This window comes from Bifidobacterium sp. ESL0704 (assembly GCF_029392075.1).
Taxonomy (GTDB): domain Bacteria; phylum Actinomycetota; class Actinomycetes; order Actinomycetales; family Bifidobacteriaceae; genus Bifidobacterium.
Window position 1 is genome coordinate 230,685 of sequence record NZ_CP113929.1, and the last position, 115,343, is coordinate 346,027.

General features: G+C 56.5%; 77 protein-coding genes, 2 tRNA genes and 1 pseudogene (2 of these 80 cut by a window edge). 46 read left to right on the forward strand and 34 right to left on the reverse strand.

Annotation, left to right across the window (positions count from 1 at the left end):
* Nucleotides 1-92, forward strand: partial view of an HAD family phosphatase gene (locus OZX64_RS00745; RefSeq protein WP_277173082.1) — the final stretch only. Its footprint begins 847 nt before the window's first position; the window shows 92 of its 939 coding nt (coding positions 848-939); the start codon falls outside the window, past its left edge; the stop codon is at nt 90-92.
* 40 nt (nt 93-132) lie between these two features.
* Here OZX64_RS00745 and OZX64_RS00750 read toward each other — a convergent pair.
* Nucleotides 133-205 (reverse strand) — tRNA-Ala (locus OZX64_RS00750).
* A gap of 395 nt (nt 206-600) precedes the next feature.
* On the opposite strand from OZX64_RS00750, the gene OZX64_RS00755 reads away from it, so the two are divergent.
* Nucleotides 601-1,293, forward strand: a complete 693-nt coding sequence (locus OZX64_RS00755; protein WP_277173083.1) for an L-ribulose-5-phosphate 4-epimerase — start codon at nt 601-603, stop codon at nt 1,291-1,293.
* Between the two features lie 152 nt (nt 1,294-1,445).
* On the opposite strand, the gene OZX64_RS00760 is transcribed toward OZX64_RS00755, so the two are convergent.
* The 4 genes from OZX64_RS00760 to OZX64_RS00775 form a co-directional block, all read right to left on the reverse strand.
* Nucleotides 1,446-2,147: a lactate utilization protein C gene (locus OZX64_RS00760; protein ID WP_277173085.1), complete on the reverse strand. Its 702-nt coding sequence runs from the start codon at nt 2,145-2,147 to the stop codon at nt 1,446-1,448.
* A 5-nt stretch (nt 2,148-2,152) separates the two neighbouring features.
* On the reverse strand, nt 2,153-4,003 hold the full coding sequence (locus OZX64_RS00765) for a LutB/LldF family L-lactate oxidation iron-sulfur protein (RefSeq protein WP_277173086.1): 1,851 nt from the start codon (nt 4,001-4,003) through the stop codon (nt 2,153-2,155).
* Nucleotides 4,000-4,824, reverse strand: a complete 825-nt coding sequence (locus OZX64_RS00770; protein WP_277156714.1) for a (Fe-S)-binding protein — start codon at nt 4,822-4,824, stop codon at nt 4,000-4,002. Before OZX64_RS00770 ends, OZX64_RS00765 begins: the two co-directional genes overlap by 4 nt.
* A gap of 1,145 nt (nt 4,825-5,969) precedes the next feature.
* Nucleotides 5,970-6,692 (reverse strand): VTT domain-containing protein, encoded by a 723-nt coding sequence (locus OZX64_RS00775; RefSeq protein WP_277173088.1) that lies wholly within the window; start codon nt 6,690-6,692, stop codon nt 5,970-5,972.
* 786 nt (nt 6,693-7,478) lie between these two features.
* On the opposite strand from OZX64_RS00775, the gene OZX64_RS00780 reads away from it, so the two are divergent.
* From OZX64_RS00780 to xylA, 3 genes are all read left to right on the forward strand, one after another.
* A complete protein-coding gene (locus OZX64_RS00780) occupies nt 7,479-9,791 on the forward strand; it encodes a glycosyl hydrolase family 65 protein (RefSeq protein ID WP_277173090.1) in 2,313 nt (770 codons plus the stop codon).
* A 183-nt stretch (nt 9,792-9,974) separates the two neighbouring features.
* Nucleotides 9,975-10,439: a hypothetical protein gene (locus OZX64_RS00785; protein WP_277173092.1), complete on the forward strand. Its 465-nt coding sequence runs from the start codon at nt 9,975-9,977 to the stop codon at nt 10,437-10,439.
* A 328-nt stretch (nt 10,440-10,767) separates the two neighbouring features.
* Nucleotides 10,768-12,111 (forward strand): xylose isomerase, encoded by a 1,344-nt coding sequence (xylA, locus tag OZX64_RS00790; protein ID WP_277156720.1) that lies wholly within the window; start codon nt 10,768-10,770, stop codon nt 12,109-12,111.
* A gap of 136 nt (nt 12,112-12,247) precedes the next feature.
* Here the strand turns inward: xylA and OZX64_RS00795 are convergent, their stop codons facing one another.
* The 6 genes from OZX64_RS00795 to OZX64_RS00820 all read right to left on the reverse strand — a co-directional run bounded on the left by OZX64_RS00795 (nt 12,248) and on the right by OZX64_RS00820 (nt 18,372).
* Nucleotides 12,248-12,526: a hypothetical protein gene (locus tag OZX64_RS00795; protein WP_277173095.1), complete on the reverse strand. Its 279-nt coding sequence runs from the start codon at nt 12,524-12,526 to the stop codon at nt 12,248-12,250.
* Nucleotides 12,527-12,614: 88 nt separating this feature from the next.
* Nucleotides 12,615-13,385: a hypothetical protein gene (locus OZX64_RS00800; protein WP_277173097.1), complete on the reverse strand. Its 771-nt coding sequence runs from the start codon at nt 13,383-13,385 to the stop codon at nt 12,615-12,617.
* Between the two features lie 5 nt (nt 13,386-13,390).
* Nucleotides 13,391-14,032 carry a hypothetical protein gene (locus tag OZX64_RS00805; protein ID WP_277173099.1) on the reverse strand — a complete coding sequence of 214 codons (642 nt, stop codon included), beginning with the start codon at nt 14,030-14,032 and terminating at the stop codon, nt 13,391-13,393.
* Nucleotides 14,033-14,081: 49 nt separating this feature from the next.
* Nucleotides 14,082-14,651 carry a hypothetical protein gene (locus OZX64_RS00810; protein WP_277173101.1) on the reverse strand — a complete coding sequence of 190 codons (570 nt, stop codon included), beginning with the start codon at nt 14,649-14,651 and terminating at the stop codon, nt 14,082-14,084.
* A 29-nt stretch (nt 14,652-14,680) separates the two neighbouring features.
* Nucleotides 14,681-16,126, reverse strand: a complete 1,446-nt coding sequence (locus OZX64_RS00815; protein ID WP_277173103.1) for a hypothetical protein — start codon at nt 16,124-16,126, stop codon at nt 14,681-14,683.
* Nucleotides 16,127-16,173: 47 nt separating this feature from the next.
* Nucleotides 16,174-18,372 (reverse strand): glycoside hydrolase domain-containing protein, encoded by a 2,199-nt coding sequence (locus OZX64_RS00820; RefSeq protein ID WP_277173105.1) that lies wholly within the window; start codon nt 18,370-18,372, stop codon nt 16,174-16,176.
* A gap of 101 nt (nt 18,373-18,473) precedes the next feature.
* Between OZX64_RS00820 and OZX64_RS00825 the strand changes: the two genes are divergently transcribed.
* Nucleotides 18,474-18,722: a helix-turn-helix transcriptional regulator gene (locus OZX64_RS00825; protein WP_277173107.1), complete on the forward strand. Its 249-nt coding sequence runs from the start codon at nt 18,474-18,476 to the stop codon at nt 18,720-18,722.
* Nucleotides 18,723-19,095: 373 nt separating this feature from the next.
* On the opposite strand, the gene OZX64_RS00830 is transcribed toward OZX64_RS00825, so the two are convergent.
* Nucleotides 19,096-19,920, reverse strand: coding sequence for an alpha/beta hydrolase (locus OZX64_RS00830; RefSeq protein WP_277173109.1), 825 nt, complete (start codon nt 19,918-19,920; stop codon nt 19,096-19,098).
* Nucleotides 19,921-20,064: 144 nt separating this feature from the next.
* Between OZX64_RS00830 and rsmI the strand changes: the two genes are divergently transcribed.
* The gene (rsmI, locus tag OZX64_RS00835) at nt 20,065-21,060 is read left to right on the forward strand and encodes a 16S rRNA (cytidine(1402)-2'-O)-methyltransferase (protein ID WP_277173111.1); all 996 of its coding nucleotides are present in this window, start codon (nt 20,065-20,067) and stop codon (nt 21,058-21,060) included.
* A gap of 409 nt (nt 21,061-21,469) precedes the next feature.
* Nucleotides 21,470-23,689, forward strand: coding sequence for a beta-L-arabinofuranosidase domain-containing protein (locus tag OZX64_RS00840; protein ID WP_277174915.1), 2,220 nt, complete (start codon nt 21,470-21,472; stop codon nt 23,687-23,689).
* Between the two features lie 85 nt (nt 23,690-23,774).
* Here the strand turns inward: OZX64_RS00840 and OZX64_RS00845 are convergent, their stop codons facing one another.
* The gene (locus OZX64_RS00845; RefSeq protein ID WP_277173114.1) at nt 23,775-25,490 is read right to left on the reverse strand and encodes a glycoside hydrolase family 43 protein; all 1,716 of its coding nucleotides are present in this window, start codon (nt 25,488-25,490) and stop codon (nt 23,775-23,777) included.
* Nucleotides 25,491-25,595: 105 nt separating this feature from the next.
* On the reverse strand, nt 25,596-27,185 hold the full coding sequence (locus OZX64_RS00850) for a glycoside hydrolase family 43 protein (protein ID WP_277173116.1): 1,590 nt from the start codon (nt 27,183-27,185) through the stop codon (nt 25,596-25,598).
* A gap of 113 nt (nt 27,186-27,298) precedes the next feature.
* Between OZX64_RS00850 and OZX64_RS00855 the strand changes: the two genes are divergently transcribed.
* From OZX64_RS00855 to OZX64_RS00915, 13 genes are all read left to right on the forward strand, one after another.
* On the forward strand, nt 27,299-29,599 hold the full coding sequence (locus OZX64_RS00855) for a family 43 glycosylhydrolase (protein ID WP_277173118.1): 2,301 nt from the start codon (nt 27,299-27,301) through the stop codon (nt 29,597-29,599).
* Nucleotides 29,600-29,650: 51 nt separating this feature from the next.
* Nucleotides 29,651-30,727, forward strand: a complete 1,077-nt coding sequence (locus OZX64_RS00860; RefSeq protein WP_277173120.1) for a LacI family DNA-binding transcriptional regulator — start codon at nt 29,651-29,653, stop codon at nt 30,725-30,727.
* 244 nt (nt 30,728-30,971) lie between these two features.
* On the forward strand, nt 30,972-34,214 hold the full coding sequence (locus OZX64_RS00865; RefSeq protein ID WP_277173122.1) for a family 43 glycosylhydrolase: 3,243 nt from the start codon (nt 30,972-30,974) through the stop codon (nt 34,212-34,214).
* 162 nt (nt 34,215-34,376) lie between these two features.
* Nucleotides 34,377-35,396, forward strand: a complete 1,020-nt coding sequence (locus tag OZX64_RS00870) for a family 43 glycosylhydrolase (protein WP_277173124.1) — start codon at nt 34,377-34,379, stop codon at nt 35,394-35,396.
* Between the two features lie 327 nt (nt 35,397-35,723).
* On the forward strand, nt 35,724-37,034 hold the full coding sequence (locus OZX64_RS00875; protein ID WP_277173126.1) for an extracellular solute-binding protein: 1,311 nt from the start codon (nt 35,724-35,726) through the stop codon (nt 37,032-37,034).
* 125 nt (nt 37,035-37,159) lie between these two features.
* Complete coding sequence (locus OZX64_RS00880; RefSeq protein WP_277173128.1) at nt 37,160-38,101, forward strand: sugar ABC transporter permease; 942 nt, start codon at nt 37,160-37,162, stop codon at nt 38,099-38,101.
* Nucleotides 38,098-39,033 (forward strand): carbohydrate ABC transporter permease, encoded by a 936-nt coding sequence (locus OZX64_RS00885; RefSeq protein ID WP_277173130.1) that lies wholly within the window; start codon nt 38,098-38,100, stop codon nt 39,031-39,033. Before OZX64_RS00880 ends, OZX64_RS00885 begins: the two co-directional genes overlap by 4 nt.
* Before the next feature lie 218 nt (nt 39,034-39,251).
* Nucleotides 39,252-40,469 carry a glycoside hydrolase family 43 protein gene (locus OZX64_RS00890; RefSeq protein ID WP_277173132.1) on the forward strand — a complete coding sequence of 406 codons (1,218 nt, stop codon included), beginning with the start codon at nt 39,252-39,254 and terminating at the stop codon, nt 40,467-40,469.
* 378 nt (nt 40,470-40,847) lie between these two features.
* On the forward strand, nt 40,848-42,221 hold the full coding sequence (locus OZX64_RS00895; protein ID WP_348519416.1) for a glycoside hydrolase family 27 protein: 1,374 nt from the start codon (nt 40,848-40,850) through the stop codon (nt 42,219-42,221).
* 112 nt (nt 42,222-42,333) lie between these two features.
* Nucleotides 42,334-43,290, forward strand: a complete 957-nt coding sequence (locus tag OZX64_RS00900) for a TatD family hydrolase (protein WP_277173136.1) — start codon at nt 42,334-42,336, stop codon at nt 43,288-43,290.
* Nucleotides 43,291-43,973: 683 nt separating this feature from the next.
* A complete protein-coding gene (locus OZX64_RS00905; protein ID WP_348519417.1) occupies nt 43,974-46,562 on the forward strand; it encodes a KUP/HAK/KT family potassium transporter in 2,589 nt (862 codons plus the stop codon).
* Nucleotides 46,563-46,719: 157 nt separating this feature from the next.
* Nucleotides 46,720-48,264 carry an alpha-L-arabinofuranosidase C-terminal domain-containing protein gene (locus OZX64_RS00910; RefSeq protein WP_277173137.1) on the forward strand — a complete coding sequence of 515 codons (1,545 nt, stop codon included), beginning with the start codon at nt 46,720-46,722 and terminating at the stop codon, nt 48,262-48,264.
* A gap of 153 nt (nt 48,265-48,417) precedes the next feature.
* Nucleotides 48,418-49,290, forward strand: coding sequence for an HD domain-containing protein (locus OZX64_RS00915; protein ID WP_277173139.1), 873 nt, complete (start codon nt 48,418-48,420; stop codon nt 49,288-49,290).
* 308 nt (nt 49,291-49,598) lie between these two features.
* Here OZX64_RS00915 and OZX64_RS00920 read toward each other — a convergent pair whose 3' ends face one another.
* Nucleotides 49,599-51,044: an ATP-binding cassette domain-containing protein gene (locus OZX64_RS00920; RefSeq protein WP_277173141.1), complete on the reverse strand. Its 1,446-nt coding sequence runs from the start codon at nt 51,042-51,044 to the stop codon at nt 49,599-49,601.
* Nucleotides 51,041-52,474 (reverse strand): ABC transporter permease, encoded by a 1,434-nt coding sequence (locus OZX64_RS00925; protein ID WP_277173143.1) that lies wholly within the window; start codon nt 52,472-52,474, stop codon nt 51,041-51,043. The genes OZX64_RS00920 and OZX64_RS00925 overlap by 4 nt, the downstream gene beginning before the upstream one ends.
* Nucleotides 52,475-52,991: 517 nt before the next feature.
* Here OZX64_RS00925 and OZX64_RS00930 point away from each other — a divergent pair.
* Both OZX64_RS00930 and OZX64_RS00935 read left to right on the forward strand, forming a co-directional pair.
* The gene (locus tag OZX64_RS00930) at nt 52,992-55,430 is read left to right on the forward strand and encodes a DUF6541 family protein (protein ID WP_348519410.1); all 2,439 of its coding nucleotides are present in this window, start codon (nt 52,992-52,994) and stop codon (nt 55,428-55,430) included.
* A gap of 120 nt (nt 55,431-55,550) precedes the next feature.
* On the forward strand, nt 55,551-56,108 hold the full coding sequence (locus OZX64_RS00935; protein ID WP_277173146.1) for a type 1 glutamine amidotransferase domain-containing protein: 558 nt from the start codon (nt 55,551-55,553) through the stop codon (nt 56,106-56,108).
* Nucleotides 56,109-56,358: 250 nt separating this feature from the next.
* Here the strand turns inward: OZX64_RS00935 and OZX64_RS00940 are convergent, their stop codons facing one another.
* From OZX64_RS00940 to OZX64_RS00950, 3 genes are all read right to left on the reverse strand, one after another.
* Nucleotides 56,359-57,786, reverse strand: coding sequence for an MFS transporter (locus OZX64_RS00940; RefSeq protein WP_277173148.1), 1,428 nt, complete (start codon nt 57,784-57,786; stop codon nt 56,359-56,361).
* Between the two features lie 307 nt (nt 57,787-58,093).
* Nucleotides 58,094-58,567 carry a MarR family winged helix-turn-helix transcriptional regulator gene (locus OZX64_RS00945; protein WP_277173150.1) on the reverse strand — a complete coding sequence of 158 codons (474 nt, stop codon included), beginning with the start codon at nt 58,565-58,567 and terminating at the stop codon, nt 58,094-58,096.
* 200 nt (nt 58,568-58,767) lie between these two features.
* A complete protein-coding gene (locus OZX64_RS00950; protein ID WP_277174917.1) occupies nt 58,768-60,111 on the reverse strand; it encodes an MATE family efflux transporter in 1,344 nt (447 codons plus the stop codon).
* Nucleotides 60,112-61,131: 1,020 nt separating this feature from the next.
* Here OZX64_RS00950 and topA point away from each other — a divergent pair.
* The 9 genes from topA to OZX64_RS00995 all read left to right on the forward strand — a co-directional run bounded on the left by topA (nt 61,132) and on the right by OZX64_RS00995 (nt 73,233).
* Nucleotides 61,132-64,179, forward strand: coding sequence for a type I DNA topoisomerase (gene topA, locus OZX64_RS00955; RefSeq protein WP_277173152.1), 3,048 nt, complete (start codon nt 61,132-61,134; stop codon nt 64,177-64,179).
* 493 nt (nt 64,180-64,672) lie between these two features.
* On the forward strand, nt 64,673-65,089 hold the full coding sequence (locus OZX64_RS00960) for a hypothetical protein (RefSeq protein WP_277173154.1): 417 nt from the start codon (nt 64,673-64,675) through the stop codon (nt 65,087-65,089).
* A complete protein-coding gene (locus tag OZX64_RS00965; RefSeq protein WP_277173156.1) occupies nt 65,082-65,351 on the forward strand; it encodes a DUF4160 domain-containing protein in 270 nt (89 codons plus the stop codon). The genes OZX64_RS00960 and OZX64_RS00965 overlap by 8 nt, the downstream gene beginning before the upstream one ends.
* A 139-nt stretch (nt 65,352-65,490) precedes the next feature.
* The gene (tmk, locus tag OZX64_RS00970) at nt 65,491-66,117 is read left to right on the forward strand and encodes a dTMP kinase (protein WP_277173158.1); all 627 of its coding nucleotides are present in this window, start codon (nt 65,491-65,493) and stop codon (nt 66,115-66,117) included.
* A 231-nt stretch (nt 66,118-66,348) separates the two neighbouring features.
* The gene (locus OZX64_RS00975; protein ID WP_277173160.1) at nt 66,349-67,500 is read left to right on the forward strand and encodes a DNA polymerase III subunit delta'; all 1,152 of its coding nucleotides are present in this window, start codon (nt 66,349-66,351) and stop codon (nt 67,498-67,500) included.
* A 126-nt stretch (nt 67,501-67,626) separates the two neighbouring features.
* Nucleotides 67,627-68,184: a YbhB/YbcL family Raf kinase inhibitor-like protein gene (locus tag OZX64_RS00980; RefSeq protein WP_277173162.1), complete on the forward strand. Its 558-nt coding sequence runs from the start codon at nt 67,627-67,629 to the stop codon at nt 68,182-68,184.
* Between the two features lie 461 nt (nt 68,185-68,645).
* Nucleotides 68,646-70,262 carry a C69 family dipeptidase gene (locus tag OZX64_RS00985; protein ID WP_277173164.1) on the forward strand — a complete coding sequence of 539 codons (1,617 nt, stop codon included), beginning with the start codon at nt 68,646-68,648 and terminating at the stop codon, nt 70,260-70,262.
* A gap of 436 nt (nt 70,263-70,698) precedes the next feature.
* Nucleotides 70,699-72,264: a formate--tetrahydrofolate ligase gene (locus OZX64_RS00990; RefSeq protein WP_277173166.1), complete on the forward strand. Its 1,566-nt coding sequence runs from the start codon at nt 70,699-70,701 to the stop codon at nt 72,262-72,264.
* Nucleotides 72,265-72,273: 9 nt separating this feature from the next.
* Nucleotides 72,274-73,233, forward strand: a complete 960-nt coding sequence (locus tag OZX64_RS00995) for a hypothetical protein (protein WP_277173168.1) — start codon at nt 72,274-72,276, stop codon at nt 73,231-73,233.
* A gap of 208 nt (nt 73,234-73,441) precedes the next feature.
* Here OZX64_RS00995 and OZX64_RS01000 read toward each other — a convergent pair whose 3' ends face one another.
* Complete coding sequence (locus OZX64_RS01000) at nt 73,442-74,479, reverse strand: glycosyltransferase family 2 protein (RefSeq protein WP_277173170.1); 1,038 nt, start codon at nt 74,477-74,479, stop codon at nt 73,442-73,444.
* Between the two features lie 308 nt (nt 74,480-74,787).
* Nucleotides 74,788-75,597 carry a TetR/AcrR family transcriptional regulator gene (locus tag OZX64_RS01005; protein WP_277173171.1) on the reverse strand — a complete coding sequence of 270 codons (810 nt, stop codon included), beginning with the start codon at nt 75,595-75,597 and terminating at the stop codon, nt 74,788-74,790.
* A 392-nt stretch (nt 75,598-75,989) separates the two neighbouring features.
* Between OZX64_RS01005 and OZX64_RS01010 the strand changes: the two genes are divergently transcribed.
* The 4 genes from OZX64_RS01010 (at nt 75,990) to OZX64_RS01025 (ending at nt 81,496) form a co-directional block, all read left to right on the forward strand.
* The gene (locus OZX64_RS01010) at nt 75,990-77,192 is read left to right on the forward strand and encodes an extracellular solute-binding protein (protein WP_277173173.1); all 1,203 of its coding nucleotides are present in this window, start codon (nt 75,990-75,992) and stop codon (nt 77,190-77,192) included.
* A gap of 326 nt (nt 77,193-77,518) precedes the next feature.
* Nucleotides 77,519-78,496, forward strand: a complete 978-nt coding sequence (locus tag OZX64_RS01015; RefSeq protein ID WP_277174918.1) for a sugar ABC transporter permease — start codon at nt 77,519-77,521, stop codon at nt 78,494-78,496.
* Between the two features lie 5 nt (nt 78,497-78,501).
* Nucleotides 78,502-79,317, forward strand: coding sequence for a carbohydrate ABC transporter permease (locus OZX64_RS01020; protein ID WP_277173175.1), 816 nt, complete (start codon nt 78,502-78,504; stop codon nt 79,315-79,317).
* 64 nt (nt 79,318-79,381) lie between these two features.
* Entirely contained in the window at nt 79,382-81,496 is a 2,115-nt protein-coding gene (locus OZX64_RS01025) for a glycoside hydrolase family 31 protein (protein ID WP_277173177.1), read from the forward strand.
* Nucleotides 81,497-81,617: 121 nt separating this feature from the next.
* Here the strand turns inward: OZX64_RS01025 and OZX64_RS01030 are convergent, their stop codons facing one another.
* Entirely contained in the window at nt 81,618-82,628 is a 1,011-nt protein-coding gene (locus OZX64_RS01030) for a LacI family DNA-binding transcriptional regulator (protein WP_277173179.1), read from the reverse strand.
* 162 nt (nt 82,629-82,790) lie between these two features.
* Between OZX64_RS01030 and ftsY the strand changes: the two genes are divergently transcribed.
* The 6 genes and pseudogenes from ftsY to OZX64_RS01060 all read left to right on the forward strand — a co-directional run bounded on the left by ftsY (nt 82,791) and on the right by OZX64_RS01060 (nt 94,259).
* Nucleotides 82,791-84,119, forward strand: coding sequence for a signal recognition particle-docking protein FtsY (gene ftsY, locus OZX64_RS01035; protein ID WP_348519411.1), 1,329 nt, complete (start codon nt 82,791-82,793; stop codon nt 84,117-84,119).
* 567 nt (nt 84,120-84,686) lie between these two features.
* Nucleotides 84,687-85,955, forward strand: a pseudogene (locus tag OZX64_RS01040) (ammonium transporter); the annotation flags it as partial.
* Nucleotides 85,956-86,169: 214 nt separating this feature from the next.
* Complete coding sequence (locus OZX64_RS01045; RefSeq protein WP_277173181.1) at nt 86,170-86,508, forward strand: P-II family nitrogen regulator; 339 nt, start codon at nt 86,170-86,172, stop codon at nt 86,506-86,508.
* Between the two features lie 693 nt (nt 86,509-87,201).
* Nucleotides 87,202-90,423: a hypothetical protein gene (locus OZX64_RS01050; RefSeq protein ID WP_277173183.1), complete on the forward strand. Its 3,222-nt coding sequence runs from the start codon at nt 87,202-87,204 to the stop codon at nt 90,421-90,423.
* Nucleotides 90,424-90,730: 307 nt separating this feature from the next.
* Entirely contained in the window at nt 90,731-92,746 is a 2,016-nt protein-coding gene (locus tag OZX64_RS01055) for an isopeptide-forming domain-containing fimbrial protein (protein WP_277173185.1), read from the forward strand.
* A gap of 325 nt (nt 92,747-93,071) precedes the next feature.
* Nucleotides 93,072-94,259: a class C sortase gene (locus OZX64_RS01060; protein ID WP_277173187.1), complete on the forward strand. Its 1,188-nt coding sequence runs from the start codon at nt 93,072-93,074 to the stop codon at nt 94,257-94,259.
* 187 nt (nt 94,260-94,446) lie between these two features.
* Here OZX64_RS01060 and OZX64_RS01065 read toward each other — a convergent pair.
* Nucleotides 94,447-94,534 (reverse strand) — tRNA-Ser (locus OZX64_RS01065).
* Between the two features lie 541 nt (nt 94,535-95,075).
* Complete coding sequence (locus OZX64_RS01070; protein WP_277156451.1) at nt 95,076-95,477, reverse strand: glycerophosphodiester phosphodiesterase; 402 nt, start codon at nt 95,475-95,477, stop codon at nt 95,076-95,078.
* A 786-nt stretch (nt 95,478-96,263) separates the two neighbouring features.
* Between OZX64_RS01070 and OZX64_RS01075 the strand changes: the two genes are divergently transcribed.
* On the forward strand, nt 96,264-98,216 hold the full coding sequence (locus OZX64_RS01075) for a GH25 family lysozyme (protein ID WP_277173189.1): 1,953 nt from the start codon (nt 96,264-96,266) through the stop codon (nt 98,214-98,216).
* A gap of 121 nt (nt 98,217-98,337) precedes the next feature.
* On the opposite strand, the gene rfbA is transcribed toward OZX64_RS01075, so the two are convergent.
* The 5 genes from rfbA to OZX64_RS01100 all read right to left on the reverse strand — a co-directional run bounded on the left by rfbA (nt 98,338) and on the right by OZX64_RS01100 (nt 103,581).
* Nucleotides 98,338-99,225, reverse strand: coding sequence for a glucose-1-phosphate thymidylyltransferase RfbA (rfbA, locus tag OZX64_RS01080; protein WP_277173191.1), 888 nt, complete (start codon nt 99,223-99,225; stop codon nt 98,338-98,340).
* A 9-nt stretch (nt 99,226-99,234) separates the two neighbouring features.
* The gene (locus tag OZX64_RS01085) at nt 99,235-100,683 is read right to left on the reverse strand and encodes a bifunctional dTDP-4-dehydrorhamnose 3,5-epimerase family protein/NAD(P)-dependent oxidoreductase (protein ID WP_277173193.1); all 1,449 of its coding nucleotides are present in this window, start codon (nt 100,681-100,683) and stop codon (nt 99,235-99,237) included.
* A gap of 86 nt (nt 100,684-100,769) precedes the next feature.
* The gene (gene rfbB / locus OZX64_RS01090; RefSeq protein ID WP_277173195.1) at nt 100,770-101,789 is read right to left on the reverse strand and encodes a dTDP-glucose 4,6-dehydratase; all 1,020 of its coding nucleotides are present in this window, start codon (nt 101,787-101,789) and stop codon (nt 100,770-100,772) included.
* A 156-nt stretch (nt 101,790-101,945) separates the two neighbouring features.
* Nucleotides 101,946-102,716: an ABC transporter ATP-binding protein gene (locus OZX64_RS01095; protein ID WP_277173197.1), complete on the reverse strand. Its 771-nt coding sequence runs from the start codon at nt 102,714-102,716 to the stop codon at nt 101,946-101,948.
* A 1-nt stretch (nt 102,717) separates the two neighbouring features.
* Nucleotides 102,718-103,581 carry an ABC transporter permease gene (locus OZX64_RS01100; RefSeq protein WP_277173199.1) on the reverse strand — a complete coding sequence of 288 codons (864 nt, stop codon included), beginning with the start codon at nt 103,579-103,581 and terminating at the stop codon, nt 102,718-102,720.
* A gap of 172 nt (nt 103,582-103,753) precedes the next feature.
* On the opposite strand from OZX64_RS01100, the gene OZX64_RS01105 reads away from it, so the two are divergent.
* On the forward strand, nt 103,754-104,590 hold the full coding sequence (locus OZX64_RS01105; RefSeq protein ID WP_277173201.1) for an NAD-dependent epimerase/dehydratase family protein: 837 nt from the start codon (nt 103,754-103,756) through the stop codon (nt 104,588-104,590).
* 129 nt (nt 104,591-104,719) lie between these two features.
* On the opposite strand, the gene OZX64_RS01110 is transcribed toward OZX64_RS01105, so the two are convergent.
* Together OZX64_RS01110 and OZX64_RS01115 are read right to left on the reverse strand one after the other, a co-directional pair.
* On the reverse strand, nt 104,720-105,880 hold the full coding sequence (locus OZX64_RS01110; protein WP_277173203.1) for an acyltransferase: 1,161 nt from the start codon (nt 105,878-105,880) through the stop codon (nt 104,720-104,722).
* 61 nt (nt 105,881-105,941) lie between these two features.
* Nucleotides 105,942-107,834, reverse strand: a complete 1,893-nt coding sequence (locus OZX64_RS01115) for a rhamnan synthesis F family protein (RefSeq protein WP_277173205.1) — start codon at nt 107,832-107,834, stop codon at nt 105,942-105,944.
* A 349-nt stretch (nt 107,835-108,183) separates the two neighbouring features.
* Here OZX64_RS01115 and OZX64_RS01120 point away from each other — a divergent pair, with 349 nt between their 5' ends.
* Nucleotides 108,184-109,824 carry a glucosyltransferase domain-containing protein gene (locus tag OZX64_RS01120; RefSeq protein ID WP_277173206.1) on the forward strand — a complete coding sequence of 547 codons (1,641 nt, stop codon included), beginning with the start codon at nt 108,184-108,186 and terminating at the stop codon, nt 109,822-109,824.
* 86 nt (nt 109,825-109,910) lie between these two features.
* Here OZX64_RS01120 and OZX64_RS01125 read toward each other — a convergent pair whose 3' ends face one another.
* Together OZX64_RS01125 and OZX64_RS01130 are read right to left on the reverse strand one after the other, a co-directional pair.
* Nucleotides 109,911-112,103, reverse strand: a complete 2,193-nt coding sequence (locus tag OZX64_RS01125) for an LTA synthase family protein (protein ID WP_277173208.1) — start codon at nt 112,101-112,103, stop codon at nt 109,911-109,913.
* Between the two features lie 222 nt (nt 112,104-112,325).
* The gene (locus OZX64_RS01130) at nt 112,326-113,351 is read right to left on the reverse strand and encodes a glycosyltransferase family 2 protein (protein ID WP_277173210.1); all 1,026 of its coding nucleotides are present in this window, start codon (nt 113,349-113,351) and stop codon (nt 112,326-112,328) included.
* A gap of 286 nt (nt 113,352-113,637) precedes the next feature.
* Here OZX64_RS01130 and OZX64_RS01135 point away from each other — a divergent pair, with 286 nt between their 5' ends.
* Nucleotides 113,638-114,567: a glycosyltransferase family 2 protein gene (locus OZX64_RS01135; protein WP_348519412.1), complete on the forward strand. Its 930-nt coding sequence runs from the start codon at nt 113,638-113,640 to the stop codon at nt 114,565-114,567.
* A 210-nt stretch (nt 114,568-114,777) separates the two neighbouring features.
* On the opposite strand, the gene OZX64_RS01140 is transcribed toward OZX64_RS01135, so the two are convergent.
* Nucleotides 114,778-115,343, reverse strand: the 3' portion of a protein-coding gene (locus OZX64_RS01140) for a glycosyltransferase (RefSeq protein WP_277173214.1). 529 nt of this gene lie beyond the right edge of the window; only the last 566 of its 1,095 coding nucleotides appear in the window; the start codon falls outside the window, past its right edge — the gene reads right to left on this strand; its stop codon occupies nt 114,778-114,780.

Below are 115,343 nucleotides of genomic sequence, written 5' to 3' on the forward strand. Positions count from 1 at the left end.
GCCCGCAATTCGCCTCGATCAACAGCTACGACGCTCTCACCGCTGAAGCCCTCAACCGCTTTGTCGAGCAGCGGCTGAAGAGCATGGAGTAACAAAAAGGGGCTTCCGGGAAAACCCCGGAAACCCTACCTGTGGAGCTGATGGTAATCGAAACCACGACCTCTTCGATGCGAACGAAGCGCTCTACCAACTGAGCTACAGCCCCATGTCTTCAAGCTTATCACTCAAGACAACGTTACATATTCTAGTACAACCCTGCCCCAAGTACAATTCGGCGGGTTGGAAACGACTTCATACGATGGAATTTGCAATCGCAATTCTCCGGCTCGCCGGCGTTTGTGCAAACGCTTGGTGACGGCGGATTTCATTTTTCGCGCCATAAATAAGCCGTTTAGCCGATGTCAGTGGTGTATTTATGGCGGAAACATCGAAACGAAACGGGACGAAGCTGTGAATGGTGGCAATTTCTTGGGTTATGGTTATGACCTCGCTTATGTGAGCGGTAACATAGATACTGGAATCCGGAAACAATAAAGAAATCTGGATGATTGCCGATGGCGTCGAAAGACACGTCTGAGGTGATTGTATGAAAGGAAAATTATGACTACATTGGACGATTTCGGACCCGAGGTCCGTGCCGAAGTCAAGCAGGTGCGCGAGGTTGTGGCCACTTTGCATGAGCAGCTTTTGAAGTGGAATCTTGTGGTGTGGACGGCCGGCAACGTTTCCCAGCGTCTGCGTACTGCCGATCTGATGGTGATCAAGCCTTCCGGCATGCGCTACGAAAGCCTGACCCCGGAGTCGATGGTGGTCTGCGATCTGAACGGCGATCCGGTCGACGGCTTGGCCGCTCCGAGCTCCGACACCAAGTCGCATGCTTATATCTATCGCAATATGCCTGATGTCTACGGCGTCGTGCATACGCATTCCACTTACGCGACCGCTTGGGCTGCCACGGGCCAGAACATTCCGTGCGGCCTGACGATGATGGGTGACGAGTTCGGCGGCCCGGTTCCGGTCGGTCCGTTTGAGCTGATCGGTTCGGAAGCCATCGGCAAGGGTGTGGTCGAGACCTTGAAGAAGTATCCTCATTCTCCGGCTGTCCTGATGCAGAATCACGGCCCGTTCACCATTGGCAAGGATGCCGAGGCCGCTGTCAAGGCTGCGGCGATGACCGAGGAGGTGGCGCACACCATGTGGGCCGCCCGCCAGATCGGCGACATCATCCCGATTTCGGATGCGGACATCGCAAAGCTGAACGACCGCTACCAGAACGTCTACGGCCAGCACTGACGCGCTTACGTTATTTTAAATTTCGTTCATAATTAGGCCACTGAACAGTACTCAGTGGCCTAATTATGACGGAACATAAAAATTGCGCCATATCCGAGTTGCTGATTAAAGTTGAGCGGCTCAGATATGGCGCATCATAATAATTTGAAGGGTTACATGTCCTCGACGACCAGATAGGTCATATCGAGCGGGCCATGAACGCCAACGACCAGAACCATCTCGATGTCACCGGTTGAAGAGGTGCCGGAGATGAAGTTGATGTTGGAGGTCTTGAGCTCGCCGGACTTAAGACGCGGCTCATAGTAATCCATCGCCTGACGGCTCCGTGCCACGATCCTCGACTTGCGAATGATGCTCAGATAGTGGACGGGCAGGAAGTGGAAGGCGCGGCCTTGGCCAGGTGTGGTCGGGGCCGTGATGGTGCACGATTCCGCACAGAGCATGTCGGCGAAACCGATGGCCGCTTCCGAGTGGTTCGCGGTGTCGATGTTGACTTCGCGTCCGGCACCCGGTATCCAGAACGAGGGCTTCGGATAGAGGCTATCGCGCCAGATCTCCAGTCCGAATGCCTGATAATTCTCGTCATCGGTCGGCAGTATGAGCTTTCCGTTTGCCTTGGCGGCGATGAACTTGTCAAGCGCCACAGGCAGCCCGGCCTTGTCGGTCGTTTGGAAATCGACGTGAACCGCGGGCGCGTTCTTGCGTGCGATTTCAAGCAACTCGTCCTGTGTATGGCCGGAAAGCGTGCTTTCGGGAAGGTCATTGATCGGCTTGAGCGGATGGTCCTTGAGCTGATGACGCGGACGCCCGCTTTTTTCGGCGAGATAGTTGAGGAATGTCTCACGATCGGTCATGATATTCAGTCCTTCTTCCTATTGTCGGCGGAATTTGCGGCGGGACCCGTAGCGATTCCGTGCCGTACTGCGTTCTCATGGCTGGTGTGACTGGAGTGGTCGGAATAATGACCGACTCCGGCCTCTTCGATGGAGCCGAGTGCCACTGGCACAGTCGCTTCCGAGAGCGGCGTGGTTTGCTCCTTGCCGACTTTACGCGTCGAAACGCTGTTGTCGTAAGTACCGAAGTCCTTCGGTGCGTTCGGATTCTTGGCAAGGATACTGGCCTGGGCCTTGTGGAACGCCCCAGCGCCTCCGGCTTTGGCAATCTGCGCCTTCTTGCGCTGGTTGAACCAGGTGCGGAAGTTCTTGGAATGGGCCGGCGGTTCCGGCAGATCGCGGACCTTGGTCCATCCACCGAAGACGAATGGCATCCATTCCTCATGCTTACCGTTCTCGTTCAAGTTCTTGGCGGTATCCGGTACGCGCGAACCCGTGGCCGGATTCTTGACGCCCTTCTTGGCGATGGTGTTCATCGCGACGTGATCGAAGGTGAGTGCGGTGCGGAAGAGCGAGGAATGGCCGGTGCCTATGCCGACGACCTTCATCACGGTGTCGGCGATCAGGTCGCCCATATGCTTGTCGTTCATCATGATTTCACGATGCTTCAGGATCAGCTCGTGCAGCGGAATCTTCACGGGGCAGGTCGCGGTGCAGGCCGAGCAGAGGGAGCAGGCGTACGGCAGGTCGTGGAACTCGTCGTAGTCGCCCTGCAGCAACGGGGAAAGCACAGCGCCGATTGGCCCCGGATAGACCGAGCCGTAGCCCTTGCCGCCGATGTTGCGGTAGATCGGGCAGACGTTGAGGCAGGAGGCGCAACGGATGCACTGCAGAATCGGCTCGAATTCGGTGCCGAGCGCGTTGGAACGCCCGTTGTCGACGATGACCACGTAGAAGTCCTCGGGTCCGTCGGCCTCGTCGGGAAGCTTGGGGGAGACGAAGCTGCAGTAAGAGGTGAGCTTCGTACCTACTGCGGAACGCACGAGCATGTTGTCCATCGTCTCGGCCTCTTTCAAGGTCGGTACGAGGCGTTCCATACCCATGACGACGACCTGCGTGGGCGCGATGGCCATGGAGAGGTCGGCGTTGCCTTCGTTGGTGACGATGTTGACCATGCCCTGATCGGCAACGGCGAAGTTGCAGCCGGTGATGGACATATCAGATTCCAGGAAGCGTTCGCGCAGCACCTTGCGCGAGAAGCGCGCCTCATGCTGCGGGTCGTTGTCGCCGGTATAGCCGAGCTTGGCGAAGAGCTTCTGTACCTGGTCGCGGTTCTTGTGCAGAGCGGGGAAGACGAGGTGGGAAGGTTCGTCCCAATCATCGAGCTCCAAGATGAACTCGGCCAGATCGGTTTCAGTGACCTTGACGCCCGGTATCTTCAGCAGCGCTTTGTCGAGTCCGATCTCGGAGGTGACCATGGACTTCGGCTTGACGATGTTGTGCGCCTTCTTTTTCTTGACCAGATCGGTGATGAAATCGCGGGCCTCGATGTCGGTCTGCGCGAAGAAGACATGTCCGCCGCGCTTTTCGACGTTGTTGGAGAACTCCTCGAGGTAATCGGGAAGGTAACGAATGACTTGCTGGCGAATCTGCTCGCTCAGGTCGCGCCATCCTTCCCAGTTACCGAGCTCGGCGCGAGCGGTTTCACGCTTGATCCACTGTGCGTCCTGAGCGCTGGTGATGGCGCCGCGTGCGAACTTGTCGGCCTTGCTCTGGTTGACGCGGTTCACGAAGTTCTTGTCGCCATATTGCAGCATCGTACCGGTAGATTTTCCGGTGCGCTTGAACATGGTGTCATCCATTTGTGTGGTGCTCATACCAGAGCCTCCTCATGTGCGTTGGAATGCTGCAAAGTCTGTTCGTCGATGGCCTTGCGCTCGGCTGCATCGACATACTTCACACGGCTCATATCGACATTGCTGTTGAGCACTTCCGCCAGATGCATGATGGTGATTTTCTTGCCCGTTCGATTGAAACGTCCGCCGATGTTCATCAGGCAGCCAGGGTCGCAGGAAATCAGTACCTTGGCGCCGGTGCTTTGCACGTCCGCGACCTTTTCGTTGACCATTTCCTGGGAGACTTCGGGCATCTTCATGGAGAACATGCCGCCGAAACCGCAGCAGTTCTCGATATGCGGCAGTTCACGAACCGTAAGTCCCTTGACGTGGTCCATAAGGATATAAGGGCTCTCGCGCTCACCAAGCAACCTGGTCATATGGCAGGAGCGGTGGTAGGTCGCCACGGTATTGAGCTCTGCGCCGGCGTCGAGCACGCCGAGCACGCGATAGAGGAACTGCGAGAACTCGTAGGTCTTGTTGGCCATCGCGTGGGCCTTGGCCTTGTATGCGTTGTCTCCCTTGGGCAGGTGGAACTGCAGCTCCTTGAGCATATTGACGCAGGAACCGGCAGGTCCGACGATGTAATCGGCGTCAACGCCCATCAGAGCGTCGATTTCGTTATGCATCACCTTTGTGGATTCCTTGACGTATCCGCTGTTGAACGTAATCTGTCCGCAGCAGATCTGCTGCATCGGCATATAAGTTTCACAGCCGAATCTTTCCAGAACTTCGACCATCGCTTTCCCGACATTGGGAAATATCAGATCGACCAGGCAAGTGGAGAAAATCACTACCTTCATCTTGACTCCTTCAAGTTGGCCTTAAGATGTCACTACTTTCAGGCTTCTGTCGATGGCTTCTTTGCGCATATATCAACGTTCGATGCCCATCAAAAAAATAACCTACATATATAACGATATACGTCCAGAATCAGAAAAAAGCCCATTTTTAATATAAATTGAGATTTGTCAATGTGATTTTGCTCACATTTAATGGGGGAATTAGTATATATTTTTGTGTTTTGTTGCAACAAAATAATAGAAACTGCCGACATGAATAATTATTGCAATAGGTAAGAACATATCTCAAAACAATAATTTCAGAATGCTCGTGACTGCCGCGTGTTCAAAATGGTCTTCAAGTATTGCTTGATACCTGATATTTGTTAGGTTTATCCGATTTCTGCGGACAATGAACAGGCGGTGTTTAGGTAATAATAACGTTTGACATTTGTTTGTGCGGCGGCTGCCGGGCTGCGTGTGGAATTGCGTGGCTGGCGGGATTCGGCGGCTGTTTAGGTTGCGTTCGGTTGCAGGAGTGTTCGATGCCAGCGTCTGGCCTGTACAGAATGTGAAGAACGCGCCTTTCGTGGCAGGTTGATGATGCCGCTGCTAAGAAGGCCGTATCCGAAGCTTCGGATTTAGGCCGTGCGCAGCGTAAATATGTGGAACGGCAAAGGCGCATCTGCTATGGTGTTCGTCGATTGCTGCGTTGCTTATAGTGCGGATAAGTCAGCGGACACCTGCTTTTGAAGCTCGGATATGCATTTTGGCTGGAGGTTCGGGGGCTGGTCGGAGGTTTCGGGCGAGGTGTCGGACGGGGTGCCGTGCGGTCGGAGGTGTCGGACGGGGTGCCGTGCGGTCGGAGGTTTCGGTCGGGGTGCCGGACAATGTGTCGGGTGGAGACTTCGGGCGAGGTGCTGGGCGGTCGGAGGTTTCGGACGAGGTGCCGGTCGGAGGTTTCGGACGAGGTGCCGGTCGGAGGTGTCGGTCGGAGGTTTCGGACGAGGTGCCGGTCGGAGGTGTCGGTCGGAGGTGTCGGACAAGGTGTCGGGTGGAGACTTCGGGCGAGAGGCTGGGCGGTTGGAGGTTTCGGACAAGGTGCCGGGTGGTCGGAGGTTTCGGGCGAGGTGCCGGGTGGTCGGAGACTTCGGACAAGGTGTCGGTCAGTCGGAGGTTTTGTCCTCTTCGAGTATGGCGGACGAAGTGTTCGCGCCCTCGCCGTCGTCCTTTTTCTTGCCGAACTTGGCCTTGGCGAGTCCGATGACCGTAGGCAAAACCGAAATAACGAGAATGGCGATGATGACCAGCTCGAAGTTGTTCTGGACGATGGGAATGCCGCCGAAGAAGTAACCGAGCAAGGTAAACAATGTCGACCATGTCAGCCCGCCAAGCATCGAGAACGGTGTGAAGCGGTGCCAGCGCATGCCCGAAAGGCCAGAAATGAACGGCATGAACGTGCGGATGAACGGGAAGAAACGGCCAAGGAAGACCGCGAGCGGGCCCCACTTGTCGATCATGGCTTCGGTTTTGGCAAGGCGCTGTGGCGTCATGACCTTGACTTTCCCGCTTTCGATGATCTTGCGTCCAAAGAAGCGACCGATGAAATAATTGCATTGATCGCCTGTAATCGGGGCAATCCAGACCACAGGTAACAACGCAATCAAAGGGAGCGCGGATTTGCCGGTCACGGCGTCCGGGGCGGCGAAGAACCCTGCCGCGAAAAGCAGGGAGTCGCCTGGAAGAAACGGGAAGAAGACCACGCCGGTTTCGATGAAGACGATAAGGAAGATGAAGCCAAGCGTCGGCGCCACCCCCATTGAGATCCAGCCGGCGATGATGGTTCGAGGGTCTTTCAGAAGCTCAATGAGGAAGTGAATGAAACCCATGATTGTGCGCAATCCCGTCTGTTGTCCTTATGTATGCTGCCGCAGTGCCGTTGTCGTCTTGGCATGGTCTGCACGATTCAACGTTACCAGCAGCGGTATCGCCGATTTTCCGATTCGTCGAAGCGTTCGGTGAACCTGCACAACCGTAAGCTTTGGTTGCGGTGCGGGCGGAGGCACAAAGAGACTGATCCTTCAGGTGGTTGAGCAAGCTTGACGACCGAGTTGGGTGCGGGCGGAGGCACAAAGAGACTGATCCTTCAGGGGACGTGCTTCTTCTTTGGCTCATGGGCCGCCAATCCGCGCTGCCTGATAGCTGGTAGCTGCCTGATAGTTGGTAAAGTGCATGTTTTTGTGGATGCCGTCAGAAAAGTGCACTTTAGTGCCCCCAAAGTGCGTTTTTCTGACGGTAGTGTTGCAATAGTGCGTTTTGGGGGTGTTGAGGTGCGTTTTTCTGACGGTAGTGTTGCAATAGTGCGTTTTGGGGGTGCTAAAGTGCATTTCTTTGACGCTAGTGTCGGAATAATGCGCCTCTTGGTAATGGTCGGAATGTTGGTGAGACGTGATGGCGGCATCCCAATTCCCCAAAAGCCTTTCTGTTAACGCTCCCAGGGTGTTTCTTGAGTCCGCAATATTACTGGGTTCGGGGTATGCTTGCCAGCAGTGAATGATGCGAGGTCTGCCCAAACAATGATGAGATTGCAGGCGTTTAGATGCGGAGAAGCTGCCAGCCCAAGGGCAATGTCATCAGACGACATCCCGCAGATGGCATGATGTTGGAGGAAAGCGTTGGACAGTAACGAGATCCGGAAACTGGATTTGCAAGGCGACCCGCTTGACGCTCGCCGTTATCCCATCGACCCATGGAAATTCACGGAATATGGCGAGCCGAGTGCCGAAAGCGCGACGCTGTTTTCCCTTTCCAACGGCACTATCGGCGTGCGCGGTGAGGCCAATGCGCCGCGAAATCTTGGCTCGGGTACGTTCCTGAGCGGGTTCCATGAGACGTTTGCCATCCGCCACGCCGAGGAGGCCTACGGTTTCGCGCGCGTGGGTCAGGTCGTGCAAGGTGTGCCCGACACAGTCGATTTCAAGTTCTCCGTTGACGGCAAGGAGCTCGGCCGCGCGCAGCAGGTTTCGCAGAGCCTCGATTTCAAGGATGGCACCGCGACGCGTTCCTATATATACGACATCGGCAATGGCGCGAGCCTCGAAGTCGATATCGTCACCATGGTCTGCCTGTTCCGTGCCGACCTTATGGCCACGGCTCTGACGTTCAAAGCTCACGGATGTGCGCTGAACGTTCATGTCGAAGGCAAAATGAACACCGATCAGCCGGTGGTGTCGCGCGATGTCGACCCGCGCAAGGCCGATTTGATCGCCGACGGCGGCCTGCGCAAGCTTGAGGTCGACGCGATTTCGCGTGGCGTGGCCGACGAGAGCTTCGGTGCTTTCCATTGCCTGCATTCCGAGCTGACGATGGGCGTCGGCTTCTGCCAGCAGGTTGACGGCGAGATGGTCCCCGCGGTCTTCGACGTCGCTGTGCCGGACGGCGGTGAGAAGCGGGTGCTGCGGTACGCCGCTTATAATACATATCGGATAAATCCTATCGGAATCGATGAAGGGTTACAGGTTGCCACCATCGAAACCCAGAATTCCGCAGAACTTATCAGGCTTTGCGCGCAAACCTTGCAATGGGCTGTCGCGCAAGGTTTTGAGGCGCTGCAGGAGCAGCAACGCGCATGGTTGGCCCGGTTCTGGCAGGAATCGGACGTCGAAGTCGATGACGGCGGTGATGGCCGTCTTCAGCAGACCCTGCATTGGGAGCTTTTCGAACTCGCGCAGGCAACGGCCACCGTTCCCAATGGCGTATCGGCCAAGGGCCTGAGCGGCACCGGCTATTCCGGCCACTATTTCTGGGACACCGAAACCTACATCGCTCCCTTCCTCATCTACACCAACCCGGCGCTGGCCCGCGACATCCTGTCCTACCGCTTCCGCATGTTGCCGGCGGCCCGCAAGCGTGCCCGCATCATGAGCGTGGAAGGCGCGCTTTTCCCGTGGCGCAGCATCAACGGCGAGGAGGCTTCGGCCTTCTTCGAGGCCGGAACCGCCCAATACCATATCGACGCGGACATCGCCTACGCCGTCTGCCAGTATGTTGCGGTGACCGGCGACCACGATTTTCTGGCGAGCGAAGGCATCGACATCCTGGTCGAGACCGCGAGGATGTGGGCGAGCCTGGGCTATATGGGCTGGGACGGCACCTTCCATATCAATACGGTCACCGGCCCAGACGAATACACCGCTTTGGTGGACGACAACTATTACACCAACGTCATGGCGCAATTCAACCTGCGCAAGGCCGCGGAGGCTTTGGAATCGCTGAGTGGCGACGAGCTCAACGCCGTGGTCCAGCGCCTTTCGGTCAAGCCCGGAGAGTCGATGCGTTGGCGTGAGATCGCCGAACTGATGAAGCTGCCGTACGACGAGAAGCTCGGCATCCATCTTCAGGACGATGACATCATGCGCCGCGAGCCGTGGGATTTCGAGCACGACACCGAGCGTCCGCTGCTCCTGCACTATCACCCGATGGTGATCTACCGCCGACGCGTCCTGAAGCAGACGGATACGGTGCTGGCGTTGTATCTGCTGTCCTCGAAGTTCGGGCTCGATGCCAAACGCCGAGATTTCGACTTCTATGATCCGCTGACCACTGGGGATTCTTCGCTTTCCGCGGCTTCCCAGTGCATTCTTGCCGCCGAGGTCGGCTATGGCGACCTGGCTATGCAGTACTTCCTGGAGTCGCTCTACGCCGACGTGGCCAACCTGCACAGCAACACGTCCGATGGCATCCATCTGGCTTCGGCCGGCGGCGTGTGGATGTCGGTGGTCGCCGGTTTCGGCGGCCTGCGCGATTCCGGCGGCGAAGAGCTTTCGATCGACCCGCACCTACCGAAAGATTGGGAGAGCCTCACCTACAGACTTACCGTCCGCGGCTCACGTCTGATCGTCAACGTCACCCACGGCGAGGTCTCGATCCATCGCCTTTCCGGCGACCCGGTGACCCTCAAAGTCAAAGGAGAGTCCCGTACGGTCTGAGGCACGTGGGTGTGATTCGTCATTGTGCGTTATGATCTTAAGCCTGAGAAGTCCGTCGGATACGAGACTTGGTCGTATTCCGTGGCATATTGGGTTTTATTGAATGTTGCATCGCCTGCTGTCTGCTGTATAGTGATTTATTATCCGATTGGTCAATTTCTATTCAGCGACGAAGGAAGTGCAATGATGAGTGACAACAGGAAAAAGCTTTTGGGTGCGGTGTCCGCTTGCGCGGCGATGCTTACGAGCATGGCGTTTGCGGGTCCGTCGCTTGCCTTTGCAGAGCAACCCGCACAGCCGATAGATGAGTCGCCGATCACGTGGCAGAGCGACGGCGAGAATTACCGGGCACAGCGGCTCTCCGATGGTTCGGTTTTCGTGAAGTTTTCGCGGTCGGGCTCCGGTGATGGCGTTTCGGGGAGTGGTTCCATGACATTCTGGGGCGCCGATTCAGCTGCAACGGCCGCCCCTTCGACGGTAAGTTGGCAGGAGGGGACTGCAGGTGAAACCACGACCACTACTCTTACCTTCGATGGTGACAAAGGGTCCGGCGGTTCTCCGAGCGCCTCCATTACGGTCGAGCGCGGCAATGATTCCGGCCTCAGCGGAAGAACGCAGCTGTTTGCCCCTGCGGACACGTTGAAGTGATAGTCGCAAGTATCGCAGGCGCAAGAACCACGGTCGTGGTTGTACGCTTGTGGCATAAGTGTTGTTGAAAACAGGCAACAGTCATAGAAAGTTTGCAATCCGTCGTTTCCAAGATTTATCGGAGCGACGGATTCGTGCTTTCGACGGTATCGTCGCAGCAGACTCTGTCTTTTTACCGTATATAACAAGGCTTTTGGACTCATGGGAAAAATTTGACGCGAATATAATTAAATGATTTGACATAGCGAAGCAGTGTGACCTACGATACAAGTGAAACGAATTAACCAATGTCGTCTGCAACGACGGCACGTGTGCAAAGGAGCAACCTATGGGGTTGTGGGATGTTGAAAAGATTCCGTATGTCGGACACGACAAGGGAGTCAAGGAAGAGCTTGGTTTCCATTACTATGACGCCGACCGCGTGGTCGCCGGCAAGAAGATGAAGGACTGGCTGCGCTTCGCCGTGGCTTGGTGGCACACCTTCGATCAGCAGCTCGTCGACCCGTTCGGCGACGGCACCGCCCATCGTCCTTATTACAAGTACAGCGATCCGATGGATCAGTCGCTTGCCAAGGTCGATTACGCCTTCGAGCTCTTCGAAAAGCTTGGCGTAGAGTACTTCGCTTTCCATGATCGTGACTTGGCACCGGAAGGTGACACCCTGCGCGAGACCAACGCCAACCTCGATCGTGTCGTTGACAAGATCGAAGAGAACATGAAGGCCACCGGCATCAAGCTGCTGTGGAACACCTCATCGCTCTTCACCAACCCGCGCTTCGTCGACGGCGCTTCGACTTCGCCGTTCGCCGACATTTTCGCTTATTCGGGTGCTCAGCTCAAGCACAGCCTCGAGATTGGCAAGCGCCTCGGCGCCGAGAACTACGTCTTCTGGGGCGGCCGTGAAGGCTACGAAAACCTCTGGAACACCGACATGGCCCGTGAAAAGGACCACATGGCCAAGTTCTTCCATATGTGCGTGGACTACGCCAAGGAAATCGGCATGAACGCTCAGTTCCTGATCGAGCCGAAGGCCAAGGAGCCCTGCAGCCTGCAGTATGACTTCGATGCCTCCACCGCCATCTCGTTCCTGCAGAAGTACGACCTGATGGGCACCTTCAAGCTGAACCTCGAAGGCAACCACGCCAACCTCGCCACCCACACCTATCAGCACGAGATCCGCATCGCGCGCGACGCCGGTGAGCTCGGCTCGCTCGACGCCAACCAGGGCGACAAGCTCATCGGCTGGGATATGGACGAGTTCCCGACCGACCTCTACGAGACCACCGCAGTGATGTGGGAGGTCCTCGCCGAAGGCCAGATCGGCCCCCACGGCGGCCTGAACTTCGACGCCAAGCCGCGTCGTAGCTCCTTTGAGGCCATCGACCTCTTCCGTACCCACATCGCGGGCATGGATTCCTTCGCTGCGGGCCTGCTGATCGCCGCGAAGATGCATGAGGACAAGTACATCGAGGATCTCGTCTCCCAGCGTTACAGCTCCTTCGACTCCGGCATCGGCAAGAGCGTCGAAGACGGCAGCGCCACGCTGGCCACGCTCGAGGACTATGCGATCGACAAGCCGCAGAGCGAGCTCGTCGCCTCCACGCACTCCGATCACCTCGAGAGCGTCAAGGCCACGATCAACAACTATATGATCGAAGCCCTGAGCGAGTGATACGAGTACGCTCGTAATCTCTTTCTTCCTTGACGTTTGGCCGGTCACCTCAATCGGGTGATCGGCCAAACGTGTATGAGCAAGATTCTTAACCGAAAACGAACAAGACCGCGCAAACCGATACGGGCTTATTGTTCTACGCGTTGATGCCGTCGTAGTGGACGCCGAATGCAGCGGCGATGTAGCCGGGCGCGGCGGTGAGGGTGGCGCAAGTGACGGTCAGCCAGACCGGTGCACTCATTGCCGAGGTGGTGACGGTGAGTATATAGGAGATGATTCCAAGAACCATGCACAGGATATATACGGTTGTGCGGGTTCTTTTGCTGAAGGTCGGTTTGAAATCTTTATCTTCGTTCTCGTTTCTATCGTGAGTGGAGTTTGTATCTGTGTTGATGTCAATGTCGTTCATTGCCATAATTGATAACCTTTCAGTTATTATTGTAACCAAAAAACGACAATCATGCAAATGTGATTCTGCTCATGGGAAAGGTGTTATGTGAAGGTTACCGATGTCTTCTCCGGCGGCGGGCGATGATGATCACGCTTGAAACGAGTATGAGCAGTGCCGCGGCGGAGATGATGGCGATTGCGGTGATGCCGAAGGGAGATTTCTGTGCGGAGAAAGCGGTCGGCGCGGCCGGTGTTGTGGGTGCCTTGAGATTGACTTTGACGAGTGCCCCGTAGCTGGAATGGTGCTTCTTGCGCTCTGGTGCTCGGCCTTGACCGTACCCTCCTGCGGCGAAGAGAACATATAAGCTAGTCCCCTGATGGTCGATATAGAGGTCTTGGATATCGGGGAATGATGTCAATATGCTGTGGGGTATATTGAGTTCTTGGCTACGCTGTCTTCCGCTTTTAATGTAATACATTGTGAGAGTGGATGGGGAACCGTCTTCATCGTTCATCGCATTAAATGTGTATAGGGTCGTTCTGTCATCAGATAGAGTTGCGCTGACCGTGTGGGTGTTTTCCCTGGTGACGGGTGTAAAAGGCTTCGAATTGTTGATGCCGATGACCTCGATGGTTTTGTTGGTGCCGATGAGCAGGCCGGGAGCGTCTTTGGCTGCGCTGAAGATATAGTTGCTGGTGCCTTTGTAGGTTTTAAAGATAATATGGGACTTTCCGGTGTTGGTGTCAAGAACCATGATTGTTTTCTGTCCTGGATTTTTGAAATAGAGCTTTTTGCTGTGGTCCCCTGAGGCGAATGGAGCAAGGGCTATCTCGGAGATACTGGTCATGACGCCTGTTTTGGTGTTGATGGAGACGAGTGTCATGTTCTTCAGATTTGTATGATCGCTTCCCCCTGAACGATGATGTACCACTTTGACCCGTCAGGGGAGAGCAAGCATGACGCCACGGGAGTGAACTCTTCGGCGCTTCGTATGGGCATGGAAAGAATTTGTTGATGGGTTCCGCTGTCGGTAGTCACTAGTTGCCATGTTGCCGGTGAGGCTGCGGTGTCCGGCTTTGTCAATGACAGTAGCCGTGTGCCGTTGTTTGATAGCGCGTATATCCCACTTATCGCCGGAATCCGGTTGGTGTGCATATCGGTGGTATGAATCGCGTATAGGTTGTCTTTGTCTCGGTTGTACAGCACTGTGCCATCGGGTGAAAGTGTCATATTGCCGCCCAGGGTCTGTGTGGATTCTCCCTTAATGTGGCTAATTCCGGAAACCGACATGGTGCTCAGCGCGATGTTGCATGTCGTTCCGTTTCTGGTTGAAAGGTAAAAATGGTCACCTTGTGGTGCCATCTGAGATTCTGCTACGGTGTCGTCTATACAAGATGCGTCATCAGCGACGATTGAAGCTGAAGAAGACGTTTCTTGTGTTGTTGCTTCGGCAATAGTCGGCAACAGGGCCATCGCCATCGCAATGATGACGGTAACGGCCCTGTATGCCATGCTACTGATTCGATTCATGTAAGAACAGGATAGTCCTGCAATGGTGTCGAAGTAGGTTGGTGGTCTCCTACGTGAGCATGTGCTGTGCGGGCATGCATCCGTATTCAAAGCCGAATTCCAGGTACCCTGCTGGCACGGGTGTACCGTCAGGATCAAACTGGTGCCATGTGTCGTTTTCTGATGAACGCCAGTAGTCGCATTCAATGTACAGCGGGTAGCGTTTCCCGGCAATGTTCCCGTCTGTTGGAAGCGCCACTTGGGTGCCCTTGGGCAAAGTGCGTGTTTGAATGTCGTTTTTGGTGTTGCTTGGACGCCAGTATGCGGTGTGGCGCAACGTGAAAATAGAATGTTCCGTTGGTAGGGCGAAAGGTCCTTTGTCGGGAGTTTTTTGCGCCGGGATCAGTTCGTGTCCGCTTGCGTTCCGGTTAAAGAAATTATCCTGTTTCCCGTGCCAGGGCTCGTATGGGTCGTTGATTGCTCCGGTGACGTTCTGGTTTTTGTACCAGCCGTGCGCGAGGTTTCCTTTTTTGTCGCTCACGTAGGCTTCCATCACATTTGGGCCGCTCAATCGCGCAATGTAGCTTTCGCGTGGATTGATGGCAGCAATGGTGGTCGCCGAAAAACGACGATCGTGCAAATGATAATCACAATTACGTTGGATCAGAGTTACTGGTGATGTTTCTGGTGGCGAGGTGGCCGATGGCTTGTTTGATAGACAATGGCTATCATGATTATCGCAGCAATAACAAGAGTCGTAATGATGAGGATGGACGACATTTTTATGTTTGGTTGGCTCATATTTGACGCTGCGACTGTTTTTGCCTTGTCTTTTTTCCCAAGGTTGATTTTCTGTAAGGATGCGCAGGCTGGTGGGCCGGATTCGCCCTGCGGATCCAATTGTGTTTTTCCGTAGCAATTGCTGCTCAGTACAAGATAGACTGTAGTGTTCCGTTGGTTAACGTAAAATCCCACGAGTGTGCGGAACCATTTCTGCGTTGTGCTGGATAGATTTAATGGCCGGATAAGAGAGGTGTCGTATCCGGTGAGGCTATCTGTCTGTAGAGTCTCCCACTGTGGGCTTTCGTTTTCCTTGACGGTTAGAGTGTACGCGGTCTTACCATTGTCGGAGAGAAAAGGGCCATAGCTTTTAAGATCTTTATTATCTGGTGCTCTATCCAGTAATTTACGGTTCGAGTTCGTGTTGATGATAACCGGTCCGTTGCTGGTTGCAATGCTAATTTCCGGTGCATGTCGTGCAACTAGGATCGTAGAGGTATCGTTACTTAGCTTGTATGGAAGAATACTTGTCTTACCTGTCTTCATGTTGAGGACGGAAATGTTGGAAGGGTTGGTGCGGCCGACGGTATAAAGTTTTTGGCCATTGTCGCCGATGCTGAATGTGGTTGGCAACGCTGGTTTGATAATACGAGTGGTAGCTGTGGCGGTGTCTAGTGAGGCGAGCTTGCTGTCGGATACGTTTCCGGCATTGTCTTTGTTGATCAGAGCAACGTACCATCGTGTATCATCTGGGGACAAGGCATAGCCGGAAATAAGCGTAAATGGTTCCTGGCTTTGCACGGGTAATGAGGTCAGTTGCCGTCCTGTGACGGCATCAAAAGTTGTCAGGTTGACGTGTCCGGCATCGTCGATAGGTTCAAGGTCCAATAATTTGGTGCCATCGTGTGAGATTTCAAAATATTTGCCCTTGGCCGGGATGATTTTTGAAGAAAGATCCGTGGTTGAAAGTGCTATGATGCCCTGCGAGTCACCACCAGCATAGATGGTCTTGCCGTCTGGTGACAGACTTGCTGGATAAGGCTGAATGAGGAAATGATTGGTCGGATGCGCCGTGGCTATGACGCGCATGCTCGCTAAGTCTATCTTGCAGGCGGTTCCTTTGTCGTTCAAAAGATAGCCGGTTTTCTCATCCTTTGAAATGACAAAATCGATGGGTGTGGAATCTGAACACGATATATCCGTCAGGGATTGGGCTGTTCTGCTGGTGCTGGAAGCTTCCGCGGTCGTTGAGAATAAAAGTTCAGATAGCAGCAAGCAGAGCATTAGGAAGACGGCCATGAATCGTTGGCCGTCTTCCATATGATACTTTTTCATAGATTCATTTTATATTGATACTCTGTTAATGGAATATCGGTGTTCGTTTATTGGAGCAATCTGTTTTCCGGCATGCAGCCGTACTCAAATCCGAATTCCACGTATCCGACTCCTGAGTCAAATGAGCTCCATGTGTCGCCGGCGGATGAACGCCAATAGTCGCATTCGACATACAGGGGGAAATGCTCGCCGGAGATACCTGGCTCGGTCGGGATGGCGACTTGTGTGCCCTGCGGGATGGTGGACAGGGATCCGGTGGTGCCATATCGCCAAGAAGCCGGGTGCCGGAGCGTGAAAACGCGATATGCTTTGCCGTCGGGGACGGGGATGTTGATGGACGGTGCCGAAGAGACGAGCGCTGATCCGTTTGCGTTCCGGTTAAAGAAATTATCCTGTTTCCCGTGCCAGGGCTCGTATGGGTCGTTGATTGCTCCGGTGACGTTCTGGTTTTTGTACCAGCCGTGCGCGAGGTTTCCTTTTTTGTCGCTCACGTAGGCTTCCATCACATTTGGGCCGCTCAATCGCGCAATGTAGCTTTCGCGTGGATTGATGTCAGCAATGGTAGTTCCTTCGCCGTTGGAATTACTGTATAGTGGAATAATCCCATTCCATGTGTTCACGTACGCGGTAAACATGGTGGCCATATTCCCGCCATGTGGTACGCGAGGATTATCGTTGACCTTAAGGTCATTGACTGTTTGGTGTACGATTGGGACGTGTGGAACCGGCTTGCTGATTAGGTTGTGGACTGAGCTGACATTGGCGAAACCAGATGTAATGTCGTTGTCGATTTCGAGGCTGTCGCCGTTGTGAGTGATGGTGATGTCCGAGATCTGGTCGAAGGCCCAGTCGGCGGGCATCTTGTAGCCCATGTTGCCGCTGAAGCCCGAGGACATGTCTGCCACGAAGCTGCTGACGGAATATCCGGCCTTGGCGACTCGTGTGCATGCATTTCGTGGTCCGTAGATGCCGGTCCGATACGGGCTAATTGTATTATTCACTGCCTCGAAATATGGAAGGATGTTGCTGGTGACGTCGGCATTCAAGGCGTCGAAGTCAACTGCAAAGTAGATGACGCTGCCCTCGGGGATATGGAATTTGGATGCTGCCTCTGATGCCTTCTTTGCATCCGCCTTTCCTTGTGATGCAGTGAAATAGCTGAGCTTGTAGCCTTCCTCGAAGATGAGGAATACCGAGAGCCCGCCGCCGATGATGCGTTCAAGTTCCCCTTCGCGCAGTTCCTTGAAGTCTCCTCCGGTAAGGTAACGACCCACGTATTGGTATCCGTTGGCCTTAAGGGTGTCGAGATGAGCTTGGGTGATTTCGAACCGGGTGTCGCATGCGAGTCCTTTGCGGCCGGTGTCGCCGCAGCTGATGAGCAGGCTTAGCCAGGTCGCCAGGCCGGAGATGCCATCAACGGACAGGGCTACGCTTTTCTGGAACTGGCTGGTTTCGCTCTGGTAGCTGGATTTGGTGAAGTTGCCGTCGCCGTAGCCGTTGACGTACAGGCACGCCGCCAGCAGGTAGGTGAACTCCGCGATGGCTGCGCCGGTGTAGGTGCGGCCCGCATAATCGGTCTGATGGCCGGTATAGGGGATCGTCGGAACTTTGCTTCGTGTGGACGGGCCGAAGTTGCCGTTCGCCACGGAGACAGGCATGCCTTCCAGCGCCTGCAGCATATAGATTGCCGCTTTGTTGGTTGTCCGATCATAGATTCCGTCGCAAGGGATGATGCCGACGTAGGTGCCGTATCTGCCGTTCAGGTGCTGCTGAAATGTGCGGATGTGCTGGTCGGAGTTGGGCAGAATTCTGAACTGGTCCATGGAAAGCAGCGCCTTCATGAGGTCGGCACTTACGTAGGTGCCGTCTCCGGAGATGCCTGCGTCTGCTTCTAGTGAAGCTACGGCTTTTGCGGTGTTGCCGTCGTAGTGGTTGTCGAGATGCCCGTGCTGCCTGGTGTCGTAGCCCTTGCACCACAGTGCTCCTTGCAGAATCGCGAACTTGTTGCTCGTAGTGGCAACTGTTGCGGGTTTCCTGATTGGGTTGGCGTTGTACTTCTGGCGGGTCTGGTTGCCGAAATTGTCGGACGGTTCGCTGATGCCCATCTCGATCTGCAGCGCTCGCGTGAGCGCATAGATGGTGTGCCAGCCGGTATTGCCGTCCTCGGCGATTGGGTTGTATCCGTGTCGGCCCGTATAGGTCTTGTTGAGCCACTGCTGGGTGGCGAGAACCATTTTGTCTGTCATAATAACCTTCCTTGTTGTTAATGGACAGTTATTAATGTAACCAAACGGTTATGAAATGTCAAGATTGTGCTTCGAGAGAAACTTCCGGGTAGACTGAAGGCATGACTGATTATGGGGAAAGCTTCGCCTCTGCGCTTGCCGCCGAGCTGCGTGCGCAGAAGGCCAGAAAAAAGGTGAGCGACGACCAGATATCACAGGCCGTCGGGGTGCATCGCGTGTCAGTGAGTCGTTATCTCACCGGCGAGCGGCCCATTCCCATGGTCGTTTTCGCTGACATGTGCCGGTTCCTTGAGGTTTCGCCGGTAAAAGTCATAGACAATGCCGAACAACAGGCTCGTGGGGATGCCTAAGCGATAGGCCGAGTCGGCGATGTCTGCCATGGTGGGCTCCTGCATCCCGTTTCCTTCCTCGAACATTTGTTCGAATAAATATATTATACAACGAATTTTTACGGGATTTGACCATTTTGCGTTTTTCCTTGATGAGGGGCAAAACAGGAATTCTGAATCCTTGATATTTGTTTTCCGGGATTGTGTTTCACTGTGTTTGCAGAACAGCCTATACCGTGATTGTTTTTGTTGCTGATCCGGCTGGTATTGTTGCGGACAAGATAAATGGCGTCATACGGTTTTATCTGTATGACGCCATTCTGATTGATGGGGCATGAAGCTTTATCGGTTTTGATTAAACTCGCTATCCGGTTGGCCCACCCCGTGGATTTTGCTATTTTGCGAAATTGCGCTTGATCCACGCGGCCCAAAGGCTCGGCCAGACCTGGGCGCTCGGCTCGATCTGCGCGGCGTTACCAGCGGCGGCCGTCTCGGTGGTAGCCAAGGCGAGGCTATGCGGACCTTGCGGGAAGAGATGCGCTTCGACGCTCACCCCGGCTTCGACGCAGGCGTTGATGAAGAGCAGCGAGTTCTGCACCGGCACCACGGCGTCGGTGATGGTCTGCCAGATGAAGGTCGGCGCGGTCTTGGCGTCGACGTGCTTCTCGCAGGAGATCTCGTCGAGCATCTTCTGGTCGCTCTTCTTGTCTCCAAGCAGCTTGGTGATGGTGCCTTCGTGGCGGTATTCGCCGGCAGTCAGCACCGGGTAGCCCAGCGCCAGACCGTTGGCGCGCACCGCGTCCGGATCGTAGCCGTTGGCGCGCATGACGTCATCGCCGGTGGTGGTGGCCATCGACGCGGCGAGCTGACCTCCGCAGGAGAAACCGATGACGGTGACGGCCTGTGGATCGACGTGCCATTCCTTGGCGTTGTCGCGGATGAGCTTCATGGCTTCGGCGCCCTCAAGCATCTGCACCGGATAGCGCGAAGGTGCGATGGAGTAGCGCAGCACGAACGCCTGCACACCGGCCCCAAGCGCCATCATTGCGATGGGCTCTGCCTCGCGGTCGGTGACCTTGTTGAAGCCACCACCGGGGAAGATGAGCACCGCCGGACGGCGTCGATCCGGGTCGATTTCCTTGGAATTGTCGATGATGTAGCCGGTCAGGCTTGCCTCACTGCCATCGATGCCCTTGATGGTCTTGGTGATGTATTGCATGATGTCCCTTCTTCCGTGGCCGATCGCCTGCGTATGTTGGTACTTCTCACGATGTATACGCGGTGCCGGCGTCTACCTTGGATTTTAGGAAGCTTGCCAGACGGTTCGACGTCCTGCGTCATCGCGGTGGTGGATACTTGAAGTATGCAGACTAGTGATATGGAATCCGAGGAATATGAAACCGTCGTCCGCGACGCGACGGAACACGAGGCCGGCGAGCAGAACATGGCGCAGAACGGCGTGATGGTCGAGATTCCGCGCGGAACGGTGGTGCTGGCGGCGACGCCGATCGGCAATGTCGGCGACGCTTCGGCTAGGCTGCGGGCGCTGATTGAGCGCGCGGATATCGTCGCTGCGGAAGACACGCGACGGCTTTACGATCTGGCGAACCGGCTCGGCGTGCATGTCGGCGGGCGTGTGGTGGCCAACCATGACCACAACGAACGTGCGAAGGCCGACGGTCTCTTGGACGAGGTCGAACGCGGGGCGACCGTCTTGGTGGTTTCGGACGCGGGCATGCCCACTGTCAACGACCCGGGCGTGGCCATCGTGCGCCGCGCCATCGAGCGCGACCTGCCGGTGACCTGCGCTCCCGGCCCGTCAGCGGTGCTTGACGCGCTCGCGCTTTCCGGCCTGCCGACCGACCGGTTCTGCTACGAGGGGTTCGTGCCTCGCAAGCGGGGCGAACGCATCCAGCGCTTCCGCTCCTTGCTGGGTGAGCGGCGCACGATCGTCTTCTACGAGACCCTGCACCGCATCGCCGAGACAATGGATGATTTGCTTGAAATGTTCGGCCCGAATCGCCCGATGGCCCTGTGCCGCGAGTTGACGAAGGACTACGAGCAGATCCGCCGCGGCACTATCGCCGAAATCCACCAGTCGGTGGTCGACGACCCGCCGCGCGGCGAAATCGTCTTGGTCATCGGCGGCGCGAGCGAGGAAGAAGCGTTGAAGGCGGGCGAAGCGACGGCGACGGTCCTGAGTGTCGATGATCTGGCTGCGCTCGCCGTCGAGCGTTCCGCCAAAACCGACGAGCGTATCAAGGACGCCATCGCCGAAGTGGTCAAGGAACATCCGCTTCCTGATGGCTCGCTGCCGAACCGTAAGGCCATCTACACTGCCGCTCTCAAGCTGAAGTGAGTGGGCTGAGGCGTCGAGAGCGAAGTTAAAACGTATAGATGATGATATTTCGTTAATGTCCAGTCTTTTATGATATAAAACGGCGTGTTGTCGATTTAATGGAAGGAGGTGATTTTGATGTTCGGACCTATTGTTGGCCCTCTTATCGGTGCTTTTCACGCGATACTCGGCCCTTTGAACGGGTTGATTCCTTTCCTGGTGCATCTTTTCTTCTGATTGATGTACAGGTAAGATAAGAATCGGAGTAGGCATCGCGTTCGTTATGTGGAGCGATCGAGTAGACAACCTAGCAGCAGAAGCTGGTGCCTCTCCTTTGATTGGCAGCTTGAGTTCGGTACGAGGGAATGTGGTTTCAATGACGATGATGAATAACAAATCCTGTAACGAATGCACTTTAAAGAAAGATTCCCTGGTTGCCACGCACAGCAAACCGCTGCCGTTCAAGGATGTGACGGTGGATGACGCCTTCTGGGGTGCCGAACAGGAGCTGGTGCGCACGCAGGTGCTGCCATTCCAGTGGCGTGCGCTGAACGACCAGGTACCGGGCGCCTCGCCGAGCTACTGCATGCACAATTTCAAGGCCGCGGCCGCGCAGAACCAGCGTGCGAACGACGCGAAGGCCGGCGGGAAGGCATACACGCCGCCAACTTACACCGACCGTGGATTCAACGTGCTACCCGACGATCCGGCACATCCCGATGCCGACAAATTCTACGGATTCGTCTTCCAGGACACGGATTTCTCCAAGTGGATCGAGGCGGTCGGCTATTCGCTGGCACACCATCCCGACGCCGAGCTCGAGGCGACGGCCGACGGTGCGATCGACATCGTCTGCGCCGCCCAGCAGCCCAACGGCTATCTCGATACCTATTACATCCTCAACGGCATGGACCGGCACTTCACCAACCTCAAAGACCACCATGAGCTCTACTGCATGGGCCATCTGATCGAAGGTGCGGTCTCCTATTATCAGGGCACCGGCAAGGCGGAACTGCTGCACGCCGCCGAGCGTTTCGCGGACTACGTCGCTTCCGTTTTCGGCACGGATCCCGGCAAATTGCATGGTTATCCGGGCCATGAGATCGCCGAAATGGCGCTGGTCCGGCTTGCCGAGGCGACCGGCAAGCGTCGATATCTTGACCTGGCCTCATATTTCGTCCACCAGCGCGGCACCTCGCCGCTCTATTTCGAGGCCGAGGACCACGCTCGCTCCGAACACGACGGCACGCCGTTTGTGGCGAACGACAACTGGCCCAAGCCCTACGCCTATTATCAGGCGCATGAGCCGGTGGCTGACCAGCGCGAAGCCGTGGGTCACGCAGTGCGCGCCGGCTACCTCTACTCCGGTGTCGCCGACGTGGTGCGGCTGACCGGCGACAAGAAGCTCAACGAGGCCATCCATGCCATCTGGCGCAACATCGTCGACAGAAAGCTCTACATCACCGGCGGTGTGGGCGGCACGGCAGTCGGCGAGTCGTTCTCCTATGACTACGACCTGCCCAACGACCTGGCCTATTCCGAAACCTGCGCGGCGATCGCGCTCGTCTTCTTCGCGCGTCGGATGCTCGAGCTGGAGCCGAAAGGGGAGTACGGCGACGTGATGGAGCTGGCGCTTTACAACACGGCGCTGGCGGGCATGGCGTTGGACGGCAAGAGTTTCTTCTACGTCAATCCGCTTGAGGTGCGTCCAGAGACCTCGCGCAATCACGACGTGCGTTTCGAGCATGTCAAGGACGTGCGGCAAAAGTGGTTCGGCTGCGCCTGCTGCCCGCCGAATATCGCGCGGCTGGTCGAAAGCGTGCAGGAATACGCCCACACCCTTTCCGACGATGGAACCACGCTGTTCACGCACCTGTATATCGGAGGGGACACAACCTTCGAAGTGGGTTCTGCGTCGGTGCGTCTGGCCATGACCTCCGAACTGCCGTGGAGCGGCAAGGCTAGGGCCAGTGTTCATATTGACGGTTCGCAGGTTGATCGAGCGGCGATGGCATTGGCCTTCCGCCTGCCTTCCTGGGCAGGCAATGCCGGGGACGTTGCGAATACGGTGTCGGCAAGCGGCGAGAAATCCGGTGATATCACGCGCGAGATTCGCGATGGCTACCTCTACCTTTCCGGCACTTGGCGCGAGGGTGATAGTGTGACGTTCGATTTCCCGATGCCGGTGAATATGGTCGCGGCCAACCCGAAGGTCAGCGAGGATGCGGGCAAGGTCGCCTTTATGCGCGGCCCGATCGTCTATTGCGCCGAGGAACACGACAACGGCGACCAGTTGCATCGTCTCCATGTCGATGCCGGCAAGGTGGGTGCCAACGCCGAAAACGTGACCGTGCGGACGTTCGATTTCCATGCAGGGGCGCAGGGAATCGACGCCAAAGGCACCGGCGAGGTCGAGCCGGTGACACGGTCGATGGTCAGGCTCGAGGTTCCCGCCTGGCGCGATGATGATACGGAGACAACCGACAAGACGCAAGATTCAAGTACCGGCTCGGTGGCGACAGTAAGGAGTCCGTTGTACTCCCGTTGGCAGCCGGCAAAGCGCAAACCGGTGACGGCCACGCTGATTCCGTATTTCGCGTGGGCCAATCGCGGCGAAAACGAGATGCGTGTCTTCCTCGACATCCGTTAGTTGATATACAGGTCGGCCGATAGTCATACAGGAATAGCGGAATTCCAGCGTTTCTGTATAGCTATCGGCCGACCTTTGTGTTTGGCTACTGTCGTGCACCCCAGATGCAGAGGTTGTTGCCGAGCGCGGAGAAGGTCATGGCCGGCTTGCCGTCGGACTCGCGCGGCAGCACGGCGAAGACGCCGGTGTAAGTGGTTGTGCCCAGCGTGATGCGCATCGAGCCGTTGCCGCAGATGTCACCGGTCCCGGCGCCGCCCTTGCCGCGGTGGTCCAATGTATGCCCGTTGCCTGAAAGTCGCCACTGGCCGCAGGTGATGTTGCCGTCCGTCGCGGTGACGGATGCGTTATTGCCGATGATGCCGGCTGATGCCAACGTGCGCGGATCCTCCCCGCTTACGCGTCCGTTTGAATGCAACCGAATATGTACGGGGGTATTGACTCCGTGCCAGTGCCCGTTTTCGTCGTGTGTGCCGTCGAAGTAAGTGTCCTGACGAAGGACGGTCAGCTCATAGTCTCCGGCGATGCTGGCGATTTCAGCGGGGTTATGCGGTGCAATGCCGACAGCTCCAGAGTATTCGTAAGGTGCGGCGACCAGCCAGCCGTCATCGGTGGCGTAGAGCTCACGCACGCGCGTTTCGTAGTCGTTGTCGTCGCGGCCGATGAAGCGGGTGTGATAGACCATGAACATCCGCCCATCCTCGCGCATCAGCGCCGAGTTGTGGCCCTGCGAGATCTCCACATCGTCCCAATCGGGCTGGGTGGTCTCGTCCTTGCCGTCCGGATTCGTCGGATTCGTGGTCTGGCCGGCCTTGGTGAACCCGCCGCTCCATGCGACCGAGGCGAGTAGCCGCACGCCGGCCTTGCCGGTCCAATTGTCAGCGATTTCGCCGTGGGAAATCGCAGGATTGCCAGCTTGGTCGAGGTAAGGCCCGGTGAGGTTGCGCGAGCGGAAGACACGGATCTGGTAGCCACCCGTCCTACCGAGCCCGCCGTAGGAGAGCATGAGATACCACCAGCCGTTGGCGTTGAGGAAATAAGAGCCTTCGCCGGAGTTGCTGTAGCCCCCGCCGATTTTGATACCGTAATACGGGTCGCTCGCATCGTGGACAAGTGGATAGGTGGTCGTGTAGTCACGCAGTCCGGTTTTCGGGTCGAGCCTAATCATCCAGAGTCCGCCGAACCACGATCCGAAGCTCATCCACATGTCGCCGCGTTCGTCGATCACCGGTGCCGCGTCGATGGCGTTGATATGCGAGTCTTTGAGTGACTGGTAGCGTGTCAGCGGCCCTGACGCTTCGTCGCCAAGCACGCGCGGTACGTCGGTTTTCTTGACGTTGTCGGGTTTGAATCCGGAATAGACCACCGGCCCCACATACGTCCAGTCGTTTTCGAGATGGTCGGCGGTCAAGAGGACGATGACCGACTGGTAATGCTCGCCGTTGACGGAAAGGTACATGCACCACTTGCCCATCGTCGGGTTGAAGATGACGTCCGGCGCCCAGGTATTGCCGGAAAGCGGCGAACCATTCAAGCCGATTTGTGGCCATTGTTGCCAAATCGGCCCGAGCAGTGTCTCGAAATCGTCGGTGAGATTATTGCTCATCGGCTCCCAGTTGACGAGGTCGGTGCTGCGGGCGAAACGCCGGTGCGTGCCGAAGAGATAGTAGACCCCGTTCTCCTCGGCGATGGCCGGGTCGTGAATCGGCACGCGCCCTTTGGGCAACGGGAATTCAAAGAACCCCTGCGGCGTATGAGGCACCCGTACCGGCAGACGTCGTGTAGTAATCGTTGAAATAGCCATTGATGAACTCCTTCAATAATCGCATATCGGCATATACAACAATGAAAACGTTGGAATTCCGCCATTTCGATGTTGCGTATGCCGACAAGCGATAGAAACTCGGTGTTATCTCTGAGATCCCCAGACGCAGATGTTGTCGCCGATGGCCGAGAAGGTCATGACCGTCTTGCCGTCCTTGTCGCGCGGCAGCAAAGCGAACGCGCCCTGGTAGGTGATGCCGTCAAGCGTGATCGTCAGCCTGTTGCTGCCCGGCTCGGCCTTCCACGTTCCGGTGCGGTCGCCGCTGACTTTGCCGTCGGCCGTGAGCTTGATGTCCTTGGCCTGGTTGATGCCTTTATAATCGGTGCTTTTCTTGTCGGTCGGACGCTTGGGCCCCTTGAAATAGGTGTTCGGGTTCTGCATGGCGAACTCATAGGTGCCGGCGAGCTTGCTTGCCGGGTAGCCCTTGGCCTTCGCCTTGGTGCCGGTGTATTCGTACGGCGCTGCGGTGAGCCAGCCGTCGGCGGTCGGCAGCAGTTGGCGCGTGCGGATCTCGTGGGTCTCGCCGCGGTCGGAGAAACGGGTGTGGTAGATGAGGTAGTCGGTGCCATCGCTGTCCGCCAGGGCGGAGTTGTGGCCTTGGGAAACCTCGATATCCTTTTTGTCCGTGCCGCTCCAAACGGTGGAGGCCATCAGTCGCACTCCGGTGTCGCCTTCCCAGTTATTGGCCTCGGCGCTGGTCGAGACGGCCGGGTTCCCGTTTTCATCGAGATAAGGTCCGGTGATGGACTTCGAGCGGAACATGCGGATCTGGTAGCCTCCGGTCTGCTCGAGATGGCCGTAGGAAGTGAAGAGATACCACCAGCCGTTGGTATGCAACAGGTAGGAGCCTTCTCCCGAGTTGCCGTATCCGCCGCCGAGCTTGACACCGTAGTAGCCGTCGGACTGGTCGGTGATGGTCGGGTAGGTCTTCGCATAATCGCGCAGGCCGGTTTTGCTGTCGAGCTTCAACATCCACATGCCGCCGAACCAGGAGCCGAAGGTCATCCACATGTCGCCGTTGTCATCGGCCTTGACGCTTGGGTCGATGGCGTTGATCTCGGTGTCGTCGGCGGAGAGGTAACGGCCGATGTCGGCGCTTTCGCCGAGCACGCGCGGCACGTCGGTCTTGTCTTTGTCGGCATCGTTGAACCCGGAGTAGACCACGGGGCCAACGTAGGTCCAGTCGCCCTCGATGTTATTGGCCGTCAGCAGCACGATGACCGACTGATAATTGGCCCCGTTCAGGGAAAGGTACATGCACCACTTGTTCATGCTCGGGTTCCACACCACGTCCGGTGCCCACATGTTGCCTTTGACATCCGGATTGGCGGCCTGCTTGGGCCAGGCCTTCCAGATATCCGCGAAGATCTTCTCGTAGTCGCGGCTCAGGTTGTTCTTGAAATAGTGCCAGTTGACGAGGTCATTGCTTTTCGCCCAGGCGCGGTGTGAGCCGAATACATAGTATTTCCCGTTCGCTTTCACGACGGAAGGGTCGTGCACGGAGACGCGGCTGATGTGTTTGCCCGCCGAATTGAGTGTGCTGGTCGGCGACGCGGCGCCGTTCGATGCGCCTGTGCTCGTATTCGCGCTTCCGCATCCGGCCAGTGTCCCGACGAGGGTGAGGGCCGCCAGAATTCCAGCCAGGCCACGTCGTATCGTCCTTGTTGTTGTCATGTGCGGGTACTCCTTCTTCCTACTTACGGCGGCATTGCGTCTTTTACAACGTTGTAACGTCGTATACTAGTGTACATCGTTGTAACTTCAGACACGTCAAGGGAGAATCTGAAATGCAGGACAAAATGTCTGATTCGCATCGTTATTCGTTGCTTTGCTATACCAGAAAACCGACCGGCCGCGAACACGCCAACAATGCGGACGTCGCGTTGAGCATGCATCTCGCCCTGCGCTCACCGGTCACCGGCAGGTGGGAGCCGCTTAATGGCAACTACGGCATTTTCTTCGCTGCCGGGGTGCCTCGTGCGGGAGTGCCGCAGGCGGCGAGAGGCGCGGCCACCGCCTCACGCCGTTTTCGTCCGGAGGCAGGCCCCGTCGGCTACGTGCCCAGCGGTGCCGTAAAACTTGACGCGTTGATGCCGGATGTCGACATCACGCTCAAAAGCCTTGTGGACCCATATCTGTTCCGTTGGTCGGATGCGGGCTATGGCATTGCCGCCACGCGTACCGCCCGTGGTGGTGCAGCCGATGGATCTGAACGGTGTTCGTTCCTGCTGGCCCGAAGCCCGGATCTGCTGAATTATGAGCAGCTGGGCATGGTGACGTTGGACACCGACGAGGGCGTGCATCGCCCGCAGGTGGCTGCGCTCGCCGATGCTGGCGGGTATGCGATTTCCTGGTATGACGATGGCGGGCGATGGCGTACGGCGCATGTCGGCGATCTCTTGGATGCGCTCGACGGAGTGGTCGCGGTGGATGAGGCCGTGTCTGTCGGTGGCGTTGGCGGGCTTCAGGATGAAGGTGGTTGCGAGAAGGCCGGTTACCAGGGCGGGCAGGCCGGATCGGTCGATATTGCGGACTGTGTGCCCGGCAATGTCATCGACATCGATGTGGACGATGCCATTGCCCTGTCCGACCGGTTCGGACGCATCTACAACACCGGCGTCGCCTGCCCCGCTCTGACGTTCGTACCTGCCGAAGGCAAGGTGTACGGCGGAACCCGTACGCATGAAGATGGTCTGCAGGAGGAATCGGCCGGAGTCTGTGTCGATGGACATGTGCGCAAGGCGGCGCCGGATGCCGAACGCCGAAGCCGTGAAGCGTTGCCGCCTTCCTCTTCCGATGCCCTCGACGATGCCTTGCAACAGTTCAGGCGCCAGACCGTCGATTTGCTGTACTCCGACGGCTCGGATTCGACGCGCAAGGTCGATTGGGACGAGGCGCAGCTTGCGCAATTCAGGCGCAATGCGCTCGCCGGCAATTTCAAGCCGGGTCAAGTGGTGACGATCGACGGTGTGGTGCGACAGCAGACCTACCCTGTCCCCTTCGCTCGCGAACGTGCCGACCCGTCGGTGTTCCCCTATGATTTCAACGGCGAACGGCTGTTCCTGTTCATCGCCACCGACGATACCGATGGCAACTGCATCGACCCGAACGGCGGGCAGACCCACATGCCGCTGCGTGTGGGCCGCACCATTGCCGAGCTTTCTGATGCCGCGGGCGGACGAGAGCGGGAGATCGACCTTTTGAAACGCGGCGATCGCAACAGCGAGGGACGTGAGATGACCGGCTGTTTCTGGGCCCCTGAGCTGCACATCATCGGCGGCAGGCTCTCGATTCTGTTCATGCCGTGTTTCGACGGTCCTGAACGCAAGGCGGACGGGACGGTCAACGATCGGGCCGGCAAGCCGGATATGTGGACCGGAAGCTGCCATATCATGCAGCTTGGCCAGGATGGTGACGGCCGTGATCTCGATCCACGTGAACCCGCCAACTGGGATGCGCCGCGGCCGATCCGCGGACCACAAGGCGAGGAGCTGAATCCGGTGCAGGGCATCAGCCTTGATATGACGGTCTTTGCCGATTCCGGTCGTTGGTACTACGCCTGGCAGCAGATCGGCAGTGTCTGGATAGCCTCGTTCGATCCGGCCGATCCCACGCGTCTGACCAGTTCGCCGAGGCAGATCGTCGTCCCTGAATTCGCTTGGGACAACGCCATTGCCGAGGGTCCCAACGTCGTGGAGCACGATGGCACGCTCTGGCTCATCTATTCCGGTTCATTGGTCGGCATCGACTACACCACCGGTTTGGCCACCGCCCCCGCCGGTGTCGGAGCCGATCTGCTTGATCCGCAGACATGGAACAAGCTCGGCTGCCCGCTTCAGAAGTCGGGAATATATAATAATGAATGGCAATTGGGAACCGGACATGGCATGTGGTCGGCTGACGAGGACGGCAATCCGCTCTACGTTTTCCATGCCGCGGAATACGCCAACGGCCGATATGGCGGCCGGGATGCGCAGGTGCGACGTGTACACTGGGGCGTGGATGGTATGCCGATACTCGACATGCAGAAAAGCGAGGAACTCGATGACGCCTCGACGTGTATATCGATGAAAATTACCGTGGCGTAGTGCGTGGACAATGGACGTAGTCTGAAGTAGGGCAGTAGGGGGAGCGCGAATATGAAAGCTACTCGAAATGGCGGCAAAGTGGGTAAAACCGGCGAACAACATGTTGTTACGATGCGTGAGGTGGCTGCGTCCGCCGGCGTCTCGATCAAAACCGTTTCCAACGTTGTCAATGACTACCAGTTCGTTTCGGATACCACACGTAAAAAGGTCAACAAGGCCATTGACGAACTGGGGTATGTGGTCAACGTCTCGGCACGCAACCTGCGGCGCGGGCAGACCGGCGTTATCTCGCTGATCATCCCCGATCTGCAACTGCCGTATTTTGCCCAGCTCTCCTCGCTGGTCATCGGCGAGGCCAAGAAGCTGGGGCTGCAGGTCATTGTGGAGCCGACGCTTTATTCGCGTGAAGGCGAGATCGAAGCGTTGCACGGCAGGCGGCTTTCCATGCTCGACGGCGTGATTTTCAGCCCCTTGGAGCTCGGGCAGGACGATGCCGAACAGCTCGCCGTCGATTATCCGCTCGTGCTCATCGGAGAGCGGATCTTCACCGATTCGGTGGATCATATCGCCACTGAGAACGTCGAGGGCGCCAAACGCGCCACGTCCTATCTCATCCAGACCGGATGCCGCAGGATCGCGGTACTGGGTGTGCATCCCGGGGAGAAGGTTGGCTCCGCGGGCCTGCGTTTCCAAGGATACAAGGAAGCGTTGGAAGAGAACGGCATTGACTTTGACGAGCGTTTGGTGGCGCCGGCGGGGATGTGGCATCGTGTCGATGGGGTGGATGCGATGAACCACATGCTCGATAGCGGTGTCAAACTGGACGGTGTGGTCGCCTTGAACGACATGCTCGCCTCGGGTGCCATGCATGCCATTCAGATGCGTGGCCTGAGGATTCCCGATGACGTGTCGGTGATCGGGTTCGACAATTCCGACGATTCCCAGTACCTTTCACCGCCTTTGACCTCGATTGCGCCCGGTCTCGAGGCCGTCGCCCGTCTGTCCGTGCGGGTCCTGAAAAATCGCATCGATGGCATCAGCCCGCTGGGCGCTGTCGATGGCGGCACCATTTTCCGTAAGGTTTCATCCACGTTGGTTGTCCGAGACTCCACGCATCGTAAGGCATAGTGGTCGAAGAATACGGGAAAACACTGTAAGTAATACGTTTCTAACGTTGTAGAATGATAGCCACGGGATACGCGATAGTGGTGTGTAATCCCGTGGCGACTGGCTATGAAGCCTGTTGTCCAAAAAATCGCTCTGGAGAAGGCAGAAGGTTGATGGGCAAATTTACAACGATGTATATTCCGATTGTCGTCGTGAATGCCGTCTTGCCAGCCGGTCTGAAGAGCAATGATGATAGGAGAATTCAATGGTGACACGAATGTCGGAAAGGGCCGGCAGATGTTGCGCGTTACTCGCGGCTGCATCGATGCTGGTGGGCATGGTCGGTGTGACCAGTGCCAATGCTGGCCCTGTCAAGTCGGTGACCAGAGATGGGCGCTCGACAGTAGAGACGAGAAGCGATCCGCAGAAAATCGTGGATTATAATTTTTCTGACGCGGCCAACGGCGCGTCTTCGGTCAACAACGCGGTGTCCGGCTCCGCACTCGGCGCGGCGACGATTACCAAAGACGGCGCTGCACCTACGGGCGGCACGTTCAACGACAAGTCCTTGGCGATGGACGGCAACTACTATGTGAAGCTGCCTGACAACATCCTCAAGGGCCACAACTCCGCCACCGTCTCCACCGTGGTGAAGAACGACCAATTCAACAGCAGCGGGGCTCAATGGACCTATCTGTGGTCGCTGGGCAGCACCGGACAGTCAGGCAAGGGCTCGTGGACCGCCTCGACGCATACTTCGCTCTATGCCTCGGTCACTTCGAAGGGCAATGGTGACGGTGAAACGTTCTTCTCCGCCGGCGAAAACCTTTCAATGGATAAGTTCCAGACGTTGACTTCAACAATCGACGGCAGCACGAAGACCGCCAAGCTCTATATCAACGGCCGTGAGGTCGGTTCTTCGAAGATCACCGCCGATATCTCCAAGTTCGCCGACCAGACCAACGACGTTATCGGCCAGTCGCGTTACCCTGGTGTGGGCGATGCGTTCTTCCATGGCGCGGTGCGTTCGTTCACCGTCTATGACGGCGCGATGACCCCGCGGCAGATTGCGAAGACCCTGCCGAGCGAAGGCGTCGATGATCTGCTTGGCAGCGAGGCCTCGGCGCTCAAGGTGCCGCAGACCGCCAATGCCGATTTCACGCTGCCGACATCCACGGCAGACGCTTCGATCACCTGGAGCTCGGACAACGGCGCCATCGCGGTCAACAATGCGACCGGCAAGGCGAAGGTTACCTTGCCCGCCCAAGATACAACGGTCAATCTGACTGCCACCCTCACGCCCGCCGCAGGTATGGCGTCCCCGTCGAAAACGGTGACGAAGTCCTTCCAGGTGTTGGTGCCCAAGGTGCTCAATGACGCACAGTTCCGTCAGAAGGTTGCCGACAGCGTGTCGCTGGGCGAGAACGTGGATGCCAACAACGTCCGTGGCGACTTGCTGCTGCCTTCGACGATGAGCATCTCCGCCTATGACTTCACCGGCAATGTCACGTGGAAATCTTCGAATACCAAGTTGGTGTCCATTGCCGACAATGCATCCAAGGTGTCTGCTCAGGATATGAGCGATGCCAGCGATGCTGGAAGCTATGAAGCCAAGGTCACCCGTCCGGATTGCGGCGGCGCCCAGAAGGTCGAGTTGACCGCTACGGTCTCCGAGGCGACGACACGTATGCTGAGCACGCCGGTCACTAAGACATTCACCCTGGCGATTCAGCCGCTGTCTGCCGGCAACGACACGACCCATGTCCGCGTGACCTCGCATGATCCCTCGATCGTCAAGGCCAACGGCAAGTACTACATTTTCGGTTCGCACCGCGCGTTCGCCAAGAGCACCGATCTGCAGCACTGGCAGTATTTCAGCAACAACCTCGTGACGAATTATCATCAGGTGCTCGACCCGATCTTCAACGAGTGGTCGAAGCAGGATTCGAATCCGGACGTGACTGGCAACATGTGGGCTCCTGAGGTCATCTGGAACAAGACCATGCACAAGTGGTGCATGTATCTCTCGGTTAACGGCGATAATTTCAGGTCCGTGATTGTGCTGCTTACCGCCGATGACATCGAGGGCGACTGGACCTATGTGGGACCCGTCGTTTATTCCGGTTTCCGCGAGTCGACGAAACAGCTCACCGATGTGCCCCGTGTGCTTGGTGAACATGCCGATCTTAGCCGCTATCTGTCACCCACCGATACCGAGATCAACGCCATCGATGCCAGCGTGAAATATGATGGCAACGATATGTGGATGGCGTTCGGCTCGTGGTTCGGCGGCATCTGGATGCTCAAGCTCGATCCGGCTACCGGTCTGCGTGACTACAACACGACCTACCAGACCAAGGCCAACGTCTCCGATGCCTATTATGGCCACAAACTGGCCGGCGGCTACGGTAATTCGGGAGAAGGCACGGCGCTGGCCAAGGCCGACGGTTACTGGCACCTCATGCTTTCCTACGGCGGTCTGACGCAGACTGGCGGTTATCAGATGCGCGAGTTCCGTTCGAAGTCCATCACCGGACCGTATCTCGACCAGAACGGCAATGCCGCGGTCTACACGCAGAAGGTTTCTGACGACAAGGCCTTCAACCGTGGTCTGCGCATCCTGAGCTCCTACGACCAGCCGGGCAGCGAGAACGTCAAGACCTCGCAGGGCGGCAACGCCATCGTCACCGATTCCGACGGATCCGTCTACAACGTGTACCACACCCGCTTCGTGCGTACCGAAGGCAATCTCGAAGAGCACCAGGTGCGCGTGCAGCCGATGGTCTCCTCCGACGGATGGCTGGTCATGGCGCCGTTCGAGAAGTCCGGCGAGGTAACGAGCGATGCGTCGTATACGGCTTCCGCGTTGGCGGGAACCTACAACTTCGTGGTGCATAACCCGGTGTCGTTCTACGCTGGCGGCGGGTTGACGAGCCAGGCCATCTACCACGCGGTGCCGGTGACGCTCAACGCCGATGGCTCGCTGTCCGGCACCGGCATCGCCGGCACTTGGCAGGTCAAGGGTCGCAAGGTGACGCTCAACGTCACCTCCGCTCCCGAGGCCACCAAGCTGCACGGTTCGTATTCGGCTACGGTGGGCTATCAGACCGATGAGACCGGCCATGATGTTGTCTTCTTCTCGGGTCTCGGCGGCGATGTGTTCACCGACAACGGCCCGGACGCGACGGTTCGTGGCGGCAAGGCCGCGTTCTGGGGTGTCAGGCAGTTGCCGCAAGGCCGTGGCATCGCCACTGCCGAAGTGCCTTGCTCGACGAATCCCGGCGACGGGACACAGCCTATTGACAATACCGTCACGCCCAATGACAAGCAGCCCGGTGATAAGAATCAAGGCAACAAGCAACAGCAGAAGAATAACGTCAAAGCCGATGGCGCCAAGAAACTGGTCAAGACCGGTGCCGTTGTCGGTTCCCTACCGTTGTTCACGGTTGTTGTGGCACTCGCGGCCGCTATGCTGAGCGTTTTGGCTGCGAGCAGACGCAAAAATTAGAGATAAGTAGGTATCCGTCAGGTACCTAGGTGTCTTGGGGTGGCGTGGTTTATCGGTTCGATAAGAGGGCCGATGTGACCCGCCACCCCGATTTGTTTCAACGATGTAAATCTGCTATATTCAACGTTGTAAATCAGTGTAGAGAAAGATTCGAGATTGAACATGGTAGTTTACGACAATCCATTGGTGCTCCAGCGTGCCGATCCTTGGGTGCTGAAGTGGGATGGCGTCTATTATTTCACTGGTTCCCATCCGCGTTACGCCACTATCGGCATCCGCAAGTCCAAGACGATTGCAGGGTTGCAGAAGGCTGAGGAATCCGTCATCTGGCACAAGCATGAAAGCGGTCCGATGAGCAAGTACATCTGGGCTCCGGAGCTGCATCGCATCAATGGCGCCTGGTACATCTATTTCGCGGCCGCCGAGGTGGATTTCGATGCCGCCGATCTGCCGACACACCGTATGTATGTGTTGGAGAGCAAGGCCGATGATCCCACCGCCGACGAGTGGGCGGAAAAGGGTCGGATTGTCACCCCCGTCGATTCGTTCTCGCTGGATGCCACCACCGAGGTCATCGATGGCGTGCAATATCTGATTTGGGCGCAGAAGGATCCGCAGATTCCAGGCAATTCCAACCTGTACATCGCCCGGATGAAGAATCCGTGGACGCTTGACAGCGCCCCGGTGATGCTGAGCCGTCCCGAATACGACTGGGAATGCGTCGATTTCCTCGTCAACGAGGGGCCGGCGGTCCTGCTGCACGGCGACAAGGTCTACATCACCTATTCGGCATCGGGCACGGGCGTGCCTTATGCGGTGGGTCTGCTCACCGCGGATCGCGGCAGCGACCTGCTCGATCCGTCGTCTTGGAGCAAGGCCAGCGAGCCGGTGTTCAAGACCTGCGAGGCCAATGGGCAATACGGCCCTGGCCACAACTGCTTCACCAAGTCCGAGGACGACGCCGAAGACCTGATGATTTACCATGCCCGTAACTACACCCACATCACCGGCGATCCGCTGTTCGATCCGAACCGTCATGCGCGTGTCGGCGTGGTGCGTTGGACCGAGGAAGGCCCCGATTTCGGCGAGCCTCAGCCCGATACGCTCTGGACGCCGACGACTACAGAAATTCTTCCCGATGACGGAGGTCCGCTCGCGGGCACCCCGGTCTCTGGGGAATAAGACTTCCGGCTGTACTTGGTTTGCGGAAAGTCTTATGAATTATAATTGAAAAGGTTGATAGTACTTGCAAATCGGGGCAGGGACCGTAACAGGTCCCGTACCTGTTTTGTAATTTTTGCAACGGCGTGTGTGTCATTTGTACAACGTTGAAAATTGCGCTATAATGATATTACATCGTTGCAAAAGCGTTGATGTCCCCGGTAATCGACAAAGGTGTTGAGCCAATTGCTAATACCGAGGGAGAGGGTGCGGACACGGTATGTTTGCGTCCCCGCAGCGTTGTGAACATCTTGGGTAGCCCCCAGGAGAAGGAAAAAGGAGAAATCCATGAAAATCAAGAAGACCCTTGTAGCGGCTGTCGCCATGGCGATGGTTGCCGGTCTCGGGCTTGCGGGTTGCGGTTCTTCAAGCAACGCCAAGACTGAGAAAACGGCCGACGGTAAGGTGAAGATCACCATGTGGCACGGCTTCTCCGAAGCCGACGGCAAGACTCTTGAGAAGATCGTCAAGAACTTCAACAAGTCGCAGAACAAGTATGAAATCGATGCCCAGCTGCAGCCTTGGAGCACCATCGGCGAGACGATGGTCACCAAGATCACCTCCGGCGACGGCCCCGACATCGTGACCACCGGCGCCGACAACGGCCAGGGCTGGTCCATCGATGGCACGTTCCAGTGCGTCACCGATTTCTACAATGATGCGAAGTACGACACGAAGAACTACATTCCGAACGTCGTCAAGCAGATCACCTTCAATGTCAACGGCAAGACCGAGAAGTGCGGCGTCCCGATGGGCTACGCACCGACCGCCGTCTGGTACAACACCAAGATGTGGAAGGCCGCTGGACTGACCGAGAACGATTACCCGAAGACTTGGGATCAGCTGCTGGAGACCGCCAAGAAGCTGACCATTCCGGGCAAGCAGTATGGCATGGCGCTTTCCGATTCCGGCTGGGCCCCGTTCCTGAAGGGCAACGGCTCCGGTATCTACACCACCAAGGGCAAGGTCTCCATCAACACTCCTGAGAACAAGGCGTTCCTCGAGAAGATGCGCGACTTCTACAAGGGCGGCTACAGCCTCAAGGGCATGGATGACACGAAGGCCCGTGAGTCCTTCGAGTCCGGCCAGTCCGCGATGGTCATCGTCGGACCTTGGGAAGACCAGGCCGCGACCGACAAGCACATCGAACATGATCTGTTCCCGGTTCCTGATGGCAATGGCACCTATGTCTATCCTGATGGCTCCAAGGGCTCCAACACCGGTTCCACCGGTCTGTATTGGTGGGTGACCTCGCAGGTCAAGGATTCCCCGAAGAAGCAGGGCATCTATGACTTCATGAAGTACTACAACAGCAAGGAAAACCAGATTATGTGGTCGCTCGGCTCGGCTTATCCGCCGAACAACACGCTGGTCAAGGATACTGACCTTGCCAAGCGTCCGCTCATCGCCAAGATCGCGAAGAACACGAACCACTCCTACATCGGCATTGCCGGCCTCAAGGGCGGCTTCGGCGACATCTCCGCTTCGGTCGATGCGCTGACCAACAACACGGCCCGCAAGGACACCGACATCTCCCAGCTGCTCAACACGGCTCAGGGCAAGATCAAGGGTTACCTCGACGAGTACGCCGAGGACTGACCTCAACAATATAACTGAATAGTCGGCCTGCTTGAAGGCTGACACAGGTTTTCGGCTGAATGCCCGCCATGGTGTGGGCATTCAGCCGGAGAACCAAAATTTTGCAGTATTTAGAAGGGAATCTTATGAACAGAGCAGTCGCCCGCAATGGCGGGGATGCGACGGCGAAAGAGAACAGAAAAGCGCTCTCACGCCGTAACTTCCTCAAGGGCATCGCATTTGTCGCCCCAGCGCTAATCATTCTTGCAATATTCGTCTTTTATCCGGCGGTGCAGACGTTCCTGACGTCGTTGACCACCGACCGTATCAATTCCAAGGGCATGTTCGTCGGGTTCCGCAACTACGTCAAGTTGTTCGGCAATGCCGATTTCCGCACGGACGTCATCAACACCTTGGTCTACGCAGTGCTTTACGCCCCCATCGTGGTGATCGTGGCGCTGCTCTTCGCGTTGTTGCTCAATCGTAAGGATCTGAAGTTCGTCGGTTTCTTCCGCACCTTCATGTTCCTGCCCTATGTCATCTCGATGACCGTCGCGGCCATCGCATGGGACTTCATCCTTTCGCCGTCGCTCGGCTTGGTGCCGTATTGGGTCGGCAAGATCACCGGCATCCAGCACATGGATCTGCTCGGTACGAGTTCCACGGCCATGATCACCATCGTGCTCATCACCGTCTGGAAGAACTTCGGTTACTTTATGGTCATCTTCCTCGCCGGCCTGCAAGGCATCTCGCAGGAGCTGTATGAAGCTGCAGCGCTCGACGGCGTGAACGCGTGGCAGAAGTTCCGCTATATCACGGTTCCGGCATTGCGTCCGACGTTCGTCTACATCATGATCTTCGGTCTCATCGGTTCCTTCCAGGTCTTCGATCAGGTCTTCATCATGACCTCCGGCGGCCCTGACCGCGCCACCGAGACCATCGTCTACCGTATCTACACCGAAGCGTTCGGCAACGGCAAGCTCGGCTATGCGTCCGCACTGTCGTACGTACTGCTCATCATGACGCTCATCGTCGGGTTGTGCGTGCTGATCAACAACGCCCGTCATGAGAAGGAGGAAATCGCATGAGTAACGCAACTGAGACTCCTGTTTCCGGACTTTCGCTGTCCGCTGAGGCAATGGTTCGCAATGAAAAGGCCAATGCCGAAAACGCACGTCTACGCAAGAAGGCAAGGTTCCGTCGCCGTTTCGGCCTCTTCTGGAGCTATGTGGCGCTGGCGCTGATCACCTTCCTGATGATCTTCCCGCTGCTGGTCGTGGTGCTGGTTTCCTTCACGCCGAATGACATCACCGAGACCTGGCCGCCGAAGCTCATTCCGAGCGCGTTCACCTTGGCCAATTACACATCACTGTTCCAGAGGCTCCCGATCGGGCGGGAAATGATCAACGCGGCGGTCTTCGCCTGCGCCGTCACCGTCTTCTCGGTCTTCTTCGACTCGTTGGCCGCCTATGGCCTGTCGCGTATCGATTTCAAGGGGCGCACGGTGCTGCTCGATATCCTTATCGCCACGATGATGATTCCTGCCATGGCGCTGCTGATCCCGGTATACAAGCTGCTTGCCAACATGGGCTTGGTCAATAGCTACTGGGGCATCATCATTCCGCGTATGGCCGATGTGGGAGGCATCTTCCTGCTGCGCCAGTTCTTCATCTCCATTCCGAAGGATCTTGACAACGCGGCTCGTATCGATGGCGCGGGCGAACTGCGTATCTTCTTCCAGATCATCCTGCCGAACTCGGTGCCGGCCCTGCTGACCATCACCATGTTCAACCTGATGGGCAACTGGAACGACCTGCTTTGGCCTTTGATCATGACTTCGCGTCCTGAGACCCGTACGATCACCGTCGGCCTCGCCATGCTGACCGGCCACGGTTCGTCCGTGACCCCGTATGGTGTCGTGATGGCAGGTGCTTTGATTTCGGCGCTGCCGCTGGTCGTCGTGTTCTTCTTCATCCAGAAGAGGTTCGTCGAAGGCATCGCCATGACAGGTATGAAGTAATAATTCTCGGACGGTGTTGTGAAGCTTGTTTCCCTTCCTCTCTCAACGCCGTCTAAGCTGATTGTTGCCTTGCGCAACTTGGTATTCGGGCCGTTTCACGATTCCGTGGGGCGGCCCGAACCCATATTTGGACTTTGATGCAAATGCGATTTGAAAAGAATGTGGATGCGATGATTGACGACAGTAGTCCGACAAACGTGGAATGTGTTGAAAACAAGATGGCTGAAGAGGCTGCTTCTTTGCCTGGCCCGTATGGTTATCTGATGGTCCATTTCAAAGAGGACCCGAACGGATACGCCGAAAGAATCTATTTTGACCTGACGGATGGCGATGATCCAACGCATTGGTTGCCGTTGAATGGTGGAGAGCCGGTATTGACCTCGAGTATCGGCACGACGGGAGTGCGTGACCCGCATATCATCCGTAATCCCGAAACCGGGACATACTATATTATCGCCACCGATCTTCGCGTGTTCGGCGGCAAGCTCGAGGATGGTACGAACTGGTACGACTGGTCGCACCATGGCAGCACGAACCTTATCGTCTGGGAATCCGACGACTTGCTGCATTGGAGGGGACCGAGGACTTTGGACGTTTCGCGGCCACGGCATTATGCGGTTGAAGGTGAATATCATTACGGATGCCCTGATGGGTTCGGCGGTGAAGGCGGCGTTGACCGCAATGGCGTTGACGGCCTCAACGGTGACGAAGGCGTTCGCAGTGACGAAGACGGTTATGGCAATGGGGATGCCGACATCACCGCGAGCAACCGCTTGGAACTCGGTATGGCATGGGCCTGCGAATGCCTGTGGGTGCCCGATTATTATCCGGAAAATCATGTCGGAGGCCGAGGCGCGTTCGTGATGTATTGGTCATCGAAGGTCTTTGCGCCTGACGATACGGAGCATCGTGACGCAGCCGTCCACGACACCGTCCTGTGGGGGGCCACGACGGATTTCACGCAACGGACCTTTGAATTCGGCGGCAGGTTCATCGACACCGGCGGCGACTCCATCGACACCACGATGATTCAGCGGACGCAGGCCGACGGCTCGCAGCGCACCTACCGCATCACCAAGGACAACACATTCGGTCGAGGCATCTGGATGGATGCCACGGACGCGAAGCGCTGGTGGAGGCCGGGCACCGCGTGGCGGACCATTCAGACCAATATCGGCGACAACTACGATGCCGGCAACGGCGAGGAGGGGCCGGCCGTGTTCGCCGACCATACGGCGGATGTGAACCGTTGGTATCTGCTGGTCGACGTCATTCCCTCGACCGGCTACCAGCCTATGGTCTCCGATGATCTCGAGCAAGGTTGGATACCGCTGGATGCCAACGATTTCAGCCTCTCTGCGCATACCAAGCACGGCGGTGTGCTTTCGCTGGACCGCAGTGCCTACGAGCGCTTGCGCCGGGCCGATTGGAGCTGAAGATGGCTGGTCGCAGCGATATCTTGCTGCTTGTCTTTTGTCGCTTACGCAATACGCAGATAATGTCGTCATTCGCTTCGACGGATCTTGTTCCTGCCATGAATCGGTCACTAACGCCCCTTGACGTTTGTTTTGAAGCCGAAAAACGTACGGGACGTGGCACTAGTGACCCGTTTGTGGCGCGACTTGCGCTTTTAGCCGGGATTGTCGCACGTTTACCTTTTGGTATCGGGTATGGCTCGGGAATTCCGCGATATGTCAACGACGTGTAGAAAGTGGCGTCGGATAGAGTGAAAGTAATAAATATTCAACGATGAAAGGTCGGATATGACATCGAAAAGAGACGAAACCGGGGTCGGCAAGGCGCTGCGCCCGCCGATGGGGTGGAACAGCTGGGATTCCTACGGCACCACCGTCACCGAGGACGAAGTCATGGCCAATGCGCGGTTTATGGCCGAGCATCTGAAGGATGCGGGCTGGGATACCGTGGTCATCGACATCGACTGGTACGACCCGACCGCCCGTGCCCACGGCTACAACGCCGACGCGCCGCTGATTCTTGACGGGTACGGCCGCCAGATGCCTGACCCCGTGCGTTTTCCCAGCGCCGCCGATGGCAAGGGATTCGGCCCGCTCGCCGCCAAGGTGCACGAGCTGGGTCTGAAACTCGGCATCCATGTGATGCGCGGCATCCCCAGGCTTGCTGTCGAGCGCAACCTGCCGGTCAAAGATACGTCATACACCGCTCGGGATGTGGCCGATAAAGAGCATGTCTGCGTCTGGAACCCGGACAACTACGGCCTCAACCAACAGCATCCGGGTGCGCAGGCGTTCTACGACGCTCAGATCGACCAGTTCGCCGACTGGGGAATCGACTTCCTCAAGGTCGATGACATGCAGACGCCGTTCCACGCCGACGAAATCGCCGCTTACCACCGGGCCATCGCCAAGGCTGAGGCCAGCCACCCGGGTCATGAGATTTCGCTTTCGCTTTCGCCGGGTGGCTGGGTCGCGCCTACGTATGTGGATTTCCTGCGCAGCAATGCCCAGATGTGGCGTATCTCCGACGATCTGTGGGACCGCTGGGACGATGTATACCAGCAGTTCTCGCGCCTCGCTCGTTGGGCGCCGCTGCAGCAGGCCGGTCATTTCGCCGATGCCGACATGCTGCCGCTCGGCCATATCGGGCTTCGCGCCGAACGTGGCGATGACCGCGATAGCCGGCTGACCCGCAACGAACGCCGGACCCTGATGGCGCTCTGGGCGATGGGGCGCTCGCCGTTGATGGTGGGCGGCGACCTGCCCACGAGTACGGGGGAGACCATAGCTCTGCTTGGCAACCCGGCGATGCGGGAAGTCACGGCCGGTTCGGCCAACAATCGCGAGCTAGTGCGTGAACGTATCTACGGCACTTGGGGCGACGTGGACTCCTACCGCGGCGACCTCATCGTGTGGGCTGCGGATGCCGAGGACTGGGCCGATGGCACCGCTTCGGCACATGAGGGCGGCCACTACGCCGCGATGTTCTGGACCGGTGACGATGACTATGAGCTGCAAGGCAACATCGAGCTGAAGGCTCTGGTCGGTCTCGGCGATGCCGAAAAGGCGTGGAAGGTAACCGATCTCTTCGCCGATGTGGCGGATGGAGCCGAGCCAATCGCGACCGCTTGCATGGAAGGCGTCGGTTCGGATCGCGTGCTCAAAGGCACGATCGGAGCTCACGGCGTCCTCTGGTTCGCTCTGGACAAGTAAGTTTCCTTGAAGGTAAAACCGGTGTGCGAAAACTGGCATATACCAGCCGTGGAACCGCGGTTGCCGGGTAGAGGCGGATCAGGGTTACGCCGATGGCTAGACTAAGGGAACCATGGGCAAGAAACATCGGGATCGTAGTTGGGCGCCGGCGCCGGAGGCGTTGCCGGACGGGGTGCATGTGGTCGACGACCATACGCATGTAGCGAGTGTGGTGCCGTTTGCGCGTGAGATGAACCGGCAGGCGCTCGAGCGCGACCAGCCGCCGGTGCCGGTCTACAGCGTCGACGAGATTTTGGCCCAGGCCAGGTCGGTCGGCGTCGAGGGCGTCATCGACGTGGGCTGTGAGCTGCCGAACCTGAAAGTCGCGGTCCAGATGGCGCTCGACCATCCCGGTACGGTGCACGCCGGTCTTGCGATTCATCCGAACGAGGCGGTGTTGCACGGCCATCGGGGAGTGCCGGGCCCGGACGGTCTGCCGCTGAAGTACCAGCCGTGGCACGACGTGAGTTTCGAAGACGCGCTCGCCGAGGTCCACCGCTTGGCGGTGACATACCCCGAGCAAGTGGTAGCCATCGGCGAGACCGGCATGGATCTTTTCCGCACCGGCGAGGCGGCGATGGAGATCCAGCGTGACGCTTTCCGCGCCCATATCGCGCTGGCCAAGGAACTCAACCTGCCGATGCAGATTCACGACCGCGATGCCCACAAAGAGGTCATCGAAACCCTCATCAAAGACGGTAGCCCGGAACGCACCGTTTTCCACAGCTGGTCCGGCGACACCGAGCTCGCCCAAATCGCGCGTGAGCAGGGCTGGTACCTGAGTTTTTCCGGTGCTTCCAGTTTCAAGGGCAACGAGGAGATCCGCAAGTCCGCCGCCATCGTGGGCCTCGACCACATCATGGTCGAAACCGATGCCCCCTACCTCACGCCGATGCCGTATCGCGGCCGCACCAACGCTCCATATATGATTCCCTATACCTTGAAATCACTTGCGGATACTCTTGATTTGCCGGTAGGTAAAGTCGCCGAAGCGACGCGGCGCACCACGCGTACCGTTTACGGCGTCTGACTGATTTTCCCTTATCTGGCCATGTTCTGCTGCTAACTGGTCATTGCTGGTGCAAAGTGGTCATTTGGAGGCGTAAAAATGACCACTTTGCACCAGCAATGACTACTTTGTGCCACTAAGTGGCTTTGAGTTGAATCATTTGCAGTGCGAGCGTTTCTGAACACGCCTGTGTGGGTGCAAAGGCGCAGTAAGGACGAGAGTCTTGATGAAAACAGGCGTCCTCCGCCCGCGATTTACCGGTAGGTGAAGTTGCGAAGGCGTCGCGTCGAACGACGAGGGCCGCGTACAGCGCCTAAAGCTTAGTTCCGACGATTTTTACGGTGATTTGGTGAAAAATACTTAATTCTCAATGTTTATATGGTCTGAGCGTAATTTTGAAGGTTGTCATACCGCTTTTATCCAAGGTGGGTTTTGGTTTATTGAGGTGACAAGGCTAAACTTGCGCTTTGGTTTATAAACGAGAGCGCCCGCAAGCCGGGCTTCGGGAAGAAAGTACACGCGGGAAGGCTTCGGCTTTCCGCTTTGGAGGGCAGGTCATGGCGCAATCGCAGGATCGTGGGTCAAAGCAGCCTCAAAATCAAAGAATACGACGTCGAAACAACGACAAAGCCGATAATAATCACGAAAACAAGGGGTCCTTGGAAAAGAGAACCGCTCGCAAGCTGGAACGGGAGACCGACAAGGTGGGCAAAGCCGCCTCGAAGGCGCAGAAGGAAGCGGTTACCGCCGAGCAGAAAGCCCTCAGGGCCGAAAAACGTGCGGTAAGCGCAGAGAAGAAAGCGTTGCTTCGTGCTGATACCTTCACCAATGCCCCCAAGGTCGCGCGCGACACCTTGACCCGCGAAGAGCGCCAGGTCATCGCCAAACACGAGCAGGAGGAGCAGGAAGAGGCCAAGAAGCTGACCGAAGCCTCCGCACACGGCCCGATCGGCCGCTGGTGGCGCAAGATGCAGTCCAGTCAGGACAAGGTCTCGCTCGGCATGGCCATCGTCGCGCTCGGCGTGGTCTACGGCGACATCGGCACATCCCCGCTTTACACTTCGCAGACCTTCATCGCCGGTCAGGGCGGATTCGGCAATATCGATCGCCCTGCCATCCTTGGCCTGCTTTCTTTGGTATTCTGGTCGATTACGCTGATTACGACCGTCAAATACGTGCTGGTCGCCATGCGTATCGACAACAAGGGCGAGGGCGGCATTTTCGCGCTGTTCTCGTTGATTCGCCACCACGGCAAATGGCTGGTGATTCCCGCAATGCTGGGCGGCGCGGCGTTTCTTGCGGATTCGGTGCTGACGCCGGCCGTCTCGATCTCCTCGGCAGTGGAAGGTCTTAAGACCATTCCGCTGTTCGAGCCGGTGTTCCGTGAAAACTCCAGCCTGACACTCGTGATCACCGTCGTGATCATCGTTATCCTTTTCTGTGTCCAATCACGTGGCACCGAGCGCATCGGCAAGGTATTCGGCTCCGTGGTCATGGTCTGGTTCGCGTTCCTTGCGTTCACCGGCATCGTGAATATCAGCGGTGACTGGAGTATCTTCGAAGCCATCAATCCGGTCTATGGCATCGAGTTCCTCTTTAGCAAGCACAACCTCGCCGGTCTGGCCATCATGGGCACGGTCTTCCTTTCGACCACCGGCGCCGAGGCGCTCTATTCCGATATGGGCCACGTCGGCCGTGGCAATATCTACTTCACCTGGCCCTTCATTTTCGTGGCGCTTGTCTTCAATTACTTCGGACAGGGCGCGTGGATGTTGCGCAACCAGGGCAACACCGCACTCGGCAACGTCAACCCGTTCTTCGAGATGATGAACCCGAATGTCCGTTATGTTGGCGTCATTCTTTCCGTTGCGGCCGGCGTCATCGCCTCGCAGGCTTTGATCACCGGAGCGTTCACGATGGTATCCGAGGCCACGGGCCTCAACTGGATGCCGCATCTGCAGGTGCGCTACCCGGCCCGTACCCGTGGCCAGCTCTACATTCCTGTGGTCAACGTCGTGCTGTGCGTGGCGACGCTTTCGGTGCTGGCCCTGTTCAAGGATTCCGAGCATATTTCCGCCGCCTACGGTTTGGCGCTGACCGTCACGATGATTACCACGACGGTTCTCCTCACGGTTTATATCTGGTACAAGCACCATCGCGTGCTCGCCGGGATTTTCTTCGTGGTGTTCATCGCCATCCAGACGCTGTTCTTCGTTGCCTCCATGGCGAAGTTCCTGCATGGCGGCTGGTTCACAATGCTCTTGACCGCGATGATTCTGCTGATCATGATCACGTGGAATGATGGCACGAAGATCGAACGCAGCCAGCGTCGGCATATGAAGCCGCGCGATTTCAAGCCCGCGCTCGCCAAGCTGCATGACGATTTCCGCATTCCCTATTTCGCCGACAACATCGTCTACCTGACCAGCGATTGGGAGATGCGCCGGCTTGACACCGATATCTTCTTCTCGATTTTCGCCGACCATCCCAAGCGTGCGCGCGCCTGGTGGGCGGTGTCGGTGGTCACGACCGACGAGCCGTTCACGCGTGAGTACTCGGTCGAGAATTTCGGCACGGATTATATCTTCCGCGTGCGAATCAGGCTTGGTTTCAAGGTTTCGCAGTCCATTCCGGCCTATATCCATCAGGTGATGCATGATTTGTCCGCTTCCGGCGAGTTGCCGGAGCAGAAGTCGGTCTATCCGAAGGTGGACGCCGATCCGGACATCGGCACCGTTCGTTACGTCTTGGTGCACAAGGCCCTGATGCCGGAGTCCAAGCTGACTGCTCGTGAAGCGCTGAGCCTGAAGATGAAGTACGCCATCCGTCATGTGGCCGGTTCGCCGGTCAAGTGGTTCGGCCTTGCTCCCTACAATCCGGTGGCCGAGGTGCAGCCGCTCTTCGTTTCCACCCGCCGACCCCCTCGCCTCAAGCGTGAGCCGTTGCGTTCCAACAGGCGTCGCGTCGAATCGCATGAGGCGAAGGTCAACCGCAAGGGCAAGGAGGGGACGGAACATACTCGTTGCAAGACCCGCGACGGTGTTGCAGGAGACGGTAAAAAGTCCGCTGGTACGATCGGCGTTGCCGAACTCGCCAAGGGTCGTAAAGGTCTCGGCAACCTTGCCAAATCCGTCAAGCTGCAGAAAATGAAGGATGCGGAGAGCGCTTCGGGAACCGAGGAAGGCAAGGTCGCGGTTTCGTCCGAAGTCGGTGAGCGTCAAAAGGTCGATACCGGCGAACAGACCACGGTCATGCCGCGTGCCGACATCAAGGGCGGCGGGGCAGGAAAGTAGCCTCAGCCGGTCAACGGGTATCAACAATCGCAAGCGCGCCATTGGTCAAGTACTGATGGCGCGCTTGCGATTTCCTGCTAAAAGGCAGGGCATATGTATTTCGTAAGGATGCGTTATCATATTGCATACAACGATGTAAATATGTCTAAGGAGTAACATGAGTCAGGTGCCATCCGCTAACTGCGCACAGCTGATCGTCGACGACGATTTTGAGGTGGGAAAAGTCGATAAGCGACTGTTCGGTTCGTTTGTCGAGCATCTTGGTCGCTGCGTATACACAGGTATCTACGAGCCCGGGCACCCCACAGCCGATGCCGATGGATTCCGGCAAGATGTGATTGACCTCGTGCGCGAGCTTGGAGCGACCACCATCCGTTACCCGGGTGGCAACTTCGTCTCCGGCTATCGCTGGGAGGATGGCGTCGGCCCGAAAGATCAGCGTCCGCGCCGATTGGATATGGCTTGGCACTCCACCGAGACCAACCAGTTCGGCCTGCATGAGATGGCGAAGTGGCTTGAAAAGGCCGGCGGCAACGAGCTGATGGAGGCGGTGAACCTCGGCACCCGCGGTCTTGAGGACGCGATGGATTTGCTGGAATACGCCAACATCCCTGGCGGCACGAAGCTTTCGGAGGAACGTCGCGCCAACGGTGCCGACAAGCCGTTCGATATTCGTATGTGGTGCTTGGGCAACGAGATGGACGGCCCGTGGCAGCTCGGCCACAAGTCGGCCGAGGACTACGGTACATTGGCCGCTTCGGTGGCTCGCGGCATGCGGCAGATGGATCCGGACGTCGAGCTGGTGGTCTGCGGCTCTTCGTCGCATAGCATGCCTACGTTCGGGGCTTGGGAAGAAACAGTGCTTTCCAAGTGCTATGACCTGGTCAACTTCGTTTCCTGCCACGCCTATTACCAGCCCCATGATGGCGATATGGCCAGTTTCCTGGCTTCCGGTGTTGATATGGACGGCTTCATTCATGACGTCGTCGCCGCCATCGATGCCACCAAGGCGAGGCTCAAGAGCAAGCACGACGTGTTCATCTCCTTCGACGAATGGAATGTTTGGTATCAGGATGCCGAACCGAGCAAGAACCCTGAGGGCATCGGCAACTGGCCGGTCGCCCCGCATCTGCTTGAAGATATCTATTCCGTGGCGGATGCTGTGGTCTTTGGCGATTTGATGATCACGCTGCTGAAGAATGCGGACCATGTGCACGCGGCGAGCTTGGCCCAGCTGGTCAATGTCATCGCGCCGATTATGACAGAGCCCGGTGGCCCGGCATGGCGCCAGACCACGTTCTATCCGTTCTCCATCACCGCCGGTCTCGCCAAGGGCGGCACTGTGCTGGAGCCGAAGTTGGACTCCTCAAAGATTTCCACGCCGCAATATGGCGATGTTGATGGTGTCAACGCGGTGTCGGTGCGCGGTGTCGATGGCTCGGTGTCTGTTTTTGCGGTGAATCGTTCGCTCGATAAGCCAGCCGAGTTTGAAGTGCGGATTGACGAAGAGATGCGTGCCAAGTCCGATTTGAAGGTTACGGCGCAAACCCTGCACGACGATGACATCAACGCCAAGAATACCCGCGATGATCAGAACCGTGTGACTCCGCAAGCCAATGAGACCGTTTCGTTCGATGCGCAATCCGGTAGTGTGAAGCTCACTTTGCCGCCGGTTTCATGGACGGCTATTCACGTGAAATGACATAGCGATGTAACGATATCGAGTCGGCCGTCACTTTCATTCGAAGTGATGGCCGATTTGTTTCTGCCGTTGTGAATTTCAATAATACTGATTTTGGTTTCGCTGTGTCTGCTACCGGCGTGATAGTGACCGATGCTTCCTACAATGGAAGCCATGACTGGATATATTCCTACGCTTGCTCAGACGGACGAGCTGCATCATACCATCGCGCCCTCCAAGGCCGCCTATGACCTGATCCATACCCATTGCGTCATCATCGCCACGATCACCCGACAGCTGGTTCGGCGGCAGAACGCCCTGTTTGTGCGGCGCTGCACGCTGCCCAAAGACGCGCCGGAATTCGCCGGAAAGTATCGGGATAGCGGTTCTGACGAAAGCGACAACGGTGAGATCAACACCAAGTCAGGCGGCAATAGTGACGGTGATGAAACGCATGTCACCCCTGCGCTGCTGGCTCAGAAACGCAATAACAATGATGCTCTGGGCGTCATCAAGGCAACTGTTCCGCCGAGCGATGGGGTGAACGGAGGCTTGGTGCCGCCTCGTCTGCTCGATGAGAACCTTGCGGTGGTAGGGGCCATGCTGCATGATATCGGCACCTACCTCGTGCTCAAACATGACGGTTCGGACGGCGAAAGGCTGCAATTCGACGGGCCGAATTATATCCTGCACGGGTTGCGCGGCTACGACTGGCTGATTGGTCAAGGCGTGGACGAGTCCATTGCGCAATTCGCGCGCAACCATACGGGCGTGGGGCTGACCCGTGAGCAGGTAGTGGCGCAGGGGCTTCCCTTGCCGCCGGCCGATTACGTGCCAATGAACCTGGAGCAGGAGGTGGTGATGGTAGCCGACAAATACAACAGCAAGTCGATTCCGCCGCGCTTCCTTACCGCTGAGGCCTACGCTCGCAAGGCACGGCGCTTTGGGGCCGACAACGAGCGGGCGTGGCTGGATCTCGTCAGGAAGTACGGCGTCCCGGACATTCCGGCGCTCGCCAAAAAGTTCGACATGAAGCTGGATGCGTAGCCGGTTTCCCGCGTTGATGTAGCCAAAAGCGCGAAAACAGCCCGGATTCCGTGCTTTCCATCGCACACTTATAGGGGTCTCGCGTTAAAAAGCAGAAGAAGCACGAAAGAATCCTGCTTATGAACGCATCAATAGGAGCGTTTGCGTTGAAAAGCAGAAAAAGTATCGGGAAAGTTTGCTTTTGGACGCGACTATAAAATGACTTGCGTTGAAAAGCAGGCTTTCCTATTGATTATTCTGCTTTTCAACGCAAGTCACTTAAAACACTTGTGATACTGTATGCCGGCCGACTTGGGACGTGACTGGATTCAGAGCGAATAGACCTTGTCGGCTTTGGCCTCGTAATCCGTTTCGCTGGAATATTCGTCTGTATCGGCAGTGGCGTCGGATTCTGTCGCTGTTTCGGTGTCGCTGCCATCATGGTCATTGCCGGCCTCGGTGTCGCTGCCTGTATCAGTGTCGGTAGTAGTACCTTCGGCTATATCGTTACCGGTGCCCTCATCGGCCTGCGAGCCAAAGCCGGGAACCAGAACGATGACGCAACGCTTCGGATCCTGAGCGTGCGCGATACGCGAAAGCAGATCGAGGATGGCCTCGCGGTCATTGGCCCCGAGCCCGCCGACCGGATCGTCGGCGAGGATGACGGTGGCCTCGCAGCAGATGGCCCGCGCGATGGCCAGACGGCGTTGGTTGACCGGTTTGAGATCGGCTACCTTTACGCCCGTGGCCGCTTCGGCAAAATCGACATATTTCAATACATCGCGTGCCACTACGGGAATCGGCTTGAGGAACGTGCGTCCGGAGGCGCGCATGGTGAAGGTCAGATTGGTCAGCGCATCAAGGTCGTCGCGCAGGCTGTAACGTTGGGTGATCAGGCCGATGCGGTGTCCGCGGATTTCGTTGGTTTCAAGCTCCAGAAGGCTCTGGCTTTTCACCATGACCTGGCCGCTATTCGGCCGATAGAATCCGGCGGCGACCTCCAGAAGCGTTCGTCGCTGCTCGTCATCGGCTCCGGTGATGGCGTAGAGCGATCCGGCGAAGAAGCCCCAATCGATATTGTCCAAGACGTTTCGTCCCGTCTTGTTGTTGGTGAAGGTGACATGATCGAGCGCGAAGGTCGGATTCGGCTTCAGCAGGATGTCGGCTTCGGCGATGGTCTCTTTGTCGAGGCGCGAGGAAAGCGCTGTGGCCGGTTCGACAACGGGGGACTTCGCAATGTGTGCGCTCAACTCGTTCTCAGCCTGGAGTGCCAGCCCGAGGGTTTCGTTGACTCGCTGCGCATTCGAGGTCGCTGCGCTGTCGGGAATGGCCTTGTCGTCGCTTTCGTTGGCTCGCTTGTCTGATTCGGCCGACTCTTCGCTGGTCGGTTGTTGAGTTGTAGCCTCAGTTGCGTTGCTGTCCGTGGTTGACGAAGGTTGGCTGGCATCTTGATGAGAGTCGTGGTTGCCTGTCTTGGGGTCGGTGGAGTCCGATGTTGCTGCGGCAGCGCTTTCCCTACTGGCGTCATCGGAATTTCCGGATTCGTCATGGTCGCGCTCGCCGTCCTTGTCGGAGGCGATAGCGTCAGGGCCCTGTCCGGAAGAGGCCAGCTCGCCGAGGTCAAGCGCGTTATCGTCATCGTCGAAGATGACGTCATATTTGATCGTCGACGATGACGAGGCGTTGTTCGTGTCTTCGTCCTTGTTGTCAGGATTGTCGGGATTGTCCGGCTCGTAGTTTTTGGTTTCGTCTTTCGAATCGGTGTGCTTGCTCATGCTTGAGCCTCCGTATCGTCTTCGGATGCATGGTCATCGTGGATTTTGTCGGCGTTGGGTTTGCCGTCGTTACCGTTTGGCTTCCCGGTGTCGGCATTATCGCTTTTGCCGCCGTCTTGCGTGTTGCGGGCGGTCTCTTCGATTGTCTGTGCAGCAGGAATGCGCGTGACATCGCCGGCCGTCTCGCGAATATCGAAGATTCGGGAGGTGCCTGCGAAAATACCCCTGAAGAAGGCGATGACAGCCAGTGCGGCGACGATGGCGATGGAATACCACATTGCCGTCCAGCAAGCGGATACGGCAGGTGTGGCGATTCCTCCAGCCAGGGCGCGTCCCAAAGGTTTGGCGGCCAGTGCGCCGGCGATGCCGCCGATCAGCAGTCCCGGAATCATCGGTAGCAAGGTCTCCAAAGAGAGCTGCCAGCCTATACGGGCACGGGTGACGCCGATGATCATGTCCATCTTGATCTCATCGCTTCTGTGGCGCAGCGCAAGTCCGAGGAGGAGCAGCAGGATGACTCCGCCGCCCGCATAGAGGCCGATACGGACTGTGCCCATCACGTTGTTGAGCGAGTCCAGCGGCTTGAGCCTGTCGTTGTAACGCTCGAGCGTGGGGGAGCTGATTTCGTAGCCCTTCGGCAGTTTCATCGATTTGGCCGCCTGCGCGAAAGCCTTGTACTGGTCGACGTTTTCGAGTTTGAAGCCGACATCATAGCGTGGATTCAGCCAGCCTTTGGGCTTTTCATCGAGCAGCTTGTTCGAGGTAAGGACCGCCGGTTCGGCGTAGATGGCGTTGTCGCGATTGTCCTTGGCCAGCTTGGCGTCGCTGCCGTGGCCGGCCGGTGCGGGTTCGGTATACGTGTAGATGCCGCGCACCTTGAGTTGGTAGGTGTCGGCCGTTTCAGGATTGCCGAGTTTGAACGTGCTGCCGACATGCAGGTTGTTCTTGTGGGCGAAAGCCTCGGAAACCAGCACGCTCTTGCCGTCTTTGGCTTGGTAGTTCAAGGATTTCCCCTGTGCTGTCTTGAAGGTGCCCCAAGGGTTGATGGTGATGCCGTCTTTGTCGAAGTAGCCGTAAAGCGTGGTCTCTCCGCCGGTTTTCTTGGCGCTTTCGTCGTTGGTGCCTGCGATGGCCTTGACCGAGCCGGTCTGGCGCATCGGCAACGACACGCCTATGGAGAATTGCGGCTGCTGCACGCCGATTTGCTGCATCGACATCGCATAAGTTCCGTATTCGTCGAAGGACATGTATTTCTTCACGCTGGAAACGTCGTCGCCCTTGAGCTCGCTTTCCGTTGCGGCATTTGGCCGGATAACGGCGATCGGCGCCTGTGCCTGATACGTTTCACCATGTGCCTTGCCGCTGGCGGCGGATACGGCGGTGGCGAAGACGACGCCGAATATCATGATTCCGGCGACAAGGAGCATCATGATGCTGCGCCATTTATGACGTATCACTGAAGACCAAGCATTGGTAAGCACGAACATCTATTTCTCCTGTGTCTGAGGCCTGTAGTTTGCCGCGTTGAAAGCTATCCTGCCGAGCGCGACAATCAGGTACCACATGTTTCCTGCCGTTTTCAGGCTTGCACCTTTTCGATGCTAGGCCGCAGCATGGGCAACAGACACCAGTATATGTGACTAAGCTTGGATGAGACGAACGAAACCTAGAGAAATGTTGAAAGTTTTCTGGGAATTTCCTTTTTGGGGCTGGCGCGGAGGTTTGATCGGCGTCGCGAGGTGAGGGCGGCGGATGCCTGATAGTGGCCCTCCTGATAGCGACTCTTCTGATACGGCTCTTCAAAGGCCGCTTCTTATGTGCGCTAAGCGCCTCGGCATGTAGAAAACGATATGTACAGCGCTCGTCAATCTCGCTTCGTACACGGGCCTTGCCGTTTTGCTGGTAGAAGTCGACATTGAGATGTTGCTGGTGAGGCGCGGATAGTGGATGTCGCCACGAAATCCTCCGGTTTGGGGCCGTGGTTCGGCCCTCGCCTTTCAATCTCACGTTGTTGTGATTTTGGTATATGTTGCGGTGTCTGCGAATAAACCCCTTGCCCGGCAGGTAGGATTACCGGTAATGAATACGAAATGGAAACAGCGCATAGGCCGTGCCGCATTGCCGATATGTTCGGTTCTGGGCGTGCTGGCGGCGTTCGGCATCGTCCTGGCATGGTTCCCGAAAACCTGGGACGCGTGGAACCTGCCGTTGCAGGAAATCGACGCGCCGGCCCACTACTATTTCATCCGCAAGCTGCTGCATCAGGGGGTCGGGGCGGCAACCAGATTGTGGCCGAACGATGCGTATTACCCGCCGCTGTTCCACCTTCTTGCGGCTGCGCTCGTTTCCCTCTGCAACGCGCTGCATATCAGGATCAACATCTATGCCGCCTTCAACATCGTCTGGCTGGCGACTTCCGGGTTGGTCTGGCCTGCCGGGGTCTCGCTGTGGGCCAGTTATTTCACGCGCAAGGTCGATGGCGGATTCGTCGAAGGACGGCGTGGACGGGAATCTTCCGTTCGTCTCGCTTCGGGTTTCCGCAACCGTGAAAGCAAACCAGGGAAACCGTGGTTGCGTAATCCGCTTTCGTCTCGAGATGCGGCCCCAGTTTCCGAGACTGTTGCTGTTGGGGGCGGCGAGGAGGGCAATGAGGATGAGATTGTCGATTCCCGTTCGTTTTCCTGGCGGCCTTTTTCGTGTGCGATGATGCTGATGGTGCCCGTGCTCGCGGTCGCTTCGGCCAGCCATCCTTTCCTGATGCTGGTCTCCGGCCCGCTGATTGCGTTCGGCCTGGCCACCACGCTTCTGCCGTTCTGGCTTTACGCGACGTTGCGTCTTTTCGACGCCATCGCCGGCCGCTGCCACATCCTGCCATGGCTGATTTGGACCGTACTGCTTGGCCTGCTCTGCATTTTCGCTCACCCCCGCATCGCTTTCACCTGGCTGCTGCTGATGGCCCCGTTCATGCTGGTGCGCCTGCCATGGAAAGCCATTCTTGGTATTCTTGCGGCTGTGGCGGTCTGCGCGGTCGCGTTCTTCTTCTATATGATTGGGCACTATCATTCCTCCCGCTATTTCGACCCGTCCAGCTGGTTCCATACCTACAAGCCCAACCGCACCGTGCCGGATGCCCTGCGCGTCTTGTTCACCGACAATGTCGGCGGCGTGTCCGGATGGTTCATGGCCGTTACGGTCGTGGCCGCGCTGGTGGTGGCCCTTGGTGTGGTATTGCGCGATATCAGATCGAGACTTGTGATGATCAGGTTCGATGGCCGGGCGGGCGGCGAAGAGGCTGGAAACGTTTCGGCGGATACCAATGTTTCTATGGATACCAACGTCTCGGTGGATGCCAACGTTTCCGCCGGGATTTCGGAGGATGGCCCCCTAGACGATGACAAAACATCGGTTGTTGCGCAATCTGGGAACGGCAGCGCTGGCATATCGGCAGCGATTTCGGCGCAACCCGCTGCCGATGAGGTGGTCGGGCATGATTCCGGCCGTTTCTCTGCACGCGGCCGTGCGGTGAATACGCGATTCGCCTCGCCGACGCGCATGATGGCCAAGGATGCCGTGTCGCTGGTTCTAGCGTTTGTGCTGGTCGGACTCGTGTATGTCTGCTCCACCTCGCTGACCGGCTGGTTTCCGAATATCGTGGCTGCCGCTTGGTACCGCGCGGAAACCCGGCCTTTGACGATGATTCCGTTCGCCATCATCCCGCTGCTGGTCTTTGCGGCATGTGTGCTTGCGAGGTTCGACAAGGTTGTTGAAGGGGTCGGCTTCGGGTCCTGGATCTCCCGCAACGGCGGGAAAGCGGTGGCGATGATCGTGCTGGCTGCGCTCGCCGTCTCCTGCCAGGTCGGCAATAGTGCGCGGCAGGTCTTGGGGCAGTCGTTGGTGTCCAACACCGTGTTGGTCGGCAAACCCGAAAACGAACAGCTCACGCATGCAAAATATGATGTACTGAAGCAAACCGTCAAATTGACCGGCAAGGATTCGTTGATCGTTTCCGACCCGCTCAACGGCTCCATGTACGGTTCGGCGATGTTCGATGCCAATATGCTCTATCCGATTTACAACGCGATGCACGAAAAGAACGGCGCGATCTTCTCGGCTACCGAGGCGTCGTTCGAATCCGGTGATCCCGCGAAACTCACCGCCACCACCTGCCCCGTTGACGGCAAGGTGGCGAAATACTTCCTGGCGATGGGCCCGCAGGCGCCGAGCTTGCAGATGTTCACATTCCGTCAGCAGTACGATACGTTCCATCGGCAGGATCTGATTGACGGCTATGTGAAGGCCGGCACGCTCGTCAAGGTGCGTGATTTCAGCTCTTATGGTCCTTATGCCAAAGGTTGGGCGCTCTACCGCATCAAATGCGGGCAATGAACGCGGATGGAGGCAGGATAATGAATTCTGCCTTCCGATTCGGTTTGGGTTCAGCGCTCTTTTCTATGCAATCTATACAATGAGAATGTTGATATTTGGCAGATATAAGGAGACGGCATTATGACTACATCGGTGAGCGATGCGAAAGTGCTGATTATCGTACGAAACTGGGGGATTGAGGAGACCGAGATGACCCGGCCGCTGCGCGATTTGCGGGCCGCGGGGGCGCAGGTGACATTGGCTGCCTCGGAGCTCGCGCCGATCGAGACCGTGCGGCATGACCGGTATGTCGGCGAAATCGTCGAGCCTGATACCGTCTATTCTTCGGTTTCCGCCGACGATTTTGATATGCTGGTGGTGCCTGGCGGCACCTGCAACGTCGACCGTCTGCGCGTCGATCCGGCGGCGCAAAAGCTTGCGCAGGACTTTGCTGCCGCTGGTAAGCCCGTTGCCTCGATCTGCCACGGCGCGTGGCTTCTGGTTAACTCCAATCTGCTGAAGGGCAAGACACTGACCGCCTGCCGCTATATCGCGGCGGACATCGAGAACGCCGGGGGCAAGTACGTCGACGAAGAGGTCCATGTCGACGATGCCAACGGTTTCAAGCTCATCACATCGCGCAAGCCCGCCGACCTCGACGCGTTCGTTGGCGCGATCAAGGATGCGCTGGGAGACTGAGCGTGAGGCGGTAGGTACGATTCCAAGAATGGTGGAATATCACCATTGCTGGAATGTGACTATTGGCGTGTGGCTATTAGCGTGCTCGACTTGGCAGATGTGATTGCATAATAATGAAATCAGCATTTCTGAAGATTAAACCGCTGGATTGAGCCAGCGCCGGATATAAAACGGCTGTGATGACGGATAGATGACGTCATCACAGCCGTTATCGCTATGTGCTGATTGATTAGGCGCTGGACTTGTGCGTTTAGAACAGCGAGCGGAGGATATCGACGAACTCGATGACGAGGGCGACGAGCAATACTCCGAAGGCCATAACTGCGCCGTTTGCCGTGCCTGCCGCGATGTCGGAGGTGGCGGCCTGACCGGCGGCGAGGATGGCGGCGGCGATGGAGGTGCCGACTGCTCCCGCGAACTGCTGGGCGGTGTTGAAGATGGCGTTGCCCATGCTCTGCTCTTTGCCGCTCAAGTGCGAAAGGCCGGTGGTCATGATGTTGGCCGAGCTGATGCCGATGCCCAACATGTAAAGCAGATAGATGGCGGCCGCGGCCACGCTGGTGAGATTATGGCCGAAGGTGAAGAAGCATGTCATTGCCGCAATGGCCGCTACGCCGCCGAAGATGAGTGTCGGTTTCGCGCCCACGATGTCGAGGATGTGCCCGCCAAGTGGGGCGAAAGCTGCGCCGAGCACCGCGCCGGGAAGCAGGGTGAGACCGGCGACGAGTGCGGAGGAATGGTCGGCCAGCTGCAGGTAGTTCGGCAGAATGAACGAGAGGCCGAGCGAGACGACCTGCTGGAGGAAGAACGCGATGACGAAGCCGGAGAAGCGCAGATTGCGCAGGGTGCGGATATCGATGATCGGGGCCGTAATCTTCAACTGACGGGTGCAGAAGAGCACGAGCGCGACGAGCCCGACGACGATGGCGCCGCCGACCTGGATGCTCAGAATCGGCTTGGTGGTCATGGAGCTGAAGCCATAGATCAGGCCACCGAAGGTCAGCGCGATGAGGACGATGCTCGGAATATCGAAGGAGACCTTGCGGATTTCGCTGATTTGCTGGATGCAGGTGATGCCGAGAATCAGCGAGATGATGACGACGGGCATGAGGCATGCGAAGATGACGCGCCAGCTGGTGTTGGAGACAATGATACCGCCAAAGGTCGGGCCGATGGCCGGGGCGACAGCGGTCAGCAGTGTGCCGAAGCCCATCATCAGGCCGATGCGCTGCGGTGGCACTGTCTCCAGGATGATGTTGAACATCAGTGGCAGTGCGATGCCGGCGCCGATGCCTTGAATGACGCGGCCGGTGACCAAAAGCGCGAAGTTCGGAGTGACGATTTCGAGAATCAGGCCGGCGAGGAACGAAAGGTTTGCGACCAGGAACAGCGACTTGGTGCGGAAGCGCGCCTTGAGCATCGCGCTTAGGGGCACGACGATGGCGATGGTCAGCAGGTTGGCCGTCGTCACCCATTGCACGGTTTCGGTGCTGATGCTGAATTCCTTCATGAGTGTCGGGAACGTGACGTTCATGGCGGTTTCGACGGTCACGCCGCTCAGCGAAAGCAGACCGGCGGCGATGATGGCGCCGAAGACTTTGCCGGGGATTTTTGAGGGCTGCGCCTGCGACCGAGCGGTGTCCGCAGGCGCTGTTGTTGTTGGTGTATGTGATGTCATGGATAGTGGCTTTCTTGAATGTATCGGATATTTGGTGTCTATGCCGCCTAAAGTGCCAATTTCATTGATCTTGGTGCACCAAGATGGCTGTTTTTTGATGATTGGGTCGTTAATTTGCGTTTTTTGGGCTGCTTGGTGCACCAAGATGCCTGTTTTTTGGAGAAATGTGGGTCATTCTTCCAAAATGGGGCTGCTTGGTGCACCAAGATGCCCGAAAATTGAACTTATGACGGATATATATGAAGTTGCATGATTTCGGTTGTATTCGGCAGTGATCATTCTGTTGAATATCGGCAAGCCCATTCGATTAGCGAGGAGGCGCTGATTCGATCTCGTTGTCATCGTTTTGTTGGTGGGCAAAGAAGGCCAGTGCGGCCTTGAAATCCGTGATTTGTGTAGGTGAGAAGCGGCGCTCGAACTCGCGTTGTTCATGGTCGATGTAATTGTGGATGGCCTCGACGTCACGCGTGGCGCGGGCGGTGAGGCGAACGGTTTTGCGCCGTGCGTCATCCGGCGCCTGTTCGCGGGTGAGTAGTCCCCGCACCTCCATACGTTGCAAGGTGGCGGTGACGGTGGAGCGTTGGATGTGGAACTCCTCCTCGATGGCGTGCTGCGCCACTTGACCGTCTGGCTGGGAGCTCATGAAGTTGATGACGGCCATTTGCACTTCCGTAAGCCCGTATCTTGCGGCGAATCTTCCGAGTTCCTGCCCCATACTGCTTGACGCTTGCTGCAGCAGACGTCCATAGTTCTCCGGGCGTCCGTCCGGTGTATCGGTCATTGTGTACTTGCCTTCTCAACGGTCGGACCTTGGAAACGACCCGAAAATTAATTCGTTAGCTAACTAACAAATACTATCGAAGGTAGGGACATTGGTAAGCGGATATTGCGATGGTGGCGCACCCAAAGTGGGGTATTTAAAAAACAATGGCGGAAAATGGCGGTTCCTGTATTAAATACCCCGGTTCGGGTGTGTGAGGTTTACTTCCTCATCCACTTGTTGCCGCGGGCGCGCAGGCCGTTGAAGATGGAACGTCCGCCGATGAAGACGACGTTGAAGACGGCCCAGAGCAGCACCATGCGGATGACGGCACCGGGATTGCAGGTGCTGTCGATGAAATTCAGCACAAGGACGAGCGGCAGGTAAACGATGGTGACGATCGAGCAGGTGACGGCGAGGTACTTGTAGTCGCCGGCCCCGATGAGGATGCCGTCGAGTGCCCACATCCAGCCGGCAAGGGGCAGGAAAATCGCCACGACGATGGTTCCGATGACGATGAGGTGCTGGATGGCGGTGTTGGGGCTGAACATCGGGGCGGCAAGGAAGCCGAAAATGATGAGGACGACTCCGACGCCGATGCCGCCATAGAAACCGGCCTTGGCTGAAATCCGTGTCATCTCGCGGGCGCGGCCGTAACGTTTCGCTCCGATTTCCGTGGCGACCAGCGCCTGTCCGGAGATGCCGATGGCATCGAGGATGTTCAAAACGAAGTTCCAACTGGAGTTGACGGCCTGATAGGCGGCAAGCACCTGCGTGCCCATGTGCGTGGCGAGCACGACGGTGGCCACCAGGCAGATGCGTAGGGCAAGGGTGCGGATGAAAAGCGGCAGTCCGTCGGCTGCTGTGGCGGTGATGCCGGAAATACGCGGCGCGAGCGAGGCTCCCGCGTCGTGCGACCATTTGAGCGAGGGGATAACCAGGTAAATGCCCATGAACCATTGCGCGATCAGCGTCGCCAACCCGGAACCTCGGATGCCCATGCCGAGTCCGAAGACGAACAGAAAATCAAGTGCGGTATTGAGCGCTGCCCCCAGAACGGCGGCGACCAGCGTGATGCGCACTTTTTTGAGCCCTCGGAAGATGCCGTTGGCCGCGTAGACCAGCAGCATGCCGGGGAGCCCGAAAATGACGGCTTGTAGGTAGATGACGGCGTTGCTAAGCACGTCGCCGCTAGCCCCCATCAGCGAGCACAGCGGGCGGGCCGTGGCGAAGAATGCCGTCGAAATGATGACTCCGATGATCAGCGCCAGCCACAGACCGTCGACCCCGGTCTCGAGTCCCTCGCGTTTGCGCCCGGCTCCCATCAGCTGGCCGACGCGCGAAGTGGTGCCGTAGGCGAGGAAATTGCATAGCCCGGCTACGGTCAAGAGCACCGTGGAGCCGATAGAAAGTCCGGCCAGTGCGGTGTCGCCGATGTGGCCCACGATGGCCGTGTCGATCAGGACGAAAAGCGGGTCGGCGATAAGCTGTCCGAACGTCGGAATCGCCAGAGCCAATATCTGCCGATTGACGCGCCTGCGTTCGGCTTGATCGTAGCTTGGCATACTGTCGGACGTCGTGTCGTGCGTTGGTTGGCGGGTCGGTTCGTTCTTGCTTGTCGCTGATGTTTTGGTCACTGTGCTTTGTTCTCTGGATTCTTGGGGTTCGAGCGTTTCGGTTGCCATTGTAACGGTGGGGACGATAGAGCACCAGTATGATAGAGCATTTTCTGCGTCAACTGATGGGGATTGCGCGGTTTCATAACGGTGACGAACCGGGAATTTTTGCGGTCAGCAGGCCGGTCGAAGATTTATCGATTGGCTGGATCGATTGGCTGGATCGATTGACGTGGCGTATTGGTCGAATGCGATGTCTGAAATCGAGAACGCGAGAGGCTGTACGCCAGTAAGTCCGGGTGGCGTCTGTCTTCGTGATGAGGCTTGGAGCTCGGTGCTTAAGGTCGGTGTTCGGCCTTGTACTGTTAACTGGTTTATGTTTAGGCATAAAGAAAGGCCGCACAACGGCAGACGTTGCACGGCCCTTCCCTCGGATTATTGAGTTATGGTGCTATTGGCCGCTCCTTTTCGACTGGGGTTGAAGCACCTGCGTCATCGGTGTCACCATAATCGCAGCGGCACCGAGCGGGCCTTGTGCGCCCTCACGCATTCTCTTCCCTTCCATTCTCGAGTAAATAAGAATGTGGCAATTGATGTACAAATGCCATATTTTCCCCTAAATCGAAAGAATACGTTGTGCATTGGACTGATAAATAAACGATTTGACCAATGGAAGATATCGTTCTGCGCGGGGGTTGATGTACCGCCATCATGGGTTGAATCGACGCTCGGCAAGCATGAAACAGATTCGAGATTCGCATTATACTGCGGTTTCGGATTCCGCCGGCCAGGCGCCGCGTCGCAAACCGTTATTCCTGTGTGGGTACGCTTCGGTATAGCGTGAGAGCGCGGTTGTTCGGTGCGGTATGGTAGTCCTTATTATTATGTTGTGCCACGCGCTACAGTGGTTGTCCGCTGTATGCTGTGGGTAGTATGTCAAACGTAACCTCGAAACGTGAAGGAGCGGTTATGGCGACTGGTAAGAAACTTGTCATCGTGGAATCCCCGACCAAAGCGAAGAAAATCGGCGGATATCTAGGCAAGGACTATACGGTCATGGCTTCCGTCGGCCATATTCGCGATCTGGCGCAACCCAGCCAGGTGCCGGCCAGCAAGAAAGAGAAATTCGGACGTTTCGGCGTGGACGTCGACAACGGTTTCGAGCCGTATTACATTGTGGGGCCAGAAAAAAAGAAAACCGTCGCGCAGCTCAAAAGCGCGCTGAAGGATGCCAATGAACTCTACCTGGCGACTGATGAGGACCGCGAGGGTGAGGCCATCGCTTGGCACCTGGTGCAGACGCTCAAGCCCAAGGTGCCGGTGCATCGCATGGTTTTCCACGAGATCACCCCCACCGCCATCAAGGCAGCCGTGGGCAAGACGCGCGACGTCGATGCGAATATGGTCGACGCCCAGGAGACGCGTCGCGTGCTCGACAGGCTTTACGGCTACGAGCTTTCGCCGGTGCTGTGGCGCAAGGTCGGCCCGGGGCTTTCGGCAGGGCGCGTGCAGTCTGTGGCCACGCGTCTGATCGTCGAGCGCGAACGGGAACGTATGGCGTTCGTGCGCTCGCCGTATTGGGACGTCATCGCTGAGCTTTCCGCTCCTGACGCGCAGGGTGAGTATGTCGATTTCGAATCGCGTATGGTCTCGCTGGGCGGTTCCCGCTTGGCTAATTCCCGCGATTTCACCACTACCGGTGAGCTGACCGCTGCCGCGCAAAAGGATGGTGTCTGCCAGCTTGATGAGACACAGACCAAGGCCATCGCGGCTGCGCTCGAGCATGCGCCGTTCACCGTGGTGTCGATGGAATCCAAGCCGTATCACCGTCGTCCGGTGCCGCCGTTCACCACCTCAACCATGCAGCAGGCCGCCGGCAACCGGCTTTCGATGAGCTCGCGTCAGACCATGAGGGCTGCGCAGGGACTCTACGAAAACGGCTTTATCACTTATATGCGTACCGATTCGGTGACGCTTTCGCAGGAGGCCATCGCCGCCGCCCGCCAGTCGGTCGCCGAGCATTTCGGCTCCGAGTATCTTTCGGACAAACCCAAGCAGTACGCCACCAAGACGGCCGGTGCGCAGGAAGCGCACGAATGCATCCGTCCCGCAGGTTCGACGTTCCATGATCCGTCCGAACTGGCCGCCAAGGTGCCGCCGGACCAGCTGAAGCTTTATACGTTGATCTGGCAGCGCACGCTTGCCTCGCAGATGGCCGATGCCACCGGTTTCACCGCCACCGTGCGGCTTTCCGCACCTGCCGGTGAGCGCGGTGAAGCGATTTTCCAGGCTTCCGGCACCGTCATCGAATTCCCTGGATTCCTTAAGGCCTCCGGCTGGCCGCGTCGTTCTTCGGGATCGTCGTCGACTTCCGCTTCTGGCGCTTCGTCTGCTGCCACGGCGAAAGCCAAGACTTCCAAGGCTTCCGGCAAATCGGACAAGTCCGAAGAGAACGCGGCGCTGCCGCCGATGAAGACCGGTGAGGTGCTCAACGCCACGTCGGTGACCGCCGATGGCCACGAGACTCAGCCCCCTGCCCGCTATACCGAGGCATCGCTGGTCAAGACGCTCGAGGCCAAGGAGATCGGCCGTCCGTCAACGTATGCCAGCATCATCTCTACCATCATCGACCGCGGCTACGTCTACGAGCGCGGCCGCGCGCTGATTCCCTCTTGGCTGGCTTTTGCGGTGACCAAGCTGCTTGAAACGAATTTCCCGAAGTATGTGGACTATCAGTTCACCGCCGATATGGAAAACGGGCTTGACAAGATCGCCCAAGGCAAGGAAACCAGCAAGGAATGGCTTACCCGTTTCTATTTCGGTGACGGCAAGGGTACGGCGAAATCGCAGGACGAGGCGCATGAGGGCCTGCAACAGCAGGTCGCGCAGCTCGGCGACATCGACGCGCGCGCCATCAACACTATCGAGATCGGTGACGGCCTGCAGGTGCGCGTCGGACGTTACGGCCCCTATCTCGAGGATACGAAGAATCTGGACGCTGAGGGCAATTCCAAACGTGCCTCGATTCCGGAAACGATGGCTCCTGACGAGCTGACCGTCGAGTCCGGCCACGAGCTCATCAAGAACAATGCCGGTGGGCCGCGCGTGCTCGGGCGTGACCCCGCGACCGGCGGCACTGTTGAAGTTCGTACCGGTCGGTTCGGACCGTATGTCGCGCTGATTTCGCCGGAGGCCGAGGCGGAGATGAAGGCCGAACACGAGGCCAAGGCTGCTGCGGCGAAGGCTGCAAAGGCCGGGGATGCCGCTGATTCCGCCGATGGCAAGGGTTCCAAGATATCCAAGCCCGCTGCCAAGACCCGCGCCAAGAAGACCGCCAAGTCCGCGGTTGCCAAGCCCAAGATGGCGTCACTATTCAAGACGATGAGCCCTGATACGGTCACGCTCGCCGATGCTTTGAAGCTGTTGAGCCTGCCGCGCGAAGTCGGCACATACGACGAGACCGATGCCAAAACCGGCGAGACCAGCGAGGCCGTGGTCACCGCGTCCAACGGGCGTTACGGCCCGTACCTCACTAAGAAGGGCGCGGACGGCAAATCCGAGACGCGTTCGCTCGGCAGCGAAGAGGAGCTGTTCACCGTCGACCTGGAGAAGGCCAAGGAACTGTTCGCCCAGCCCAAATATGGCCGCGGGCGTGGCAGGGGAGCGGCAAAACCGCCGCTGCGCGAGCTTGGCGCCGACCCGGAAAACGGCAAGAACGTGACCATCAAGGACGGTTTCTACGGCGCCTACATCACCGACGGCGAGACCAATCGCACGCTTCCCAAGCAGTACACCCCGGAGTCCATCGACCCGGCCACTGCCTTCCAGCTGTTGAGCGAGAAGCGCGCGGCCGGTCCGTCCAAGCGCCGTGGTCGTCGCAAGACAGCGACGCGTAAGACGACGAGCAAGGCCAAGGCCAGCGCCAAGAAATCGACCAGGACCACGACGCGTAAAACGACCACGCGCAAGACGAGCGCCAAGAAAACCGCGACCCGTAAAACGCCCGCAAAGAAGTAGCGGCAGGTCTTATTGATTGCTCGAATGTGTCCCGTTTCTGTTTGCTCAGAGCGGGACACATTGCGATATGGCGACGTTGTGAAGAGCCGAGTAGAATCATGGGTTTTATCTTCGTGCGTTATATTTCAAATCGTTTTTCTCCAAGAAGCGGGACAAAGATTACAAATTCGTGCCCACACTTGTCTTGTGCCTTTCCGATTGTGTTCAGGAAAGGCTCTTTGCATGTTGGGATGCATGCTGATTGCAAAGGGCTGTGGGAACTGATGCCCACTATCGGTTATTGAGGATTGTTGCATCCGATATTTGCTAAATGTGGATAATCGATAGCCGTTATTTCAGAAAAGTGGATAACTGTTCGGCATAAACCGCGACACGCCTCAAATGTGGATAACCCCTATCATTCGACCACAGTGCCCTGTTTTGCCGCGGTAATCTTGCGTTTTGTGCTTCTATGGAATCAATGGTGATTTCGAGTGAACGGAAGGAGCGGAATGTGGCAGAGTCAACGGCATCGAATAGCGACAAGCGTAGGTCTACTGGTAAGCGAAGGCTAGTCGGTCAATGCAGACCCGAGAATACAGAGGTTCCCAACCGTCCTGGCCATGTTCGCAGTGCTTCTCGTCCTCCCGCTTTTCCGCTACAATTGGCGGTATTGCAGGAGGAAAGGAGGTGCGAAATGCAATGTGATGATCTTTTTGAGATGGACGGCGTTCGGCTGGGCTATACCGAAGATACCGTTACGATTACCGAAGTCGATTATGGCCGCAAGGCGGTCTTCGACAACAAGGGAAATGTTCTTTCTTCGAATTTTCCCGATGATTTCATGCCTTTTCTCTTGAATTATTACAAGTTGAATTATGACCTGGTGCAAGGCTCCCGCGAAGACGATCGGGAGTTCGGCGATGACTGAAAAATTTATTATTAAAGGTTACGAGATTTCATTCAACGTTCACGATGGAGACCACGGGGTTCATGTGCATGTTTCGCAAGGGTGCGACAGGGATATGGCGAAGTTTGTGCTGGGCGCAGACGGCGATGTGGTGCTGGCGCGCAATAGGGGAAAGATTCCGCCGAAAATCCTGAAGAAGATTCGTAATGATTTGGCCCGAAGGTATGTGTTTATCGTCGGCGCTTGGGACAGAACGTTCGGAGACCATTATTTTGATCGATGATAGAATCCGATGCACACATAAGATAGATATTGAAAGCAGGTTGAACTGGAGATCTGGATTTGTTCGGACTTAAGAATATGGGGTTCTGATGCAACGGATTGAGCGTTTTTACAGATCGTTTTAGGCAGGATTGAGGATTATGAGCGGGGTGTTTATTTCGTTTGAGGGCGTCGACGGGGTGGGTAAAACCACGCAGGTCGAGCGACTGAAGCACTATGTCGAGGAGCTGGGGCGCGAGGTTGTGGTCACCCGTGAGCCGGGAGGTACCGAGTTGGGGGTCGCTTTGCGACAGCTGTTGCTGCATGGCGGCGATATCGCACCGCGTACCGAGGCGCTGCTGTTCGCTGCCGACCGTGCCCAGCATGTGGCCGAAATCATCCGACCGGCACTCGCTCGTGGGGCCGTGGTCATTTCCGACCGCTATATCGATTCGTCGCTGGCCTATCAGGCAGGTGGACGGGAGCTGACGCAAGAGGAAGTGCGCAAGCTGAGTCTGTGGGCGACGAACAACCTGCTGCCGGAACGCACCTATCTGCTGGATATGGATCCTGCGGTTTCGCACGACCGTCTTGAGCACAGCGAAGATCGCATGGAATCGGCCGGCGACGGGTTTCAGCAGCGCACGCGTCAGGCATTCCTTGATCTGGCGGTGGCCGAGCGCTCGCGTTTCAAGGTCATTGACGCGGCAAAGCCGATTGATGAGGTATGGCGGCAGATTCAGGCTGATGCCGATAATCTGCTGACGGATTGGTCGTGTGGCCTATAGGGCAGGTATGCAGGCTTGGCTATTGACGCGGCAATGCTTGATGTGTGGTTTACGCTTTGCAGTTGATTGGCCAAAGCTGAGCCGGTGCGCGGCGATTTGTCGTGTAGCGGCTATCGTGCAGACGATTACGTCGACTCCGAGCCGGACATATGAGAGATTGGCGTCATGCTGTCGTCGTCATCTATCGTTGCCGAGCAATAAGCTGAAGTCAAGAACGCAAGTGGAGGAACAATGAGCGTATGGGACTCGATCGTCGGCCAGGAGCAAGTGGTTGGGCAGCTGCGTGTCGTCGCGTCAGGCGATCCCAGGGCCATCGCCCAGTCGTGGCTGATTTGCGGCCCTCCCGGATCCGGCCGTTCCAACGTGGCGCGTGCGTTTGCGGCTGCTCTAGAAAGCCCAAGCCATGGACTGAGTGACGAACCGGAACGTTCCGACGAGCAGGTGTTGGCCGGAACGCATCCTGACGTAACCATATTGGCAACCAACAAGGTGACCATCGGCATCGACGAGGTCCGCGACCTGATTGAGACCTCCGAACAGACCCCGAGCGTCGCACCTTGGCGGATCATCATCATCGAAGATGTCGATCGCATGCTCGAACGCACCACCAACGTGCTCTTGAAGGAAATCGAGGAGCCGAGCCCCCACACCATCTGGCTGTTGTGCGCACCAAGCGCGGAAGACGTACTGCCGACCATCCGTTCGCGCACGCGCGTCATCAATCTTGCGGTGCCGACGACTGAATCGGTGGCGAAATTCTTGGAAACCGACGCGCATATCGAGCCCAAACTGGCCGCACAATGTGCACGTCTGGCCGAAGGGCATATCGGCGTGGCCAAGCTCTACGCCACCAACGAGCGCGTGCGCAGCGATCGAGCCGAACTGGTTTCCGGCGTGCTCAATATGAGCAAGGCATCGGACGCCGTGCTGCTCGCCGGCCAACTCATCGACAATGCCAAGGCCCAGGCGCAAAACGACGTCGAGGAAAAGGCGGGGGAGCAGGAAGCCGAGTTTCGACGCGTCAATGGCTTGGGCGAGAAGGACCGGATTCCGCCGCAACTTCGCGGTGCCTTCAACCAGATCGGCAAAAAGGCCGACATCAAGCGTCGGGCCACTAGGCGCAGCAGAGACGTACTCGACCGTGACCTCAACACGGTAGCCAGTATTTATCGTGATGTCTCCGTGATCCAAAACAACGCGGTCGAGTCGGCCGGGCTTATCAACAAGGAAAAGCGTTCGTCCCTGGTCAACCTCGCCGAGCGCCTGACACGGCAGGGTGTGGTTGATCGCCTCGAAGCCATATCGGTGGCCCGTCGCCGTCTCAACGGCAACGGCAACCAGACCCTGCTCTTCGAGGCCCTGCTTTGCGCGTTGCTGGCGTGATCTGACTGATTGGTTGTCGGCTTGCTGAGTGTCTGTCGCTACGTTCTGGGTTGTGGATTCATAGGCGATGTTTTCTGTTCGCCCATTGACGCATCCTTCGTCACAAGCCCGAGCGATACTTGAAGCATGAAGATTTCAGCAGATTTTACGACCATTCCCGATGATTTCACCGGGGCGGCGGCGCCGGAAAACAAAGTCGACGGCACGCCGATCGTTTCGTTCCCCTTCTACATCGACGAGTTGCGCGAGGGTATGCAATACCTGCATTGGCAGGTAACCGATCCGGATTCGATTCCGGTCTGCGGTTTCGAATGGATTCACTGGTCGGCGGCCAATGTGCCGGTCGATGCATTGATGTTCGACTTCAATGATTCCCACGCATTGCAGATCCCGCCGGACTTCTCACGCACGCTTCCGGTGATGATTCCGGAGGCAACGCAGGGACGGACCAGCGCGGCCAGCAAATTCGTCGGTTCCGATAATCCTGCGGTCACTATGCGCTACAACGGTCCGACGCCGCCCGACAAGCCTCACGGCTACATTCTGCACGTCTGGGCCACACCTGAACCGTTGCCGGATATGCGGCAGGGCTTCTGGCTCAACGACTTGTACCATAAGATTCTTGATTATGGCGGTCCTATCGATGACGCCGAGATTACGCTTATCGGCAATCCGACGAAATAAAAGCGCCCACGTGGGTTGGAATCCGCTGGCCGTCCTCCGGTTTCACGCCTGCGAATATCAAGGTTCCCGATTCCGAGGTGCCATCCTCCCCAAACCGGTCATTATTGTGATGTTGGTGCCACCAAGTCCCCTGTTTTTCGAAGATTAACCCCGCAATTGCCATTTTTCGGGCATCTTGGTGCACCAAGATGCCCGTTTTTTACGAATATGGCCTCCATTCTGCGTATTTTGGGTATCTTGGTGGCACCAACAGGCGTCCAATATGGGGAATAGGCGGTTGGGGATTACGGATTTGTGCGTGCAGAGGCGCACAGTCGACCCGAACAGAGCAGTGGGGTTGGTTCTGACCCAAGATGATCTTCATGTGCGAGCAGGCATCTATCATGAAAACAGTATTGGCATCCAGTCGTTATGATTAGTAATCAGCACTTGGCCATTTCATTTCATGAGAGGAAACAATTATGGCATGCACCACCATTCTGGTCGGCAAGGATGCGAGCTATGACGGCTCGACCATCATCGCCCGCAACGAGGATTCGGCGAACGGGGAGTTCAACCCCAAGCGTTTCGTCGTCATCAAGCCCGAGGACCAGCCGCGCCATTACCGCAGCGTGCTGAGCCACGTCGAGGTCGAGCTTCCCAGCAACCCGATGCAATATACCTCCATGCCCAACGCCGACACCAAGGACGGCATCTGGGGCGAGGCCGGCGTCAACGAGGCGAATGTGGCCATGAGCGCCACCGAGACGCTGACCACCAACGAACGCGTGCTGGGCGCCGACCCGTTCGTAGAACTTGCCAAAGCCCAAGGCAAGGAGGGCGAAGACGGCTACGTGCCCGAAGTCGCCGGCGGCATCGGCGAAGAGGACTTCCTTACCATCGTCCTGCCCTATATCAAGACCGCCCGCGAAGGCGTCAAACGCTTGGGCTCCCTGCTTGAGCAGTATGGCACTTACGAGATGAACGGCGTCGCCTTCAGCGATTCCAACGAGATTTGGTGGCTTGAGACCGTAGGCGGCCACCATTGGATCGCCAAGCGTGTGCCGGACGAGGCCTACGTCACCATGCCGAACCAGCTGGGCATCGACGAATTCGATCTTGAGGATGCCTTGGGCGAGCAGGAGAACTGCATGTGCTCGGCCGACCTGAACGAGTTCATCGAGGCCAATCATCTTGACCTCGCCGTCGAGGCCACCACGCCGTTCAACCCGCGCGACGCCTTCGGCTCGCACTCCGATTCCGACCACGTCTACAACACCCCGCGCGCCTGGTTCATGCAGCGTTTCCTCAACCCCTACGACGAGGTCTGGGACGGGCCCGAGGCCGACCATACCCCGGAGTCCGATGACATTCCGTGGGCGCGCCAGCCGGAGCGCAAGGTCACTATCGAGGACGTCAAGTACGTGCTGAGTTCGCACTATCAGGGCACGCCTTACGATCCGTATGGCCACCGCGGCGACGAGCACACCCGCCACATGTACCGCACCATCGGCATCAACCGCCAGTCGCAGCTTTCGGTGATCCAGATTCGTCCGTACCGCCCGCAGTCCGACCGCGCCATCCAGTGGATTTCCTACGGTTCCAATCCGTTCAACGCGCTGGTGCCGTTCTATCCGAACGTCGACACCACGCCGGCCTATCTTGAGGCCACCACCACCCGCGTGACCAGTGAGAACTTCTACTGGGCCAACCGCATCATCGCGGCGCTTTGCGATTCCGCGTTCGCCAAGACCGCCAACGCCATCGAGCGCTATCAGGAGCTGACCGGCGGCATGGCGCATCGCATGGTTGCCGCCACCGACGAGCAGGTCGCTAAGCTCGGCGGAGACAAGGAGGCCACTGCCGAATCGATGGCCCAGGCCGAACTCAACGCCGGCAATCCGGACGGTGACGTCGAACCGATGGAGCCCGACCAGGTCATCGCCGCCACCCGCAACGCCGAGGTGCGCGAGATCCTGCGCGCCGCCAACCAGTCGATGGCCGACCAGATTAAGAAGGAGACCGATTCGCTTCTGGATACGGTGCTCTACACGGTCTCGATGGGCATGTCCAACGGCTTCGACCGTTCCGACAACTGAGCAGAGGCTTCTGCAACGATTCATTGGTGCCCCTAACCCATGCAGAACCGAGGGTTCCGTTAGGGTTGGGGGCAAATTGTTGGTTTCTGCCTCTAACCCGTGTGCATCTGTCTTTTATCGTAGGGTTAGGGGCATTGTTGTCGGTTTCTGCCCCCAACCCATGTGCAACTAGTTTTTCCTATTGGGTTAGAGGCAGGAACAGTCGATTCGGGCGCTGGCAGTTGGTGCCGGCAGGTTGGTTCGGACGCCGGCAGTTGGTGCCGGCTATCGGCAGTTGTTCTGGTCGCGCAGCCCTCTGCGGACGCGGTTGCTGATAGGCTTACAGTATTGGCTGCGGGTTTATCGGCACGGTTCATTGGTTGGTATAGCTGAAATAAGTAACGATACAATCTCGTAACTTGAGATAATCTATACGCGCATTGAAAGCAGGTATGGCATGGCATTGATTGATCAATTCACGACCCAGTACGGGCTGGTCCAGAAAATCGACGCGTTCGGGTACCTCGATTATTTGGAAAACCACGCCGACGAACCGCGCAAGCGCGGGCAGGTCATTCTCGTCACTGCCGACACCCCGTTGAAGGCCTCGCGCGGCGAGGGCAAGACCACCACCACCATCGCGTTGATCGATGCGTTGCGTGCCCGTGGCATCGATGCGACCGCCGTGCTGCGCCAGCCGAGCATGGGCATCACCGCGGCCGGTTCCAAAGGTGGGGCCTCAGGCGGCGGCAAGTCCTCGCTTTCGCACCCTGAGCTGATCGACTGGGGGCTGTGCGGGGAGATGGCCGCCATCGAAAACGCGCAGAACCTGCTGGTTTCCTTCGCGGAGAAGGCCGTGGACGAGGGACGCATCGACACGATTCTGGTCCCGCGCGTCTCCGAAGTGCCGTCGCGCTCGCTGCGCCAGATCACCGTCGACCGCAATAAGGGCAACGTACCTGAGCGCGTCGTTTTGACCCCGACCTGCGAGTTGATGCAGATCGTCGTGCTTTCGCATTCCATGGATGAGATCGCCGAACGCGTCTCCAAGATGGTCGCCGGTACCAAGGAAGGCAGCCCCGTTACCTTCGGAGAGTTCATCGATTTGTGGCGCATCACCGGCATCCTTGCCGACGCGGTGAAGCCCGCCAAGACCGAGACGGTCAACGGTTCGCCCGTCTACGTGCACTGCGGTCCGTTCGCCAACGTGTCGCTGGGCATCCCCAGCCTGATTTCCGTTGAGATGGCCTGCGCCCTGCATGACGTGGTGGTGGTTGAGGCCGGGTACGGTGCCGACGCCGGCGCACAAAAATGGCTCGATATCGCTTGTCGCGAGTATGGAGCGCAATGGCCCGCCGCCGCCGTGGTGGTCACCCGCGCCTCGACCTGGCGCGACGACCCGAAGCTCGCCTGGCGCTATCCCTTCCATGTCCATCGCCTTGAAAGCCTTGGCATTCCCACCTTCCCGTTGGTCAACCTCTGGGACGGCGAGGACGATCAGATCGCTTCACTGCGCGATACGGCCAAATCGCTCGACTTCCGTGAGCCCATTATCGGCAATCTCTTCCGCGACGGCGGCGAGGCGCTAGCCCCGCAGCTCGATGCGTTTGTGGGTGCGCTTGATGGCGCGAATGATGCCGCCGACGCGATCAACGCATCTGCCGATGCCAACGATCCTGAAGCGAGCAATAACCGTGCCAGCCACAAGGGCATGGGCCTGGTCGAGGACGTGAAGTGGATTGCCGACAACGCTTACGGCGTGCCGGCTGACCGTGTGTTGTTCAAAGAAGGTTTTGCCGAATCCCTTGCCACCGCGACCGAGCTTTGCAACGGTGTCGGTACGAGCGTTGACGACCTTGCGGTGGTGGCAGTGAAGTCCCCGGCCACGATGACCGACAACGATTCCGCCGCAGCCGACGAGCGCACTGTCACGCTCAAAAAAGTCGAGCCGCATTTCGGCGCCGGCGTGGTGCAGGTCAATCTCACCACCTCGCTCACGACCCCGATGCCCAAGATCGTCTGAGGAAGTATTGTGGCCGAGGATCATGGCGAAAACGGCGATAACCGTGAAAACGGAACGTACGAAGGGCATGACGAGAATGGCGGGCTTACCGATGAAAGATCGTCGAATCACAGATCTGTTGGCGGTAAGCCCGCAAACGGCGGCAGGGCTTTGACCGATAACCCGGTGAACGGCACGTCTGTTAACGGTGGGGCGAGCGAACGCCCATCGCACGGTAAATCCGTCAGCGATCAAGCCGCAGCCTCCCGAATCGCGGACAGCACTCTATTGAGCGCCGATCAACGCGCGGCCGTCTCAGGTCTTGCCAAGGAGAACGTCTACGTCGGCCAGTCCAAATGGACCACGTTTCGCCAGTTGCCCGCTGGGCAGAAAGGGACGTTTTTCGTCCAGCATTTCCTGCTGGGCACGATTGCGGTCATCGTCGCGCTCGTCGTCGTCATTTCGCTGGTGGTCACGTACCTGACCAAGCCGCCCACTCCGGTCTTCACGCTTCAGGCGGTGAATATGCGCCAGTATTCCCGGCAAATCGGCGCGTTGCAAGACGGATTCGTGAAATACGATAACCTCAAGGATGCGCGTCTGGCGGACTTTGGCAGTGACCTGACCTTGGGCAAAAACAGTTATACCGACGATTCGCCGAAAATCATGACCCAGATCTCGGCTGGTCAGCTCAATGGCATCGTCACCGATAAAAAGACGATGATGACGCTCAACAAGCGTGGCTTGGTCAACAAGCCCGCAGAGGTCCTCGCCGCCTCGGAGCTCAAACGCTACTTGGGCATGGGGGTTCTGGTCGATGCGCATGGCGCCCCGGCTACGAATGCGCAAAGCGCTATCGGCTTCGACCTTTCCCGCTCGCAGGTCTGGAAGGCGAAAGGCCTGCCTGATCACACATTCTTCGGGTTTTGCAATGTCCAAAGCGGCAAAGACCATCCCCGCGCGTTCGTGCGCTATCTGCAATTCAAGTAAGTCGGAATTCAGATCAGGAAGTCGTTCCTTCTGAATTGTGACGCGGGAATGGAGACAATGTTGAAGGTATCGATATCGTATTGTTGTACGGAATTTCGTGCGGTATTCCAGAATTTGAAAAGAGCATGATTGTTGGGTTTCGTCGAATCGCGCTCATTGTTTGTATCCGGTGTTTTTAATATGCCCTTGGATTCTCAGATGGATTGATTTAGTTGAATCCGATAATGTTTTCCGCAATATGATAACCCTTGCGGATGATCCAACGACCGAGTGAACCGGGCAGATTGATGGCGCGTGCAGGCAGCTGGCGGCGAACGTCGCGCGAGATTTGCGGCGAAACGGCACGCAGGTTCTCCCAGAGTTCTCGCTTGATCTGGTAGTTCGCGGGGTTGCGGGAGAGGATGAGAAACACGCTCGCGACGACACTCTCGATGGAGAGAAAGTGGATCATATAGCGGTAGAGGCCGTCGGAGACGTTCTTGCGTTCGGGGGTTGCGGCGACCATGGCGCGGTTGACGCGCACCAGCTGGTCCACGCGCCGGATCATCACGTCGGTCTGCACGCTCTGCCCGTCGCGTCCGATGAAATAGTGGTAGAACGGCGTGCTGATGTACATCAGCGATTTGACCCACGGGAACGGCTGGTAGGCGTAGATGAAATCGACATAGAACGTGTGCTCGGGCAGCTGGGTCTGGGCTTTGCGCAGAACATCGGAGCGGAAGATGAGTGCGTGCATGATCATGTATTGTGTGATGCCGAAACGCTTGAGATCGTCCCAGCCCAAACGCTTGTCCGCGTCCATCACGTTGTCGAATTTGACGATGTGCTTGCGTCGCTTGCCGACTTTGTCGTAGACATAATCGGTGACGAACAGATCGATCGGTTCGCTGGCGTTGCGTTGCCGGCGCATGACGTCCATCAGCCGGCCAAGCGAGGCTGCACCCACCCAATCGTCGGCGTCGACGACCTTCAAATACATGCCTTCGGCGTTGGCGATGCCGGTGTTGACCGCGCCGCCATGACCTTTGTTTTTCTGGTGGATGACGTGGATGATTCCGGGTTTTGCTGCGGCGAGGCGATCCGCGAGTTCCGGCGTGCCATCGGACGAGCCGTCATCGACGATCAGCACCTCGATGTCATCGCTGTCGGGGTTTGCGGTTAACGATGAAACACAACGCTCAAGGTAGGTGTCCATATTGAAGGCGGGCACCACGAAGGTGAGCGTTTTCGAACTAGTTTGTGCCATGTTTCCTCGTTAATGGATGTTTGCCACGTTGGTGTGACAAACAAAAGACAATTTACCATGCGAGCCTGAGAATGTGCGTACACGGACATGAATTGCGCCGCATTCACCATAAGCTGTTGGAATTGTTATGAGTCAAACTATGCATATTGTCTGATTTATTCGCACCTTCTGAGACTTGCCTTTCCGGAATTGACACCGGTCCGAATGAACTGATGTTGTCGGTGACAAGCGCTCTCGTGCATCAGACTCTGTAGACCGCAGATGCTGTGTATGGCTTCCTACGAACGATTCTCTGCGAAGCGGTCGTGTTATTGATCGTTGCCGGAATCGTGGTGATTGCCGTCCACGTGCTTTCCCGTGCCAGAGTCTTTTCCGCTGTTGAGATTGGCATCCTTGGCGTCGTTCTTGTTATCAGTTACGGTGTCAGTGTCACCATTGTTTTTGGTGGCATCCTTTTTGTTCTTGTTGTTTTTACCGTCATCCTTGGCATCCAAATCGCTCTCGAACCGCAGTTTCGGTTTGGCCTCGAGGCGCGAAAGGCCGTACCAGGCAAGGTTGACGATATGCGCGGCGAGCTGTTCCTTGTCGATCTTCTTCTGGTTCGCGGCCCAATACTGGCCGGTGAAGACGGTCATCCCCACGAGCATCTGCGCATAATACGGTACGCCTTTGGCCGGCAGCTTATGCTGTTTGAATGCCTTTGTGAGGATTTCCTCGACGCGCAGGCTCACGTCGCCCAACAGCGAGCTGAACGAGCCGGCCGGGTCGGTGGTGGGGGAGTCGCGCACGAGCACGTTGAAACCCTCCGAGTTTTCCTCGATATAGGTGAGCAGAGCCAGGGCCGTGCGCTCCACGATCTGGCGCGGATGGATGTCGCCGGCGGAAAGCGCGTCGATCAGCGTGCTGGTGAGTTTCTGCATTTCACGGTCGACGATGACGGCATAAAGGCCTTCCTTGCCTCCGAAGTGCTCGTAGACGATGGGTTTCGAGACCTTCGCGGCGGCCGCGATTTCCTCGACGCTCACCGCTTCGTAGCCTTTGGCGGCGAAAAGCCCGCGACCGATGGTGATGAGCTGCTCGCGTCGCTGGTACGAGGTCATTCTGGAAGCATTCGACATAGTTACATTGTATGCGGCGTACACCCAAACCGGGGCGTTAAAAATAAGACCGGCCTGGTTAGAGAGGGTGATTTTAAATGCCCCGGTTTGGGTATGCGTCTGTGCCGCGTTTCGCGCTCACTTGTGATGGGCAACAGAGACCGTGCGAATTTCCGTCTTTTTCTCGCCATGGGTCAGCGTAAGCAAACTCATGCCAGACCGGTGATCTCAAGCGAATGAGTATCCATGTCGTTGAGCTATTTCGTTTGCTGTGTCACGAGATTTGCGTCCGATTGCTCAATGTGTATTTGCGATTTGGCGAAAAGTGGTATACGGTGTTTTGGACCGGTCCAAAAAAGGATTTTTGAAACGGCTTTGTACATAGATGTAACGAATTTATATAAGGAGCGAACGTGGAAAGTCCGAAAATCAGGAAAACGCGAATTGGGAAATCGGTCAAAAGAATTCTCGCCGGTGTGGCGTCCGCCGGTGTTCTGCTTGGAGCCGGGGCGTGCGGAAACGCCTCGCAAAGCGCTGATAATAAAGTATTGCAATTCTGGGACCCGTACACGAATCGCAAGGCCGGATCTCCTTGGGACAAACAGGTGACCAAGTGCGCACCCGCAGGTTATCGCATCCAGCGCCGGTCGATGCCGCAGAACGATGTGCTGAACCAGCTCACCACGGCAGTGAAAGCAGATAATGCGCCTGATATCGCGATTATCGACAACCCGTTCGTCGTCGGTGCCCAGGATTCCGGGCTCATCGCCAACCTGAAGGATTCGGGTGTCAAGGTCGACGGCTTCGACTCCAATATCCAAGGACCGGGCAAGATCGATGGGGGACAATACGGCCTCGCTTTCGGTGCCAACGCGTTGGGTCTTTGGTACAACCCCAAGATCATCGAAAAGGCCGGTGTCGATGTATCCGCCATCAAGGATTGGGATTCGCTCAACGCCGCCATCAAAAAGGTCGTCGATTCCGGGGCGAAGGGCATAACCTTCTCGGGAATTACCGGTGAGGAAGGCGTGTTCCAATATCTGCCTTGGTTCCTGAGCGCCGGCGGCGATCTCAAGGACGTGAACAAGGGAACGGCCAAGCAGGACTCCTACGACCTGCTCAGCAGCTGGGTCAAGCAAGGCTGGGCTCCGAAGTCCGCCGCCACCGACAACCAGTCGGCGGCATGGGACGTGTTCCTGACCGGTGAATACGGATTCGCCGAAAATGGCTCGTGGCAGTCCGAGGAGGGCGCGAAGAACGGTTACAAGCTGATTCCGCTTCCCGGCAAGCATGGCGGCATTGCGGCCGGCGTAACGGGCGGCGAGTTCATCACTCTACCCACCCATAAGAAGGCCAATAAGGACCGGGTCAAGCTGGCGGCCGGCATGATCAACTGCCTGACCGGCGACAAGAACCTGCCGCAGGTCGCGGATGCACTGGGGTACTTCGCATCGAAGAAATCCGTTCGTGAGCAGCAGGTTGCGAAGAACCCGATGTGGCAACCGTGGATGCCGATTGCCGACAAGGTCGTCGGTCGTACGGCGAAGGTTGGTTTGCAGTATGAGACGACCTCGGCCGATCTTTCCGAGCAGCTTCAGAAAGCGCTCAATTCCTGAGGTCTCAAAGCCGTTCAATGCGTTCGGCATTTCGATTCGGGCTGTTCAAGCCCTGTTCAACCCTGTTCAAGCCCTGACTGCGTCAGTGAGGTTTGTGAGCACGCATCGTGTCCGTGGTGCGTGTAGCGCGTGTAGCGCATATGGCGCGTATGGTGCGCGTAGCGCATATGGCACGTATGGCTCGTATGGCGCGTATGGCATGCGTGGCTCAGGGATTGTGAACATGAAACCTATGGTTCGGGAAGCGGAATCTCCCTTCCCGAATCCCGGCTTTCGAACATTTTATTTTTACCATTCATATTGATGACAAGGGGTTTATTGTGTCTATGACTGCGGAAGGCGTGAAAGACGCTTCGGCTTCAGTTTTCCACCGCGGCTCTGCAGATAGGTCGTCGAGCCTGCGCGAGCCGCATCGCAAAAGGATAAAAGCCACTACTTGGGCGGCCATTGGGTTCACCGCACCGTTGATAATCTATCTGCTGGTATTTTATTTGATGCCGCTTTTGGAAAACATTTCCATGAGTCTCCACCGTTTCACCAGAAAGACGTTCGTCACCGGCGATGCGCCGTTTGTGGGTTTCGATATTTTCAGGGAGGTGTTGAGCACCTCGGAATTTTGGAAGACCTTGGCCCAGACCTTGATTTTCGTGGTTTTCTCGATTGCCTTCCAGTACGCGATCGGCCTGGCGCTCGCCGTCTTCTTCAATCAGAATTTCAAGCTGTCGGGCTTCCTGCGAGGGGTATTCCTGGTGCCGTGGCTGTTGCCGCCTATGATATCCGGCACGATCTGGCAATGGATGCTCGATGCCGATCACGGTGTGGCCAACGAAATCCTCGGCTTCTTCGGGGTAAGCCCGATATGGTGGCTGCAGGCCGACCATTCGCTCGTCTCCGTGATCATCGCCAATATCTGGCTTGGAATCCCTTTCAACCTCGTCATTCTCTATTCAGGTTTGCAAAACATCAACAAGGACCTGTACGAGGCATCGGCGCTGGACGGCTGCAACGCTTGGCAGCAATTCTGGAAGATCGTCTTCCCGCTACTCAAGCCGGTGACGCTCATCACCCTGCTTCTCGGCTTCGTTTATACCCTCAAAACCGTGGACATCATCTGGATTATGACCCAGGGCAGCGGCACTTCGCAGACGTTGGCGACCTGGTCGTACGCGATGGCCTTCGGCAAAGGGCATTCCGCAGTCATCAAATATTCCGAAGCTTCGGTGCTGGGAACGGTTTTGATAGTGGTCGCCCTATGCTTCGCGTTCATTTACCTATGGGTCCAGCGTCACGATGAGGAGGAGTGAATACGATGAAACATCGTTCTACTTGGTATAAGACGCTGATCGGCATCGTGCTGACCGCCATCATGCTTTTCCCCGTCTACTGGATGGTCAATATTTCCTTCACCCAACGCCGGTCCATACGTTCTGGAAGTTTCTATCCCAAGGATTTCACGCTGGACAACTATGTTTCCGCGTTCCGCGGCGAGATGGGTTATCTGGCAATGTCGCTGTTCATTTCGGTGTGCTGCGTGTTGCTGACGCTGGCCATCGCATTGCCGGCCTCGTATGGCATCGCCTTCTTGCACGCTGCGGGCAACAAGACGATGAATTTCGTGCTGGTTCTGGTGCAGATGATCCCTGCCGTGGTCATGGCGCTCGGTTTCTATCAGATCTACGACAAGATCGGCATTCTCGATACCGTATGGGGCTTGATTCTTGCCGACACGACTGTGGCGGTGCCGTTTGCGGTCATGCTGGAAACCTCGTTCATGGCCGGCATACCGCGTTCGCTGATTGAGGCGGCCAAACTGGACGGCGCCGGCAACTGGCGTATTTTCACTCGTATCGTGCTGCCGCTGTCGCGTAATTCCGTGGTGACCACGTCCCTGTTCTCGTTTTTATGGGCGTGGTCGGACTTCATGTTCGCTTCGACACTGGACTCCGGCGGTGGCCCGAACCGACCCATCACCATGGGGCTTTACGACTATATCGGTGCGCAGAACCAGGAGTGGGGGCCGTTGATGGCCACCGCCACCATTGCGTCGCTGCCCGCCGCGCTGCTGTTGCTTGTCGCGCAGAAATACGTCGCTGCGGGAGTCACGGCGGGTGCGGTCAAGGATTGATGACACGGCAAAGTTTTCGAGTACAACAAATACAGTGAAAGATCAACAAGGAGGTTCAATATCTATGGGTTCTGAAAGTACAGGAAAGGCGCTGACGGCTCAAACGCGATTTGAAACCGATGATTCCGGCCACAGCCTGACGTGGACGTCGGACGGCGAATATCTGCGCATCGAGGCTTGGGGCAGGGACGGTGTGCGCGTGCGTGCATCCTCCATGCACGAGCCTGCAGACGCGGACTGGGCTTTGCAAAAACCCGGCGCTGAGGATTTCGGCGATTGCAAGGTCGAAGCTTCCATCGATCCCGAACGTGGCGAGGCGAGCCTTACGTGCGGGTCGATCGTCGTGAAAGCGCACGAAAGGCATTGGATGTCCGGATCGTGTGGATACGAGGTCTTCCGTTGCGAACTGAGTTTCTGGAAGAGCGACGGCACGCTGCTGTTCCGGGAGTTGCCCGACGGCGGATCGCTGGAACTGAAGGCTCGCGACTACCGGCCGATCATCGGCGGCGACCATGCGGTGACGGCCTCTTTCGTCGCTCCCCAGGATGAGCATCTTTACGGCATGGGCGAGTACCAGCAGTCGGTTATGGATCTCAAGGGGTCCGTGTTCGAGCTGGCACACCGCAATTCCCAGGCTTCGGTGCCGTTTGTCGTGTCTTCGGCAGGGTATGGTTTCCTGTGGAACAATCCGGCGATCGGCTCGGTGACGTTTGCGCGTAACCGGACGGTCTGGCAGGCCCAATCCGCCAGGCAGATCGATTATTGGGTCACCGCCGGCGACACCCCTGCCGCCATCGAGTCGAACTATGCCGATGCCACCGGCCACGCGCCCCAAATGCCGGATTGGGCGCTGGGATTCTGGCAGTGCAAACTGCGCTACTACAATCAGCAGCAGGTGCTCGATGTCGCTCACCGTTTCAAGGAAAAGGACATCCCGCTTGATGTCATCGTCATCGACTTCTTCCATTGGCCGCATATGGGCGACTACCGGTTTGAACGCGAGTTCTGGCCCGACCCCAAGGCGATGTGCGATGAGCTGCATAGCCTCGGAATCAAAGTCATGGTCTCGGTCTGGCCGCAGGTTTCGGTCAAATCCGAGAACTATGCCGATATGAAAAGCCGGAATCTTCTGGTCAAAGCCGAAAGCGGCGAGGACCTCGGCATGATGTTTGTCGAGCCGTGCCAATTCTACGATGCCACGAATCCGCGCGCCCGCGCCTATGTGTGGGATGCATGCAAGCGCAACTATGCCGATCTCGGTGTCGACGCGTTCTGGCTGGACGAGGCCGAACCCGAATACGGGGTCTATGATTTCGCCAATTACCGCTATTATGCGGGCGCGAACCAGCAGGTGGGCAATATCTATCCGCGGGAATATAACCGTGGGTTCTACGAAGGCCAGATCGCCGACGGGCGCAAGGGGCAGATCGTCAACCTGACTCGTTGCGCCTGGGCGGGTTCGCAGAAGTACGGTGCTTTGGTATGGTCCGGTGATGTCGGTTCCACCTTCGAAGACCTGCAGTGCCAGATCACATGTGCGGTCCACATGGGCATGGCGGGCATACCCTGGTTCACCACCGATATGGGCGGGTTCCACGACGGCGATATCGACTCGGACTATTTCCGTGAGCTCTTCCTTCGCTGGGCGCAGTTTTCCTGTTTCAGCCCGATTATGCGCAATCATGGCGATCGCTCGCAGGCGCAGCCGGACGGAAGCATGAAGAAGCCCGTCACTGCGGCGGATGGCTCGCCGCGGCTACCCAGCGGAGCCGACAACGAGCCATGGAGCATGGGTAGGCGGGTCGAGGAGGTGCTGGTCAAGTTCATCGGAGTGCGTGAAACGCTTCGTCCGTATCTGCGTGAGCTGTTCGGGCAGGCTCATGCCGACGGCCAGCCCCTGATGCGAGGCCTGTTCTATGAATTCCCGGAGGATGAGGCCGCCGCCGACATCAATGACGAATACATGTTCGGCGCGGATCTTCTGGTTGCTCCGGTCCTGCGCTTTGGCGCCGTGCAACGGGAAGTCTATCTTCCCGGGGGCGACGAGGTTATCTGGGAGGATCTGCGCGACGGCACGACCTACCTTGGCGGGCAATCCGTCACGGTTGCCGCGCCGGTGGAGAGCATTCCCGTATTCTCCCGTAACGGCAAAGACCATGGGCTTGCAGGCAAGCTCTGATATCTGAATATATCTGAATATATCTGGATAGAGATGGGGTTCGTCCGCTGTGGCGGGTTCGAGATGATTCGAGTTCCGCCACAGGGCCGAACCCCATTGTGTTTTTCTTATTGAATATTATTCATTGAATGTTATTGACTGAACCCGTCAGCGAAAGCGGGTGCATGATAAGCCGTTGACGGGCGGGGGCGTTCGGATGGGCGATGCGATCGATCAGCATGTCGACGGTTTCCTTCGCGACCTCGTCGAGATGGACGATGACCGCATCGTATTGAAGGTGCATTCCTATGCCCATCTGGTCGGGGATGACGGTCACCAGCGAAAGGTCTTTGGGAATGCTGATTTCCAGTCGGTTGAAGATCTGCGGGGAGCCGATGAGCACGGCGTCGTTGTGAATGATGACCGCGGTGCTTTCGGGATGGCTTTTGAGATTCGCGTGTAACTCGTGTGCCATGTTCGCCGTGTCCGATGTGGGGCAAATGACGTGTAGCCGCATGTTTCTGTTCTGCGCTTCCGCCAGTGCAGCGCTTCTGAAGCGGGTGGCATAATTCACTTCACTGTCGTACAACGGTTGCGGCCAGCCGATGAAGAGAACGTCGCGGTGGCCGGCGTTGGCCAGATGGTCCACCAAAACCGCCGCAATCTGGCCGAAATCCGTATCCACGACATCGAGCCCGCACGCATCATGAGGTTTGCCCAACAGCACGGTAGGGATGCCGGAGTGCGCGGCCGCCTTCACCCGCGGGTCGTCGTCGCGAATATCCATGATGATGATGCCGTCCACGCGTTTGCTGTTTGCCGTTCTTTCCAGTGCCTCCACGCCATCGTCGTCGGTGAGCAGCAACGTGTCGAATCCTTGTTCGCGGATATATTGCGACAAACTGTAAAGGTAGGCGCCGAACGAAAGCGAAAAGAAATGTTTATCGTGTTTCGGGGCGAGGATGCCGATCGTATTCGTTTTTGAGGTGGAAAGGGTTTTGGCCGCATAATTTGCGGAATATCCGATTTTTTTCGCCGCTTTGCGAACCCGGTCCGCGGTTTTCTCCTGAATCAGCTTGCTGCCGGAAAGGACATAGGAAACGGTGGATTTGGAGACACCTGCTTCCTTTGCAACATCGTAAATCGTGGCCATGTATATAAGTCTAAATCCGAGGCGGCATTTTGGGGCGGCATTCGGCAGCAAGGGTATTGTCGGCTGGCGATGTGGTCTGTTCTTTTTCGGCAACGGATGAATTCGGCGTGCATCCGCGAAGCCGTTTCGGTTCCCGTTCGGGTGTGCGGATAATCTGGAGTCATGAGTCTTACTATGAATCCGATGCTGATTGTCGCGGCGCTGGTGGTTATCGCCATCGTGCTTATCGCCGTGGCCGTGCTGATTATGCATTCGCACAAGAAAAATGAAGCGAATAGCCAGAGTTCCAACGTTCCCGAAGAGGCGAAGACTGCCGGTTCCGGCTCGCCAAGTGCTGTCGGTGATGATAATGATAAAAAATCACCTGAAGCCGCAAGCCCTGTTGAAAAGGTCAATGCCCAGAGTCCTGACGAATCGAAGAAGCCGGAATCCGGTGTTGCCGGGAATGACGAATCCCAGTCAACGACTTTGGCGGAAGGTACTTCCGAAGAGGCGGCTGCCTCGGATTCGGCCGCTGAAGGTTCTGCCGATAACGTTGCCCCCTCGCTAAGCGTCGAAACGCCGGAGCCCAAGGCCTCGCGCGTTGTTCGGCTCAAGGAGAGGCTCAGCAAGTCATCGAATCCGTTCGGCCGTGCGCTCTTCAACATTCTTGCCAAGGACCAGCTTTCCGAATCCGACTGGGAGGACGTCGAGGACACGTTGTTGCTGGCCGATGTTGGCAGCGTTGCCAGCGAAAAGTTGGTTAGCGAGCTGCGCAACGACGCCCGTATCACCGGCACCTCAGAGACGAAGGCCGTGCGCGAGGCTTTGCGTTCCAAGCTGATCGACCTGGTCGATTCCCAACCCGACCGCGCGCTCGAGGCCGACAAGCCCGACGCCAAGAAGCCGAGTGTCATCATCATGGTCGGCGTCAACGGCACCGGCAAGACCACGACCGCCGGTAAGCTCGCGCGCCTGTTCGTCTCGGAAGGCAAATCCGTCATGCTCGCCGCAGCCGACACCTTCCGCGCCGCCGCCGCCGACCAGCTTGAGACCTGGGGGCAGAAGGTCGGCGTGCCCGTCGTCCGCAGCGCCAAAGAGGGCGGGGATCCGGCCTCGGTCGCGTTCGACGCCTCCAAGCAGGCCAAGGAGAACGGCACCGACGTGCTGATCATCGATACCGCCGGCCGCCTGCAGAACAAGGCCAACCTGATGGACGAGCTCGGCAAGATTCGCCGTGTGACCGAAAAGAACCTGCCGGTGAGCGAAGTGCTGCTCGTGCTCGACGCAGTTACCGGCCAGAACGGCATGGAGCAGGCCAAGGTCTTCGCGCAGGCCATCGGCATCACCGGCGTGGTGCTCTCCAAGCTCGACGGCTCGGCCAAGGGCGGCATCGTCATCTCCGTGCAGCAGGAGCTCAAGGTACCGGTCAAGCTCGTCGGTCTCGGCGAAGGCCCCGACGATCTCGCCCCCTTCGACCCGGAAGGCTTCGTCGACGGCATTCTCGCCTGAGGCAAGTCAGTGTAATTTGTACGAGACGCTAAACTTCAGCCGCGCATCAGCCAGCAAATGGTTGGTGCGCGGTTTCGTATCGTCGGACAGATAGTGTGATTTTCTCTGTACGGAACGGATTGTGCAGGGTTAATCACGGTTTTGGGTGTGGTTGTGTGATTTGTGTTGTGGGTGTGCGGGGTTAATCACGGTTTTGGGTGTGGTTGTGTGATTTGTGTTGTGGGTGTGCTGGGTTAATCACAGTTTCAGGCCTCATTATGTGATTAGCTCTGTATCGGGCATGGATATGCAGAGTTAATCACAGTATTGGGGCTTATTTTGTGATTAGCTCTGTATCCGATGCGAATGTGCGGAGCTAATCACAGTTTGAGGCGTGATTTTGTGATTTTCTCTGCATGGAACCGGCAATCCTGCCTGATACGTAACCATCATGTTTCGGCGATGGTGCGTGCTTTACATCGCCGTAACCTCGTGTCAAACTTCTCCTTACCCTGACCGTGTTGTATGTTCCCATATGATTCGCGCACCAGACCAGGTACGCGTTTGGGGTTGGTGAGGGGACACGACATGGATACAGGAAATGCCGCATGGATGCTGATCGCGGCGTCGCTCGTCTTTCTGATGACGCCTGCAGTGGCGTTCTTCTACGGGGGCATGGTGCGCCGCAAGGCCGTGCTCAACATGCTGATGCTCTCGGCCGGTGCGCTCGCGGTGAGCACCGTGATCTGGGCCCTGTGGGGCTGGTCGATTTCCTGGGGAGGCAAGGACATCGGCGGTATCTTCGGTGAACCGTCCACCGGCTTCCTGCTTGGTGACACGATGAAGGCCGGCAAGGACGGCGTTTTCACCGCCACCGGCCTGACCTCCAACGGCAACAAATATCCGGTGAGCATCGATGTCGCCTTCCAGCTGGCGTTCGCGATGATCACCGTCGCCCTCATTTCCGGGGCGCTCGCGGAACGCATCAAATACAGCACATGGATGATTTTCGTCGCCATCTGGGTCACGCTCGATTACGCACCCATGGCCCACATGGTCTTCAACGGCGGCCTGCTTTCGGCGCACGGCCCGATCTCCAGATTCATCGGCGCGCCCGTCCATGATTTCGCCGGCGGCACCGTCGTTCATATCAATGCGGCCGTGGCGGCGCTGGTCATTGTCCTCTTAATCGGCAAGCGGCGCGACTTCGGCAAAGCCTCGATCCGCCCGCACAACGTTCCCTTCGTCATGCTCGGCGCGTTCCTGCTTTGGTTCGGCTGGTTCGGCTTCAACTCGGGCTCGGCGTTCGCGGCCAACGGTGCCGCCGGCTACGCGTGGGTGAGCACCTCGCTTTGCGCTGCAACGGCGATGCTGAGCTGGGGGTTCACCGAAAAGATTCGCACAGGCCACTACACGGCGGTCGGCGCGGCTTCCGGCATGGTGGCCGGCTTGGTCGGCATCACCCCGGCGGCCGACGTGGTCTCCCCGCTTTGGGCCATGGTCATCGGTGTGATCGTCGGCGTGCTTACCTGCCTGGCATGCGGTCTTAAATTCCGTTTCGGTTACGACGATTCACTGGATGTGGTCGGCGTGCACGGCGTCGGCGGGCTTGCCGGCACCATCCTCGTCGGTTTCTTCGCTCAGGGCGCAGGGTTGTTCGCCGGAGGCAACTGGCGTCAGCTTGCGGTGCAGGTAGTGGTGGCGCTCGCCGCAGTCGTCTATTCCGCCGTGGTCACGTTCGTCATCGCTTTTGCGCTTGAAAAGACCATCGGTTGGAGAGTGAACGAGAATCAGGAATTAACCGGGGTCGATCTTGCCGACCAAGGCGAGAGCGCGTACGATTTTGCGAGTACGAGCAAGGGCGGAGCGCTGATGGACTTGGCGGCTCGTTATTCCGGCTATCCCAGTTATCTCAAGGTGTATGGCAACGCTGGAAGCGCCAAAGCTGCTGCCGCCAAGCCAGTTGCAGAGCCGAAAGCCAAGGAGGCGGAACAATGAAACTCATCGTTGAGAAGTGTCTTGCCTCTTGTTGTCGAACCGAACCAATACCGGTAGCCAAGGAGATGGAACGATGAAACTGATTACCGCGATTATTCAGCCGGCGAAGTTCGAGGAAGTCCGGGACGCCCTCGCGGCTGCGGGCGTCGAGGGCATGACGGTCAGCGAGGTCAACGGTTGCGGCGAGCAGCACGGCTACACCGAGGTCTATCGCGGTGCGAGTTATTCGGTCAACCTCATCCCCAAGATCCGTGTGGAGGTGGCGGTGCGCGACGCTGATGCCGATACGTTGGTCAACATCATCGTGCGTGCCGCTCGGACGGGTACCATCGGCGATGGCAAGGTATGGGTCGTGCCGCTCGATTCGGTCGTCCGCGTGCGCACCGGCGAGCGTGACGCCGACGCCATCTGACAGGTTGTTAGGCAGTCGGGTCTGAGTTGTAAGCGTTCGAGTGTAACGAGTGCGTTGAAAAGCAGATTTATGGGGTTGTTTTTCTGCTTTTCAACGTACGTAATTTCTGTCTTGCGTTGATAAGCAGATTTGCTGCCGACTTTTCTGCTTTTCTACGCATAATCGAATTATTTCGTCTACGACGTATCAGCGTCAATGCTGCTACCCAGTTCGATAAGAATAATTCAGATATACAGAAAACGTTTGACAGTTCAGTTTTTCGATGTGTTTATACTCACATCGACGATATGGGGAATGCCACAGATGTGGGGTATTTGCCACTTATTGCGGATAGGGTTGTGGTATACGCTCCATTTGCGTGGTGATGGTGAGAACGTTGAAATTCCAAGGGTTTCATAAAGCGCAAGAAATTGTTCATTGTGCGAAAATGTTAGTTTATGATCAATATCAATCTATTTAATTAGACATTTAATTACTCTATGTGTGAACCATTTTGTCAGCTTCGTATGGCATCTTTAACTTTCGTTGTCCCAAAACGGGATGTGCTCCCGTTGGAAGGCGACATTGCTCGGTGAAGTCATGTAGACCGTTTGACGTCTCCAGTTGGCGCCGATGCATATCAAAAATTTCATACTGACAGATATCAGAGAACTTAGCAAGAAGTACCAAAACAAGTACAAAGATTTCAATGTCATGCGGACTACCGCACTAGAGGTGATTGTGGTGAAAGGCAACGATGGATACAGAAGGCAAGAGGGCCTCGACGCAGAGCATGCGCAGGGCGTGAAGCGCCACCATGTCGCGAAGGCTGCGACGTGCGTTTTCGCCGGACTGATCGTGTTGGCAACGCTGCTGGCGACCTTTAATGGCTCGGTGTTACAGACTACGGCCAGCGCCGCTTCAACGACGACCACCGATTCCTGCTCTGGCGATCAGTACGCGAAGGTTTGGCGGTCCACCGAGTGCCCGACAGACCCTGACGGAGCTTTCCGCAAACCGGTGCTGTACCGCTTACTTGCGGCCAACAACAAAATCGATACTGCGCGTGACGAGTTGCGTATGGACTTTGTGGTTCGTGTGGCACATGACGAAGTGAATCCGACTGCAGGTTCGTCTCCCGAGTCCATTGGCATGAAGATTCGTTATGACTTTGGTGACAACAAGCAAACGGATAGTAACGGTATTCCCTATCCAGACTATAGCCACGCGATGGGGTATAAGAACACCTATGTCGATTCTTCGACCTCTGATACTACAGCTATCAAAAACGCGAATACATGGGCGGATAATTATGATGAGTACTTCACCATTCCTAAGATCATGCATGCCGGACTCTATGACTATGTGACTGTCTCGGTTCAGGGAGACATGAACATCCAGGATGAGACGAAAGCCTTCTGGACCAATAAGGATGTGAAGGGTAATCCTGGCTACAATGACGGTCGTTCTTGGAGGGAGCGTGTCTGGGTTGAAGTCGGGCCGTTGGCTACCGGCAGCAACAATAGTGTGGATAATGCTTTGTCAAAGAATGGTTGGAGCTGGGGTAACGACAATAACTCGACAACGTACCACGCTACTGATTTGCTTGCGCAGTCGCCGTTGGCCGGAGATGTGTCTGATTCTGAAACCGTGACGGCCTATCCGGGAACCTGCTATCCCAGCGGTGTGGTTTCCGACTTCAAAACGGTTCATGGATGCGACATACCTAACTCATGGGTCGGCTTTGATACTGATTGGCCGACTTTATGGTCAACCAGGCAGGCTAATTGGGGCATGTCGACTGATAGGGGCATTGCCGGTCCAACCACGGTTCGTGGCAACAATAAGCCACCGTTGACGAAGCCTGGCGTGGCCCCGCCGAATTCCTTCTTCGTTGGATGGTATAACCCTGCGCTTGGTGTTGATTCCAGCGACCCTTGTTACCAGGTGACCGGGTTCAAGTATCAGTGGATTGGATTGAAAAATAATAAGTGGGTGCCGGTTGATTCATTGACGCCTGAGGCGCTTACGGTTTCGAATATGCCGGCACTAGGCGCAGGAACAAACCGTACTGGTTTCGAATTGAGGCTTCCTAATGCTCAAGGGCAATTGACCAGCAATATATCGACGGGGGACTTCGATAAGAGCGTGGCTTTCAACAGCACCAAGAACTATGACGGTGTCGCTCCTGCAGGCCAGCTCATCGTGCCTGGCGCTGGCAATGGCAGCAAGGCTCAGTATGCCGATGGCAGCATCGACTTCAAGAAAGCCAAGGAAGATCAGCATCTTGACGGCTATTTCAAGCTCGTGACCTGGCCGGTGGTCAATCAGGCGTGCAAGGCGACCGATCCGTTGCGTAATCCTGACCCGAAAACCGAGGGCATCACCGACGACATGGCCAAAAACAACCCGAGCGAGGTTCAGGCGCAGATCGACAAGGGTTGGACTATCGACACGGCTTACTACGACTTCGATATCGCGCGTCCGGCAGCTCCGGTGGTCAATCCGTTCCCGGGCTATTCCGATCCCAAGACGCGCACGGTGAGTGGAACCGGCACGAAAGGTTATAACGTCACGGTATTCGCTGAGGATCCGAAGAACCCTATTGATCCGGAGGATGTGAACAATATCAAGACCAGAGGTCGTGAGGTTGGCACGGTACCAGTGGGCGATGACGGAACATGGACTATTGACGACCCTCTTGCCATTAATCCGGATCAGCAGGACCAGGTGCGCTATCATGCCTGGCAGGCCGATAACACCCCTGTTCACGTCACGTCGGACTTCTCCAACATCGAGGCGGCGCGTTTCCAGCTCAGCATGAATTCGAACCCATCGGTCAAGGAGGTATATGCTCCTCATAGCTCGGTGGCTGCCAGCGGGGCGAATGCGGGTAAGACAAGCCTGCCTGACGGCGCGAAAGTCATCATTAAGGGTGACATCACCTCCGCGAACCATATGAACGACAAGTTCAGTGTCTTCGCCGTCCCGCAGGACAAGATTATGACCGCTTCGGACACCACTGGCGAGGACGGAAGCACCACCGGCTCTTCCGATGACACCAGCAACCCCGTGATCATCGACGGCAACAACAGCATGGCGCCTAACGGGTTGCATATCCCCAACGCCAAGTACCAGCTCAACTGCGAGAATTTCAACAATTCCGCGGGAAGCAAGGACACGACCGTCGACCAATTGCAGGACGTGAAGCAGATTGACGGCACCGGCACCACTACCAGTGACGGCAAGCCCGACCCCAAGAACCCGGCGCGTTATCAGGCCAATTGGTCATGCATCGTCGATCCGTCGGTCTTCCCGACCAAGGCCAATCCGAAGGGCAACGTGCTGTACAAGGTCTATGCGGTCCTTCAGGACGTCGTGGGCGGTAAGCCTGCCATCGGCCGTGTTGTCAACAGGATCATCGACATGGTACCGCCAATCGTCAAGGTCACTTCGGTCAACCGATCCATCGGTGTCAATGGAACCGTGGAGATGCCCGAGGATGCCACATCGCCGGATATTCCGGATTACGTCAATTCGGGTGGCAAGTCCGGAGCCAAGGTGACGGTGATCTGGCAGGATGGATCCCGTTCTCACGCTGAGAGCGAGAAGGATGGAACTTGGCATGTTGATGTGCCGAAAGGCACATGGCCTGGTGAGTTCCATGTCACAGCGGCCGACCGGGCGGGCCAGCTGCAGAGTACTTATAACACGAATTCGACAGGTGACAAGCTGGATATCAAAAACAACCAGTCCGACTTGGTCAAGGCCGTGCTCAAAGAGCCACTGCCCATCACCCAGCTGCCGTTCACCGGAGGTGCGCGCTGGTTCGGGGCGATGCTGTTGCTTGCCGGGGTGACGGTGTTGCTGATTGCCACCTGCATCTCGTTGGTGTGGTTCCGTTCGCGCGGCCAGAGCGCCCGGCACATGAGGTGAGTCGCGGGCTTGTGCCGATTGCCGTGAGGCTGATATCCTAGACGGCTTGCGTTGCATGTCAACGCAGATGCCAGACGATTTTCGGCTTCACGGCCGGCAAGCGGTGGCGAGGAGACGGCAGAGTCTTCCCGTTGCCTTTCCCGCAATAATAAGACAAATAAATAACGATTACTGCATAAACGAATACATTGCTGAACCATTAACGCAGCGATGCACGAAAGATTTGGTCCATGACCGCCGCCTTGCGGTTTGAGCGTTTGGACCGTTATGGAATGAAAAAGAAACCAATAAGAAAGGGTATCCTTCCATGTTGTTTAATAAGACGATTCGCCGTGCGGCGGGGGTCGCACTTACGGCGGCCACGCTGCTCGCGCTGGCACCGTTCGGCGTCGCTAACGCAGCTGGTCAGGTCGATATCTCGACCAAAGACGATCCACGCATCACTATGCCGACCACGAAGCAGGAGACCATCGCCATCCATGGCGACAGCGCTTCGATGACCGGCCACAGCTTCGCCGCCGTCAAGATCGGCGACTATGCCTACGCCAGCGCCAACGGCGCAAAGCTCAGCGAGATCGGTGTCGAGACCAACGCCGACGTCAAGGACCTTGCGCAGTCTGCTCTGGACAGTGTCATCAAGCCCGCTGAGCAGGACGCCAAGTACAAGGGCAACCCGGTCGGTGAAGTCGCTTCCAAGTGGCTCGGCTACCACTCCAACACCGGCACCGACGAGGACAAGGTTTCCAACAGCGGCGCCAAGGCCGATGCCTGGGGCCGCGACGGCAACCTGCGTAAGTTCGTCACTGCTCTGGCCAAGGCCGAGCATGGCACCACCCACTTCTCCGATTTGGTGAAGAAGGCGGCTGCGACCAAGCCGGAAGACGTGAAGACCGACAGCGATACTTCCAAGTCGACCGTCACCATTTCGGGTCTTGCTCCCGGCCTTTACGTGGTCGAGGACGTGACCGGGGAAGCGACGAGCGCCAGCACCAAGTCCGGCGTCAACTCCAACTCCATCCCGATGCTCGTGGGCACCGGCATCACCATCGATGCAAACACCAAGTACACCCAGATGGCAGACATGAGCGATCCGCTGGGCAGCATCGAGATGAAGAGCTACAACCCGACCATCGACAAGATGATTGTGTCCACCGACGCTTCGATCGGCGGAACCGTCGAGTACCAGCTCACCGGCCAGGTGCCGCTGACCACCGGCTTCGACCACTTCATCTACACGATGGTCGATACCCCTGGCAAGGGCCTGACCTACAAGCAGGGCAGCGAAAAGGTGACCATCAACGACCAGCCGGTGGATGCCAAGAATTACACGGTCAAGACCGGCGCATCCAGCGCCGCTGGCCGCACGGGCGACACCGACTTCATCGACTTCGATCTTTCCTCCATCATCATGAGCAAGGATTATACCTGGCAGGATCCGATCGTGGTCACCTACGAGATGACCGTCAACGACAACGCCGATGAGAACGACGGCCTGTCCAACGGCGTCTCGCTCTCCTATTCCAACGACGTCAACGACCAGACCAAGAATGCGGCCGCCACCGCCGGTGACGGCGGTGCCGTGAACTCCGGTGCCGACAACGGTTCCGTGGCCTCCGTTTCGCCGACCGACGGCGGAACGGGCGCGAAGATCCACTTCCGCCACTTCAGCCTGCTGAACGCCGACAAGCTCAACGGCACCGCACTCACCGGTGCGCAGTTCACGATCAAGTCCGTGTCTCAGGGTGCGTCCACCCAGGACGACAGCGGGAACATCTCCTTCCGCAAGCTCGCCGACGGCTCCTACAAGAAGGTCATCGCCCCGAAGGAGGGTGATAGCACGGTGTCCACGACGCTGGACGCAAGCAGCAAGGGCAAGATCACCGTCACCGGCCTCGGTGAAGGTGTCTATCAGATCGCGCAGACCAAGGAGGCGACGGATTATTCCCACTCCTTCCTGCCGGACTTCCAGGTGAAGCTTTCCGTGGATAAGACCACTCCGCGTCCGTCCGATGCCAAGGTGACCAGCGACGTCCAGTTCCAGGTCAAGGTTACCAAGGGCGATTTCTGGGGCCTGACCAGCAAGGACGCGACGACTCTGTTCACCGACGGCATCCACGATGGTACGACCATTGATTGGGCTCCGGCCGCAACTGTCGTCGAGAGCGCCAACAACACCAACGCCATCGTGGTGCGCAACGTCACCTCGATCTCGCAGCTGCCGATGACCGGTGGCGCGGGCGCGATTCTCGGCCTGCTCGTCGTCGTCGCGCTGATGGTGCTCACCGCGCTGCTCATCACCGCGCGTCGCAAGATTCGCCAGTAGTGCCGGTAGCGACGGATATCACTGGCGTTGTCGCTTCCTCTGACGTTTCAGGGGAGGCGACACCAACGCCATCAATCGGATAGTCCGCTGATTTGTAGGAGACGGGATTCGGTAACGGGTCCGTCTCCTTACTTGTTATGTATTGCCGATTCACGTGTGAATTGGCAGGTGTAAGCCAGGAAAAGAGGTGACGATTGTGTCGATAACCGGCAATTCAGGCCGTGGGCGACATCGGTCTCGTGGACTGCATCGGTCCCGTGGGCGGCATCGGGCCCATGAAAGTGCGCAGGAACGTATGTGGAAGCGTATGCGCGGCAAGAGACGGGTGTCAACGAATCGCACCGCTGCTACCGGCAATCCGGGTGGCGGCATGATGCTGCGTGACGTGGGCGGCAGAGGTAGCCGAAACGCCTTGCCGTTGGGATTGCAGATGTTCGAGACGATTATCGATGGCAGTGCGGCCCGCATCAGCCCATGGCGCCGCAGGCTCGCCATCATCATCGATATGTTGATCGTCTGCTGCCTGGTGGCGCTGGTCGTGGCCATTTCATGGTTCCCGACCATCTGGCTGGTGCACGCCTACCGCGAGAACCAGGAGGTCAACGCCGCCGTCAACCGCATCGCGAAGTGGCCGCAGGGCAAGACCATCGATGAATATCGTCGCGCTCAGTCCTACAACAAGAAGGTCGCGGACTCGGGGCAGGCGACCTTGGGCGAATTCGCCGATCCGTTTGCCGATGCGGCCAGTGCGGGTGTTTCCGGGGCGTCCGGTGGTTCCGGCACGAACGGCAAAAAATCCAAAACCGTCCACAAACCCAAGCCGCAGAGCGAGAAAGACGCGGAATACCAGTCGCTTTTGAACGACGGCACCGGCATCATGGGCACCATTCGTATCCCCAAGGTCTCGGTGAATCTGCCGATCTATCACGGCACTTCCGATGATGTGCTGCTCAAAGGCGTTGGGCATCTGTACGGCACGAGCCTACCGGTGGGTGGCAAATCCACCAACGCCGTCTTAAGCGGCCACCGCGGCCTGAGTACGGCACTGTTGTTCACGCGTATCGACGAGCTGCGCCCCGGCGATGTGTTTTATGTGCAGACCCTCAACCGCACCATGGGCTATCGGGTGGTCGACCGTCACGTCATCGACCCGAGCGATACCCATTTATATAAGGTCGTTCCCGGCCGCGATTTGGTGACGCTGATGACCTGCACGCCCTACGGCGTCAACACCCAGCGTCTCGTCATCACCGGCACCCGCCAACCCATCCCGGACCCGATTCCCGACCCCAATAACGCCAAAGGAGATCCCGTGATCTTGGCGATATTGACCACCATCTCTCTCCTCGTCATCGGCCTCATCGCCGCGGTCTTGAGCCGTGTGCTTCGTCCTACGCGCCGTCCGTTCCCGGTTCGGCACGCGTCGCTTACGGGACTGCCGTCCTACAGACACCGCCGCCGAGAGGCAGCGCTTGCACGTCACGCGATTCTTTCCCAAGAGATTATGTACTGAGCGTTTACCGGCCGTCAGTTTTATGGTTTTATTGATTGTGTGGGTCATTGGCTTCGGTCGGTGACCCACATTTTTGCCAAAGGTATGATTCAGCTATTTCGTGGTAATAACAAGGTAATAATAGAGGATCATTTTCGAGGAACCCCCGAATATGAAGAAACCCCTTGAAAATCAAGGGGTTTCGCGCTGGCGGAGAATACGAGATTCGAACTCGTGAGGCTGTTACACCAACACGCTTTCCAAGCGTGCGCCATAGACCACTAGGCGAATTCTCCAGCATGCATATTGCCAAGCCTGCAAGCAGACTCCACAACACACAACTTAACTAAAATACCATGAGCCCGCGAGGTTTGCAAGCCCCCGGTCGTCGGCGTGGCGGTTCAATGGTTTTTTGTATAAGCCAGCGTCAGAAAAGTGCAAGTTGGGGAACGCAGCCTGCACTTTTCTGACGGTAATGTGTGAAGTGTGCGTGTTGCGGGGCGTAATGTGCGCTTTTCTGACGGTAATGCGCGAAGTGTGCAAGTTGGGGAACGCAATGTGCGCTTTTTTGACGGTAATGTGTGAAGTGTGCGTGTTGCGGGGCGTAATGTGCGCTTTTTTGACGGTAATACGCGAAAAGTGCGTTATGGATGGCGCTAACTGCACGTTTTGGGCAGTGACGTGAAAAAAGTGCAGGTTCGATAGGCTGCGGCCGCTAATTCCGTGCTCTCTTAATTGGTCGAGGCATACAAAATAACGCTATGCTCGCCGAAACCCTCCAATGGAAAAGAGTGCCAGCGAACATAGCGTTATCGCATTTGCAAAGACTAGTTGTTTTCAGTCTTCCTTGAACTTGATGTCGAAGTTGCGCTCATAGTGCAGGAACATCGTGGCGCCGTAACGGTCGACATCGCGGTGGGTGAAGAGCATACGGATCGCAAACGCGGTCTGGGCGTCGTAAGGCAGGGACTTGAAAGCCGCGTGCGCGTCCCAGTTCGGCGGCGCGATGGCCTTGTCGGGGACGTAGGCATAGCCGTAGCCGTCCTCGTCGATATAGCCCATAAACGGCAAATCCCAAGCGTTATGGTCGGTCAGTTCCTTCTTGAAATCTTCGACTTTGGCAAGGGCGTCGTCCCCGATGCCGAATTTGCGGGCTACCTTGTTGGCTTCTGCGGTTTTCTCGGCTGCTGTTTGGCCGTACAGCCCCGGATCGACGACGATGGTTTTGTCATCTGCCATGATGCATTCCTTTCCTATCGACTTAATTGTCAATAGACACAAGTTATTGTGTTTGACGGATGTTATAGTGAACACCGTTTTTATGCGAATAACTCATTCATTTTTTCCGACACTTTGACGTGCCGACTCATTCAGTGTAGCACATGAACGTTGGCTCGGAGTTTTGTGTTCTATAGAATGTGGCAAGATTGCCATTATTTGCCGGAATTCCGACAAAAAAATATGCAGTTGATGAATTGATGGAACAGGAACGCCCAAAAGTTAACATTTAAAATGTTCGATTTAGTATAGAATCGGGTAGCATATATCGGTTTTGAAAAAGATTTCTTTCTTTGGTATACGGTTCCTGCCTTGCCGTTTCGTGGTGTTCGCCGCACCCGATTCCGGCCATGACAGGGTGCTTGAGGGCAAGGCCGCTGATGAGGGGTGAGTGGCGGATGACAACTTCACAGCTGTGTTTTTCGGGACAAGCGCATTTCGACAGGTCGCTAAGCTACCGTTACGAATTCTTAACAGAAATGTGCCTAACTGTTATGATTTCGCTAAAATTCGGCTGCATATGCTTGTGCCTTTTCTCTTGACATTACTATTGCAGGTAATCAGACGAGCCTGCTCCTGGAAAAGAACAGTGCTCGTTTCGTCGGATAGAGATGGAATAAGAGTACAAAGATGGCAGATAGGTCAGAGCGGAAGCCATTGCGCAATGGGGATGCGGCAAACGCAGGCAAGTCGGATTTCCCATTGAGGCGTGCTTGTTCAATGGGTGGCAGGATGAAAGACGGATGCATGAACGCAGCTATCAAGCTTGCGGCTGCACTGGCGGTACCGGTGTTGGGGCTGGCGTTGACCGCCGTGCCGGCTCAGGCTGCGAGCGACACGAACCTGAGCGGTTTGGGCTCGGCTGGTATTGGCTCCGTGGCTTCGGGCGCAGCGCCGGGTGCGCAGGGCAGCAATTCGGGTCTGAAGACCATCGGCAACCAGAAGGTGTCGCCGGCGGCCGATACGTCGAACGATGCCATGCCCGATAATCCAAGCCAGAAGCTGCCGGACAGGGTCAGCGCGGCCGTGCCCGATGACGCGACGGTGGTTTCCAAGGATCTAGCCGTGACCAAGGACGGCCAGATCAAGAATCTAGAAACCGGCAAACCCGTCACCGACCCGAAGTTGGTCGGTACGCCCGACAAGCCCGCCGATCCGCTGGCGAAGACCGACGGCAAGCGGTTCATTCCGGTTGAGGCCAGCGAGGTGAAGCAGGCCGTCCAGCAGAACGGCGGTGATGCCAATGCCGCGGATTCGGCAAACAACGGCAGCAGCACGGGTGCTGGTGCTTCGACTTCGTCTTCACCGTCCGACATTCCCGGCAACGGTAATGCTTCTTCTGAGGCTTCAACGAGCGGTGATTCTTCTTCTGCAACCGAGAATAATGCCTCGGCTGTCTCTCGGCATTCTGAGCCAAAGGCAAATGACACAGCTTATGTTGGCACAGCAAAAGCACCTAACGGCAGCGTCCGCAATGCCGCCCTGCAGAACAATCAGTATGGCGCGTATTGGGGTAGTTATAACAACACCCCATCGTTCTTTGAGCGCGGCGGCAAACTCTTCGCCCAGCAGGCCAAAGGCGTTGTGGATGTATCCGAGCATCAGGGCACCATTGATTGGCAAACCGCTAAGCGTGCCGGAGTTGAAGGAGCCATCATCCGCATCAGTTTTGGCTGGGGCAATAGGCTTGATTATCAGGCACAGCGCAATATCAATGAATGCAAACGACTAGGTATTCCTTTTGGGATTTACATGTATTCATACGCTTACGATTGGAGCTCTGCAAGGCAGGAAGGCCTTGATACGGTAAATAAACTTAAGAACCAACTTCACGTAAATCCTGGAGATTTGAGTTATCCGGTTTATTATGATCTTGAAAACTGGACATGGGAGGGTCATGCTCCGCCTACGAGTCCGGCTGTTTATGACGATATTGTCAACAATTGGTTCATGGCTGTTCAAACGAATGGTTATGGCAACGTCTCTGTATATTCCTACACCTACTATCTCAATACTGCTCTGAATACCGGTAATATCCATTCAAGGACTCGTTGGGTGGCGAGCTATGGCGCCAGAACAGGTTTTAATTATCCGACCAATGACCGTGGCTGGCAATATGCAGATAACAACAATATCCCCGGTATTGGCAACGTTGATGCAAATGCATTTGGCAACTATAACTATGTAAGTACGATCAATCTTCTGTGGCAGGTTCGTCAGGAGGATATCGCTGTAGGCGCCGCCGTTAATGGCCCGGGAAACCTGCAATACAAATGGCAATCATACAATGTGAATACTCATGTCTGGACCACTTTCGCCGATTGGAATGGCGCCAATTGGGCTGGTTGGGCTGCCGAACCCGGTGATTATTGGTTGCACCTTGAGGTTCGTGAGGCGGGAAATCATCATCTCGTTGGTACAAAAACCATCGCATTCCGTTATTCGGCAGGTTATGCCGCGATTACGGGAACGTATGCGGGTTACCGTAGCAACGGTATCCTGCTCGGCATGAGCTCAAATGATCCTCGGGCCAGATATGTGGTGAAGATTTATGACTACAACGCCAAGCGTTGGGTTTCACAGTTCTCTGGTCAGTGGGCTACTTGGCAGCCGCGGCGTGGGGTCTATTGGACACATTACGAGCTCCATACTTCGGATGGCAGGCTTGCCGATACCCGAACATATACATTTGGAGTCTGAAAATCTGTTATAAAGCTTTACTCCATTGTGGCAAATAAATGGGTTGGAATCCGAATCACTGGTTCGGGTCCCAACCCATTTTTATTTTGTGCCTATCTTGCGAACGGCATAATAAAAAAATTTAGATATCCGAGGCGAGAATCTTGTCTTCGGCCACCTGCAGCAGGTGCTGGCCGTAGGGGCTCTTGCCGTACTTGTGCGCGGCTTCGAGCAGCTGGTCTCGGCTGATCCAGTCGTTCTCGTAGGCGATTTCCTCGAGGACGGCAATCGGCAGGCCCTGTGCGCGCTCGACGGTGCGCACGAACTCGCCGGCCTCATAGAGCGAATCCATGGTGCCGGTGTCGAGCCAGGCGTAGCCGCGGCTCAGCGTCAGCACGTTCAACGATCCGTCTTCAAGATACATCTTGTTGAGATCGGTGATTTCCAGCTCGCCACGGGCCGAAGGCTTGACCTGCTTGGCAAAATCGACCACGCGATTGTCGTAGAAGTAGAGGCCGGTCACCGCATAATTCGAGGCCGGATGCTCGGGCTTCTCAACGATGCTGACCGCCTTGTGATCCTTATTGAACTCCACGACGCCATAGCGTTCCGGGTCATCGACGTAGTAGCCGAATACCGATGCGCCGTGTTGCACCTTGGCGGCCTTCTTGAGCACCTGGCTCAGGCCATTGCCGTAGAAGATGTTGTCGCCGAGCACCAGTGCGCAGGAATCGCCGTCGATGAAGTCCTCGCCGATGATGAATGCCTGGGCGAGTCCATCAGGGCTGGGCTGGACCTTATAGGAAAGGTTGAGCCCGAACTGGCTGCCGTCGCCGAGCAGACGTTCGAAATTCGGCAGGTCCTTCGGTGTGGAGATCACCAGGATGTCACGAATCCCGGCGAGCATGAACACGCTCATCGGATAGTAGATCATTGGTTTGTTGTAGACGGGCAGCAGCTGCTTCGAGGTCACTGTCGTCAACGGATAAAGACGTGTGCCTGAACCTCCGGCGAGAATAATGCCTTTCATAACGTCTCCTTAGTCCTGATTGCGTTTGTGATTGGCGAGATAGCTTTCCAAAAGTTGTTCCCAGTCCGTAGGCTCGAAACCTGTCTGGCGAATCTTGGAAAGATTGAGCGCGCAGTGATGCGGGCGCTTGGAGCCGCCGGTCTGGGCGGCGTATGTATCCACGGAATTCGCATCGATATATTTCGTATCGACGCCTTCGAGCTCGAAGATCTTTGCGGCGATATCGTACCAGGAAGCCACGCGGCCGGAACCGGTGAGATTGTAAGTGCCGTAGTCGCAGTCAGTGTCGAGCAGGTGGAAGATGCCCTTGACCAGATCGCTGACGAAGGTCAGGCGGCCGGTTTGATCGTTGGGGGCCTGTGCGGTCTGCTTTTGTGTTTCGGCAGCCTGTTCGGCAAGACCGAGCATGCGGGTGACGAAATTTCTGCCGTCTCCTACGATCCAGCTTGAGCGGACGATGTAGTGGCGGGGGACCGTCGAGACGATGGCGTCGGCGGCGGCCTTGGTCTCGCCGTAGACGCCAAGGGGCGCGAAGCCCTCGTCCTCCGTGTGCTGTTCCGCGGTCCCGTCGAATACGTAGTCGCTGGAAATGTGGACCAACGTGATGCCATGGCGTGTGGCTACCTTGGCCAGGTTGGCGACGCCGTTGACGTTCGTGTTCCATGCCGTCTTGCGTCCGGCCGGGGTCTCGGCCCTGTCGACGGCAGTGAAAGCCGCGGTATTGATGATGGTGCCGTAGAGGTCCCAGTCATAGTTCCCGTAAACGGCCGGATTGGTGATATCGAACGTATCCGAATCGACGAATTCGAAGCTGTCGAGATGATGTTCGTCGACATACTTGCGGATGGCGTGGCCGACCTGTCCGTTGCATCCGGTGACCAGTGTGCGTTTGGGGGCCATGGGTTTGGCGTCTTTGAGCATCGGGTGGTGCAGGTCGGCCTCGCTGCGCTCGCTCTGATCCAGCGGGATCGGCCAGTCGATCCCGAGGTCCGGGTCCGCGAGATTGACGAACGTGTACGTCCTCTTCTGCTCCAAAGACCAGTGCGCGTTGACCAGATACGTGTACACCGTGCCATCCTCGAGCGCCTGGAAGCTGTTGCCCACCCCGCGCGGCACATAGATCGCCCGCGACGGGTCGAGACGGGTCGTGTACACCTGGCCGAAGCTCTCGCCCGGGCGCAGGTCGACCCACGCGCCGAAGATCTCGCCGGCCGCGATCGAGATGTACTTGTCCCACGGCTCGGCGTGGATGCCGCGGGTGACGCCTTTCTTGTCGTTGTAGCTGATGTTGTTCTGCACCGGCCCGAAGTCGGGCAGGCCCAGCGCGGTCATCTTGGCGCGCTGCCAGTTCTCCTTGAACCAGCCGCGGTTGTCGCCGTGCACCGGCAGGTCGAACACCAGCAGCCCCGGGATGTTCGTCTTGGTGACCCTCAGGTCCTTCTCGAAATCAAATGACATATCCAACCTCGTTTACGTATGTATGTTGCCGAACTTTTGATGAAGACAAAACGCGCCACACCTTGCGGGCAGCGCGTGATACGAAATCATTGGCCTTGTTTCTTGTACTTGGCCTCGGTGGCTGCCTTGGCGGGCCTCCACCAGCTCTCGTTGTCGGTGTACCACTGGATGGTCTCTTTGAGGCCTTCGGCGAAGTCGGTGTGCTTCGGCTTCCAACCCAGCTCGGTCATCAGCTTGGTCGGATCGATCGCGTAGCGGCGGTCGTGGCCCGGGCGGTCGCGCACCCAGTCGAACGCGTCCTCGCTCTGGCCCATGACGCGCAGGATGTCGTGCAGCACGTCGAGGTTGTTGCGTTCGCCGTCGGCGCCGATCAGGTAGGTCTCGCCGATCCTGCCCTTGGTCAGGATGGTCCATACGGCGCTGGAATGGTCCTCGGTGTGGATCCAGTCGCGCACGTTGAGGCCGTTGCCGTAGAGCTTCGGACGGATGCCGTCAAGAATGTTGGTGACCTGGCGCGGGATGAACTTCTCGACATGCTGGTACGGGCCGTAGTTGTTGGAGCAGTTCGAGATCGTCGTGCGCAGACCGTAGGTGCGGTGCCAGGCGCGGACCATCATGTCGGCGCTGGCCTTGGAGGAGGAATACGGGCTGGACGGACGGTACGGGGACTCCGGAGTGAAGCGGTGCGGGTCGTCGAGCGCGAGGTCGCCGTAGACCTCGTCGGTGCTGATCTGATGGTAGCGCACGTCGTATTTGCGCGCGGCCTCGAGCAGGCGGTAGGTGCCCACGATGTTGGACTGAATGAACGGCTCAGGGTCGATGATGGAGTTGTCGTTGTGCGACTCGGCCGCATAGTGCACGATGGCGTCGTGGCCGGGAACAATCTTGTCGAGCAGCTCGGCGTCGCACACGTTGCCGTGCACGAACTCGACCTGATCTTCAGGCAGGCCGGCGATGTTCTCGATGTTGCCGGCGTAGGTCAGCGCATCGAGCACGGTGACATGGGTCTCCGGGTGGTTCTTCGCCACGTAATGTACGAAGTTGGAACCGATGAAACCGCAGCCACCGGTGACGATGATGTTCTTAGGTTGAAATTCTTCAGTCATGGCTACCAGTTTAGCCTTAAGAGTGAAGAAACAGAACGACCGATGTATATCTCCAAACAATACCGGCACTTACCGGGTGTCGAGTCATGAAAAGAGAAACGGAAATAGTTTCAAGCAATAAGAATTGAGTGAATTCTAAATTTCTCTATGATGACACTAGAGGTTCTGACGCATCACGTTGAAAGCCTCTTCCGGTTCTCCGTCGAAGATGACGTGGGAGTGGGAGAGGACGATGCAACGCTGGCAAAGCTCCTTGATCTGGCCTTCGCTGTGGGAGACGATGACCATGGTCTGGCCCTGCTTCTGCTGTTCCTTGAGACGTTCGATGCACTTGTGCTGGAAGGCTTCGTCGCCGACGGCGAGGATTTCATCAATCAGGAAGATATCAGGATTGCTGTAGACCGCGACGGCAAAGGCGAGACGCAGGAACATGCCGGAGGAATAGAACTTCACTTCGGTGTCCATGAAAGGCTCGATGCCGCTGAAGGCAACGATATCATCATACCGTTCGTCGATTTGCTTTTCCGAAAGGCCGAGAATCGCACCGTTGAGATAGACGTTCTCGCGTCCGGTAAGTTCCGAGGCGAAGCCTGCGCCAACCTCGATGAGGCCCGCCAGACGGCCGCGAATCAGCACGTCGCCGCTGTCAGGCTGCATCACGCCGGAAATCATCTTGAGCATGGTGGATTTGCCCGAACCGTTGACGCCGATGAGGCCTACGGTTTCGCCTTCGCCGATGGTAAAGGAAATGTCGTCAAGGGCATGGAACAGTTGGTCGTGGTGCCGCTTCTTCTTCGGCGTGAACAGCTTGATGATTGATTCCTTGATGGAGGAATTGGCACGCAGAGAGAAATGCTTTGAGACGTGGCTGACCTGAATAGCCACGCCTTGTGGCAACGTGAGTTTAGGATTTGTTTGTTTCTTCATGTCAGATCTCCTGCGCGAAGCGGCCCTCAAGATGCTTGAAGGTCAGCTCTCCGATGATGAGGAAGAGCAACGAAACGAGGAGGCTTTCTCCGATTCGCATCGGCCAAGCGCCTGCAAATTGGAATGTCCTGTCGGTGGCTCCCCACCAGAAACCACGGTGGAAGGATTCCACGCAGATGGCGATGGGATTGGCATAGTAGAGCTCGAGCACCCACCATGGAACGTGGGCGGCGACCATCTGCCAAGTGTAGAAGCATGGAGCGGCCCAAACGGTGATCATGGCTACCAGATCCGTGATGTTTTCCGCATCACGATAGAAAACGTTGATGGAGCCGAACAGCAGACCCAAGCCAAATGCGAACAGGCAAATCGAAACGAGCCCCGCGAAGGCAATGAGCAGGCCTTTGATGTCCGGGCGCCAACCCATGAGCGCGGCACCGATGATAAGCACCACAAGCTGTGGGAAGAAATGGACGAATGCCACTCTCAGCGAGGCCAGCGGAAACAGCTCACGCGGCAGGTAGATTTTCTGGATAAGTCCGGAATTACCGAGAATCGAACGTGTGCAGTTGCCGAACGCCTCGGTGAAGAAGTTAGTGACGATAACGCCAGCAAACAGATAGACCGGGTAGGTCTGGATATTTCCGGCACGCCCCATGCCCATGAACACATCCATGGCCACGTAGAAGACGATGAACTGGGTAAGCGGCTTGACATAGGTCCACGCCATACCGAGCCAGGAGCCGCGGTAACGAATCCTTACCTCTTTCTTTACCAGCAAATCAAGCAGGTAAAGGTAATGAGGTACGTCCAATAACCCCCTGCTTTTGCCTGGGTGTGAGACGATTTCAGATTCTGCTGTCATCGTGACCTTTCCGATACCTTTGCTGTTTGGTATGAGTAAACATGCGAACAAGTTAATTTTAAGCTCTGGCATAGAACTGTAGCGCATGAGTCATGGTTGATTTGTGAAAAACCGAACTTCTTCTACAAACTTGGGGCATCATGTTACGCCTACGCTGATAGACTAAGAAACTATGTCGAAAAGAATTCTTGTAACCGGAGCCGGTGGCTATATAGGCCGGCATGTAGTAAAGGCGCTGTTGGACGGCGGTCAGGAAGTCATTGCTGCCGACAGACATCCTCGGGATTTGGACCCGCGCGCCAAGCAGGTCGCGATTGATCTTTTTGCTCCTGACGATGACTTGTTCGAAAAGCTCGGAAGCCCGGATGTGTGCCTGCATATGGCTTGGCGCGACGGTTTCAAGCACAATTCCGATGCGCATATGGGGGATTTGTCGGGACATTACCGTTTTATCAGGCAAATGCTTGACAGTGGTTTGAAGCAGATTGCCGTGATGGGCACGATGCATGAAGTCGGCTATTGGGAAGGCGCGATCGACGAGAAGACGCCGTGTGCTCCGGCCTCGATGTACGGCATTGCCAAGAACGCGCTGCGTTCGGCAACTTTGCAGTTGGCTGACGAGCATCACGCCGTGGCCCAGTGGATTCGCGCCTATTACATCGTCGGCGATGATCTGCGTGGAAGCTCGATTTTCTCGAAGCTGCTTCAGGCGGCGCAGGACGGCAAGAAGACGTTCCCGTTCACCATGGGCAAGAACAAGTATGACTTTATTAACGTCGATGTGCTGGCTTCTCAGATCGCGGCCGTCGTCTCGCAGGACAAGGTCAACGGAATCATCAATTGCTGCAGCGGCAAGCCGGTTTCCTTGGCCGAACGCGTCGAAGGCTATATCAAGGAAAACAATCTTGACATCAAGCTGGAATATGGTGCTTTCCCGGACCGTCCGTATGATTCGCCGGCCGTTTGGGGCGATGACACCAAGATTCGTCAGATTATGGCGGAAAAGTAGCGGCAGGTTTTTATAGAACGATTCTGCTGACTTTGAAAGGGCGGTTCGCATTCCCCGCAAGGATTGCGAACCGCCCTTTCGTTGCCCTTATAGATTATGCGCAGGAGCTACCCGCGAGTTGCGTCATCTTTATTGTGTGATCCGTTCACGCCATGGACGAGCGAACATCGCTTTTACGTAAGCAAGTGTCTTTTTATTGAGTACCTGCAGCGCCACACTCAAAGCCATGATGATGACGAAGTCTGCGAAGAAGAGGATATAGGCGCCGATAGGGTTCAAAGTGGCGGGATTGACGGCGGTGAATACCTGGATGATGACTTGGTGATGAACCAGGAAAATAGCGTAGGAATACTTCGAAAGCGAGCCGATGATCTTGCGTATCGGGCGGATATCAAGCCACTGGCTGATCCAAACGAGGAACAGGAAGAAGCAGAGACCCACCAGCGTGACGGCAAGATCGCCTTTGACCGGTTTGAAGATCTGCTGCAGTACCAGCAGCACCACTGAAACGCCGCCAAGCCAATGCGGAACTTTTTTGATGAACCTGACGAAATACATGCCGAACAGCAATTCAGGCAAGCGCGTGGTCAAGAGCAAATCCTGAGGCATATGGTGAACGGGGATATGAAGGAGGAGTGTCAACGCATAAAGAATAAGGCCGATCGCAGCTGTAGCCCATGGGTGATTTTTAACACCGTAACGTAGGATCGGGAAAATGACGTAGAACAGGACGATGAAGCCGAGGAACCATTCGCCGAGCGTATAGAACGTATGGAAACCGGCGTTGGCAAGATAACCGTCCATACCAACCGCGGAAAGAATCAAGGTCCATTTAGGAGCTCGAGCTGCAATGACGCCGGCATGAATCATAAGATAGACATTGGCGATGATGAAGGCAATCCAGAACATCGGGTAGATGGATTTGAAGCGCTTCCAGTAAAAGACCTTCAGATTGAGGTGTTCTTCGTCCTCATAGTTGTACATCAGCGCGGCGCCTGAAATGATGAGGAACTGCGAGACACCGAGGCTGCCGATGTAGATGCCGAATGGCGAATTGACGAAAATCGGCTTATTGGCCAAAAACGGATTGTTGAAATGAGTGACGACGATCAACAGAACGGAAAGCGCCCGCACCCAGTCCAAATAGAAGAGGCGTGGCTTGCGATGACGTTGTAGTGCGGAGTTGCCAGACGAGGCAGCTGGCGCTGTGACCTGTATCGGCTGGTCTGAAGCGTCAGCTGCTTTTGAGGTATTGGTGAATGCTACTGTTTCGGCTTTTGTGTCGCACATCGTAATATCCTCTGCCTAATACTCCTGTGCTCATCTGTTGGCTGATGAGAAATGAACTGTTCTATTTGTTGACTTGCCTTTTGCGTATCTTTACGAGCGCATCGCCGATGATCGGAGTTCGTCTGATGAGATTTTTGATGACACGAAGCAAGGCAAAACGGAAACGTTTCCCGACATAGATGTTTTTTGTCGTCTTTTCAAGAGTCTCACCTATCCACGGATCCGTGATCGCCCTAGTTATTTGACGCAGCTCGAACGACAGATTGGTGATTTCTATCCGGGCAAACCTGTCGGAGAAGATATATGCGGGGAAATAACCGTTCGACTGTGGTACGTAACAATATGAACGTTCGATGAAATGCAAGAGGGTCTTGTCGATTTTGTTTGGTTCAGGTGGGAAATCAGTATATTTCCAGTTGAGATCGAGCAGGCCTCGCATTGCTTCTGGGCGGAACCAGAACATGGTGCCCAAGGGCGCGACGGCTTCTTTTTTCGAATCGAGTGGGACGTGAATATGCAATGAATTCTGAAGGAATTGCTTGGTTCCTTTGAAATTAGGCCCCCAGGTATGGGTGTAGTTGGGGAAATAATCGGCATGGTTTGGGGGAGTAGGCATGGCGATGCCCAGTCGCGGGTTATCCTCAAAAAGTTTGATGACGTTTTCTACGTATTCTTTTGTCGGCAGCATGTTTTCGAAGCATTTGTAGCGGAACCCGTCACCAATGGATTGCGGGGAGAGCTGCGTGACCTTCTTGTCGTGCATGAAGCAGACGTAGTCGTATTTGAAGAGGTCTTTCCCGCCGCCGATGAGGAAAGCGCTCACATCTCGTCCGCGATTTTTGATAACTCGGACATCGACGTTATAGGGCAGATTGTTTTCAGCGCAGTAATCTCGAACGATTTTTGCGTTCTTTTCGCTGCCGACAGTGAGAATGAGGTCGCTTCCTTCGGGCATCGAACGCGCATACTGCATGGTCTGGTCGAGCAAATCCATGTAATAAAGATGCATGATCAGTGCGATTTTTTTATCTGCCGGAAGTTGGGTACCTTGATTTTGAGGCAACACGAAATCGAGGTGCAGGTTTTTCATCAAATCCGCAAGATTCATAGTGCGCAATGCATTTTGCCAGATGAGATCGGTGTCATAATCGGTATGATCACGCAGATATTCGAAGAGGTCAAAGGCGGCGTTACCTACAGATTGATCCATGGTGTCACTGTAATCATGGAAGAATGAACGCCTCTTGAAAATCGGGCAACGTTTCTCTTCCACTAACTGCTTCGCCGCGAAAGTGATGGGGCCGTATGAGAAGCCTTCAAGGTCGTCGGTATTGACGTAAACATCCCATTTGAAGCCTTTGTCCGCGAAACGTTTGGTGAACAGTGATTCATGCAGGCCCACGGAATCGAAATAGCTTTTGATTTCCGGCAGATTGTCCCAATAATCGCGGAATGCCTTGCTGGTGTGCAGGCTCTTGCGGTACGCATGGAAATGCGATTGGATATGTTCAGGGAGATAGCCATATGGGCTTCTGCCGAAAGGATCGCCATCCACTTTATGGAATTTGGTGATGCCCCAGAAATCAAGGTCGCGCCGGTCCATGGCCTCGAACATTTCCGAGAACGGGTAGACCGGGCCCATGATTGTGGCGTTGAAGAGGCAGATTTCGTCGAATTTCGCGAGTTTGTCCCAGCCGTAGGAATCCATCGCGGTTTTGTAGGCCCAGGCATCGAAGCCTTTGTTGGCACGTACGATGAGCTTGGTGCTGTCTACGAATTTCAGCAGTTTCACACGACTCTCATTGGTGAGCTTGCCGTTGACCACAATAGTGAATTCGGAGAAGAACGGCTTGAATCCATCGAGTAGGGTGAGCACGTAGTCATCCACGATTCCGTCTGCGTCGTAGAAGAAGAAAATTCCGAGGCGATTGACGTTAGATTCCGACAATAACATAAGGCACTGGTTCTTCCTAAAAATATTTCAATAATGATAATGGCTCTACTACTTTACACGTAACCTAAAGAAAACGATATGAGCATCGTTAATCGTTCGTTTATAGCGGCCAGGCAAGTACATCGTAGATGGACGCTGCATGTGCCGGTAGTGTATCAAGGTATAGGACGCGTTTATTTCCATCTCGTCGCCGGGCTCCATTGCGCGAATCTGCCTTGCCACGTGAGGAAACCGAAAATAGACACGATATCGGCAATGATGATTCATCTCACTGAGGTTTGAATGTCGGCTAGTGGGCAGATAGACTGATGGCATACTTTGATTGCTACTGTTGCGGGGGAGGACACAGGTGCGTGCAGGAATGATTGCTGGCCAAGGCGTTTCGCAGGATACAGAGGATGCCGATGACGTTGACGGGCGTGTTTCCCATCGCTGGCAAAATGCACAGTCATTTGAGGCCGGGAGTGCTCAAGAATACGGGATATCCGATTTTCTCGTGTTTCTTAGGCGTTTCCCTGGTGAGACTCTTATCTCTATGCTGTTCCTTTTGCTTGCATTCGGTCAGAAGCTCTTCACCAACAGGTTCTCGATCGATACCCAATCCATGATTCAAAGATCTGATTACCTGTACGAATCGTGGTTCAAGCTTGAACGCTTCGGCTTGGTCTGGATGAAGCGGTTGATCGGCGTTAGTTGGTACAACAATGCTCTGGCTTCGTTCCTTATGGTGGTTCTCTTGGGCGTGGCTGCTGTGGTCTGGGCCTATCTTTTTTATGGGGTCAGCGCGGACAAGCAGACGTTTCATCCGGCATTTTTCATGATTCCTTTCGTGGCCTCGCCGGTTATGGCGGAGCAGCTAGGTTTTCTGCTGCAGGGTCCCGAAATCGACATCTCCATGATGCTTGTTGCCGTTTCCCTGATGTTCCTGGTCAACGGTATGCGTAAAAAATCGTGGTGGCGTTGCGCTCTTTCCATATTCTTCGCGGCTTTCGCGTTCTCTGCCTATGCCGCTATGATCACCATGTTCGTACCTGCGGTCGCCATGATGGTTCTGTTCCAATGCCGTCACCAGAAGAACATGGGCCGTAAGCCATGGGTGTTTATCGGGGTTTCCGCAGTGGTGTGCCTGTTGGCGTACGTAATGTATTTCGGCGTCAATAAAATCGTGATGAAAGCGATGGGTGTCAATGCCAACGCTTACATATCGGATCAATCCAGATGGGGCACCGATTCGTTGCGCACGATAATGAATGCCATTGAGCAACATTTTGCGCAGATGTACAAAGGCCAGGGGATTTACTATTCGTTGTTATTCGCGATTTTGGCCGCGGTGTTTGTCGCTTATGTACTGGTGCTTGCTTTGTGCAGGAAAGTGAGCCCGTTCTATCTGATTATTGCGTTTTTGGTTTATTTATCTCCGATGCTAATGACAGTGATTCTGGGGTCCGGAGCTTTAGTGAGAACTGAAATCTCATACCCATTGGCATTTGCATTTGTGATGCTCTTTATTGGTGACGAGTTGTGTGGTCTAAGGGTGAAAGTCGGCAGCGTGTTCGCTTGCTTATTGGTTTTGGTTGTGGGATTGAACCAAGGGTTTATCACCAACCGTATCTTTTATACCGAGTCGGTGGTCTACGATCAGGATGTTCTGTTGTCTCGTTCGATAGCGGACAGAATCGGCGAATTGGGCGATGGGGAGATACCTCGTGAGCCTGTGGTCTTTGAAGGAAGTCACGCTTCCTCTTGTAATAAGGATTGTTTCAGTACAGATCAGATTGATCTTGTCGGGCGTTCGCTTTTCGACATCACGTTTTCAACCCAGCACGGTACTTGGGTGAAGGACCAGTTCATGGGTGCGCAAGGTTTCCAATACAGCTTTCCGACAGCGAAACAGATCGAAAACGCTGATGCCAAGGCCGAGCATTTGCCGCTCTGGCCCGCCAAAGGCAGCGTTGCGAAAGAGGAAGGCTATATCATCGTCAATTTCTGAGGCAACCCGAACGTTTCCTCTTCCTCCGGACTCAGGGAGTTCAGGCGGGGACTGATGGCGACTTATGGGAGCTTCGACCCGAATAATCAGTCTTTAAGGAAATCGGTATCTTTCAGATACCCCTTTCCGGCAGTCATATCGTACTGTATCAGTTGATAGTCGTGGAGCAGTTTCGCCGAGGATGCATTGAGCGAATCAGGAGCCATCACCGCCCCGTTTGCATCCAGATAGACAGGTTGGTCGTCGTTATTTCCTCCTGATGCTGCCGGGCCGGTCGCCGCGATGCTCTGGTGCATCAGCGTCAGGAATGCCAGATAGGGGCTGACTTTCGCATTCAAGTGCTCGGCGAGTTGGGCCGGGAAATAGTTCGGGGAAGTGATTTTGGCGTCGGTGTCCGGCAGTTTGGTGTTGGCGCTCGCGGAAGCGGCGTTCGACCAGATGAAATAGTCCGTCTGATGCAGGGCCAGCGTGTTTGCGGGGTCGGCATAGGCCGTGTCATAGATGCCGGGCAGGTGGTCTCCATACCACAACACGGTGATGGGTTTGTCGATTGCATTGAGGGAATCCAAGAAGCTCTGCGTTGCCGAATCGGTGTAGTCGACACCTTTGACGTAGGTATCGATGGAGCTTTTTTCGTCCTGATCAAGATTGGCGGTGCTGGTGTTCTCGTTGGCGAATTGGTTGTCTGCATACCAATTGCTATACGGGGAATGGTTCTGGATGGTGACCACTTGCAGGAACTGTTGGGAATCAGGACTGATTCTTTTCAGGGTCTCATCGTATAACGATTCGTCGGAAGCGTATGGGGCGCTGTCTATGGCTTTGACGTCTTTGAGCGTGTTCGGTCCGTCGGCGGCATAGAATTTCGAGAACTTGTATTTCTTCGGATAAATGGTGTTTCTGAAGTACATTTCTCCCGAATAGCCATGCAAGGCTATGGAACTCTTCGGCCCGTGGGCTTGGTTCCAGAGCTGATTGAGGCTTGGGGTCCAGCGTTGTCTGGGAACCAGCTGCTGGTAAGCGCTCGAGAATGAGGGATCGAAATTCGCCATACTCAAACCGGTGAACGCCTGGTACTCCATATTGGCGGTTCCTCCGCCGTAACCTGCGGAAAGCATCAGGCCGGAAGTGGTCGTGCTTTCCAGTTGGCGGATATTGGGCATCGGATCTTCGCTATACGAAATTCCGGGAACACGTAACGGATCCGAGAACGACTCCGAAAGGACCATGATGACGGTGTTGTCGGTAAGGTTTTGAGAGCGTTGTGTATTGATTTGCTGGGCCTGATCGCTGTATCTCTTCACCAGATCGGTCATGGTCGCCTTGCTGTAACCGCGGGGTCGCTCCATGACTTTCGTGTGCAGTAAACGCAGGAAGGTGATGGCTGGCCCATTAGTGTACGCATCGGTTATCTCGCCGCTGGGAACAGGGAAATCCGACAGGCGGTGCGCGAACCGTTGCGGCAGTGAGCCTTCGGTGCCGAGGCCGAAGGAAAAACCGAGCAGCAGGCACAATGAAATCAGAACGGAGACGAGGCGAGCCAGATTATGCCTGATGACGTTCTTCGAGGCAGTAGGGTGCCTCCACGAAGTTTCGATAATTCCTTTTCGCTTGTCTGCAAACTGCACAAGCACGCATACGGCAATGAGCAGTACGAGCCATAAGACCCCTTTGACCACCAGCGGCTTTTGATTTTCTGGAACAAAAGAAAGCAGTTTTCCGCCGGTGCCGCCCGCGATAAAATGTAGATCCGAGGGGACGACGGATTCATTGCGTAGGGGGACCTTGATTTTGTTTGCGACGCTGAATACGAGTGCGGTGACCGTGAATATCGCGCTCGCGATCCAGAACCTGTTGATCAGCAGGATCAGAACAAGGTAGGCGAGCCCGAGAACCAGAATGTTGAGGATGAACTGGTATTTGCCGAACAGCCACATTTTTGTCACAAAGAACGTCAGCTGGCCTTTGACGCTTTGATAGCCTGCGAGCGTTTGGTCCTGATTCGGTACTTTAGGCTCGACAAGTACGCTCCACTCAAGCATGAGGGTCGTGAATATGGTGATGGCGATGAAAACCAGTATGTAGACGATCGGATGGAATTTGATGCGTTTGTCCCATAGCCGTTTCGCCGCATCGGGGAGGTGAAATTTTGGAGTGCGCTCCACGGGGACGCTGCTCTTTTTATGTGCGGGAAAGTGGTGAATGGCAGACGTTACATGGTCCGGCTCGTCCTCTGTGTGCGGACGAGGAGGAATCACGTTCGGTGTGGCATTCTTCATAGCGTTCATGATATCAGTCAGCGAAAACGATACTATCTGTTTTGTTGGATACCGATAGAACGGTTTGCCTAACGTTGGTGGTGCTTCGTCCGGGATGGGGAAAGCGTGCTTGTAAGACCTAGCCCGGCCGATCCGAGCCGGGCTGGCTTCGGTGCTGTGGTTTTCAATGGAAAACGTTGCTGCCGCGCGAGATGAAAATTCACCGGTTGCAAGGCGTTTCCGCTATTGTTCCCGTTCGTCCGTCTTGTCGTCGGGACGGATGAGTTCCTCTTCGATCAGATAGTTCGGGCGGTTTTTCGTCTGGGTGAATATTCTTCCCAGATATTCCCCGATAATACCCAAGCTCAGCAGTTGGATGCCGCCCAATATGAGTACGACGATAAGGGTTGAGGCGTAACCCGGGACGTCTATGCCGGTCGAAAGCGTGCGTATGAATACGACAATCGCATAGATGATGGCGAGAAGCGAGGTGATGCAGCCGCACCATGTCGCGATTTTCAGAGGGGCCGTTGTGAAACTGGTAATCCCGTCCATAGCCAAATGCACGAGCTGGAAATAGTTCCATTTCGTCTTGCCCTGCTTGCGTTCGTCGCGGTCGTAAAGGAATTCTATTTTCTTGAACCCGATCCAGCTGAACAGCGCCTTGGAATTGCGTTCGGATTCGTCAAGCTGCTGCAGCGCATGGATGCACTTGCGGTCCAGCAGGCGAAAATCGCCGGTATCTTTCTGAATGGTTACACGGGAAACTTTTTGCAGGATTTGATAATAAAGGTGGCTGGTGGCTTTCTTCAGCCAGCTTTCGCCCTTTCTGCTTCTGCGGCGTGCGTAGACGTCCTCGTATCCCTGCCGCCATAGATCCACCATTTCGGGAATCAGCTCCGGGGGGTCCTGCAGGTCGGCGTCGATGATCACAAGTCCGTCGGTGTGGACGTTCATGATACCTGCGAACATCGCTTTTTCCTTACCGAAATTGCGGGAAAGGAAAATGTATTCGACGTATCGGTGGGTGGACGCGTATTCTTTGATGAGTTTTCGGGTTCCGTCGCTTGACCCGTCATCGACAAAGAGAAGAGTGTACGAAACCGGCTTATCGGGATTGGTGATAAGGGCTTCGGTTCGTTTGAAAAGGGTCGGAAGCGATTCTTCCTCGTTAAAGCAGGGCACGAGAATCGTAAGCGTCTTTTTGGCGTTGCCGGTCGTTCCTGCGGCGTTGCGTCGCGCCGTCCCCTTGCTGTCAGAGTGTTGCATGTCGACTAACCCTTTCGGTGATTTCTTCTACAATAGTAGTGTAGTCATAAGAACGGTGCCGTGGTGGTCAATACGAATATATTGTCTTTAATGGGGCATTGCTCGGGTCCCGAAACGGATATGGCATGAATTGCGGTTCTGGCCTCTATAAAAGGGGCCGTATGGTGTGCTATTTTGTCAATACGGTATCGGCGTATCGGTAATCGTTGAAATCTGAGTTTGAAAGATCGATTCCTTGGTGTGGACGAGTGCGAAAGGCGGTTGGGCAATGCGTATAGCGGCGGGAATGGTGACGTTTAACCCCGCTCTGGACGATTTGCGGGCCAGCGTGCCTGCGTTGCTGAAGCAGGTCGAGGCGCTGGTTGTCGTCGACAACGGGTCGGGCAACGTGGGCGACATCGCGAGTTTCGTGGAGGACTATCCGCAAGTCATCTTGCTGCGTAACGGCAAGAATCTTGGCGTTGCGACGGCGCTGAACCGTATTTTCGAATGGGCGCAAAAGGCCGGTTTTGATTGGGTGCTCACGCTGGACGATGATTCCGAGATTCCCGACGGCATGATCGACGGGTACCGGCGTTGCTTGAAGGACCGGGACGATGCAGCGGCTGCCAATCTCGGATTGTTGAATGATTCCGGTGGTGTCTCGGCTTCCGGGAATAGCGGCGACGGATCTAAGCGGGCGAATGGTTTCAAAGGTTCGGCTAGGGTCGGCATTGTCTGCCCGTTGCTCGTCAACCGCAGGGACGGCACCGTTTTTCACAGCAAACGAAACGAAAGCGAATGCATCACGTCCGGCAGTTTGACCAGCGTTTCTGCATGGCGGGCGATCGGCGGGTTTGACGATTGGCTGTTTATCGACGGGGTGGATTTCGATTTCTCGCGTCGGCTGGTGGCTGCGGGATATCCGATTGTCGAATGCAAGGCGGTGCTCATGCCGCATCAGATCGGCGAAAGCCGGACGATCAACCTCGGCTTCAAGCATCCGATCGCGTGGAATCACGCGCCGTTCCGCTGGTATTATATCGAACGCAACCAGCTGTATATCGACAAAAAACTCGGGGTATATTCCTGGCCTCGCTCGCTCGCGCGCATTGCCCAAGACATGCTTATCGTTTTGCTGTTCGAACGTAACAAAGGCAAGAAAATCGGCGCGATGCTGCGCGGCTGGCGTGCCGGCAAGCGTAAGATTCGCGGGATGAAAGTCAAAACGAAATAGGAAAAACAGCTGAGTCAATCTGACATATTTCTGCTGCGTGAATCTTTGAGTGTGTTCACTGATATCTATCTAATGCGAAAGGCGTTCCCGCTTTCTGCTTCACATGCGGATTTGTCGATTCATTGAAGATGCAGAACATATCAGCCAAATGATATTGCAATTGCGTGGAGATATCCTTTGGCTGAACTGGAGTCAAGAATATCGTGCGCATCACTTCATATTCTTGATTTCGCGGTCGTAGACGAATTTTTCGGCCAGGCGGATCAGGCGGAGGGTGGCGCATTCAGCGCGTTGGGCCAAGCTGAGATTACCCAATGCTTTGGCAGTCTGTCGATTGTCGTTGTTGGCGGTCTCAAGAGTCCGCGAGATATCGTTTTGTGATTCTGGCGTGACGTTTTTGATCTCTTTGTTCTCTTTGCCTTCGCGAGACTCCAGTTTCGCGGCCTGCTGCTCGTACTTGTTGTTGCTTACCAGCGTGTAGTAGCTGCGGGCGGGAAGCACACCGTTTTCGCGGCAGATGTCCATGTTTTTGAGCGATGCGGCGACATGGTCGTGATAGAACGAGGCGCTGCGCATGTTGTGGGTCACCGAATCCGGTCGTTGCAGCCAATTGTAGAGATTGACGTCAATGTCGGCGACAGTGCCCATTCGCGCATAGAGCTTGCACGCGGTGGCGGTGTCCTGGGCGTAGACGCCTTCGGGGAAACGGATACCATCCCAGAGTTCGCGGCGGTAAAGACGGCACCAGTTGGCTTCGTTGAAATATTTCGTTTCGG

What these genes read in the sequence shown, in the direction of transcription:
- OZX64_RS00755 (WP_277173083.1), top strand. Translation starts at nt 601, where the DNA reads ATGACTACATTGGACGATTTCGGACCCGAGGTCCGTGCCGAAGTCAAG.
- OZX64_RS00760 (WP_277173085.1), bottom strand. Translation starts at nt 2,147, where the DNA reads ATGACCGATCGTGAGACATTCCTCAACTATCTCGCCGAAAAAAGCGGG.
- OZX64_RS00765 (WP_277173086.1), bottom strand. Translation starts at nt 4,003, where the DNA reads ATGAGCACCACACAAATGGATGACACCATGTTCAAGCGCACCGGAAAA.
- OZX64_RS00770 (WP_277156714.1), bottom strand. Translation starts at nt 4,824, where the DNA reads ATGAAGGTAGTGATTTTCTCCACTTGCCTGGTCGATCTGATATTTCCC.
- OZX64_RS00775 (WP_277173088.1), bottom strand. Translation starts at nt 6,692, where the DNA reads ATGGGTTTCATTCACTTCCTCATTGAGCTTCTGAAAGACCCTCGAACC.
- OZX64_RS00785 (WP_277173092.1), top strand. Translation starts at nt 9,975, where the DNA reads ATGATGAGTGACAACAGGAAAAAGCTTTTGGGTGCGGTGTCCGCTTGC.
- xylA (WP_277156720.1), top strand. Translation starts at nt 10,768, where the DNA reads ATGGGGTTGTGGGATGTTGAAAAGATTCCGTATGTCGGACACGACAAG.
- OZX64_RS00795 (WP_277173095.1), bottom strand. Translation starts at nt 12,526, where the DNA reads ATGGCAATGAACGACATTGACATCAACACAGATACAAACTCCACTCAC.
- OZX64_RS00800 (WP_277173097.1), bottom strand. Translation starts at nt 13,385, where the DNA reads ATGACACTCGTCTCCATCAACACCAAAACAGGCGTCATGACCAGTATC.
- OZX64_RS00805 (WP_277173099.1), bottom strand. Translation starts at nt 14,032, where the DNA reads ATGAATCGAATCAGTAGCATGGCATACAGGGCCGTTACCGTCATCATT.
- OZX64_RS00815 (WP_277173103.1), bottom strand. Translation starts at nt 16,126, where the DNA reads ATGAAAAAGTATCATATGGAAGACGGCCAACGATTCATGGCCGTCTTC.
- OZX64_RS00820 (WP_277173105.1), bottom strand. Translation starts at nt 18,372, where the DNA reads ATGACAGACAAAATGGTTCTCGCCACCCAGCAGTGGCTCAACAAGACC.
- OZX64_RS00825 (WP_277173107.1), top strand. Translation starts at nt 18,474, where the DNA reads ATGACTGATTATGGGGAAAGCTTCGCCTCTGCGCTTGCCGCCGAGCTG.
- OZX64_RS00830 (WP_277173109.1), bottom strand. Translation starts at nt 19,920, where the DNA reads ATGCAATACATCACCAAGACCATCAAGGGCATCGATGGCAGTGAGGCA.
- rsmI (WP_277173111.1), top strand. Translation starts at nt 20,065, where the DNA reads ATGCAGACTAGTGATATGGAATCCGAGGAATATGAAACCGTCGTCCGC.
- OZX64_RS00845 (WP_277173114.1), bottom strand. Translation starts at nt 25,490, where the DNA reads ATGGCTATTTCAACGATTACTACACGACGTCTGCCGGTACGGGTGCCT.
- OZX64_RS00850 (WP_277173116.1), bottom strand. Translation starts at nt 27,185, where the DNA reads ATGACAACAACAAGGACGATACGACGTGGCCTGGCTGGAATTCTGGCG.
- OZX64_RS00855 (WP_277173118.1), top strand. Translation starts at nt 27,299, where the DNA reads ATGCAGGACAAAATGTCTGATTCGCATCGTTATTCGTTGCTTTGCTAT.
- OZX64_RS00860 (WP_277173120.1), top strand. Translation starts at nt 29,651, where the DNA reads ATGAAAGCTACTCGAAATGGCGGCAAAGTGGGTAAAACCGGCGAACAA.
- OZX64_RS00865 (WP_277173122.1), top strand. Translation starts at nt 30,972, where the DNA reads ATGGTGACACGAATGTCGGAAAGGGCCGGCAGATGTTGCGCGTTACTC.
- OZX64_RS00870 (WP_277173124.1), top strand. Translation starts at nt 34,377, where the DNA reads ATGGTAGTTTACGACAATCCATTGGTGCTCCAGCGTGCCGATCCTTGG.
- OZX64_RS00875 (WP_277173126.1), top strand. Translation starts at nt 35,724, where the DNA reads ATGAAAATCAAGAAGACCCTTGTAGCGGCTGTCGCCATGGCGATGGTT.
- OZX64_RS00880 (WP_277173128.1), top strand. Translation starts at nt 37,160, where the DNA reads ATGAACAGAGCAGTCGCCCGCAATGGCGGGGATGCGACGGCGAAAGAG.
- OZX64_RS00885 (WP_277173130.1), top strand. Translation starts at nt 38,098, where the DNA reads ATGAGTAACGCAACTGAGACTCCTGTTTCCGGACTTTCGCTGTCCGCT.
- OZX64_RS00890 (WP_277173132.1), top strand. Translation starts at nt 39,252, where the DNA reads ATGGCTGAAGAGGCTGCTTCTTTGCCTGGCCCGTATGGTTATCTGATG.
- OZX64_RS00895 (WP_348519416.1), top strand. Translation starts at nt 40,848, where the DNA reads ATGGGGTGGAACAGCTGGGATTCCTACGGCACCACCGTCACCGAGGAC.
- OZX64_RS00900 (WP_277173136.1), top strand. Translation starts at nt 42,334, where the DNA reads ATGGGCAAGAAACATCGGGATCGTAGTTGGGCGCCGGCGCCGGAGGCG.
- OZX64_RS00910 (WP_277173137.1), top strand. Translation starts at nt 46,720, where the DNA reads ATGAGTCAGGTGCCATCCGCTAACTGCGCACAGCTGATCGTCGACGAC.
- OZX64_RS00915 (WP_277173139.1), top strand. Translation starts at nt 48,418, where the DNA reads ATGACTGGATATATTCCTACGCTTGCTCAGACGGACGAGCTGCATCAT.
- OZX64_RS00920 (WP_277173141.1), bottom strand. Translation starts at nt 51,044, where the DNA reads ATGAGCAAGCACACCGATTCGAAAGACGAAACCAAAAACTACGAGCCG.
- OZX64_RS00925 (WP_277173143.1), bottom strand. Translation starts at nt 52,474, where the DNA reads ATGATGCTCCTTGTCGCCGGAATCATGATATTCGGCGTCGTCTTCGCC.
- OZX64_RS00930 (WP_348519410.1), top strand. Translation starts at nt 52,992, where the DNA reads ATGTCGCCACGAAATCCTCCGGTTTGGGGCCGTGGTTCGGCCCTCGCC.
- OZX64_RS00935 (WP_277173146.1), top strand. Translation starts at nt 55,551, where the DNA reads ATGACTACATCGGTGAGCGATGCGAAAGTGCTGATTATCGTACGAAAC.
- OZX64_RS00940 (WP_277173148.1), bottom strand. Translation starts at nt 57,786, where the DNA reads ATGACATCACATACACCAACAACAACAGCGCCTGCGGACACCGCTCGG.
- OZX64_RS00945 (WP_277173150.1), bottom strand. Translation starts at nt 58,567, where the DNA reads ATGACCGATACACCGGACGGACGCCCGGAGAACTATGGACGTCTGCTG.
- OZX64_RS00950 (WP_277174917.1), bottom strand. Translation starts at nt 60,111, where the DNA reads ATGCCAAGCTACGATCAAGCCGAACGCAGGCGCGTCAATCGGCAGATA.
- topA (WP_277173152.1), top strand. Translation starts at nt 61,132, where the DNA reads ATGGCGACTGGTAAGAAACTTGTCATCGTGGAATCCCCGACCAAAGCG.
- OZX64_RS00965 (WP_277173156.1), top strand. Translation starts at nt 65,082, where the DNA reads ATGACTGAAAAATTTATTATTAAAGGTTACGAGATTTCATTCAACGTT.
- tmk (WP_277173158.1), top strand. Translation starts at nt 65,491, where the DNA reads ATGAGCGGGGTGTTTATTTCGTTTGAGGGCGTCGACGGGGTGGGTAAA.
- OZX64_RS00975 (WP_277173160.1), top strand. Translation starts at nt 66,349, where the DNA reads ATGAGCGTATGGGACTCGATCGTCGGCCAGGAGCAAGTGGTTGGGCAG.
- OZX64_RS00980 (WP_277173162.1), top strand. Translation starts at nt 67,627, where the DNA reads ATGAAGATTTCAGCAGATTTTACGACCATTCCCGATGATTTCACCGGG.
- OZX64_RS00985 (WP_277173164.1), top strand. Translation starts at nt 68,646, where the DNA reads ATGGCATGCACCACCATTCTGGTCGGCAAGGATGCGAGCTATGACGGC.
- OZX64_RS00990 (WP_277173166.1), top strand. Translation starts at nt 70,699, where the DNA reads ATGGCATTGATTGATCAATTCACGACCCAGTACGGGCTGGTCCAGAAA.
- OZX64_RS01000 (WP_277173170.1), bottom strand. Translation starts at nt 74,479, where the DNA reads ATGGCACAAACTAGTTCGAAAACGCTCACCTTCGTGGTGCCCGCCTTC.
- OZX64_RS01005 (WP_277173171.1), bottom strand. Translation starts at nt 75,597, where the DNA reads ATGTCGAATGCTTCCAGAATGACCTCGTACCAGCGACGCGAGCAGCTC.
- OZX64_RS01015 (WP_277174918.1), top strand. Translation starts at nt 77,519, where the DNA reads ATGACTGCGGAAGGCGTGAAAGACGCTTCGGCTTCAGTTTTCCACCGC.
- OZX64_RS01020 (WP_277173175.1), top strand. Translation starts at nt 78,502, where the DNA reads ATGAAACATCGTTCTACTTGGTATAAGACGCTGATCGGCATCGTGCTG.
- OZX64_RS01025 (WP_277173177.1), top strand. Translation starts at nt 79,382, where the DNA reads ATGGGTTCTGAAAGTACAGGAAAGGCGCTGACGGCTCAAACGCGATTT.
- OZX64_RS01030 (WP_277173179.1), bottom strand. Translation starts at nt 82,628, where the DNA reads ATGGCCACGATTTACGATGTTGCAAAGGAAGCAGGTGTCTCCAAATCC.
- ftsY (WP_348519411.1), top strand. Translation starts at nt 82,791, where the DNA reads ATGAGTCTTACTATGAATCCGATGCTGATTGTCGCGGCGCTGGTGGTT.
- OZX64_RS01045 (WP_277173181.1), top strand. Translation starts at nt 86,170, where the DNA reads ATGAAACTGATTACCGCGATTATTCAGCCGGCGAAGTTCGAGGAAGTC.
- OZX64_RS01050 (WP_277173183.1), top strand. Translation starts at nt 87,202, where the DNA reads ATGCGGACTACCGCACTAGAGGTGATTGTGGTGAAAGGCAACGATGGA.
- OZX64_RS01055 (WP_277173185.1), top strand. Translation starts at nt 90,731, where the DNA reads ATGTTGTTTAATAAGACGATTCGCCGTGCGGCGGGGGTCGCACTTACG.
- OZX64_RS01070 (WP_277156451.1), bottom strand. Translation starts at nt 95,477, where the DNA reads ATGGCAGATGACAAAACCATCGTCGTCGATCCGGGGCTGTACGGCCAA.
- OZX64_RS01075 (WP_277173189.1), top strand. Translation starts at nt 96,264, where the DNA reads ATGAACGCAGCTATCAAGCTTGCGGCTGCACTGGCGGTACCGGTGTTG.
- rfbA (WP_277173191.1), bottom strand. Translation starts at nt 99,225, where the DNA reads ATGAAAGGCATTATTCTCGCCGGAGGTTCAGGCACACGTCTTTATCCG.
- OZX64_RS01085 (WP_277173193.1), bottom strand. Translation starts at nt 100,683, where the DNA reads ATGTCATTTGATTTCGAGAAGGACCTGAGGGTCACCAAGACGAACATC.
- rfbB (WP_277173195.1), bottom strand. Translation starts at nt 101,789, where the DNA reads ATGACTGAAGAATTTCAACCTAAGAACATCATCGTCACCGGTGGCTGC.
- OZX64_RS01095 (WP_277173197.1), bottom strand. Translation starts at nt 102,716, where the DNA reads ATGAAGAAACAAACAAATCCTAAACTCACGTTGCCACAAGGCGTGGCT.
- OZX64_RS01100 (WP_277173199.1), bottom strand. Translation starts at nt 103,581, where the DNA reads ATGACAGCAGAATCTGAAATCGTCTCACACCCAGGCAAAAGCAGGGGG.
- OZX64_RS01105 (WP_277173201.1), top strand. Translation starts at nt 103,754, where the DNA reads ATGTCGAAAAGAATTCTTGTAACCGGAGCCGGTGGCTATATAGGCCGG.
- OZX64_RS01110 (WP_277173203.1), bottom strand. Translation starts at nt 105,880, where the DNA reads ATGTGCGACACAAAAGCCGAAACAGTAGCATTCACCAATACCTCAAAA.
- OZX64_RS01115 (WP_277173205.1), bottom strand. Translation starts at nt 107,834, where the DNA reads ATGTTATTGTCGGAATCTAACGTCAATCGCCTCGGAATTTTCTTCTTC.
- OZX64_RS01125 (WP_277173208.1), bottom strand. Translation starts at nt 112,103, where the DNA reads ATGAAGAATGCCACACCGAACGTGATTCCTCCTCGTCCGCACACAGAG.
- OZX64_RS01130 (WP_277173210.1), bottom strand. Translation starts at nt 113,351, where the DNA reads ATGCAACACTCTGACAGCAAGGGGACGGCGCGACGCAACGCCGCAGGA.
- OZX64_RS01135 (WP_348519412.1), top strand. Translation starts at nt 113,638, where the DNA reads ATGGTGACGTTTAACCCCGCTCTGGACGATTTGCGGGCCAGCGTGCCT.